Genomic DNA, 114,772 nt, shown 5'->3' on the forward strand with positions numbered 1-114,772 from the left:
CGGCCCCGAACTGCCTCACGCATCCCTGCGTGAGGCTCCTGGCCCAACGTAAAAGCCTCAGCGCTGCGGATAGCCCTTTTGCCGCAGCAGACGCGCCAGCGCCTTTAGCAAATGTGCCCTTTTCAAAAACACGCACAGAAGTTTAAGCAGGCCGGGGCCACTTTTGGGCAGGCAATCCGCAGCGCTGAACGAAGCTAGGAAGCCAGGAGAGCCCGCAGGACGCGGGCGAAAGGCGGAGCCGGAACGGGCGATATTACGGTTTAGTTACCCACACATCGTAAACGCTTTCTGGCATCTGCTTATAGCTGCGGAAACCGTAGCCGTGCACGTAGCTGGCGGTGGCTAACTGATCTTCCGGTTCGTAGAGCGGCACAGCCAGCGCCAGCTGCGGTAGCGCGACCTGCTGCAGTTGGCTGTAGAAATCGCGGCGTTGCTTAAGATCCAGCGTGCTGGCGGCTTTATCCAGCAAGCCATTGATCTTCTCATCGTTGACGCGGCTGTAGTTAATTGCGCCGCCCTGAGCGATCGGACGATAGTGGTTTTCGATATCCACGCCATCGGTTGGCGTGTTGGAGTTGGCGATGGTGCCAAACTTGCCGCTTTTACGCACATCGGCATAAGTACCAGAATCAACGTAGTTCAGCTTGAGATCCACGCCAAGACGCTGACGCGCCTGCGCCTGAATCGCCTGCAGCAGCACATCGCGCTGGTCGCGCACCGTTGCCTGTGCCTGAATCAGCTCAATGCGCAGACGCTGGCCATCTTTGGTGCGGAAGCCTTCGCCATCGCGGGTTTTCCAGCCTGCTTCATCCAGCAGCTTGTTGGCCGCATCCGGATTGTTACCGTATTTGCCCTCAAGCTCTTTGTTGTAAAGCGGATCGATAGGCGAAGTAATGCCCCACGCGCGGGTGCGTTCGCCGCGATACACCGACTTCAGCAGCGGATCGATATCCAGCCCTTGTAGTAATGCCTGACGCACTTTCACATCCTGCGTCGGGCCATATTCCACGTTGAGGAACAGGGAATATGGCGTACCGGTATTCAGCGCATGCTGATAGGTAAAGACGGGATTGTCTTTGAACTCACCGGCATCGTTACCGGAAATGCCTTCAATGGCATCAACCTGACCAGATAGCAGCGCGCCAGTGCGCACCGAAGATTCCGGCAGGAAGCGATAGGTCACGCGATCGAGATACGCTGGTCCCTGATGCTGCGCGGTGGCTGGCGCCCAGTTGTATTTCGGGTTTTTAACATAGGTCACCTGCTGGCCTTTCTCATAGCTTTCGAGAATAAACGGCCCGGTGCCCGCCAGATCTTTGCCGCCCGATTTCAGCTGTGGAGATTTCCAGCTGGCCGGCGCCAGAATCTGCAAGCCCGCAGCGAAGGACAGAAACGGTGAGTAGACCTCTTTCAGGGTGATCACCACCGTGTGATCGTCCGGCGTTTCAATCTTCTCAATATGCGAACCCATCAGGCACAAACTGGTGCCGGCGCAGTATTGCGCGACCTGAGTTTGACGGAAGTTATCTGCCACCGCGTTGGCATCAAACTTCTCGCCGTTAGAGAAGGTGACGTCCTGACGCAGATTAAAGCGGATCACTTTACCATCCTGGCTGGCTTCATAACTCTGCGCCAGCCACGGCACAAAGCTGCCATCCGGGCGGCGCGCCAGCAGTGATTCCCAGAAGTTACGCAGCGTGATTTCCGCTTTGTCCTGACCGTTAAGCTGCGGGTTAAAAGTGGTCGGCTCGGTTTCAACACCGACCGTCAGGCTGCCGCCGCTTACCGGTTGGTCGGCGGCTACCGCGTTAATCGTGCTTCCCAAGAGGCTAAAACCTAATGCCAAAGCTATTGAAGTTAATTTCATAGTGTCCTTGGTAATTGCAGGTAAATATTATGTAAGGCCTTAATCTGGCCTGTATTAATTCCCGCTGAATTATTAAAACCCGGACAAATAAATGTAAAACGACAATAGTGGCAATCGATTTGTTGAATTTGGCAATTCACCAGTCAGCGAAAAAACAGATTATCGTGACAGGCTTGCCGGTAGTGGAGGCACACCCGATAAACCGCGTAATCCGTACTCGACCATGGCCATATAGACCGCAAAATAATCCAGCGCCATGTGCATAAAGGAGAGATGCAAAATGAGCGTATTACTGGTTTTGTTCAGCGTCAGCAACCCGGCTGCTTCAGCGTCCTGCAGGCAGCGTTTGATGTGCGAACGCGAAACCCCACATTTCACTGACGCTTTCAGGTAGTTGTACTCAATAACAGTGGTTTTTTGTTGCAGACTCTCGATGTACAGATCCATCAACAGCATGTGCCCGGCATCCCTGAAAATGAAGGCTTTACTCTCTGGCACCATATCGAACAAGTAAACATGCTTGAGCGTGATTTCAGCGTAATTTTTGAAGTATTCCGCATGAAAGTTTTCCATTTTCAGGCAAGCCGAAACATCGAAATCGTCGTACAACATACCGTAAGGAATCATCATGGTATTAATTAAAGCCCGCGTTTCATCCAGCGCTTTGCGGGTCACCGTGTAGGTTAACTTTCGTTTATCCTGCGCGTCCTTTTTAACTTCCATACGCCCACCTACCCGAATAAAGAGCAGAAAGGAATCAATAGTGTTGTCGCTAATCAGACCGGTTTTTTTACAAAAGTCTTTTACATCACGCAGCGTTGGGTTTGCTGAGGTGAAGGCGTACGCCATGATGGCCGAGCCGATAATAAAGCGATTAGCTTTGAAAATGACTTTAAAATAGAGCGGCTTAGTCAGATACAGTCTGAACAACAGTTTGTAATGCTTCTGCATAACTAATGAGATGTTGTCATTTGACTTAATTTCGGCTGCGCGTTGGTGAATTAATGCTGTGAGTTGCTGTTTGCTTTTCATATTGCTGTGTGGTGTGCCTGGTTATCAATTATAAAATTTTTTTAAAAATCACCCTCATGCTCCTGGATTTATTTAAATCCTGTTGAGAGGCGGTTGATGATGCTTTATGGAGGTATTATTTCTGAGGTTAATATTTTAAGATTAACATGGGTCTTTTTGCCCTTCCGGGCACGATCTTACCATCAATGGACTATTTTATGTAAAGCTTGATTTATTCTGAGCTGACATACCCATTTCTAAGCCTGAAAATTGATCTTTGTTTTTACAATTATTTCATTAAGTTAGGTCGCGATATTTCCTCAAGTATTCCCTTTGTAGCACGGCTTAAAAAAAATTAACCACAAAAATGGACAGTGACTTAACAAAGCCCCTATGAGAACTTTCTTAACGCACGGTTATTCCACTTGGTTAAGTGAGACTGGTTTATAGCCAAGCCGATTCATACAGGGAATATCCGACAGATTTTTGATGGAATTTATAAGGATTTATCATGGACGACTCACCGCATAAGACACTGCGTCACGGCCTTTCAATGGCTATTTTAAGCCATAATACTCTGGTGAAAAAACTCGCTTACCCACTGATTCTAATGGGTTTTATTTCCATGCCAGCGGCATGGGCGAATATGAGTGTCTATCCGATGGAAGTCACCCTAAATAATCAGGGTGCGGCACAGGTGCAGACATTATCGCAAAGCGGTGAAGCGCAGTTTATTCGCGTCAGCATCAAGCGAATTGAGCGCCCTGCAACACCGTTTGAAAAAGAAATATTGGTTGAAGATGCCGTTTCGCCATCGCTTATCGCCACCCCGGATAAATTCGCGCTGGCTTCCGGTTCACAACGCATTATTCGGCTGATTTCATTACAACCGCCAGAAAAAGAGACTGCCTGGCGCGTTTACTTCGAGGCCGTGGCTGCCCCGGATGAATTGAAAGATAAATCGCCGCAGAATAATAACATCAGCAACCAGGTCGGCATCAATTTAGTCTGGGGCGTGCTGGTACATATTCCGCCGCGTAATGCCAGATTATCGCTCACGCAATCAGCATCAGGCGAAGTCAAAAACGCTGGCACGGTTCGCGTAGTGATTCGTGAGGTCGCGGTTTGCTCAAAACAACATAGCAGCAGCTGTCAGTGGAAAAAAGAACACGCCACGGTTTATCCGGATGAGACATTGCGTTTTAAAGCCTGGAGTTCGGCAGAATTAGCCGCTGCTCAGGAAGTCAGAATAAAACATGTTGATCTCAATACGCGGAATATCGCCGAGTACGTTATCGGACACTGATCAACACGTATTAAAGGAATAACAACCTGTTTGTTATAAAGCAGTTCATTACCCATGAGACGGTCATTTACGGCCAGTACAAGGATTTTCACGGAGCTACAAATGCAAAAATTAATCAAACCACTAGTCATCGCTGCTGCGTTAACGGCTGTATTTAATGCACAGGCGGTGCAGAAAGATATTACGGTGAATGCGAATGTTGATTCGACGGTGGATATGACGCAGGCGGACGGAACCGCATTACCCGGCACCATTAATATGCAATATATTCCGGGCCGTGGTTTATCTACCTATTCTCTGGACACCAAAATCTGGTCGAACTCGCAAACTGCCAATATCAACGTTGCGCTGGTGAGTGCCGCTCAGCTTAACAATACCGTTACCGGTACAGCGGTACCTTTGACCGTCACGCTGGGTGCGGATTTAAAACCGATCACCACCACGAACACGGCCCTGACTTACGCCTCGCTGTTCCCGGCGGGCACCGCAAACGGTTCGTCAGTATTGCCACTGAAAATTTCGCAGACCACGCCGGGCGTGCTGGCAACCGGCACCTATTCCGGCGTTGTGAGCCTGTTAATTACGCAGGCCACCACGCAGAGCTAATTTGTCGGCATTGACTGATCAATTATTTCGGGGGGCCGCTCGGCCCCCTTATTATTCTTTTTCAGCAGGATGCTGTAATGAAGGTCAATATTCACGTCGCTTTAATAGCCTCTTTCATTACCCTGATCCCTTCTCTTGCTCCTCGTGCTGCCACGCAGGTTCCGCCTGGTTTTGAATCGCTGGTTACCGGCCAGACGCTGTGGGTCAACCTTTCTGTTTACGGGCAATCGCTTGGCTTGTTTGAAGCTTCTGTTTCGCTGGATAGCGTCAGGTTCTTGAAACCGCATCAGGTCGCACGGGCGGTGATGCAGCATTATCAAAAAGATCCGCAGCAGGAAAAGCGCTTAGACCATCTGATCAGTGAACCTTTGGCACGCAACGGTAATAAGGCATGCAGCAGCAACGGCGGCGCAGCGGGCTGTGACTATCTGGAAACCGATTCCCTCGCGCTGATCTATGACGAAAATAATGCCAAAGTGGCGCTGTTTCTCGGCCCGGAATTTGTGCCGCTTGCGGCTGACAACTCATCGCCCTATTACCAGCAGACCGCCGAAACGGAAGCGGCGTTTATTCATCAGCAGAATATTAACTTCGTCACCAACCGCGATGACCAGACGTTATCGCTGCAGGGGGCGGGCGCGCTAGGATTCACTGAAAATAGCTATGCCGGAATTGACTGGGACTATCTGGCGCAAAAATACCGGCAGCAAAGTCATCAGGAAGTGCGTTTTAACAACGTGTTTCTGCGCCGCGATCTCGGCAAACGCTATTATGTGCAGGCCGGACGCATGGATTCGCGCGATATCTTCAGCAACGCCGGCGGCAACATTACCTTAAGCCAACTGCCGCTCAGCACCATCGAAGGTGCGCGCGTCGGTTCGACGCTCGCCTGGATGAACCGCGCACAGGCGGCGCAAGGCACGCCGGTCACTGTCTTTATTACCCGCCCGTCGCGTATTGATGCTTATCGCGGGCAGCAACTGCTTGGCACCTTTTACCTGAATGCCGGCACGCAGAATCTTGATACCAGCGCCTTTCCCAATGGTAGCTATAGCGTGACGCTACGTATCTATGAAGATAATAAGTTGTCGCGTACCCAACAGGTTCCTTTCAGCCGCACCGGTAATGCCACCAGCCAGAACATTGAATGGTTTGTGCAAGGCGGCTCCATTCCCGATCGCGAGATGCAGGGCAACGGCACTGCATCGCAATCGGGTGCAGATCGCCGTGTGATGCAGGCGGGCATCAAAGTGCCTGTGATGCAAGACGCTGCGCTGACCGGCGGTGTCGCCGTGACCAACCGCAACCGCTTTATCGAAAGCGCACTCGACTGGAGCCACGGATTTGATAATCCGCTGCTCGACGGCATCCTCACCACCCGCTTTAGCTACCTGAAAGGCAGCGAAGGCTCACGCGGCAATGTCCAGCAGGTCGCTTATAACGACGGATTTTCCCTCAGTTTCTACCGCAGCGCCCTGTATGCGCAGGATTGCTACAGCAACAACGGTGGGCAATACGGTTTTAGCGGGTGCTACCAGAGCAGCAGCCTGATGTTCAGCGTGCCGGTAAAAAGCTGGTATCTGAATGCCGGTTATAGCGCCAGCAAGAACGAGGGCCGCAATGTGCTTCCGGTGCAGTGGGATGATAACGGCGTCGTGCCGCAGTGGGCGCGCCGCAACATCTACAGTAAAACGCAGACTACCACCTGGCAGGCTGGCCTGGGGCGCGGCTTTAGCGTCAACGGACTCAATATTAATACCAGCGCCAATCTCTTTACCCGCACCAGCAGCAGCGGAACTCAGCGCGACAACGGTGGCTTCCTCTCCGTCTCACTCTCGCGCGTCAGCACGCCAACCATCGATTCACGTTCGAGCTACAGTTCGCTCGGCATGACCTACCAAACCGATCGCAACAACAAGGATCAGGTTGGCTATAACGTGGCGCAAAACTGGTATTTCGATGCGCAGAATCAGCAGGAGATCGGCGTGAACCTTAACGGTAATCAGGAAAATACTCTGAATGCTTCCGTTTACGGCAAAACTGCGGGCGAATACGGCAGCGGCAGCCTGTCATTCAGCTCTGCGTCGTCCGGTTCATCCGCTCAGCGCTTCAGCAGCAGCGGCAGCTACAACTCCTCATTGGCGGTAGCGCGTTCCGGCCTCTATTGGGGCAAGTGGGGCAACGGCCTGCCCGGGGCGGCGGTGGGCGTACATGTGGCAAGCAGCGATGAAAGCCGCGACACGCGGGTGGATGTCTCCGTTGATGGCGCGGGCAGCGCCAGCCTGCACGGCACCGGCCGCACGTTATTTAGCGTACCGGCTTACACCCAGAGCGCGATCAGCATCAACGATTCCATCGAATCCACCGACGGCATGCGCAGTGAAATCACCCAAGGTGCCGGACGACGCACGCTGTTTATCGCGCCGGGCCGCATGCTGGTGAGCAAAGTGAATATTGTTTCGCGCTACACCTGGCTTGGCAGGCTGATGATCAATCAACAGCGTCCACTGGAAGGTGCCACGCCGCTGAATGTCGCCAGCTGGTCCGGTTTAGGCCAGGGCGGATTCAGCGCCGAGACCGATCACCGCATAAAAAATCTGTACATGGTGCGCGGCATGCAGATGTACCGCTGTGAAATGAAGGTGAAAAGCACCCATGACGTAGTGCGCTATGTCGGCGACAGCGACTGCCAACCCATCGAGCTGGCTTCCGTGCCGCAGGATGTGCAGCAGCGGGCAAAAATGCTGATTGTCACCCGCCAGGCGGATGAGGTTCCGCTGGCACGCACCGCGCCTTCTTCGCCGCAACAACAATAGGGATTTTGGATGAAAAGTAGATTTCTTAGCGCGCTGACGCTGTTGGCCCTCATCGCGGGCATGCAGGTGCAGGCCGCCATGCTCACGCCTTCAGGGCGCAATACCAGCGTTGCCGTAACCTTTGACCGCATGTCAGTACCGGCGCAATTGCCGATCTGGACCAATGAAAATGGCGGTTACGATACCAATGACGCACCAAAATGGGGCCGCAATACGCTGGTTTGCCAGTCGCGCACCAGCAATCAATATGGTGCCTGCCTGACATTACCTGTCTGGCTTGAAGCGTCGCCGTCACCCTACCCCGTTCCACTGTTGTTTACCGAAAGCAGCACCAAACAGACGTTGGTACTGAATGTCTATCTCACCAAAAGACGCTCGCTGAATAATGTGGTGGTGGCGACTAATCTGGTGCCGATGAATGCCTTTGGCGGGGCCGTCACGCCACGTGGCGATGGCACCGATTATTCGGCTTATCTTCCCTCTTCAGAGCTGAGTAAATTCCCATCGGCGGGCACCTGGAGCGCGACGCTGAAAATGTCGCTGATGCAGTGGCCAGTGACGTCCTGCACCGGAAATTCACAAAACGTAAACGTGGGTTGTACCAATGTGACGAAAATGGGTGACTGGATCGCCAACATGACCTTTAAGGTGACAGATTACGGCAACCAGCAGATCTATCTGCCGGAGTTTGGCAATGCAGCCGCCACTGTGGATCTCGGTTTAAAAACCTTCCCCGGAGCGCGCGCCACTACCACCGTCAGCGGCAGCCGTTCGCTGGATATGTGCCTGTACGACGGCAATAATTCTGACAGCAACCGGGTTAGCCTGTTGTTTCAGGACGAAGGTGCAGCCGCGCCCGGCCGGGGAACAGGGTTGTTTTCGCTATATCGCACAGGCGCGGATAAAACTCTGGCGCAAAATCGCCTCGATTATGCGATTGAAGTAATCAACCCGCTGACCAAAGCGCGTCAGGTGGTTGAGAACGGCAGTGAGATTATCTGGAGTGGCACCAACAGAGGTGTGTTGCGACGGGTGGTGTTACCGGGACAGAGCAATTCAGTGCTGTGCGTTCCTGCGCCGATGCAGCTTGTCACACCCGCCTTCACGTTATCGTCAAAAACAGCGGGCCGTTATCAGGGGACGTTGAGAATTATTTATACTCCGACGACGCAATAATGGCGCGGGCGGTGATGTCATAAAAACTGCAATTACCGAGCGCACACACTGTAGCGGCGCAATTTATTGTGCGATAAATCGCGCCGCTACGGAATGTGCAATGATTTGATGCGATTATTATATTATCAGCATTAGGCAATCGATTGGTGGTTTAAAAGTTATTAGTAAAACGCTGGTAGAGGTGCAGGCTGTTTTTCAGATTGAGTTTTTTAACAATTTTATTCTGATGGCTATAAAGCGTTTTTTTATTTATTCCGGTTATTTTCGCCACATCTTCAATCGATTCGTAAGTGAATAAGCATCGCAGAAAGTTAAACTCCTTCCTGGTTAAATGATTATTTAATCCGGGAGCCGTCATTAGCTGGTCGCTTTTGTGCTGGCACAGCATCATTGCCAGCTTAGTACTAATGGCACCGGTTGAAGATTTTTTATCGATAAAACAATCGGCTGCGATGGCATGGCTGCTGTAGTTAATCTTGTTTTTCACTGAATCCGAAAAGAAAATCAGCGTCGCGTTCAAGGTGATTTTCAGTCTGGTCAGATAATCTATCTGAGCCAGCGCCGTGCGGAAGTTTTCTGGCAGATCAAAAATAATGATTGGTGAAAGAGTGGCGGTTTTTTCCCTGTCACGCATCAGCGTCTTCATTTCTCGAAGCGTATTACAGCAAGTGATACTTGAATGTTCCAGCAGCGCAATTAAGCCCTGCTGGTGGTAGCAAGACTGATCCAGATAAATGACATCCATGATTAATTTCCGATAAATATCCCTGATTCTGCGAATACTATCGGCTTCCTGGCGGAAATTAACTGTCCATTTTTGGTGCTAAATGACTCACGCGGTCGACAGGTCGATTTAAAAGTAGGCCGGGCAAGAAGTGTTACCTCTGTGCCCGGTCTGATTTCACACTAAAGCTTAGGCGCGTGCGGCGATGATGCTTTCAGCCACGTTGCGGGGTGCTTCCGCATAGTGCGCAAACTCCATGCTGTAAGTGGCGCGGCCTTGCGACATCGATCGTAGCGTGGTGGCGTAGCCAAACATCTCGGACAGCGGCACTTCGGCGCGAATAATGCGTGCACCAAAGCGTTCATCCATGCCTTGCAGCGTACCGCGCCGCGCCGACAAATCGCCCATCACGCCACCGGCATACTCTTCCGGCGTTTCCACTTCCACCTGCATCAGCGGTTCGAGGATCACCGGATCGGCCAGTTTCGCGGCGGCTTTGAAACCAAAGATCGCCGCCATACGGAATGCCATTTCCGATGAATCGACATCGTGGTACGAACCAAACGTCAGCGTGGCTTTGATGTCCACCACCGGATAACCAGCCAGCACGCCGCTGTTCAGCGCTTCACGAATCCCCTTCTCCACCGAAGGAATGAACTCGCGCGGTACTACGCCGCCTTTGGTGGCGTCTTCAAAGGCAAATCCGGCCCCCGCCTGCTGCGGTTCCAGCGTCAGCACCACATGGCCGTACTGACCTTTACCGCCCGACTGGCGCACAAACTTACCTTCCACTTCACGCACCGTTTTGCGAATGGTTTCGCGATAGGTAAACTGCGGCCGACCGATGTTGGCTTCCACGCCAAACTCGCGCTTCATGCGATCCACGATAATCTCCAGATGCAGCTCGCCCATGCCGGAAATAATCGTCTGGCCCGATTCCTCATCGGTGTGCAGACGGAACGACGGATCTTCGGCCGCCAGCCGCTGCAGCGCCAGGCCCATTTTCTCCTGATCGCTCTTGGTTTTCGGCTCAATCGACAGCGAAATCACCGGATCAGGAAACTCCATGCGCTCAAGTGTGATCACCGCATGGGGATCGCACAGCGTTTCGCCGGTGGTGACCTCTTTCAAACCCACGCAGGCGGCGATATCGCCGGCACGAATCTCTTCGATCTCAATACGGTCATTGGCCTGCATCTGTACGATGCGACCGATACGCTCTTTGCGCCCTTTCACCGCGTTCCACACGCTGTCGCCTTTACGCAGCACGCCGGAATAGACGCGCACGAAAGTCAGCTGACCCACGTAGGGATCGCTCATCAGCTTGAACGCCAGCGCCGAGAACGGCTCGCTGTCATCCGCATGACGTTCATCGTGTTCGCCCTGCTCGTTGACGCCGCTCACCGCCGGTACGTCGAGCGGCGAAGGCATAAGCTCAATCACCGCGTCGAGCATGCGCTGCACGCCTTTGTTTTTGAACGCGCTGCCGCACAGCATCGGCTGGATTTCACCGAGCAAGGTGCGCTGACGCAATCCGGCAACCACCTCCTCTTCACTGAGATCGCCCTGCTCCAGATAACGATCCATCAGTGCTTCGCTGGCTTCTGCCGCCGCTGCCACCATGTTCTCGCGCCACTCAGCAGCGAGTGCCTGCAACTCATCAGGAATCGGCGCATAGCTAAAGCTCATGCCCTGGCTGGCGTCGTCCCAGTAAATAGCGCGCATTTTGTTAAGATCGACCACGCCGCTAAAGTGCTCTTCCGCGCCGATGGGAATGACAATCGGCACCGGATTGGCGTGCAGGCGATCTTTCATCATCTGCACCACGCGGAAGAAGTCCGCGCCCTGACGGTCCATTTTATTGACGAAGGCGATGCGCGGCACATGATATTTGTTGGCCTGGCGCCACACGGTTTCAGACTGCGGCTGCACGCCGCCAACCGCGTCATACACCATCACCGCGCCATCGAGTACGCGCATTGAGCGCTCAACTTCAATGGTGAAATCGACGTGTCCGGGCGTATCGATGATGTTGATACGGTGCGGCGTAAAGCTGCCGTCCATCCCTGGCCAGAAGCAGCTCACCGCCGCCGAGGTAATGGTGATCCCACGCTCCTGCTCCTGCGCCATCCAGTCAGTGGTTGCCGCGCCATCGTGCACTTCACCTAACTTGTGGCTCATTCCGGTGTAAAACAGGATGCGCTCGGTGGTGGTGGTTTTACCGGCATCGATGTGCGCGGAGATGCCGATGTTGCGATAACGTTCGATGGGGAGGGTTCGGGGCATGATGCGTCCTTAGTCATTCGACTCGTTCTGCGGCGCGCACCATTGCCCGCCGCTGCGCAACAGCCTAAACCTATTGTACGAGTAAATACGAACAGTTTGAGCCTTTTTTAAACATCGTTAAAAACTTGCAGGTGATTCAGCATTTACGGGCTGGAAAGCCGTCGCCGGTCACTTTAAGGTAAGACTTTCACTCTCAACGGGAAAATTGACCATGCGTATTCTGGTAGTCGGCGCCGGCGCCACCGGCGGCTATTTTGGTGCGCGTCTGGCGCAAGCAGGACGTGATGTGACTTTTCTGGTGCGCGAGCGCCGTTTTCAACAGTTGCAGCAAACCGGTCTGGTGCTGAAAACCCCCGGCGGCAGCGAAGTGATTCAGCCGCAGCTGGCGCAGGCCGGTTCGCTTGATGGCCATTACGATCTGATTATCTTGACGGTGAAAAGCTTCGCGCTGGATCAGGCGATGAGTGACATCGCGCCCGCCGTCGGTCCGGACACGCTGATCATGCCGATCCTCAACGGCATGCGCCATTTCGATACGCTGCGCGCGCGCTTTGGCGACAAGGTGATTGGCGGTTTGTGCAAAATCAACGCCACGCTGGGAGAAAATGGCGAAGTGATGCAGATGACACCGCTGCATATTCTCTATTACGGCGCGCTGGACGGTCACAACGATGCGCGTTTGCAGCGCGTGGATGAAGCGCTGCGTGCGGCGCAGTTTGATACGGTGTTTGCCGACAACATCATCAGCGAGCTGTGGGAAAAATGGTTGCTGCTCAGCACACTGGGTGCGGTGTGTTGTATCGCGCGTGGCAATACGCAACAGGTGCTGACGTCAAAAGGTGGCGAAGCGCTGCTGCAAGGCGTTTTTGGCGAAGTGTTGGCGGTGCTGAGTGCGGAAGGTTATCAGCAGCGTCCGGCGGTGACGGCGAAGATTTATGAGACGCTGAACAATCCTCAAGCGGCGATGACCTCGTCGATGTACCGCGATTTAACCCAGGGCTTTGAGATTGAGGCCGATCAGGTGATTGGCGATCTGCTGGTGCGCGGCGCACGCAGCGGCGTAGTGACGCCGTTGCTAAACGCGGTGTATGTCAATTTGCAGGTGTATGTGCAGAACCGATAACGTTGGTCGCCATTCATGGCGACCGAAACATCACAACCGTGACTGCACGCCGGGCAACTGCTTCAGGCGTTGCCAACCGGCTTCCACCGCTTCTGGCACCTCGACGTGGCCAAGAAAACCTTTTCCGCGCGGCCCGTAGCCGTTTTCATCGTCGCGCAGGCGCTGGATTTCACCCATCAGCAGCGACAGAAAACGCTCCATCGACCACAATCCTTGCGGCGGCGCGCCGATGATGCGCAGCATGCCCGCGTCCATCATCACCTGCGGCACAAATACCGGCCAGCTGATAAATTCCGGTGCATCCGCACGATCGCGCCATTGATAGCGGAAGGTTTCCCAGGTGCGACGCTGCATCAGCGGATCCTGCACCAGCAGCACGCGCTGCGGCTGCCAGCTGTGCTCATCCAGCAGCGTTTGGCTGAAGGCGGCGTTTTCCCCGCAGTTGCGTGATGCGGTTTCCAGCAGCAGCAAATCGTCCGGCAGCGCGGCAAATACGCGGGCGACATCGCCCAGCAACTCGGCTTCGCTTTTGCCTTTGCTGTCGATTTGGCGATACAGCGGATGTGCGGCAAGCATCTCCACCAGCAGCGAGGTTGAGTGACCGGTGCCGCCGCTGATCAATAACGGCAGCTGATACTTTTTCGCCACGGCAATCACCGCTTCCACGTTCGGCAGGACCGCGTGACCAGCGAGAATGGCTAAATCGATGTCGAGCGTGCCATCTTGTGGCATCTGATCCAGCGCCAGCCAGGCCGCCAGGGTGTTGATATCCTGAATCTGATGGTTATTGAGCTGCATCCGGTTCTCCTCTTTTTACCTTTGGCAGTGTAGCGGCTTAAGTGCGTGTCGGCAGGGAAAAATTTGCTACACTCGCAGCTCAATCTTCAGGAGAGATTCATGACTGCGCGCTCCGTAACCCTCGACGATGTTGCTCATCTGGCTGGGGTTTCTTATCAAACCGTTTCCCGCGTCCTCAACCATTCCGAGCAGGTTTCGCCGCGCACCCGCGCCAAAGTAGAAGCCGCGATGCAGCAGCTCAACTATGTGCCGAATCGCGTGGCGCAGCAGCTGGCGGGCAAAAACACCCGCACGCTGGGTCTCGCCACCAGCGATTTAGCCTTGATGGCGCCCGCGCAGATCGCTTCGGCGATTCAGCAACGGGCGGCGGCGCAGGGTTATCATCTGGTGATCGCCATGGCGAATCCCGATAATGCGCCGCAGGATACAGTGAATGAACTGCTGGCGCAGCGCGTGGATGCGCTACTCATTAACCTGCCGCTCGATGCGGCGCAGGCTGCGCAGATTCAGCAACAGTGCGACAACAAGCCGGTGCTGTTTCTCGATGTGGAGCGCAGTGCTGAAGTGGCGCAATGCCAGTATCAGAGCGAATCCGGTGCGCAGCAGGCGGTTGATCATCTGGTGGCGCTCGGCCATCGCCAGATTGGCGTGTTAAATGGACCGGAAAGTTCTGCCTCGGCGCGCGCGCGTTATGCCGCGTGGCAACAGGCGCTGGCGGCGCACCAGCTCAAGCCATTCTGCGTGCTGAGCGGTGACTGGAGCGCGGCATCGGGTTATCAGGCGCTGCAGGCGCAGTTGCCCAACACTCTGCCGCAAGCGCTGCTGGTGGCTAACGATCAAATGGCGCTCGGCGCGATGCGCGCGCTGCATCAGCACGGCGTGAAGATCCCGGCGGAGATTTCGCTGATTGGCTACGACGATACCGCGGAAAGCGCGTGGTATCAGCCGCCATTAACCACCGTGCGTCAGGATTTGCAGCAGTTGGGCGCGGTAAGCGTTGATCGCTTGCTGGCGCAGCTGGAAGGCGGCGATGTGGCAGAGAAGACGCTGGAAACCGAGTTGGTGTTGCGGGAAACCACGGCGACGCCGCAGCAAGATGAGGTGGATGTGGCGGAGATTGCGCAGCAGTTGCAGGTGTTGGCGCGCAAGTTAAAGCGCACCTCATAAATAGGTTTAGGTGCGCAAATTTGCGCACCTGGTCGTAATTACCCGAGTGCGAGTTTTACGGCGTCTTCTGCGTGGATCAAGGTCGTATCGAACAGCGGCACGCTGGCATCTTCCGCTTTTACCAGTAAGGTGATTTCGGTGCAGCCGAGAATGATCGCTTCTGCGCCCTGCTCCACCAGCTCAGCAATAATCTTGCGGTATTGCGCACGAGATTCATCGCGGATCACGCCAAGACAGAGTTCCTGATAAATGATGTCGTGCACCACTTTACGACCGGCTGCATCGGGAACCAAAACGTCGATCTCCGACTGATTAAGTCGGCCTTTGTAGAATTCCTGTTCCATGGTGAACGCCGTTGCTAGCAAGCCGACTTTTTTTACGCCCGCCTGACGAATGCGTTGTGCGGTGGCATCGGCGATATGCAGCAGCGGAATGCGGACCGCATCAGTGATCTGCTGCGCGACTTTGTGCATGGTATTGGTACAGAGCACAATAAAATCCGCGCCGCCCTTTTCCAGACTGAGCGCCGCTTCTGCCAGGATCTCGCCGGCTTTTTGCCACTCGCCTGCCACCTGTAGCTTTTCGATTTCATGGAAATCGACGCTGTACATCAGGCTGCGCGCGGAGTGCAAACCCCCCAGCTGCTGCTTCACCTGCTCATTGATAATTCGGTAATAGAGCGCGGTGGATTCCCAGCTCATTCCGCCAATCAAACCGATCATTTTCATCTGCTTAACTCCGTTTTAAACATGCTGCTCAGCACTGTAATGGTTTTCCGGCCAGCGCGCTGCAGGAAACAACGATAAGCGAATATTGAACAGGTGGAACATCGGCGCAAACAGCGTGTTCTCCTGCAACGCTGCCGCTTCCAGCCGCAGCAACAACGTATTCAATTCCGCTAACAATTCCGGCTGCGGCGTGGTTTGCAGCGATTTTAACCGACGCTTGAGGAACTGACTCAGCTCATGGAACATCGCCGCGCTTTCGATGTGATGCGCCAGCAGCAGCTCACGATGACGCGTGTAATAGTCGTAGCAGTTTGCGCCCAGCCAGGCTTCGGCAATTAGATTGCCGCCGGAGACCAACTCCGGCACCGGATCAACACGCTTACGCGGCAGAATAATGTTGACCTTATCCAGCGTGCGCGAGACAAACTGCTGACGCGCGGTCAGCGTGACGCTGTTGAGCCGCACCGTGGCGATAAACTGCAGCAGCTCGCGGATACCTTTGCGCACCGCGCGTTTGGCGGTCCACGACGGGCGCTTGTTGCGGATCAGCGCCGTGATCACCACCGCGAAGGTAATGCCCACCAGCGTCGAAAGAATAGCGTTCACTATAAGCTGTAGATCGGGCTTGAAGTTGTGGCTCATGCCAATCAGCCCGGGAATCTGCGTGGCGACAATCAGACCAATCAGGTTGGTTGACGGATTGGCGATAACCAATCCCAGCGCCAGCAAGCCCGGCGCAAGGCAAATCACCAGCGCTTCGAAGGTCACCGCCTGCGGAATCAGCAAGGTGATATACAGCAGGCTGATCACCACAGAGATCAGCACCCCTTTCAGGAACAGTTTCATCGGCGCAATCGGGCTGTCCATGCCGGCAAAGAAGGAACACAGCACCGCCGCCATCATCGGTGCGGTGGCACCATCCACCCAGCCGCTGCCGATCCAAAATAGGCAGGTAACGAAGGTGGCAATAAACGCGGTAAACGATGACAGCAGCAACAAACCCTGATCGACGTGTTTGTGCGCGCGCGCCATTTTTCCGGCTTTAACCGCGGGCGTCCATTCACTGACGCGCTCGCTTACGCTTTGGTAGGCATCAACGATGCGCACAAAATTGAGTAAGCGCTCCAGCAATCCGCTCAGCAAAATGCTCTCTTCGCTGTTGAGCCTGCCCTGTTGCCACGCCCTTTTCAGCTGATCTTGCGCGTGGCTGAGCTGGTCGCGCACCGGCAGCTGATCTTCACCATTTAGCCACAGCAAAAATTGCTGAAACACCTCGGCGATATAGTCGGGAAAACGGATCTGCTGCTGCGCCAGCAAATTGAGGCGCGATTCGATTGCCGTCAGCGTGGGGATGAAATAGGAGAGATGCTGATACTGCACGCTGACTAAGCGCACCAGACGCCGCGCGGCATCGCCTTCATACACGCAGTGCGTGATGAGCGTTTCGACGTTAAGCGGATAGTTGGCCATCTGAATCAGGATATCTTCGCGCTCCACCGACTTCTCAGCCGGCATCGCCGTGACCAGTTCACTGCACAGCTTGCGCGCGTTCTGATACCACAGGTTCACGCTCTGCTCTAACAGATTGCGCATCGAGACCGGCCACAGCAGGCGATGCACCAGGCTGCTGCAGACGATGGCGACGGTGATCTCCTCAACACGCGAGATCACCGTGTAGGTGATGGCCGAGGGCGACACCACATCGGGAAAACCCATGATCGCCGCGCTGTAGCCCGCCAGCATAAACACATAGCTTTTCGGCGTGCGGTCATGCAGCGAAAGATAGAGACAAACCGCCACCCAAAGCGAAATGCACAGGCTGAACAGCAGCGGATCCTGCACCGTGGCGGGGTAGATCAGTAGCGTAAACAAGCCGCCCAGCAGGGTGCCGAAGAAACGGAAAACCGATTTTGATACCGTTGATCCCGAATAGAGCTGCGAGGCAACGTACACTGTAGTCAGTGACCAGGCCGGTTTATCGAGATTGAGTTCCAGAGCAATGTAAAAAGCCAGAAAGGCAGCAAGACAGGTTTTGGCAGAAAACAGCATTGCGCTTCGTGAAAACCACTTCATAGAACGGGTAAAACCTTATGCAGGCAGCGGAATGGCTTATCCTGACAGAAGCATTTGGCAATGGCATTTTGATTTGTTATACAAATTATTACCGTGCTAATTATATGGGCATCTATGGAAATGGCGGACACGTTTGCTGATTACAGTGAATGATCCAGATCACATATATAATAGTTATAAGCGATCGAAATTAGTTATTTATTGGTTATATAAGGGCTTTGCTAAGGTGACAAAAAAACCACGTGAGAATCATCATGAAAGCAAAACTTCCTGTCCTGAGCGCTTTAGCTCTCAGCGTTGGCCTGCTCTCCACGCACGCTTTCGCCGCTAACCCAGAAACCGTCACCATCGGCTATCAAAAAGCCAACATCTTTGCCCTGCTGAAATATCGCGGCACGCTGGATGAAACCTTTAAGAAGGAAGGCATCGCTATCCGCTGGGTGGAGTTCCCGGCGGGCCCGCAGATGCTGGAAGGCTTAAACGTTGGCAGCATTGATTTGGCGGCAACCGGCGATGCGCCGCCTGCCTTCGCCCAGGCAGCGAAAGCCGATTTGATCTATCTTGGGCATTCACCGGCTAACCCAAAAACCGAAGCCATCGTGGTGCCAAAAGATTCTGCCATTAAAAGCGTAGCGGATTTGAAAGGTAAACGTGTCGGTCTGAACAAAGGCTCTGACGTTAACTATCTGCTGGTAAAAGCGCTGGAAGATGCGGGGCTTAACTACAAAGATGTGACGCCGGTGTATCTGCCGCCCGCCGATGCACGCGCGGCTTTCCAGAAAGGCGCGATTGATGCATGGGTGATTTGGGATCCATACCTTGCCGAAGTGGAAGCCAATGCCGGTGCGCGTGAAATCCGCAATGCGGAAGGATTAGTGCCACATTACACCTTCTATCTCGCCAGCCGTCCGTTCGCGGAAGGTCATCCTGATACTGCGAAACAGGTTGTCGATGAGTTGAGCAAACTCAGCGATTGGGCCAACAAGAACCCGGATGATGCGGCAGCGATTCTGTCGAAATCAACCGGCCTGGATAAAGCCATCTGGCAAACCACCATTAAACGTCTGCCTTACGGCGCGTCACGCATGTCGCCGCAGGTGTTTGATGAGCAGCAGGCGTTAGCGGATACCTTTACGCGCGTGGGACTGTTGCCGGTGAAAGTGGATGTGCGCAGCGCGACCTGGTCGCTGGATAAGAAGTAAGTCATTACCAACAACCAGGTCGCCATGAATGGCGACCTTACATGCCCGGTGCGCATTTATGCGCACCGGGTTTTATCAGCCCTCTCCGCTGCCAATCTGCCACACACTGGTGGGTGCGGTGCCATTCACTTTCCAGTCGCCGATATCACGCGCTTTGTACACCACCGGATTATGTGATGACAGGGTTCGCGCGTTGCGCCAGTGACGATCCAGCGCTTTGCTGACGCGCGTATCTGATGCGCCCAGTGCGTTAAACAGCTCGGTGGCGGCGCGTGTCACCAGCTCGCTGGCAATCACCTGCGCCTGCCCCGCTTCAGCTTCGGCCAGCACATTTGCTGCGGCAATTTGCGCTTCATCGTTGCTGACGTGGGCAACATATGCTGATTGCAGTGAATGTGTCGCGCGGAGCACCGTGGCTTCCACCGCAAACGCCAGGCTGGTAATTTCACCGATCACCTGCAGAATCTGCGCATCCTGACGCACAGCGCCGCCGTTGCCGTGGCTGTAAACCCGATTTCGCGCCGCCACCGCCTGCGCACCATCGCGCGCCACCGCACGACCGATTCCCGCCAGCGTGGCCAGCAAGACATGCTGATAGAAAGCGGTTTGATAACGGAAGCGGGTGGCGAAATCGTAGACGTGTTCCTGCTCGACATGGGCGTTAGCGAAACGCGTGGTGCCGCTGCCGGTTAAGCGCTGGCCAAAGCCGTCCCAGTCGTCCTCACGCGTCACCCCGGGTTGGTGAGTGTTCACCAGAGCGATAACGTCGCCCTGATTGTCATTGCGGCGCGCATAGACATCAATCCAGTCGGCGAACAGCGTGCCGGTGCTGTAAAACTTCTCGCCGCTCAGCGTCCAGCCGCTTTCGCCTGGCGTGACGCGCGTGATGACATCGCCGAGTTTTACCGTGCCAATTTCCGTCCAGCCGCTGCCCACCAGCTCGCCATCAATAAAACGGCCAAACCAGCGATCGCGTTCCGCGCTATCCGGCTGATTCAATCGATCTTCGACAAAAGCGAAATGCGCGCGCAGCGCCTGCGGCAGATTCGAGTCGGCCTCTGCCAGCTCGGTTAACAGCTGGAACAGCTGCGGTAGCGATGCGCCCCAACCGCCCTTCTCTTGCGGAATACGCACCGTGCCAAATCCCGCCTCTTTCAGCCAGCTAATCGGTTGATGCGGCAAAGTACGTTCCCGCTCGCGTGCTACCGTTCCTTCAGCGATGCGCGCGAAAATCGGCCGGAAGTGCGCCGCCAGCGCCTCATAATCGGTGCCTGTTGCCAGTAAACTCATGGTGACTCCTGAGGTGAAAGATCGTCGATGTCATGCAGCGTGGGCTCGTGGCGCACCGCCAGCAGGAAGAAGATTGGGATGATCGCTGCCAGCGATACCACCCAAAACATATTGGTGCCGAGCGCGGCCTGCAGAATCGGCAGAATGAACAGCGCTAACGCGCTACCGATGCCGGAAAGTGCGCGGCTAAAGCCCACGCCGGTGGCGCGAATTGAGGTTGGATAGGAAAGCGCTGGATAGACCATCAGCTGCGCGCCCGGCCCGAAGCCTTCGGCAAACAGCCACAAGCCGAGCATCAATACCGCAAAGACGATTCCGGCGATGGCTTGCGGATGACCAATTAACGCCAGCGCGATCAGCGCAAAGAATTGCAGGGCAAAGCCAGCGATGGCGACGTGGCGCGACGGATATTTCCACGCCAGACGCATGCCAAGCAGGCCGCCGGTAAAGGCGAACAGCGCGTTGAGTCCCAGCGATGCCGAGATGGTTTCAAACACGCCCGCGCCGAGGAACTGCGCCAGAATCGACGGCAGGAAGAAGGCAATGGCGGTGTATTCAAACGAGATACAGATGTTCATCACGCCCGCGACGATGGTGCGTTCGCGCCACGGCTTCTCAAACAGCACGCGGAAAATCACTTTAGGGGCCGCAGCAGCCGGTGGCGCTTCGTGTTCCGCTTCGTGCGCGTGAATGCCGTAGGAATCACGCAGAATGCGCACCGCGGATTTCAGATCGCCCTGATTCGCCGCCCACAGTGGCGATTCGTTCATGAATTTGCTGCGCACCGCGATGATTAGCAGCGCCGGCACCGCACCGAACAGCAGCGACGCGCGCCACAGCCAGGCAAGATGCTCTTTCGGCAGCAGGAAGTAGAGCGCGAAGATCAGCAGGAAGCACAGCGTTGAGGCGGCGTACCACATCGGGCACCAGGCTGCGAGTCGGGATGCCTTGTTGCCTTTACCAGCGAATTTGGAGAACTCCGCCAGATATGACATCGCCACCGGCAAATCGATGCCGACGCCCACGCCCATCAGGAAGCGCGCGCCAATCAGCACCCACACGTTCGGCGCTAACCCCGCCGCAATCGCTGAAACCACAAAGAACAGCATGTCGGCCATGAACACCGAATAGCGGCCATATTTATCCGTCAGCCACCCGCCCACCAGATTGCCGACGATGGTACCAACCATAATTGAGGAAGTGACTAAGCCGGTGAGCAGCGGCGAGAGCTGAAACTCGCGCACCACATCATCGATGCCGTACGACAGCGTGGTGAGATCGTAGGCGTCGAGGAACACGCCGCCGAGCGCGAGGAACACAATCATGCGCGCGTAGTTGTCATTTTTGGTGCGAGTGTTTATCAGCCTTGCCACATCACTGACCGAACGTACCGGTTCGGAAACCGGAATGGTGTTTTCTAATGGAAGAGAACTCATAACGCCTCACGTTGTTGTTTTGTAGTGCAGGTGAGATTGTTATAAGCGTTTTGCTGGCTGCGCCAAAACAACAATTCTTGATATAAATTTACATTAAAATCAATTAGATAAATGATTTTTAGCCAACACAAAAACCCGGACACGCCTGACGCGTCCGGGTGTTCAAACAACAACCATTTATTCGGCTGAGACCGGCACCAATACGCCTTTTACCAGCGGATCGTCGGTGGTCTTCAACCACTGCTGGACGCGCGGATCGGAGAAGGCTTTTTTCAGCTTCTCAATGTTTTCCTGGTCCAGATAAGGCGTGCCAATCACCAGCTGTGAGGCGAAAGTGCGCGGCGCAGGCGGGAAGAGAATGCCTTTTTCGCGCGGCACTTTACCGGCATCAAATTGCGAAACGTAACCAATCGCCGCATCCACCGAGTTGAGCGCACGCGGCATGGTCAGCAAATCGAGCTCTTTAAACACGAAACCGTGCGGATTGCCGACAATGTTCTTCAGTTTGGCCGTGCGCGGCTCGACGTTGGGATCGAGCGTGATTAAACCCTGACGCGCCAGCAACCATAATGCCTGGCCCTGATTGGCGCCATCATCCGGCACCACGATGGTCGCGCCCTGCGGCAGATCCGCTACCGATGTGTAGCGATCGGAGTAGATGCCAAACGCCCACTGGAACAGCGGCAGCGTTGAGGTGAGCGCAAAACCGTTGGCATCCACCACTTGCTTTAGCCACCACTGATGCTGATACACGGTGGCGGCATACTGCCCTTCCGCTACCGCGCGGTCGGCTTGCACCGGATCCTGCACCCCAACCGCCTCCAGCTTCAGGCCATAATCGGGCGCGATGTGCTCGCCAACGTATTCAATCAGCTTCTGCTCGCCCGCCATCGCCGGTTCAAAATGCACCTTCAGCGTGGTGCCAAAAACCACCGCCTGCGCCTGTTGGCTGCGCCAGAACCAGCCGCCTGCTGCAAGTAAAACGACCACTATAATCAGTAGCAGCCACGGCCAGCGGCGGGTTTTACGCAGCTCGAAATCTTGTGTTGTCATAACGATGTCCCCTGAGGATGGCGTAATGCGGTGACCAAACGGTCGCCGAGAAATTGAATGGTTTGAATTAAGGCGATCAGCACCACGATTGTGGCGATCATGATGTGATTATCGAAGCGCTGATAACCGTACACCACCGCCAGATAGCCGATACCGCCCGCGCCGATGGTGCCGGCAATTGCGGAGTACTCAATCATTGAGATCAGGTTGAGCGTCACTGCCGCCACAATCGCCGGCAGCGCTTCGCTAAGTTGTGCCGAGCGGATGATCTGCCAGCGCGAACCGCCGCACACCAAGCCCACCGCCGTGACTTCACCGGGCAGCTCACGCAGCGCGTTGTCCACCAAACGGCCAAAGAACGGAATACCCGCGGCGATCATCGGCACAAAGGCGGCAGGAATGCCGATGGTGGTGCCGGTAAGCCAGAAGGTGAACGGAATGATGGCCGCCATCAGCACCAGAAACGGCAGCGAACGGCCCATGTTGACGATCCAGCTCAACACTCTATTAATTCCGCGATGCGGAAACAGACCGCGCACCGAGGTGTTGAACAGCACCACGCCGACGATGCCGCCAAACGTGATCACGAACAGCATCACGATCGCCACCATCAATGCGGTTTCGCCCAGAGCGGGCAACATCAGCGCCGGGATGTCTGGCCATGGCGTATCCTGACTCATCACTGATACGCTCATACCGCCTCCCGCAATGGCAACACGCTGCCCGAAACGCTGGCAACTAAGCCCAGCTGTTCCAGCTGCGACAGTAAACGCGCCAGCGGCACGCGTTCCTGCTGATAGTGAATGCCCACCTTGAGGCGGCCAGCTTGCAGACCATTCACCTGCTCGACGTGCGCGCCGAGCAGATCAATACGCAAACCAAACTGCTGGCTGAGGCGCGAAATCCAGTCGCTGGCGACTGGCACATCGGTGCGATAACTCAGCTGCAACACCAGCTCGGCATCGCCCGCCTGCGCCGCCAGCGGGAACAGGCGCTGCCCCAATAGCGAATCGGGTTGCGCCAGCAGCTCTTTCACCACGCCATACTGCACGATTTGGCCGTCGCGAATTTCCGCTACCGCATCTGCCGCCTGACGCACCGCGTCCATTTCATGGGTGATCAGCACAATCGCCAGCTTGTAGTCATCACGCAGTTTTTTCAGCAGATCGAGCACGGTGACGGTGGCTTCGGGATCGAGCCCTGAAGTGGCTTCATCTGCCAGCAACACCGACGGGCGCAATGCCAGCGCACGCGCGATACCAATACGCTGCCGCTGACCACCAGAAAGCTGGCCCGGATAGGCTTTGGCTTTGTGGCTGAGGCCGACGCTATCGAGCAGTTCGCCCACGCGCGCGGCGATATCGCGATCCACCACGCCAAGATAGTGCAGCGGCAATGCGATATTCTCCCACGCGGTTTTGCGTTGCAGCAGCGCGGAAGACTGGAACACGGTACCAATTGAGCGACGCGCCTGACGCAGCGCTTCGCCATCCAGACGAGAAAGATCGCTGCCGTTAACGCGGATGCTGCCGGCGCTCGGTTGCTCCAGCAGGCTGATACACTTCGCCAGCGTCGATTTACCCGCGCCGCTCGGCCCAACTACCGCGGTGATGTTGGCTTGCGGTACTTGCAGGCTGATGGATTTCAGCACCTCGGTGATGCGGCCGTCGGGCGCGCGATAGTGTTTGCTGAGCTGATCTATTTCGATCATAAGACCTCCTGCGGCGTGGAGGATTTAACGCGATAGCCCGCGCCCGGATGCGGTGCTTGCAGCTGCGGGCCGGCGGCGAATAACTTTTCGCGCAACGTGCCCTGCGCGTACTCTTTTTTATAGACGCCGCGCTTTTGCAGCTCCGGGATCAGCAACTCCACCACATCTTCAAAGGTTTCATGCGTCAGTGCGTAGGCGAAGTTGAAGCCGTCTACGTCGGTCTCTTCAACCCAGCTTTGCAACTCGTCCGCGACGGTTTCCGCGCTGCCGACAATCAGCGGACCAAAACCGCCGATGCCAACCCAATCCGCCAGTGCTTTTACCGTCCACTGACGATCGGGATCAGCGGTGGAGAAAGTTTCGACCGCCGATTGAATGGCATTGGTGTGGATATATTTCAGCACCTGATCCGGCTGATACTGGCCGAAGTCGATACCGGTCCAGCCTGATACCAGCGCCAGCGCGCCTTCGTAGCTGACCCAAGTGGTGTACTCTTTCCATTTCGCCTGCGCCGCCAGATCGGTTTCGCCAACAATCACGGTTTGCAGATTGAAGATTTTGATGCTGTAAGGATCGCGCCCCGCTTCCACCGCGCGGCGGCGAATATCGGCGACGGTTTTCTTCAGCAGCACTTTTGACGGCGCGGCAACAAATACGCATTCGGCATGTTCTGCGGCAAACTGTTTGCCACGACTCGATGCGCCCGCCTGATACAGCACCGGCGTGCGCTGCGGTGACGGTTCGCACAGGTGAATGCCCGGCACGTTGAAGAAGGTGCCCTGATGATTGATGGGATGGATTTTACGCGGGTCGCTGAAGATACGGCGTTCGCGGTCACGCAATACTGCATCCTGCTCCCAGCTGCCTTCCAGCAGCTTGTACACCACTTGCAGATACTCGTCGGCGTAATCGTAGCGGCTATCGTGATCGATCTGGGTTTTGTGCCCAATGTTGCGCGCCCCGCTCTCCAGATACGAGGTGACGATGTTCCAGCCGATGCGGCCTTTGGTCAGGTGATCGAGCGTGGATAAGCGGCGCGCAAACGGATAGGGATGCTCAAACGACAGCGACGCCGTAAGACCAAAGCCGAGGTGTTCGGTCACCAGCGCCATTGGCGTAATCAGCGCTAACGGATCGTTGACCGGCACCTGCGTCGCCTGGCGGATCGCCGCATCGCCGTTGCCGTTGAGTACATCGTAAACGCCGAGCACGTCAGCGATAAACAGGCCGTCAAATTTGCCGCGCTCCAGCAGGCGCGCCAAATCGACCCAATACTCCAGGTCTTTGTATTGCCAGGAACGGTCACGCGGATGTGCCCACAGGCCCGGCGACTGGTGTCCGACACAGTTCATATCAAATGCGTTCAAGCGAATTTCACGTTGCGATGGCATAGCAATCTCCATAGCGAGGCCGTGATCGTGTTACGACCCGGCGTTCGTCAGTTAATTTTTAGGATGTTGAGAGATTAAAGCGCTGAAGGGGGACATCGCTCGGCGGGAGCGATTTGCAGTTCTTGTAAAATATGTTTCGCCACAGCGGCGGCGTGATCGGCAACCTGCGGCAATCCCATCAGTTCACCGAAGCGCGCACGCGCAGCGGGACCGACGACAAACAGTCGTGCGTTGGGCTGGCCGTTAACATTGAGCGTGTGCGATTGGCTATCGACATCAATACCAAAACCGAGCAGGTCAGCGCGGATTAGCCCTTGCTGGCTGAGCGACTGCAGCAGCGGCTGGCTGGCGGTTAAGGCTTCATGGCCGGGACCTGTGGTGACAATCAGGTGATCGAGGCGATGGGTTTCGCTGGCGCCCTCGCGCGTGCGTAGCGTGATTTGCAGTTGGTTGCCGACATCGGAGATGTCGCTAAGGCGCGCGGCCAGAACCTTCAGACTGCCATGCTGGCGACGTGCGCTGATCACCGCTGACACCTGCGGCGCGATGCGATAGCGATGCACATCCCACCACGAGCGCAAATGACGGACAAAGCGTTGCTGCTCGCGCAGGGGCAGCAATTGCCAGATATCCTGGCCTTGCACGCGCACCTGATCGAGCACGCGCTGCCACGGCAAATCCTGTTCCGCGGCACGCGCGACCTCGGCACGGATATGTCGCAGCCACAGACGCGCACTGGACGCTTGCTGCGGGGCTAACATCCATTCGGGCCATTCACCGCTCAGGTTGTCGCGCGAGAGCTGTCCACGGCGTGAGAAGGCGATTAACGGGCCACGATGCTGTCGGGTGCCCAATGAAGCCACCACGTCCGCCATGCTCAGGCCGGTACCGATAATCGCCACCGAGGATTGAGGATCGATGGCGTCTAATACGCCGTGCTGCCACGGATTGGCAATCAGCGCCGGATGCGCCGAGAACGGTTGCAGCGCACGCGGCAACGATGGTGGCGGATGACTGATCGCTAACGCCAGTACATCACCCCGCAACGTTTCGCCGTTGCTGAGCAACAGCTGCTCGCCTTCCCAGGCCACGGCGCTGGCCTGAACATGGCGCAGCGTGACGTGCGGATACGCCTGCGCAGCTTGCGCAAACTGGTCTGCCAGATAGCGACCGAACAGGCTGCGCTGCGGATAAACTGCGCCGTCTTCACAGTGCGCTACTGAGTCCAGTGAACATTCCGGCTGTTGGCGATACCAGCGGTCAAACGCGCCCTGCTCTTCACCGCTTAACTGCATGCGCGAAGCGGGCACGTTGATGCGGTGCGCAGGCTCCTGTGTGGAATAGGCAACGCCGCCACCGAGGTTGGCGCGCGGTTCGACCACTGTAATCAGTAATCTGCTCGATGAGGTTCGTGCGAGATGAATCGCCAGCGCTGTGCCGCTAAAGCCACCGCCAACAATGATTACCCGTGCCATTGCCTTCTCCTGCATTAGCTGGCGCTCGTCTGTTTTGACGGACGCTTATCGCCGCCAATGGTTTCACCAAACGGGCCAGTGTTAATGGTGCGTTCACGCTGCTGCTGCGCATTAGCCAGCGGTAGCAGCGGCAACAGTAATTCGGCCACGCGATGCGCTTCTTCCAGATGCGGATAACCGGACAGAATGAAGTTTGTGACACCCAGCGCCTGATATTCGCGGATACGCTCAGCCACCTGCTCCGGGCTGCCGACCAGCGCAGTGCCCGCGCCACCGCGCACCAGACCCACGCCCGCCCACAGATTTGGCGAGATATAGAGGTTGTCGCGCGAGCCGTTGTGCAACGCGCTCATTCGTGCCTGACCGGCGGAATCCATACGTGCGAAAATTTTCTGCGCCTGCGCGATGGTCTCTTCATCAAGATGACCAATCAACTTATCTGCCGCCGCTTTGGCTTCTTCTTCGGTCTCGCGCACAATCACGTGCAAACGAATGCCGTATTCCAGCTTACGTCCGCGCTGCTCTGCACGTGCGCGCACCACTTCCAGCTTCTCGGCAACCTGCGCTGGTGGCTCGCCCCAGGTGAGATAGGTATCGATCTGTTCCGCTGCAACATCAATCGCCGCCTCCGATGAACCACCAAAATAGAGCGGCGGCCCCTTTTCCTGCACCGGCGGAAACAGCACTTCTGCGCCTTCAACGTGAATGTGTTTGCCTTCGTAATCCACTTTCTCCCCGCGCATCAGGCGGCTGTAGACGTCGAGGAACTCTTTGGTGACTTCATAACGTTCACTGTGGTTGAGGAAAATGCCGTCGCCTTTGTTCTCAATCGGATCGCCGCCAGTTACCACGTTAATCAATAAACGCCCTTCAGATAGACGATCAAGCGTGGTCGCCATGCGGGCTGCCAGCGTTGGCGGCTGCAGGCCAGGACGCACAGCCACTAAATAGCGCAGACGTTTGGTGATCGGCGCTAACGCCGAGGCCACCAGCCAGGAATCTTCACAGCTTTTGCCGGTAGGAATTAATACGCCATAGAAGCCAAGATTGTCGGCGGCGAGCGCCACTTGCTGTAAGTAGGGTAAATCGACCGGGCGTCCGCCTTGCGTGGTGCCAAGATAGCGTCCATCACCGTGCGTCGGTAAAAACCAGAAGACATTAATTTTATCGTTCGCGGAATCGGCCATTATGCTTTTCCTATATAACTTTATTAAAAAATGATCATTTTGAACTGCTTATTTGGTTATATAGCTGTTAGCAGAAAGCGTGCCAGGTTGTTAACTGGCGCGAATCGCCGTATTTCAGGCGGTTAGCCTTGTCGCCGTCAACCAAAACAGTTGCATTTGCAACTCTGGCGCAACAGCTATTGCTGCATATGCAACTGCTTATGCTTTTTATATGGTGTTAATAGTCAGCGTGAGCATTTAGGTTAACGATATGCTCGTTACAGGACTCAATACCATGTTAACCACCTATAACCACACCGACTCACCGCGCTTAGTCGATCCCGCTTCTCTGGCGTTTCAATCGCTGCTGGATAAATTCGCGCCCACGGATGCCACCGTTCTGATTGTCGGCGAAACCGGCACAGGTAAAGAGGTGGTGGCGCGCTATCTGCATCATCACAGCCAACGCCGTCATGGCCCTTTTCTCGCGGTTAACTGCGGTGCTTTGACAGAAAGCCTGGCTGAAGCCGAGTTGTTTGGCCATGAGAAAGGCGCTTTTACCGGTGCGACGCAGTCACATCCCGGCTGGTTTGAATCAGCGCAAGGCGGCACCTTGCTGCTGGATGAGATTGGCGAGCTCAGTCCTTCACTGCAGGTTAAATTGCTGCGTGTGCTGCAGGAGCGTGAGATTACGCGCGTGGGCTCGCGTAAAGCGATCAAAGTGGATGTGCGAGTTATCGCGGCTACGCATGTGGATTTGGCGCAGGCGATTCGTGAACGACGCTTCCGCGAAGATCTGTTCTATCGCCTGAATATTGCGGTGGTGCCATTACCGCCGCTGCGTCAGCGCCGTGAAGACATTCCGCTGCTGGCGCAACACTTCCTCGCCCTCTACGCACGACGTTTAGGGCGCCCGGCACGGCGTCTTTCTCCTGATGCGCTTGAAGCGCTGCGCGAATACAGCTGGCCGGGCAATATCCGTGAACTGGAGAACACGCTGCATAACGCCGTATTGCTAAGCCGTGAAGAGACGCTGACGCCCGCACAGCTGCGACTTGCTGGTTACAGTGAACATGGTTTTAACGAGTCAAACGATTCAACGCTCGACAGTTTTCTTCAGCAGCAGCTAACCAGTCAGCCGCAACAACTGTTTGATCGCGTTATCAGCAGCCTTATTAGCAATGCGCTATCGATGACAGATCACAATCAAACCCAGGCTGCGGCGCTATTAGGTATCAGCCGCCACACATTGCGCACGCATCTGGCGAATCAGGGAATGATTAAAGGACGGCGAAAAGCGCCGGTAACTACGTCGACATCTCATACACACGGGACGCAGGAGCGTGAGCTGCGCATTGGCTACCAGAAGTTTGGCAATCTTGGCGTATTGAAAGCCCGTCAAAGCCTGGAACACTGTTTCGCTCAGCAAGGCATAAGCGTGTTGTGGAGTGAGTTTCCCGCCGGGCCACAGCTGCTGTATGCGCTGCAAAACAACGAAATCGATTTTGGTACCACCGGTGAAGTACCGCCAATCTTCGCTCAGGCGAGTGGCAATGCAGTGACTTATATCGCGTGGGAGCCGCCAGCGCCGAGCAGCGTTGGCATCGTGGTACCGCATGACAGCGATATTCGTACCATCAGCGATCTGCGCGGTAAGCGCATATCGGTTAACAAAGGCTCGAACGTTCACTGGCTACTGCTGCAGCTACTGGAGGAAGCGGGCATTGGTTTGGATGAACTGAAAGTGGTGTATACGCCGCCAAAATATCCGCTGACGGCAAGTGATTATCTTTCGGTTGATGCCTGGATGATGTGGGATCCGTTGCTCAGCGCCGCGGAGAGCAATCCCGAGCTGCGGGTTTTGGTTAATGGTGAAGGGCGCGTACGTAATCATCAGTTCTATCTGGCGCGGCGTGATTACGTTGAACAGCACGATGACATCCTCAGACAGCTGGTGGAGAGTTTGCAACAAACGGGTTTGTTCATCGATAGCCATCGCCATCAAGCATCGATGTTGTTGGCTCAGGAGCTGGGATTGGAAATCGCATCAGTTGAACATGCCTTGACTCGCCGCAGCCACAAAACGCGTGCGATGGCCTTCGAAGTAATCAAAGAGCAGCAGACCATCGCCGATCGCTTTTATGCGTTGGGGCTGATTAATAAACCGGTGCGCGTGCGCGATGCGGTCTGGCAATTTTCATCAGCTTTAACGTTAATTGAGTAAGGTGAGTCTTGAAAGTTATCCACGTTTTCTGTGGATAAATCATTGAATATCATCTGGCTAATCTCGCCTAGGGATTTTTGAGGGTGGCTGAAACTAAAAGTTAATTGGCGATTTCAGCCTGAAATTTTATCAAAAACCCCTTATATTTCATATCAATAGAGATGAAATCGATTAGGCGAGCAGATGAAATTTCACTCGCTGCCTGGACGGCAATTCTGCTGTGGCTGCCTTTTGTTGCTTTCGCACACAGCTGGTTAAATTGGCTGCAGTCAGTTAATCAGTATTGGTGATTTATTAACGGATATCTTTGAGCTGCTGGCTAAAACAGTGGCGATTTCAGGCTGAAATTTCCGCGGCGATAATCTATATTTCATACAGTTAGCGATGAAATTACGCTGGCGAGGCATTGAAAAGGGCATAAAAAAACCGCCCGGAGGCGGCATTTCAATTACTGATTAAGATACTTATTGAGCGTCTCGTTAATCACCTTATCCAGCTCTTCCTGCAACTCTTTTGACTGGCGATTAAACTCGTAGCTGAACATGCGTCCGCGCGTTTTCTTACGCGCAAAGCGGTCTTTATCGGCGAAACTCCATAATGGCGTCGCCACGGTTTTATCTTTTGCCGGTGACTGAATCAGCGTCTGGCTACCGTTACGCACTAAACGCAGAATGCCATTCTTCACTTCGTCTTCGGCCAATCCATCGCGCGCGCATACGGTATCAACATCCATACCGATAGTATCGATCAGGGCATCAACCGTTTGTCCGGTTTCCTGCAGCTTCTCATACGCCTGAAGCAGCGATTTATAGTCAGGATAGGTCAGCTCTGAATGATTCGGGAACAGCGTTACCAGCTCAAGCGGCACGCTTGCCGCTTGCAATGCACGCGTTACCTTGGCCTGCGATAAGCCTTCGCTTTGCGCAATCTCTTTCTGCGACAATCCACTCTCTTTAAGCGATAGCAGACGCATGCCCACTTCACGCAGATTGTGCTCGCGCGCGGTCTGAATATCCTGGGCTAAACGGCGCGCTTCTTCCGCCGAGATAGCCACGTCTGTAACCAACACATCAAGCCCAGTTTTGCAGTGCAGAGCCGCTGCACGACGGCGTGAACCATCGAGAATCTCAATGCGATCGTCACGCTTTACGCCAATCGCCGGGAAAAACTGCTGCAATTTGATGGTGCGAATGATGTCGCGCAGCGATTCTGGCGTCAGGCCAGACTGATCGCGGCCATTGGTTTCCATCTTAACGAAGGTTTTCTCTTCAATTTCCTTCGCCGGGATGTGCTCCAGCGTGAACAGGGCGCGTTTACCCGTCGCCAGAATAAATGTCTGAGAATGGCCATCGGCGCTTTCTTCAGTCTGCAATGGTGTCTGGCTGAAAGTTCGGCCAATAGTGATTCTTTTTGCGCTCATAGTAACCTCAGTTCAGGCGAATGAATTCAATACGGTCAAATACGGCTTTCGCGAAATCTTCCGCCGCTGAACGCGCATTCTTTAAGGCTTCGGTGCTGCCCACGTAGGTTGATGGATTGGCTGAGATAACCGTATCAAACGACTCTCCGCAGCGCTCAAAGCCATCCAGACGCGGCAATGCAGCATCAAGCATATCGCCGCCAAAAATCTCTTTCGCCAGGCTGTGACACAGCTTGTGGTCCGCTTTATTCGACAGTTTAGACATAAAGCCAATGTTGCCCTGCAAACGGCAGGCTGCGCCCGATTCTTCAATGATGCCAATCAACTCCGGCAAACGCGTTAAGTACTTCAGCGTGGAGTGGAAATCCACCTGCGCGGGCGGCACTGGCGTCATCAGCAGGTCTGAAGCAGCAATGGCGTTCTTCAGGAAGGCATCAAGATGCGGGCCGCTGTCGATAAAGATAAAGTCGTAATCTTTCTTCAGCTTGGCCACTACATTGTCATACAGCACCGCGTGGATGTTTTGCTCGGGCAGGTGAGCGGCACACAACTCTTCCCAACGCGAGGCAATGAAGGCGTCATCAATTGACGCCGGCAGCACATCGACGCCCGGAATAATCGAGGAAACGATAAACTCGTTGAGCAACTCTTCGCGGCTGACGTTCTGTAGCATCGCTTGTGCGGCGGTCGCTTCTACTAATCCCACTGAACGTTGATGGTTCAGGAACATGGTGGCGGAAGATTGCGGGTCCAGATCGATGACCAGAATACGCAGATCTTCAAATAGCAGATGCGGATGCGCACGTAATGCGTGTGCCAGCGAAACGGTAGAGACCGTTTTCGAAACGCCGCCTTTGAGGTTGCCAACAAAGATGCTAAAGGCTTCATGGTGGCGATCGCGGTACTTGGGCACACCGCGATGGTGATAGATATCGATGATGTTCTGAATCGACATCGCATACTTGGTTGAGCTGCCCGCTGCACGCTTATCGAACGGATAACCATTTTCTTCCATTTCGTTGACAGCGTAATCCACGCTCGCACGCGTCAATTTGGGCAGTTTGGCTAACGCCGCTTTAGCGTAAACCTGATAGAACGTGTTTTCCCGCAATTCTTCTTTCTGCGCCTGAATCTGTTCAGTCAGGCTCATCAGCATTCTTTCTGAACGTTGTGCGACCTTCAGAACCTGCTTCTCATCGTTAGCCATACTTGCTCCACACATGTAGGATTTATGACTTTATACATAAATCCAGCACATGAGGCAAATATATCTCTTCTGCTCAGGAAGAATAAGTTATGTGAAAAGACCTTGATTAAGAGCGGTTTAACGCAAAGATTCACTGTAATCAGCGTTCGTAATTTAGTCATCCCGGTTTTTTGTTCAATATTGAACCGCTGAAATCTTGTTCAAAGGCCCAAAGATTCACTGTATTCAGTAGCCGGTTTCTACTCTGTATACTTTTAAACAGAGAAAAGAGAAGGGGGCTTGCGACCAAAATTGCTGGAATATTCACTGTAGTTAGTAAGCTGATAAGCGTCGTAGATAAACGTTCACTGCAATCAGTAAAAGGTTCACTGTAATCAGCGAGCGGTGGCTGAAGATTCACTGTAATCAGTAGATGATGCCTGGAAGTAAAAACAGGCGAGAGAGCAACGATAGTGCCATGCTGGTGAGATGTTCACTGTAATCAGCAAACCCTCGCGACGTTTTCACATAACGCCAAACGTTCACTGTAATCAGTAAAAGCCTTGTACTCTTCATCGGCAAAGATTCACTGTAATCAGTAGACGTTGTCGCACTGCGATAAAACGTTCACTGTAATCAGTAAGTCAATTTGGCCAGACCGAGAACATTCACTGTAATCAGTAAAAGTTATGACGCTATACAGAACGTTCACTGTAATCAGTACAGCCCGACAAGCATGATAAGACAAACGTTCACTGTAATCAGTAGAGTGTTATTTGCCGACAAGCTGATATGCCTGGAAGCGCCATATGCGTTACAGCGAAATACCCAGAATGTCGTCAACAACATTCACTGTAATCAGTAAAACACGCTGCTGATTAAAACGCCCAACGTTCACTGTATTCAGTAAAAAACGATGCGCTAAGCGAGTTTGTTTCATGCTGCAAACCTGGCAGGGCAGGGGACGAGTTGGTAACGTTCACTGTAATCAGTGACAGCGTGACATGTTGTTCAAGCGGTATATGAGCGTCAGCACGAACGTCTCACGTTTCAGTTCACTGTAGTGAGAAGGCAAACCAAACGTTCACTGTAATCAGCTTAGTGACCAACCCTGTCACTTTTACTGGCTGTATTCACAGTCAAACTGCTGATTACAGTGAATCAATTTGAAACAGACTTTTTTAATGGTTATAAATCATTAAGTTGCATTTGAACGTTCACTGTATTCAGTATGCAGCCTGTAATTGGCATTCACTGTAATCAGTGAAAGCGAGCGCTCAAACAAACGTTCACTGTGATCAGTAGAGAGGCAGTGAAAAAAGGAAGTTAAGTACTGCGTCACCGCCCTTGTAAGTACTCACTATCCTTGTAAGTAGCTTAGAAAGGCTACAACGCGGTGCAAAACATCGCATAAGACACAATAAAAGCAGAAGGTTTCTGATTACAGTGAACGTTACTGATTACAGTGAATCACGTGAGGACAGCTGATTGCAGTGAATGTTAGCGGATAGAGCATGTGTCACTTTTGCTCAAAAAGTGACACAGCTTAAGGAGAATTACTGATTACAGTAAGCGGGCAACATCATTCTTCGAACTCAATATCTTCCAGCGAATCGATGCTTTCGAGATTGCTGATGCCGTCGAGTTTCGGCGTCCTGCTGTGGATGATGAAGAACACCGAACGGCCACGTTTCACTTCCGAATAGTCGAGATAGCCGATCTCTTTGAGCTGCTCCATCGCACGTCGCACCACGTGATTTTGCGTGGTGGTTTTCGAGCCCAGATTTAAACGCATACGCAAACGCGCCAGAGAGATGGGCGCCGGATTCGTTGGCAAACTTTCGAGATAGGTATACAACGCCTGAGCCGATTCTTTACGTTTTAAACGCGAAATGGCTCGCAGCTGCAGTAACACTTTATGGTCGAAATTATAGAGCTCGAATAACTTTGGATCGGCCTGGATGCGCACCAGATCCTTTTCACGATCGTAATACGCCGATTGCACAAGGTGAGTGTGATAGGCTTTGCCATTCCCTTCAAAGGACAACGTATTGGTCGCAATGCGTCGCAGAGAGGCATCTAAGCGCTTACGTAGCGCAGCCGAAGAGTTTGCCGACGGGATCCCGCACATCTTGACGAAATCGATAAACGGCAGCGTCACGGTGTCGCCCTTAGAAGGATAACGCGAGAAAGACTGAATAATACCGGCCCAGGTTTTGAAATCATTATCCATGTCCAGCCTTGCGCCGGTAATGGTAATTTTTTCATAGCCTTCCGATTTCACTAAAGAAAGGTTCTTCAGCTCTTTCGTTGCATCGGTCGATGCCATCGCGCCTGATTTACCGCGCGCTGTGGACTTCAATGTAGGAACAAACAGACCCAGGCGCATTAAAGCGACCGGTTGTACGGTGTTATTTTTATTGGGGTGGAGTTGAATAACTTCACCGCTGTTTTTTGTCACCGACAGAAAAGGCTCGAGTAACGCCTTGTTTTCACTCTCTTTATCTGCCATAGCCTGAGATCTTCATTCTGTGGATGAAAAGGGTCGTTTTCTGATTACAGTGAACATTAACACTGTTTATAGTGAACATTCTACTCTCTATAGTGAATAAACTACTGACTCCAGTGAACACTTTACTCATTATAGTGAACGCGATCACCTTCTGAGCCCTTGTGGGGTGCGGCCTGCGACGATCGGGGATCTCTTAGGATCTCTTTAAGATCTCTATATGATCTTTCTTTAAGATCTATTCACTGTATAACTTAATAACGCCAGGACTGAAGCGGCTTTAGACAGGCAAAATGTTTAAAACAGCCCCATCGCGATAACATCCTGTTTGATCCCACCAAATCATCAGTTATATGCGATCTGGATCCTTCTATTTCTCCATAAATGAACAACTTCCTCATCATTATTCATTTTTAAGAAACTATATCCCGGCGTAAAGTGAACTTCATCGAACATCACATCACTTATGACGAGGACATCTTTCATGACTGACAACGTTATCTCCCGTAACCCTACTAGCGGCGAAATCCTCGCAACCTATCCGCTGCAGAGCGCAGCCGAGTTGGAAGCCGCATTGCAGCAAAGTGCTGATGCCTATGCAGAATGGCGCTATACCGCGATGCCGCAGCGAGTGAAAGTGCTGCGTCAACTGGCTGAACAGATTCGCCAGCGTCAGGATGAGCTCGCAACCATGGCCACACTGGAAATGGGCAAACCGATCGCTCAGGCACGTGCTGAAGTACTGAAATGCGCCAATCTGTGTGACTGGTATGCAGAGCATGGTCCGGCGATCCTGGCCGACAAACCAACGCTGGTAGAAAACCAGCAAGCGTGGCAGTCATTTCGTCCGCTCGGTGTGATCCTTGCCGTGATGCCATGGAACTTCCCTTATTGGCAAGTTCTGCGCGGCGCAGTCAGCATGTTGCTGGCGGGCAATACCTACGTGCTCAAGCACGCACCGAGCGTAATGGGATCCGCTAACCTCATGAAGTCGCTGTTTGACGCCACCGAACTGCCTAAAGGCGGCTTTACCGTGATCAACGTCGATAACGATGGCGTTTCGGCCGCGATCAAAGATCCACGAATTGCCGCTGTAGCGGTAACCGGCAGCGTGCGTGCAGGCGGTGCAATTGCAGCGCAAGCCGCTGCAGTACTGAAGAAAACTGTACTGGAGCTGGGCGGCGCGGATCCTTTCATCGTGCTGGCGGATGCAGACCTGGATGCTGCAGTGGCCTCAGCGGTTACAGGACGCTATCAGAACACCGGACAGGTCTGTATGGCAGCCAAGCGGTTCATTATTGAAGAAAGTGTCGCAGAAGCGTTTGAGGCGCGTTTTAGCGCAGCGGTGCAGGCATTGAAGATCGGCGATCCTTTGGCAGAAGATACCTACATCGGACCAATGGCGCGTTACGATCTGCGTGACGAGCTGGATAATCAAGTGCAGCAGACCATCAAGGAAGGCGCACGTCTGGTATTAGGCGGCCATAAAATTGACGGCCCAGGCAACTATTACGTCCCGACGATCCTCGCCGATGTCACGCCAGCCATGACAGCTTTCCAGCAGGAAATCTTTGGCCCGGTCGCAGCAATTAGTGTCGCTCGTGATGCACAACATGCCCTTGAGCTGGCTAATGACAGCGAATTTGGGCTGAGTGCAACAGTGTGGAGCGGCAACGAAGCGCTGGCCAACGAACTGGCGGAAAAACTGGAGACCGGCGCGGTATTTATCAATGGCAATGGTGCGTCAGATCCGCGAGTTGCGATTGGAGGCGTGAAGAAGAGCGGCTATGGTCGTGAACTATCGAGCTTTGGCGTCCACGAATTCTGCAATATTCAGACGGTATGGAAAAACCGCCGCTAAGCATCACAGGGCGCGTCAGGCGCGTCCTTATTCCCATCCTCCGCCCCCAGATATCTCGCATCTCATACCGTTGCCCATCATTTAAAATGTTGTGGACCAGTTCAAAAAATCCACCAGTGGTATTACAAAGGTATTATATCCGGTGTTAGATTTGCCTCCACCTACACCGGGGAGTCCTTTTAAATGAAAACAACAATCCCAAAACTGTCGTTCATGATGTTTCTTGAGTGGTTTATCTGGGGCGCATGGTTTGTACCGCTCTGGGCATTTCTCAGCAAAAACGGCTTCTCGCCGGTTGAGATCGCCTGGTGTTACGCCTGTACTTCGATAGCCGCCATCCTGTCGCCGATCCTTGTCGGATCGCTGGCCGATCGCTTCTTCCAGGCGCAGAAAGTGTTGTCGCTGCTAACAATCGTCGGATCGATTCTGATGTTCTTCGCAGCTCAGCAAACGCATTTCGGCGGTTTCTTCCCGTTGCTATTGCTGTATGCGCTCACTTACATGCCCACCATCGCCTTAACCAATAGCATCGCGTTTTCGCACGTCGCGGATGTGGAGCGTGATTACCCGCGCATTCGCGTCATGGGCACACTTGGCTGGATCGCGTCTGGCATCGTTTGTGGTTTCCTGCCGCCGCTGCTGGGCTATGGCGATATCTCAGCCAGCAACGTGCCGTTATTGATCACCGCCGCAAGCTCGCTATTACTGGGCATTTTTGCCCTGACGTTGCCCGCCACCGAGCCGAAAAGCACCGGCAAATTCAGCCTGCGCGTCGCGCTTGGTCTGGATGCGCTGCATCTGCTGAAGGATCGCAGCTTTCTTGTGTTCTTCGTCTGCTCCTTCCTGTTCAGCATGCCGCTGGCGTTTTACTACATCTTTGCCGAAGGCTATCTGACGGAAGTCGGCTTGCCGCACGCCACCGGTTGGATGACGCTCGGCCAGGTTTCGGAAATCTTCTTCCTGCTGGCGCTACCGTTCTTCATCAAACGCTTTGGCATCGGCAAAGTGCTGCTGCTGGGATTAACCACCGCCGCACTGCGCTACGTGTTCTTCGTGTTCGGTGGCGATCAAAACATGCTGACTTACGGCTTGCTGTTCATGGGCATTCTGCTGCACGGCGTCAGCTACGATTTCTACTTCATCACCGCTTACATCTATGTTGATAAGAAAGCGCCAGTGGCGATGCGTAATGCTGCGCAAGGGCTGATCACGCTGGCCTGTCAGGGTATCGGCAGCCTGCTGGGTTACCGCCTTGGCGGCTATCTGATGCAGGAAATGTTCGCCTACGACCAACCCCGCGACGGGCAGACTTTCAACTGGGCAGGCATGTGGATGTTTGGCAGCGTGATGATCGTAATGATCACCATCGCCTTTATCGTCCTGTTCCGCGACGGCAAAAAACGCAGCGATGAACTTACCGCTTTCGAAAATTCAGCAACCGCTGACAGCCATAAATAAGAGATTTCACCATGACGATGACAACGCAAGAAAAACGGATTTTAGGCGCGTTTTACGGCCAGGCGCTGGGCGATGCGATGGGCATGCCATCCGAATTATGGCCGCGCTCACGCGTGAAGCAGCACTTTGGCTGGATCGATCGCTTCCTGCCCGGTCCGGCTGAGAACAACGCCGCCTGCTACTTTGGCCGGGCGGCCTTTACCGATGACACTTCTATGGCGCTGGCGTTGGCTGATGCGATCGTCACTCACGACGGCGAGATCAACGCCCAAACCATTGGTGCGAATATTTTGCAGTGGGCCGAGTCGTTTGATGCCTTCAACAAAAACGTGCTTGGACCGACCTCAAAAATCGCGCTCAACGCCATGAAAGCCGGCACGCCAGTGTCGCAGCTGGAAAATAACGGCACGACTAACGGCGCAGCGATGCGTGTGTCACCGCTCGGCTGTCTGCTGCCAGCACGCGATTTACCGGCTTTTATTGATGCCGTCGCACTGGCGTCGAGCCCTACGCATAAATCGGATGTCGCGATTTCCGGCGCGACGGTGATTGCGTGGGCTGTTTCACGCGCCATTGACGGTGCCAACTGGGCAACGATCCGCGATGAACTGCCCGCGATCGCACGCGCGGCACAGGAAAAGCGTGTCACCACCTTTAGCGCGTCGATGGCGGCACGCATCGAACTGGCGTTAAGCGTGGTCGTGCAGGGCAGGGGCGTGGAATCCACCATGCAGCATATTTACGATCTGGTAGGCACCGGCACCAGCACCATTGAATCGGTACCGGCGGCGATTGCGATGGTGGAATTGGCCGAGACCGATCCTAATCGCTGCGCGATCCTTTGCGCTAACCTCGGCGGCGATACCGATACCATCGGCGCGATGGCGGTGGCCATTTGCGGCGCGCTGCACGGCATCGACAGCATCGACGTTGCCTTGAAAGCCGAGCTGGATGCCGCTAACGCGCTGGATTTCACTCGTTACAGCGCTGCATTCACGCGTTTCCGCCAGCAGCGCGAGGCCGCTTATGTTGACGCCTGATGATCTGCAGAGACTTGAAAGCCGTCTGCCAGTGCTTGTGATTGGTGCGGCGGTAGTGGATGTGATTGCTGATGCTTACTCGTTGCCCCATCGTGGCAGCGATATTGAGCTCCACCAGCAGGGCGTCAACGTGGGCGGCTGTGCGCTGAATGTGGCGATTGCGCTGCACCGGCTTGGCATCCCGTCCATCAATGCGCTGCCGCTCGGCAACGGCACTTGGGCCAGCATTGTGCGGCAGAAGCTGACGGAATATGGCATCCACAGCGTGCTGGAAACGGCGAAAGGCGATAACGGCTGGTGTTTAGCGTTAGTGGAACCTGATGGCGAGCGTACTTTTCTGTCAGTGAGCGGCGTGGAAAATCAGTGGGATGCAGCGCTGCTGAACACGTTGCCGCAGCTGGCCAATCGCTGGATCTACCTTTCCGGCTATCAGCTCACCAGCAAAAGCGGTGATGTGCTGATCGACTGGCTGGAGCAGCAAAGCCAGCCGTATCAGCTGCTGTTGGATTTCGGTCCGCGTCTGGCGGATATCGGTGATGCGCATTTCGAACGCGTTATGGCGTGCCACCCACTGATTACAGTGAACAGACAGGAAGCCGAACTGCTGTGGCATGAACGTTTGAATCAAACAGAACCCATTGATGCGCATCAGTTAATGACGTGCTGGCAGCAGCGATTCGGCGGCGCGATGGTGGTGCGACTTGATAGCGAAGGCGCCGGTTTCGTTAACGCGGAAACACAGGGCTGGATGCCGGCGCTGCCGACAAAAGTGGTCGATACCATAGGTGCAGGCGACAGCCACGCGGGTGGATTACTGGCGGGATTAGCGTCGGGTTGGCCACTGGCAGAAAGCGTTGCGCTCGGCAACGCGGTGGCGTCTTATGTGGTGTCACAACGCGGCGGCGATTGCGCGCCCGATCGCGCCACGTTAACAGCTTACTGGCAACAGCGCCTTACTCCGCAATAAACACATACATATCGCTACGACAGTAGCTAATGCTGTACTCCAGCGGATTGCCCTGCGCATCTAACGCCAGCTGCTTGATCACCAACACAGGTACGTTGTCAGGTAGGGCGATCTGCTGCTGCAGCGCCTCATCAGGCATGCGAGCACTCACTCTGCTTTGCGATTTAACCGGCAGAATTTGTTGCTGGTGGAAATAGTCGTACAGCGAAATGCCAATCTCATCCGCATTAGTGATATAGCGCGCCGGTACCCAGGATTCTTCCACCGACACCGCTTGCTGATCGACATAACGAATGCGTTTCAGCAGATACACTTCGCTGCCTTTGTTCAGCCCCAATTTCTCAGCGATTTCTGCATCGCATTGGATTTTGCTTTTATTAATCCACACGGTATCGGGCTTTTTACCACGCAGCACTGCTTGCTGGGACAAGCCTTTCGGCTCTTTCAGTGAGTACTCGAACTGGGTGCAGATCTGCGTACCGTAGCCTCGAGAGCGCAATACCACGCCCTCTTTTTCCAGCGCATCCATGGCTTTACGCACGGTAATGCGCGAAATGTTCAGCGACTGGCTGAAGTCACGCTCACTCGGCAGGATCTCTTCATGCACTAACACGCCATCACGCACCGCATCTTTAATTGCAGTGGCAAAGCGTTTGTACAGCGGCGTGCGGCTGTTATCAGCAAGGGTAAAAGTCAGCCGCGAAAATAGTGCTGTATGGTCGGTCATAGCGGGCGGGTTCACTTATCCTGGTAAGCGGCAGAACGTCTATGATACTGACTTTCAGGCGATTGGGATACGCCAGTAAGCGCATGAAAATTGATCTTACCCGTAAGCACGACTATAGTAATGCTTACGGATGAAAGAGTGGCAAGGAAGCGACCATGGGAATTTTTCTCACGCCAGAATTTCAGGAAGAACGTTTAAAAGCACGCATCAACGACAAAATTTTGTGTAAGGCAGCGATGTCCATTTTTGCCGGGCTTCACGGCGATTGCCTGGGTCGATTTACTTATAAGAAGCGAGTCGGTTTACCTGGCATCGGTGCTTCTGATGGGGCGCGCTGCATAGTATTTTTCAATGATGGGAAGAATCTTTACTTTTTTGATATGTATTTAAAAAGCCAGCTTTCGAAGAAGAAAGGCAAAGAGTTAGAAGACGATGAAATTGATGCCTATTGCAGCATCGCGCGAGATTTCATTGCTATGCCCGACGAGCTAATCGAGGCGTTAGTTAAAGCTAAAGAGTTGATTGAGGTAAACTGTAATGACTGATCGTTTAAAAAAAATCCAGAGCATGGCGCAACGTTATAATCAGCTTGGCGCAGTGAAAGATGAAACAGTTGCCGAAATTAACGCTGCTATAGAAGCGCGTAACATTCCTCCAGTACGTACGATGAGTGGTATAGAAATTAAAGCAGTGCGACTGCGCTGGAATATGTCGCAAGCAGCGCTGGCGTTAACCACCGGAATGTCTGTGGAAAGCGTATCCAAGTGGGAGCGCAACGAAAGCAAGCCAAACAAAGCGGCATTACGCATTCTCAACACGATTGAAGATAAAGGGCCAGCCGTCTTTATCCTCTGAATAATAAAAGCCCCATTGGGGCTTTTAGGCATACACCCGACTCAACGCTCATCAAACGGCACGCCGCCTTTCGACTTATGATGTTTTGGCGTTTCGATGATGGAAACCGTTACTGAATTAGCATCGATCTCAAACGAATCAGCCACCGCCGCGGTGACGGCTTTTAACAACTTCTTTTTCTGCTCAATCGTGCGACCTTCTGCCGCATACACAACGATTTCTGGCATCTCTGCTGCTCCATAAAGTAAACGTTCGTTTTCAGCATAGCGCAGCAAAAGCACTGCGCGCAGCGTCAATTACCCGTCTTTGCCAGCAATCTGTGTTGAAATGTGTATTGTTATGTTATAACGTAATTAACTCACCTAATTTGTAGCGGCTTCAGTCGGAAATCTTAATGAAATCAATGAAAAATTTGCTTATCGCTTCGGCGTTAGGCCTGGCTTCTTACGCCTCAATGGCGGCTGAACATCAGGATAAAACGGTGCGCATTGCGGCACCGTTTGAAATCAAAGGCGCCGATCCCGCACTCTCCGGCGACATTTTGTTGCGAATGGATGTGGTGGAAACGCTGGTGGAAGTGAACGAACGCGCCGAGCCCATTCCGGCGCTGGCGCAAAGCTGGCAGGTGTCGGCAGATGGTTTGCAATGGCAATTGAATTTGCGTCCCAACGTGCGCTTCCATGATGGATCGCCATTGGATGCGGCCGCGGTGGTGAAATCACTCAACACCGCGCGCAGCAAGGCGGGGCTGCTGGATAAAACGCCGATCACCGCTATCAGCGGGGAAGGGCAACGCGTCACCATCACCTTGAGCGAACCATTTACGCCGCTGCTTTCGGTTTTAGCAGAGAGCCGTTCCCAGATTCTGGCGTTGGCTAGCTGGGATGTGCAGGGCAACATCACCCGCATCATCGGCAGCGGCCCGTTTATGCTGACGTCATTCCAGCCACCGCAATCGCTGGCAGTAAAACGTTTTGACGATTACTGGGGCAAAAAGCCAGCGATTGCGGCCGCCAGCTATCTCTCTTCCGGGCGCGCCGAAACACGCGCCTTGCTGGCGGAAAGCGGCGACGCGGATTACGTATTCAACCTGGATGCTGCCAGCCGTCAGCGTTTAGCGCGCAAGCCAGCGCTACAACTGCCGGCCATTCCGGTGCCGCGCACGCTGATGCTGAAACTCAATGCGGGCGATCCGCTGTTAGCCGAACAGCCGGTGCGTGCAGCGATCAGCATGGCGATTGACCGTAACGCGCTGGCGATGGCGGTATTGCGTTATCCGGGCGCGGCCACTCAGTTATTCCCGCCGAATATGGGTGAATGGCACAACAACGCACTGCAACCGTTGCAATTCAATCCGCAGCAGGCGGCACAGCAACTGCAGGCGGCGGGTTGGAAAATGGGTGCAGATGGCGTGTTAGCACGTAACGGCCAGCGCTTTAGTGTGACGCTGCTGACCTTCCCCGATCGTCCCGAACTGCCGCTGATGGCGATGGTTATCCAGCAGCAGCTGCGCAAAGTCGGCATTGAAGTGAAGATCAACTCCACCAACGCCAGCGAAATTCCGGCGCAGCATCACAGCAATCGTCTACAACTGGCGCTGTTTTCCCGCAACTTTGCACTCACGCCTGATCCCACCGGCACGTTACTGCAGGATTATGCGGAAAAGGGCGGCGACTGGGGCGCGATGAACTGGCATCCGGCCGGTTTTAGCGCGGCGTTGCACACCTTAACGCAATCCACTGACACGGCAGAACGTGCGCAGGCGCGTAACCTGATCACTGCCTCGTTACAGCAGGATCTGCCAGTGATTCCGATTGCCTGGTATCAGCAATCGGCCGCGATTAACAGCAAGCTGAAAAACGTCACGCTCGATCCGTTTGAACGCCACTTTGGTCTGCGTCAGATGGAGTGGGAGCAATGATGTTCAAACTACTTGGCTGGCGCGTAGCGCAGGCAGCTTTTGTGGTGTTGGCGGTGGGATTACTCACCTGGTTTTTGGTGCAGTCCTTGCCCGGCGATATGGCATGGCGTATTGCCAGCGGTCGTTATGGCTACGATCGTGTGGATGCCAGCGCGGTGGCGCGGGTGCAGCAGGAGCTAAGTGACTCGCTGCAGCAGGGCAGCGCGTTGCTGCACTGGCTATTCGATCTGCTGCAGTTCAACTTTGGTCGTTCGCTGGTCTCCGGCGAACCGGTGATGGATGAACTGCGCTGGCAGCTGAGTCAAACGCTGGCGCTGGCAGGTTCATCGCTTTTCCTGACGATACTGTTCACCTTGCCGCTGGGCATTTGGGCGGGATGTCACGCCAATGGCAAGCTCGACCGCGCGTTATTCTGGCTGAGCGCACTGCTGAAATCGGTGCCGCATTTTGCGCTGGGCATGCTGCTGATTGTCCTGCTGGCGCTGCAGCTCGATTGGCTGCCCAGCGCCGGGCACGGCGAGCTGCGTCATTTTCTGTTGCCATCGTTGACGCTGGCATTGTCGTTAACCGCGGTGGGCGTGCGCGTGGTGCGTGAAGCCACGTATCAGGTTGTCAACTCGGGCTATTACCGCTGGGGCGCGCAGAAAGGATTAGCGCCCGCAACGTTATTGCGTCGTCATGGATTGCGCAACCTCGCATCGCCGGTATTGACCTGGTTCGGCATGCAGTTTGTCTGGCTGGTGGAAGGCGTGGTGGTGGTAGAAACGCTGTTTGCCTGGCCTGGCATTGGTCACGCGCTGGTGCATGCCATCTTCGCCCGCGATGTGCCGGTGATTCAGGCCAGCGCCATGACGCTCGGACTGCTGTTCGTGCTGCTGAATATGCTGGTGGATGCGGGTTGTCATCTGCTTGATCCCAGAGGAGCGCGCGCATGACAATTTCATTTTCGCGTCTTATCGGCCTGCTGCTGTTGTGCTTGCTGCTTGGTTTCGCCTTCCTGCTGCCCCTGATTCATCATGGCGACCCGCTGGAACAGGATCTGCTGCAAATGCTGCACGCGCCGAGCGGCGCCAATCTTCTCGGGTTTGATCATCTTGGTCGCGACATGCTGCCGCGCCTCAGTGCCGCGTTGCGCCTTTCGCTGGGTCTCGCGGCGCTCTGTGTGATGAGCGCGCTGCTGGCGGGCGTGCTGGCTGGCGTATTCAGCGCACTGTATGGTGGCTGGCTGGATCGTCTGCTCAGCATGCTCGGCGATATGTGTCTGGCGCTGCCGGGATTGCTGCTGGTGCTGCTGTTAGCGGCGATTGCGCCGGATTCTCCCGGCATGTTGTGGCTGGGGATTTCGCTGGTGCTGTGGGTGGAGTTCTTCCGCGTCACGCGCGCAACCCTGCGCCCGATTGTGCAGGCACCCGGCATGCAGGCCTCAAAGTTGCTCGGTTTTTCGGCGTTCTACCGTTTCCGCCGACACCTGTGGCCAGCGTTAGCGCCGGTATTAACCACGTTGACTCTGTTCTCGTTCAGCAGCGCCATCATGGCGGTCTCTGCGCTTGGTTTTATCAGCGTCGGCGTACGTCCGCCGACGCCAGAACTGGGATTGATGATGACCGAACTGCTGCCGTTTGCCTGGGAAGCACCGTGGCTGCTAATGCAGCCGGTAATCGCGCTGTTTCTGCTGTTGATCAGCCTGAATCTGTTAATGAAAGAGGAGCGTAAATGAAAGGATTACAGGTTATCGGCATCAGCGTCACAACCGCCAGTGCCACGCTGGTGGAGCCGGTTGATTTAACCCTGCAGCCCGGACAACCGCTGACCTTGCTGGGTGAAACCGGTTCAGGTAAAAGCCTGCTGGCACAAGCGGTCATGGGCATTTTGCCTGACGATTTACAGTCCAGCGGTACGCTAATCATCAACGAACAGCGTTTTACCCTGCCGCAGGATGCCGGATTGTTGCGTGAATTATGGGGCCGCACATTAGCGTCGCTGCCGCAGGAGCCGTGGCTGTCGCTGGATCCCACCATGTCAGTGCTGCAGCAGGTTGCGGAAGGCTATCGTTATGTACGCGGAAACGCGAAATCCACCAGCGCACTGTCGGCCCAGCGCGATTTACAGCAGCTTGGTTTACAGGACGCGGCGCCGCGTTTTCCGTGGCAACTCTCCGGCGGGATGGCGCAGCGCGCCGCCTTTGCCGCCGCACGGGCAGGTGGCGCGGAGATACTGATTGCCGATGAACCAACCAAAGGGCTGGATGTGGCGCGTCGTGATGAAGTAGCCGCTTTGCTGCGCCGGGAAGTGGCCGACGGCGGCACACTGCTCACCATCACCCACGACATCGCGCTGGCGCGCCAGTTGGGCGGTGAGGTGATCATGATGCATAAAGGCAAGGTGATTGAGCAGGGCAGGGCGGAACAGGTGTTACATGAACCGCAGCAGCGCTATACGCGTGAATTACTCGCCGCCGATCCCACCGCCTGGCCTGCACGGCAACAAACCGTTATGGGCAGTAAACCGGTGGTGAGCGCTGAGGGCATCCGCTTGCAGCGCGGCGGTAAATCGCTCGGCGTGCCGCAAGACTTCAGGCTGCACGCCGGGGAAATCGTTGGATTACACGGTGCCAGCGGCAGCGGTAAAAGTAGCTTTGGCGATGTGCTGCTCGGCCTGCTAACCCCGCAGCAAGGCAAGGTGACGCGGCATGCGGCGGTCGATGGGCTGAAATACCAGAAGATTTATCAGGATCCGTCTGCGCTGTTCCCACCGACCCGCACGCTGGCGCAAAGCCTGGACGATGTGTTGCGCCGTCATCGCATCGCCTCCACGCGGCGGGATGCGCTGATGGAGCAATTGGCGCTGACGCCGGAACTGCTGACGCGTCGTCCCGATTCACTGTCGGGCGGCGAGCTGCAGCGCTTCTCGCTGTTACGCGTGATGCTGCTGGATCCGGTATTTCTGTTTGCCGATGAACCTACATCGCGTCTGGATCCGCTGGTGCAGCAGCAAACCATCCAGCTCATCACCTCGCTGGCGCGCGAGCAGCAGTGCGCGGTGTTACTGGTGAGCCACGATCGCGATCTGCTGGAAAAGGGCACGCATCGTATGATCGCGATGGAGGCAGTCGCTTAACGTTCTGGCGGCTGGCTGTCGCCGTGACCGAGTGAACGCTGCATCACTACGGTATCCAGCCAGCGGCCATGTTTGAATCCCACTGATTTCATTACACCGGTGTGCTCAAAACCGAGCGCCCGGTGTAATCCCAGCGATCCGGCATTCGCGCTATCGCCAACAATCGCGATAATCTGGCGAAATCCCGCCGCTTCTGCCAGCGCAATGGCTTTTTGCAACAGTGCGCGACCAATGCCTCTGCCGGTTTGCTGCTGATCGAGGTAAATCGAATCCTCCAGCGTAAAGCGATAGGCATAGCGCGGGCGATAAGGCGCCAGATAGCAGTAACCCAGCACCTGCTCATCCTCCTGCGCCACCAGCCAAAAACCGCCGCGCTGCTGCACATCCTGCACGCGATTCTGCATTTCGCTCGCCGAAGGCGGTTCAGTTTCAAAGGTCGCCGTGCCGTGCAGCACATGCCAGGCGTAGATTTTCTGAATGGCAGCGGCGTGATGAGGTCGGGCGGGAATAATGTCCATATGTTCCTGATTCTTAGCGGCGAAAACTACAGCATGCCACCGCGCCGCACGTGAATCATCGGGTTTAACAATAGGAAATTCTGATGGTCACTCTGCAATTCCGTAGTGGCGCCATTTATGGCGACCTGATCAACCTTCGCTCAATTCTGCTCCGACAGCTGCACCGCCATGGTATCCGCCTCTAAGGCTTCGAAAACATGCGGTTCGTCTGCGGGATAGCAAATGTAGTCACCGGGATGCAGTTCGACCGGCGCATCGCGCGGCCCAACCAGCGCCCGGCCACGCGCGATAATCACATGCTCCACCGAGCCCGGCGGATGCGGTTTTGAATCGCGCGGCGCGCCCGGTTGGCTAGTAACCAGATAAAGATCGCGGCGTCCGCCGGGCGGGCAGCTTGCCAGCAATGCCGCCTGATAATCCGCCATCTCCGCTGAGACGATCATGCCTTCGCCACGGCGAATCACCTGCAATCGCTTCACTTCCGGCTCCATCAAACGCGCGAAAGGAATGTTTAGCGCCACACACAGCGCCCATAACGTTTCAAGGCTGGGATTGCCATTGCCCGCTTCGAGCTGCGACAGCGTAGATTTGGCGATACCGGCGCGACGCGCCACCTCTGTCAGTGAAAGCCCTGCGCGCTGACGTTCGCGCAGTAATCCGACAGCAATAATATCAATTGGCGTGGTCAAACCCTCTCCTGTTCTTTATATCGAACGATTTGTTCGTCTTGTAAAACGATTCTGGCGCGTTCATTATAACGGCTTTCCTGTTCGATATGAGATCAAATTGTGATGCGTCTGGGTGCAGTACCGCGTGATCGCGGAGTAATAAAAGCCATTTTCCTGGTTTGTCTTGCCGACGGCATTGTCGGGCTCTCTTACGGTTCGCTGGCGGCAGCGGAAGGGTTTCCGCTGTGGGTGCCGATTGCACTATCAACGCTGGTGCTGGCGGGCGCGTCGGAATTCCTGTTTATCGGCATCGTGGCTGGCGGCGGCAGTCCGTTAACGGCGGCGGCGGCGGGTTTGCTGGTCAACGCGCGTCATCTGCCGTTTGGCATTGCGGTGAAAGATCTGGTTGGTAAAGGCAGCCGCAGTTTGTTGGGATGCCACATCATGAATGATGAAAGCGTGGTGTTTGGTATTTCCCAGCCAAAACTGGCGCAACGTCGTGCCGCGTACTGGATTTGCGGATTAGGTATTTTCACCATCTGGCCGCTGTCGGTAATTGGCGGTGCGGTGATCGGGCGCTTCATTCCCGACGTATCGGCCATTGGTCTGGATGCGGTGTTCCCAGCGATCCTGATTGCCCTGATATTCCCGGCGCTGCGTCAGCGTCGTACGCTGATCCCCGCTACGCTCGGCACCACGCTGTCTGTGCTGGCGACACCGTTTGTGCCAGCGGGCATGCCGGTGCTGTTTTCACTGCTGGGATTACTGAGCTGGCGGGAGCGTAAAAATGCAAAATAATCTGATCATTGGCGGCATCGCGCTGCTGGCGGTAGGCACTTATGCGATTCGTTTCGCCGGTTATCGCCTGGGCAGCCGCATGCAGATGTCGGATCGCGCACGCAATATGCTATCCGATGCTGCCACCGTTTTGCTGCTGGCGGTGGCCGTTACCACCGCGCTGTTTGAAGGCACGCATTTTGCCGGCGTGGCGCGCATCGCCGGCGTGCTGTTTGCGGTGTTTTTGGCCTGGCGGCGCACACCGCTAATCCTGGTGATTATCGGTGCCGCACTAATGACCGCCTTGCTACGTTACTTCGGCGTGCCCTGATCGCGCCAGGTTTGCGCGCGTAATTCATATACCAAACTGGCGGGCGCGCCCGGAACATCGTGAACCTGGCCGTAACAGCGTAGTCCCGCCTTTTCCAGTACCTGCTGTGATGCAATATGATCCTGACGCACCGCCGCATCAATAATCGGAAGCTGGCATTCATCGAAGCCATAAGCGATAACCCTTCGTGCAAACTCGGTGGCGAAACCTTTTCCCCACGCCTCTTTCGCCAGACGATAGCCAAGATTATTTACCGGCTTGCCAGCAAACTCGCGCACCGATAAACCACCAAATCCGATAACCTCATCCGGCTGTTCCCGCAGGCAAATTGCCCAGTTACCAAAGGGAAAGGATTGCCAGTGCGCCAGCCAGCGATTTAACACCTCCTCTGCAAAGGCTAAATCGGGAAACGGACCCGCCGGATTGAACATATTGGTAGCGGGATCGCCATAGATGGCAAACAGGCGCTGAACATCGGTGGGTTCAACCGGACGAAGAAACAAACGTGATGAAGTGAGTTGCATTATCGTAACCTTTTGTAGCCGGAACCGGCGTTATCTTCCTGATGAGTTTTGTTACTGTGATACTCCACGGGTTACTAGCATAGAGGAAAACGTATGAAACCGCGTTTAGCCCGCTGTGATGAAACGGCCACGTTGTGGCGCATCCGCAACCTTGCCATTCGCCACGGTTGCCGGGGCGTTTATCCCGCTGATGTTATCAGTGCATGGACACCCGATGCGTTACCGTCCGGCTATTTCGAGGCGGTCAGAAGCCATCCGTTTTATGTGGTTGAGGATGCTGAATATGGCGTGGCCGCGACTGGATTTCTTGACTTGCACAACAGCAGCGTTGAAGCGATCTTCACGCTGCCCGTCTGCAACGGCAAAGGTTATGCCAGCGCCATCATGCAGGCAATCATCGATGAAGCGCATCAGCGGGGTTTTGATAAACTGACGCTCGCCGCCACGCCCAACGCGAGCGGCTTTTATCTGCGTCACGGTTTTCGTATGGTGCGTGAGACGCTTTATCCCTCAGCGCTGGCGCAAGCCGATCTTCCCTGCTTCGAAATGGTACGCGAGCTTTAAGGCTAAAATGAAAAAAAGTGAAAACAACAAGGACGGCGCGAATATGGTCATTAACTGCGTGGCGTATCGCCACGGTAAGCGTGAAGAGCATGTCGACATCGCTGATATTAGTGAAGTATTAAAAGAAGAGAAATCCTTTGTCTGGATGGGTTTGTACCAACCCGAACCGGCCTTTATGCAGACGCTGCAGCAGGAGTTCAGCCTGCACGAACTGGCAATTGAAGATGCGCTGGTAGCGCATCAGCGACCTAAGATTGAGCAGTACGGTGATTCGGTATTTATTGTGGTAAAAACCGCGCACATGGACGATTTGCAGCGCATCACCTTCGGCGAAACCCACTTCTTTCTTGGCAAAAACTTCCTGATCACCGTGCGTCACGGATCATCGGAAGGTTATGCCGACATCCGCACCAAAGCCGAAAAGAACCACGCATTACTGTGTGAAGGTCCGGGTTATGCGCTCTATTGCATCCTCGATTTCATCGTCGATAACTACAGCAAAATCACCGAATCACTTAACGATCGCATTGGCGGGCTGGAACAGGGCATGTTCACCACGCGTTTTGACAGCGACGCGCTGCAAAACGTTTATCATCTGCGCCGTGAACTGCTGGCGCTACGCAATGCGGCGCTGCCGGTGACGGAAATCTGCCAGCAGCTGGTGCGCTTCCACGAAGATATCATCCCGAAAAATCTGCGCGCCTATCTGCGTGACGTACAGGACCACGCGCATCACGTGATGATTGATGCGGAAGACATGCGCGAAATGCTCACCAGCGCGATGCAGGTGAATCTGGCGCTGGTGTCGGTGCAGCAAAGCGAAGTAAACAAAAAGCTCGCCGGTTGGGGGGCGATCCTGATTGTGCCCACCATCATTTTCAGTATGTACGGCATGAACTTCCCCGATATGCCGGAGTTGCACACGCACTTTGGCTATCCCGCCGTGGTGGGCATTACTGTTGTTATCTGCTGCGTGATGTGGTGGCGGCTGAAAAAGGCCGGTTGGCTTTAACCGCTGAATGCCTGCATTTTTTACCACTTCCTGCGATCTGGAGCGAAAGATGTCCTTTAATATTGGTCTGTTGCTGTTCCCCAACCTCACGCAGCTCGATCTCACCGGTCCGTGGGAAGTGTTTGCCCGCATGCCCAACGTTAACAATTATCTGATTTGGAAAGATCGTCAGCCGGTGATGTCGGATCGCGGGCTAGCGATCGTACCCACCGTAACTTTTACCGATTGCCCGCAACTCGACTTGATCTGCATTCCTGGCGGTCCCGGACAAATTGCGCTGATGGACGATGACGAAACGCTGGATTTTGTCCGTCGTATGGCGGAGAACGCCAAGTGGATAACTTCGGTGTGTACCGGTTCGCTGGTGTTAGGTGCTGCGGGATTGTTGCAGGGATATCGCGCGACGTCGCATTGGGGTTCGCTTGATCAGCTGAGCTTGCTCGGTGCCATGCCAGTAGCCGAACGCGTGGTGCGCGATCGCAACCGCATCACTGGCGCGGGCGTCACCTCGGGCATTGATTTTGCGTTAACCGTAGCGGAAGAGCTGCTTGGACGTGAAATCGCAGAAAATATCCAGCTGCAGATGGAGTACGATCCGGCGCCGCCATTCCATTCAGGTTCACCGCGCAGCGCCTCGCCGCAACGTTTGGCCGAGGCAAAAAGCCAGATGCAGGATTTTATTGCTCGCCGACGTGCGGCGACAGAAAGTGCCGCTGCACGGCTCAAGCGCGAGGAGTGAAAGCTGGCGATTTCAGCCTGAAATCGCCACGGTTGTTACTGCTTAATGTGCGCTGGCAGTAGGGCGCACGGTGATTTCACTGGTATCCACTTCGCCAGGTTGATCGATGGCCCAACTCACCGCGTTGGCAATCGCTGCTGGCTGGAGCGCGATCTGGCGATAGCTTTTCATCGCTTCACGCGCGGTGCTATCGGTGATGCTATCCGCCAGTTCAGATTCGACTACGCCGGGATTGATCACCGTAACCCGCAGATGTTGCGACTCCTGACGCAGGCCATCGGAAATCGCGCGTACGGCGAATTTAGTGGCGCAGTAAACGGCGGCGGTCGGCGAAACGGTTAGCGCGCCAACCGAGGCGATATTAATAATGTGACCAAACTGCTGCGCCTGCATGGTCGGCAGCACCGCCGCAATGCCATACAGCACGCCGCGAACATTGACGTCGAGCATCAAGTCCCATTCATCGACTTTCATTGAACTCATGGGTGACAGCGGCATGACGCCGGCATTGTTGATCATCACATCAATACGGCCATATTTTTCCAGTGCAATATCGGCCAGCTGCTGGATATCAGCGCGTTGGGTGACGTCGGTGGCGAGATAATCCACGTTCGCGCCGCCAAAACGCAGCGCTTCACTTAACGCTTGTAGACGATCGGTGCGGCGCGCGCCAAGCACCAATTGATGGCCTTGCTGCGCCAGATGACGTGCAATGCCTTCGCCTATGCCGCTGCTGGCACCTGTCAAAATAATCACTTTCTTCGCTGTGTTCATGATGCATTCCTCGTTGAATTGACGAGGCTATTGTTGATAAATCACGCAATGCGCAACAGACCGGATTGTGGCGCATCTTTGCCTGATCCTCTCGCGTGCGTTGTGCAAACAGCAGCTTGATGGCTATGCTTTGCCTGAATATCTCAGTGGAAATTATTTATGTCGCAATCCGTGCAACAGCGCACCTGCGCTTTACTCAGCCAGCTGGCGCGTCAGGAAGGCTATACCGAATCACTGCTTGATAGCGTGCGCTTTATGCGGGCCGATCGGCAGTGGGCGCGCACGCCGGTACTGTATGAGCCGAGCATCATTATTATTTGCCAGGGATCAAAACGAGCTTTCCTCGCCGACAAGATGTATCGCTATGATGCGCAGCACTATCTGGTGTTGTCAGTGCCGCTGCCGTTTTCTGCCGAGACGGAAGCCACATCAGAAGAGCCGCTGCTGGGCATCGCGATTCGTCTGGATGTTGCCATGGTAGCGAGGTTGGTGGCGCAGCTGGCCAGCAGTGAATCGGCGGTAACCGCTGCGCCGGCGGGCATCATCTCCACACCAATCAATGAAATCCTGGCGCAGAGCACACTGCGTTTACTGGAAGCGTTGAGCGATCCGCTTGAAGCCAAAGTGTTGGGACCCGCGCGGGTCGAAGAGATCTGTTTTCGCGTATTAATGGGCGAGCAGGGTGGCGCGGTGCGTGCAGCGTTAACTTATCAAGGCCATTTTGGTCGTATCGCGCGGGCTTTGCAGCGTATACATGCCGACTGGCGTCAGCCGCTGGATGTACCGCATCTGGCGAATGAAGCCGGGATGAGCGTGCCGCGCTTCCATCTGCATTTCAAAACGGTGACGCAAACCTCGCCGATTCAATATCTAAAATCGCTGCGATTGCATCAGGCGCGTCTGATGATGATCCGCGACAATCTTACCGCCGCAGGTGCCGCAGCGCGCGTCGGCTATGAAAGTGATTCGCAGTTTAATCGTGAGTTCAAAAGGCTGTTTGGTCGCAGTCCGGCAGAAGAGGCGCGGGAGATGAAGCGGGCGTTTGAGTTGTTACCGCCGGAGCAGCTGTCCGGCCGATTACAGGCGCATTAGCTTAGCGAATGCTCATGATGGCGACGACCATCAAAATCCAGAATACCGCGCAGCCGGTAAACATCATTTGCCAAACTACACGGCGTTCGACTGTCAGAAAAGAAGAGAAACGTGAACGTAAAATCGATTGCATAGCGACCTCAAATCAGAATTTAAGAAGAAAGTTTGTTGGCTGAAGTAAGAAATCCCTGTCAGCGAATCAGACTATTCTGTCTTTTATCTGGTAATGAAATCGACGAGACCAGTCTTGTTTTTGGTCTGGAATGTAAACCATAAATAAAAGAAAAGCCGCACAGGGCGCTGATCCCTGAGCGGCTGAACACTACGCATTGACTCGCTAAACGTTGCGCGTCACGCCACCATCAACACGAATATTCTGAGCGGTAATATAGGCTGCGCCAGGCGAAGCCAGGAAGGCGATGGTCGCCGCCACTTCTTCAGACGTGCCGTAACGCTGTAATGGCACGCTATCCTGACGTTCACCGGTTTTCGGCAAGCTGTCGATCCAGCCAGGCAGCACATTGTTGATGCGGATGTTATCGGCCGCGTAGGCATCAGCAAAGATTTTGGTGAAGGATGCCAGGCCGGCGCGGAACACCGCTGAGGTCGGGAACATATCGGTTGGCTCAAACGTCCACGCGGAGGAGATGTTGATAATGCTGCCGCCGCCTTGTTTCTGCATAATTGGCGTGACCAGACGCGTGGCGCGTACCACATTTAAAAAATAGGTTTCCATGCCAAGCTGCCACTGCTCATCGGTTAACGCCAAAATCGGCGCGCGCGGACCATGACCGGCGCTGTTCACCAGCACATCTATTCGGCCCCAGCGCGCCAGCGTTTGATCCACCAGCTTCTGCAGATCCGCTACCGACTGATTAGAACCGGTCACGCCCAAACCGCCCAGACGCTCCGCCAGCGCTTCACCTTTGCCGGAGGAGGAGAGGATTGCCACTTTATAGCCATCGCTTGCCAGTTTCTCGGCTGCTGCTGCACCCATGCCGCTGCCACCGGCGACGATTATTGCAACTTTTTCTGCTGTCATCATTAATCTTCCTGTTAATTAAAAATCGATTAAACCCAGTATAAAAGGTAATTTTGGTAGCAGAGAGTCAGTCTGTTTGCCAATTGACGATAGGAAAACTACAGGATGAGTCAGGGATTCAGCGAACTACCGCCGCTCAACGGGTTGAAAGTGTTTGAAGCGGTGACGCGCCATCTTAACTTTCGCCTGGCGGCGGAAGAGTTAGGCGTCACACAGGGCGCGGTGGCGCAGCAAATTCGTGCTCTGGAAGCCAACCTTGGACTGAAATTGTTTGATCGATTGCCGCGCACGCTGGCGCTGACCGGCGCGGGTGCGGGCTATGCGGTCAGCATTCGTCAGGCATTTGAATTGATCGATGAAGCCACGCGCACGCTGCGGCCAGAACCGAATCGCTTAACGCTGAGCGTTACACCTACCTTTGCCAGCCGCTGGATGCTGCCGCGTTTACCGGGCTTTACCACCGCATGGCCGGATATCGATCTGCGCGTGATGGCTTCTGAGCGGCTGGTGCAGTTTCATCATGAAGGCGTCGATTTAGCGGTGCGTTATGGCAGGCCACCGTTTGGCGCAGGTCTTGATGCCACTTTGCTGTTTAGCCAAACGGTATTAGCGGTGGTGAGTCCTATGCTGTTAGCTGAGCTTGGCGATCCGGCAGCAAGCGACAACTTTCAGCGCTACGCCTTGTTGCACGATGGTCACCATCTGTGGCCTGCATTTCTCGCGTTTACCTTCCCGAATTTATCGCTGCATCATCAGCATCACCTGCGTTTCAATCAAACCGCGCTGGCGCTGGAAGCGGCGATCAGCGGGCAGGGCATTGCGCTCACCAGCCCGCATTTCGTGCAGAACGATCTCGCCAGCGGACGGTTGGTGCCCGCGTTTACGCAGCAAATGACCCTGGATGCCGGTTGGTATCTGGTGTGGCCGCGCCGTCCGCGCCAGCAGGCGCCGGTGATGGCGGTGCGCGATTGGCTTTTAGCGCAGGTTAGCGGCTGATATTTGTTCAATAACGAAATCAGTAAAACTGATGATCCACGCAGGATCATGAATGTTATAACTGCTTAATGATGCAGACATGGGGTTTTATCCTGTCAAGGCAGTGAATTAGCAAAATATTGCGAAAATTCAGCAAGTAAAGCAACGGATTGCGCGTTGCATTCTGCCGGGGGGTGTGAATAAATACGGAGTCAATTTTAATAAAAATGCCATAAAGGCCAGGTTTACGCCTGAAAAAGATCTTTGCATATGACCGATTATAAAGATGTTTTAGCCAGGGACATCAGCGCCAAAAGTGAAAGCATGCAGGCGCATCTCATCGCCATCCGCCGTGATATACACGCGCATCCGGAGCTGGGTTTCGACACCGTCCGCACCGCCCACATCGTTGAGCAGGAACTGCTGCGCCTGGATCTGACGCCGCAAACCGGCGTTGGCAGAAGTGGCGTGATGGTTGATATTGTCGGCGCGCATCCCGGTAAAACCGTGCTGTTACGCGCGGATATGGATGCGTTGCCAATCCACGAACAAACCGGCTTACCTTTCAGCAGCCAATATCCCGGCAAAATGCACGCCTGCGGCCACGATATTCACACCGCGACGATGCTCGGCGTGGCGGCGATAGTGCCGCACTATCGCGCGCAGCTGCATGGCACGTTACGTTTGATTTTCCAGCCAGCAGAAGAGACGCCCGATAGCGGGGCCGAAGCGATGATCGCTGATGGCGCGGCAGATGGCGTCGATCTGGCCATCACGCTGCACAACAAACCGGAACTGGCCGCCGGTGAAATCGGCTTAACGCGCGGCGCCAGCACCGCTTCCAGCGATGAGTTTGATGTGGTAGTGCACGGTAAATCAACGCACGCGGCCCGTCCGCACATGGGAACCGATCCGATCATTGCTGCAGTCAATCTGGTGAGCCAGCTGCAAACCATTATTTCGCGCGAACTCGATCCCGCCAATTCAGCGGTGCTGACCATCGGCCATATTCATGGCGGCACCACTCACAATATTATTTCCGATAGCTGCCTGATTCAGGGCACAGTGCGCGCCAAATCACCGGCGGCGCGTGCGCACATTGAAGAGGCGTTCAAACGTATCTGCGCGGGCGTCGCGCTGTCGCTGAATGTGCGCGTTGAGGTCAATTATCAGCGCGGTGTACCGCCGTTGATGAACGACGATGCGCTGATTGATGCGCTGGAACCGATTTTGTCGCATCAGTTTGGTAAAGCAATTATCGCCAAACCGAGCGCCAGCTTTGGTGCCGAAGATTTCTCGCTGTTTACCGAGCGCGCGCCAGGTTGCCAAATCCACATTGGATCCGGTGCACCGGGACGCGACGACCATCTGCATAATTCGGATTACCAACCCGACGAGCGCAGTATCCATGCCGGCACGCAGGCATTAGCCCGTTTAGCCATTGATTTACTCTCAAAATAACGAACTTCGAGGTTTTATGATGACGCGTAAAGGACTGTTTACCGCTTCCGTGGGCATGCTGCTGCTTGCCTCTTCCGCTCTGGTGCAGGCAAAAGATTTTGGCACGCTGAAATTCGCCACCGAAGCCGCTTATCCGCCATTTAACCAATCTACGCCGAACGGCAAAATCGTCGGTTATGAGCCGGACATGGTGGCTGAAATCGCTAAACGAGCCGGTTTCAAATACGAAATCGTGGCACAGAAATGGTCCGGTATGATTCCGGGTTTAGTCGACGGCAAATATGACGCGGTAATCGATGCCGTGACCGTCACGCCGAAGCGTGAAGAAGTGGTAGATTTCTCCCGCCAGTACACCGTCAGTGTTTCAGGTTTCGTCACCCTGAAGGGCAGCGCGGTTGATACCTTGCCAGGCAATGGCGAAGTGGTGCTGGCGGATGACGAAGCCGCGATGACCAAATCTATCGATGCGCTGAAAGCCAAATTCAAAGGCAAAACCATTGCGGTGCAGGTTGCTACCATTCAAGCGGACTTCCTCAACAAATATCTGGCGGATGTGGCGACGATTCGCACGTATCAGGCCGGCCCGGAAACCTTCGCCGATCTGCTGAATGGCCGCGTTGATGCGGTAATGGCATCACGCACTAACCTGAATGCCTATGTGAAAAAGCATGCGGATACGGTGAACAGCACTGGTTACGGTTTCTCGGGCGGCGTGTTGGGCCAGGGTTCCGCTATCGCGATTCAGAAAAACAATCCGGAGCTGAAAGCGGCGCTGGATTCGGCGTTAAATTCCATGATCAAAGATGGCACGCTGAAGCAGCTGTCTGAAAAATGGTTCGGCGAAAACGTCGCACCTAAAGAGTAATTCCAGGCGCTTATGGCTATTGATTGGCAAATCTTAAGTTTCGGTGACGAAGGTTGGGGCGGCGTGTTGCTTAACGCCGCCACGGTAACCGTCACCGTTTCATTGTGTGCATGGCTGCTGGGCGCAATCCTTGGCAGCCTGCTGTGCTGGATGCAGATTGGTGGCGGCCGCTGGCAGCAGCGGCTCGCCAACGGCTACATCACGCTGTTTCGTGGTGTGCCGGAGCTGCTGGTGATCTACCTGTTCTATTTTGGTGGACGTCAGGTGGTGTCGTTTGTCGGGGAAAGTCTCGGCTTGCAAGGTCCGTTCGACGTGAACGGCTTTGTCGCCGGCGCGATTGCCATCGGCCTGATCTCCGGCGCATATCAAAGTAGTGTGTTTCGCGGTGCGTTCTACGCAATCCCGAAAGGGACGCTGGAAGCCGCAACGGTTACGGGCATGGGCCGATTGATGCTGTTCCGCCGCATGATCGTGCCGCAGGCGCTGAAAACCGCGCTGCCGGGCATGGGCAATCAGTGGCAATCGGTGATCAAGGAGTCGGCGCTGGTTTCGGTCACTGGTTTGGTGGAAACCATGAACCAGATCTCCACCGCCTCCAACTCGACGCAAATGCCGTTCTTCTTCTACAGCGTTGGTGCGGTGATCTACCTGATCATCACCACCTGTTCCGATTTTGTTTTCCGCTATGTGGAAAAAGTGGCCATGCGCGGGCAACAACGCGCGCGGTTGTAAGGAGCCACGATGGATGTCACTTTCCTGCAGCACACCTTAGCTGCACTGCTGCGCGGCCTGCCGCTGACGCTGAATCTGGCGCTGCTGTCACTGTTGGGCGGCGGCGTATTGGCGCTGCTGCTCAATCTGCTGCGGCAGAATCGCTTCGGAAGCTACGTTACGCGCTTTTATGTCTGGGTGTTTCGCGGCACGCCGCTGCTGATTCAGATCTTCATGATCTATTACGGCCTCGGCAGCTTGCCAGCGGTGCGCGAAAGCGTGCTGTGGCCGCTGTTGCGCGATCCTTACTGGTGCGGTTTGATTGCATTAATCCTTAACGATGCGGCTTACACCTCGGAGATTCTGCGCGGCGGGTTAAACGCAGTGAGCGTGCAGTCGCTGGAAGCTGCCAAAGTGAGCGGTATGTCGCGCTTCACCACGCTGCGCCGCATTACGCTGCCGCTGGCGGTACGTCAGGCATTACCGGCTTACAGCAATGAAATTATCTCGATGATCAAATCGACCTCGCTGGTCAGCACCATCAGTTTGATGGAGATGACCGGCATCGCTGATTCAATCGTCTCTGAGACCTTCCGCGCGCTGGAGGTGTTTATTAGCGCGGCGATTATCTATCTGCTACTGACCGTGCTGGTGAGTAAAGCGGTGGCGCTGCTGGAGCGCCGTTTGTCCCCTTATCACGTTGGAGCACGTCCATGAGTAAACCCACTATCGCCCTGAGTCATCTCAGAAAAAGTTATAGCGGGCACGAAGTGCTGCACGATATTAGCCTGACGGCCCAGGATGGCGACGTGATTTCGCTGATTGGTGCCAGCGGCTCTGGCAAGAGTACCTTATTGCGCTGCATTCCATTTTTAGAAGTGCCGCAGGGCGGGGAAATCGCGGTGGGTGACGAAGTGGTCACTATCGATAATCCCGATGAGAAGTTGAGCCGCGAGCAGCAGCGCCGTATCAAGCTGATGCGTATGCAGCTCGGTTTTGTCTTCCAGGGTTTCAACCTATGGCCGCACAAAACCGTGCTGCAGAACATCATCGAAGCGCCAATTCATGTGCAGAAGCGCAGCAGTAAAGAGGCGATTGAAGAGGCCGAAGCGCTGCTGCAAAAAGTGGGATTGTACGAGAAGCGTAACGCGTGGCCATCGCAGCTCTCGGGTGGTCAGCAACAGCGCGTGGCGATTGCCCGTGCGCTGGCGCAGCAGCCGAAAGCCATTCTGTTTGATGAGCCAACCTCCGCGCTTGATCCTGAGCTGGTAGGCGAAGTGTTGCGCGTGATTCGTAGCCTGGCGGAAGAGGGGCGCACCATGATCATCGTCACACACGAAATGGGCTTTGCACGCGATGTCTCGAACAAAGCGGTGTTCCTGCATCAGGGCAAGATTGAGGAAGCCGGTTCGCCGCAGCAGGTGTTCAGCGATCCCCTTTCCGCGCGCTGTCGCGCATTTGTGAGTAGTCACTTACAGCGCAATAGTTAACAACAGTTTCATTTCCCTTCGCACCAGCAACGAGAGTGAGCTGGTGCATTTCTTCTGCGTCTCATGTTTTACCTAAATTTCTTCCCAATTGCAGCCATTGCTCTAGCAACGGGTGGTCCGGATAGCAGCAACCACGCGCCAGGCACACTTCTGAAAACACGCGACGACCGGGAAAAGTCGTTGAATCCCTCTACGGCGCGGGTTAAAACGTTTGACTTTAGTCAGGCCTCCTTTTCTGGAGTACTTCTTTACTGCATAACCACGGAACTCTATGCCGCACACTTACCGACCATGGATGAAAAGGTATTGGCTGGTCTGGCTGCTGTTAACGCTGATTACCTTGATAGCGTTATTTACCGATCAAATTTTGCAGCAGCAGCGTGTCGGCGAGGCGCAATTTAATCAGCAGTTTAATCGTCTCGCCGCCTATCAAACGCAGAATGAAACGCTGTTGCCGCTGCTGAATGGCGATGAGGAACTCGCCTCTTTGCAGAGCAAATTCCCCCAGCTTGTCCTGTTGGAACACACCGTAAATCGTCCGTTAACCGCGCCGCGTTTTGAAGAAGTGAGCGGTGGTCGCTATTGGCTCTACAATCCTTACCGCCAGATTCGCATGCTGATCGATTTGCATTTTGCCCTGCAAACCTCGGATGTGGCGCTGGCGCTGGCTTTTCATATCCACGCACCGCCCGCCATGCAAACGGTGAACTATTCGGACACCGCGCGCTGGCAATGGCAGCGGCCGTTCATCAATCACTATCAGCCATTCTTGCTGAAAGGCAGCGCGAATCCCGACTGGCGTGCGCTGCATGCGTTGCCATTTATGCTGGCGCTGCTGGCATGGCTGGTAATTGGCGGTTTAGGCTGGTGGCTGCTGCGTCACTGGCGTCAGCACGTGGAGATGCGCCTGCGCGCGGACTATTTCCAGCGGACGCGACGTGAAGCATTGGGCGAGTTTACCGCTGGCATCATTCATGAAATTAATCAGCCGCTGACAGCCATCAACACCTGGCTGCACAGCAGTGAGCTGCTGCTGAAACAGGGCAAGTACGAGAATCTGCCGCAGGCGCTCAACGCGATGAACCTGCAAACCGAGCGCCTCGCGGCGTTGCTGCAACGCTTTCGCGACATCGTGAGCGAACGTCCGGTGGCGATGACCGCCGTGAATCCGGAAGCCATCTGGCGGCGCGTGACGGTGCTGCTGCAACAGGAACTGGATGACGGCGATGTCACGCTGCGTCAGCAGTGGCAGCACGGTCAGGCAAAAGTATTGAGCGATCCCCAATGGCTGGAACAGGTGTTCCATAACCTGTTGCAGAACGCCATTCACATGCAGCAAGGACGTCCCGATGCATGGGTGAACATGGCATCTGAACCTATTCCTCACGGCATCAAAATCATCATTAGCGATAATGGTCCCGGCTTCTCGGCGGAAGGATTAGCGCAGGCTTGCATGCCGTTTTACAGCTCGCGCGCTAACAGCATGGGATTAGGCATGACGCTGGTCGAGAGTTTGATGTTACGCATGAACGGCCAGCTGCGGCTGGCAAATCGCGCTGCAGGCGGCGCGGAGATTACCTTAATTTTCCAACTGGCGGAGTAACGGAATGGTCGCAAAGGTTTGGTTAGTGGATGATGATTTATCCGTGCGAGAATCGCTCGGTTTTCTGCTTAAGACGCTGGATTACGACGTGGCCGATTTTGCCGATTTGGCCACATTTGAAGCGGCTACGCAGGCGCAACAACCGCTGCGCGGCTGTTTGCTGTTGGATGTGCGCATGCCGGGCATTAGCGGTCTGAGTTGGCTGGCGGAGCAGGGCGATCGCCATCCGCTGCTTCCGGTGATCATCATGACCGGTCACGGCACCATTGATGCCTGTCGCCGCGCATTTCGTCAGGGCGCTTTTGAGTTTTACACCAAGCCGCTGGAGATAGAACCGCTATTGGAGACCATTCATTTGGCATTCAGCGAAAGTGAGCAGCGTGCCGATCGCTGGCAGTCGCAGCAGGGTTTGCAGGCGCGGTTTGCGCTGTTATCGGCGCGTGAAAGTGAAGTGATGCAGTTGATGATTGCCGGGCAAACCAGCAAAGCGATCGCGCGTGATTTATCGCTTTCGCCGCGCACCGTGGAAGCGCATCGCGCGGCGGTGTTTGCCAAGCTGGAACTCAATAATCTTGCACAGTTGATTCACGCCTGGCAGCAGTTGAACCAGGTATAACTACCTGGCCGAACGGGTAATCGCCCGAATATTTCTTTTGCCCGCCGCGCTTTACAGTGTCACTCACTATTAAACAGGAGTGACACATGAACATCCGCCTTTCTCTGATTGCCGCTGCGGCGGCCCTGGTATCCTTCGGCAGCCACGCTGCATTAACCGAATCCAACCTGTCCCTTGCTGACGCACAGAAGCTGGCGAGCGCCGCGATTCAATCGTGTGCGGCGAAAAACTACAACGTCACGGTGACCGTGGTGGATCGTGCTGGTTTGGTGAAAGCGGTGCAGCGCATGGATAACGCCGGTCCACACACCGTTAAAGCCAGCCAGATGAAAGCCTATACCGCGCTGAGCACCAAAAACCCAAGCGGTAAAGTGATGGAAGCCGCACAGAATAATGCTGGTGCGCAGAACATGCGTGATATTCCAGGCTTCCTGCTGCTGGCGGGCGGTGTGCCGGTGAAAAGCGGCGACCAGGTGATTGGCGCAATCGGCATCGGCGGCGCACCGGGCGGCCATTTGGATGAAGCCTGCGCGGTGGATGCGTTGAAAGTCATTAAGTAATACGCACCAGGTCGTCATTGATGGCGACCTGGTTAGTTACGGCGCGACAGTGCAAAACAGACTAGCGGCATCGGCGAGGTAAACAGCAGCAGTTCGACAAGCAACCGTGCCCGACCGCGTGCCTGTGACAGCATAATTAGACAGATAGCGATTGTCGGCGTTGAGGCAAGCAGTGCTAGCGAAAATCTATTGCGAAATCATACTAAAGGCCCGCCGCAACGGGCCAAAGGCGTTAAGCGAGGATGCGTTCAGCCCAGGATTCAATCTCGTCGCCGCTGCCGATATCCAGCTGCACCAAACCGTTGGTGATGAAGGTTGGTGAAACGTGGATACCGTTTTGCCGCGAGTATTTGCTGTGCCATTTGATCTCATTCTGCAGCTCGGCACGCAGAAAAGGTTCGCGCGCGTTAACGCCGCTGTATTGCTCCAGACGATCGAGAATCTGATTCGGCGTGGCATCCATATTCGGGCCGTGGCTATGATCGGTAAACTCGAACTCTTCACGATGATCCGCCACCGCCTGCAGCACCTTTTTGGCGGCTGCTTTGCCCTCCGGCAAGGTTGAGGCGGCAAGGATGTAGCGCACAATCACGCCGGAATACATATGCCACGGCTGTGATTGCAAACGAATTTTTAATGTCATCTTCTCTTCGCCTACCCGTTGCAGCAACGCGTCCAGCTTGTTGAATGCGCGCACGGAAAACGGGCAGGTGGGTTCCAGAAATACTTCGAACACTTTCGGGCCGTGGCCCCAAACCAGCGGATCGGCGTGTAATGCGATGGATTGGCTCATGGTCATTCCCTGTTGCAGCGATAAAAGTTGTCTTACTTTGGCAAAGCGCGGCGCGGACAGCCAGCGTGGGCTTGTGCTTTTTTGTTACAAAGCCATTCGATTGCTGCAAATGTGGCGCAAGAAAAATCGTTTTATAGATCCGCGAGCTACAAGAAACTCAGCCTGCAACCGCCTTGCACAGAAAATAAGCGGCTATAGTTAATCCTGTTTCAATCTTCTTACTTGTAGCATTTTTGATTCATTTGCCTGGAGCCAAACGTTAAGAGCATCGAGGTTCAATGTGTTTGCCAATCTCTCCTGGAAAATCATTCATCAGGTTCTTAATGAAACCATTGCCGAGTTAATGGATGAACACCAAACGCTGGACGTTCCCACTTTGCGCGAGCGGCTGCTAGAGATGGCGGAAAGCGAATCCGATGAACTTATGGTGTTGTGTTACTGGCAAGCGAGCAAAGTGCTGACGCGCTTGCCGCCCACGGTGACCGCCAGCCAACTGATTGAAGAGGCGCGCCTCGCGTACCGCACGCCGCTTAATCACGATCCGCTTTAACCCTTGATGCTTTTCGGCGGTTTAATCGCGTTAAAGCGGCTAAGTGACGGATTAATGGTCAAGAGCGGGAAACACGCTCTGCTAGACTTGCCCTGTCAAAAACGTGGATACAGAGGACAGTAATGAAAATCAAAAGTTATGCCGCCTTGAACGCGGGTGAAGCGCTGGTGCCTCATGAGTATGAAGCCGGTGAACTGGCTGCTGAAGAGGTGCAGGTTGAGGTCGATTACTGCGGTGTTTGTCACTCAGATTTGTCGATGATTGATAACGAGTGGGGCATCTCCTCGTTCCCGGTGATTGCCGGCCACGAAGTGATTGGTCGCATCAGCGCGTTAGGCGATGCGGCGCAGAATAAAGGCTTGAAAGTGGGCCAGCGCGTGGGCATCGGCTGGACGGCGAAAAGCTGCCAGCACTGTAATGCCTGTATCAATGGCGAGCACGTTAACTGTGAGAACGGTTCGGTGCCAACCATCATGAACAAAGGCGGTTTTGCCAGCCATCTGCGCGCCGACTGGCAATGGGTGATCCCGCTGCCAGAAGCGATGGATTACACCTCGGCGGGTCCGCTGCTGTGTGGCGGCATCACCGTGTTCAAACCGCTGTTGATGCATCATGTCACCGCCACCAGCCGCGTCGGCGTGATCGGCATCGGCGGCCTGGGCCACATGGCGATTAAATTGCTGCGTGCAATGGGTGCGGAAGTGACGGCATTCAGCTCCAACGCCAGCAAAACCGAATCAATCAAAGCGATGGGTGCGGACCGCGTGGTAAATAGCCGCGACCCGCAGGCGCTGAATGCGCTGGCCGGTCAGTTTGATTTGATCATCAGCACGGTGGCGGTGGATCTTGACTGGGCACCGTACTTCCAGGCGCTGGCTCCGCACGGTAAATTCCACACCGTCGGCGCAGTGATGAAGCCTTTTGAAGTGCCGGCGTTCAGCCTGATTATGGGCGATCGCGCGGTGACCGGTTCCTCTACCGGTTCGCCAGGCCAGCTACGTTCACTGATGAAACTGGCGTCGCGTGCGGATATCGCACCGCAGGTGGAAGAGTTCCCGATGTCTAAAATCAATGAAGCGCTGGATCACGTACGCGCGGGTAAAGCCAATTACCGCGTAGTGTTGAAAGCCGATTTTTAAATCTCAATGACCAGATCGCCATAAATGGCGATCTCAGGCCGTACGGTGCGCATTCCTGCGCACCGTTAAACTCCACGCACTTATCCCCGATCATCCTTTTCGCCGAGGAAGAAATACCACAGCGGAATCGACGTCAGCGCGGTAAATACCGTGGTGTACAACGCAATCATAAAGCCCTGCGTGATGTACATGGTCAGCGACCAATGGCTGAACGGAATGCCATATTGATCGATAACGCCACCGATAATCGCATTGCTCATTACCGTGCCGACAATCAGCGCCAGGATAAACAAACCGCGCAGGAAGTAGCGCATCTCTTTACGCTTCACGGCATATCGCGCGCGAATAATGCCCAGCGGAGATTGCTGTGAAGCCAACAGCGCGGCTTCATCGAGCGGTGCGCGTTGCTGTTTGCGCCAGCGCAGAATGTCCAGCAGCAGGAACGCCAGCAAACTCGCGCCCATCACCGGCAGCGCATAACCCAGCGCCAGCGCCACCATTAACCAAGCGACTTTGGCGTAATGCGGTAACGCCATCCAGGTTTCGGTTAGGGTCTGTGCCGGATTCGCTTCGACATCTTTTGGCCGACGAATCCACCACATGCGATAACCGAACACGATCATGCTGCATAAACCCAGGCCAAAGAACGCCAGCAGCAGCTGATTGGGTAAACCAAACAGCACGCCCATATGCGCATCAACGCCCCAGCGCGTCAGCTTCGCCACCAGCGGGAAACGGGCAAAGTAGACGTGATCTACCACGCTGAAATCCTGCGGATTCACCGACACCGCATCGACTCGCGTTGGCCAGCTGCGATCGATCTCCGTCACCGCCCACGCTTTATCTGCGCTTTTTGGCTGACGCAGTTCGAGCTTTGCCGCGCTCAGTCCATCCTGACGCGCCGCATTCAGCACGCGATCCCAGTCGGCATCAGCGGCGTTATTGCGCGCCGGTTTGGCGGGCGCTGCCGTTGGTTTGGTCATCGACGACATCGGCATACTCATGCCCGGCATATCCCTATCCGGCATGTGATCGGCGTGCGGATTGGCCGGTGCAGCAGGCGCATCGCTGTTGAGCGAAGTATTCACCTGTGGCGTCAGCCAGTTCAGTTCGGTACGCATGCGATCGATATTGCCGCCCGCCCACTGCGACCACGTCAGGCCGGTCACCGAGAAGAACACCAAACCGATCGCCAGCGTCAGACCGAGCGTAATGTGCCAGTGGCGGCTGAAGGCGAAACCGCTGCGCGGTTGCTTCAGCTTACGTTTCGGACGCGTTCCCAGCCACAGCACCACGCCGCCGAGAGCGGCCACCCACAGCCAGGACGCCGCCAGTTCGCTGTAGTTACGACCGAAATCGCCTAGCAGCAGGCTGCTGTGCAGTAAGTCGATGGTGGTGCGCAGCGGCAACACACCGCTGGTGCCGTAAACCGGCATATCGCCTTTCACTTTCAGGCTGTAGGGATCGATAAACACCGCGCGCGTCAGTGATGCACCGAGCGTGGCGTCGCTGAACTGCACGCGCGTGGTATCCGTTGCACCCGGCGCAGGACGCACCGCGTAGATGTGCTGGTTTCCGCCCGCATAGGCACGGGCCGCGCTGATTTGTGCCGACAACGGCTGCGCGTTGCCTTGAGGTTCAGCGGTTAGCGCATCGGCATAAATCAGGTTTTCCAGCTGGGGCGTCAACACATAAAGCGTGCCGCTGAGCGCCGCAATAAAGATGAACGGGGCGACAAACAGACCAATATAAAAATGTAAGCGACGTAGCAAATTAAGCACCGCGCCGCGCGGTGCTGCAGAGTGAGCAGCAGACAAAGCCGTCTTCCTTCCAAAAAGAAATTGTCTTAGCACATCGCTCAGGCTGAGCGTGCGCTGCAATAAATGAGGTCAGCAGGAAAGCGGTGCAGGCGGGGCGCGCGGACGATGAATGCTGCTAACGCGACGCACAATCGGCGCAACCACGTGGGGCAGCGGCGGGGCGCGCGAGATCACCATAATCAGCCAGATAAACGGAATAAACACCCACATCAGGAGCGGGACATGCACCAGCAGATCACAATAGCCGCAGGCAAACTCGCCGTCGTCCATCATGTGATGGCTCATGCCGGGCATCGGCATATCCGCCATCATCATTTCATGATGGCTCATTGAGCTATTCATCATGCTGTGCTGCGGCATCGCCAGCAGCTGGCTTTGACGCTCCATCAACGTTTTCGACACAATCGGCGCGACGAACAGCAGCAGCACCGCCACAATGGCGACGCAGGCAGTCAAACGCTGGCGGAAGTGATGTGTAAACGTCATGGTTGCTAGTGGATGATTCCGTAAATGAGGCGGAAGTGTAACGCGATTGACGTTGATGGGTTAAAAAAATAGAGGCTATTTAAGAAAAAATTCGCACCTTTTGAAAATAGTCACTTAAAGAGATGCGGCTGTTAACGTTAATGCAACCTGATAAAAACAGAGCGGAAACATAACATCGCGTCAGGAAATACCATTGATGACAAAGGTCAAGAGATGTACCATTCACCTGTACATGTTGGAGGTTTTATGAACAAGTTTACTTATACCAGCGCCAGAGAGAATTTATCTCAGGTTTTGGACCAGGCGATTGCAGGCGAGGCCGTTGAAATTACTCGACGCAGCGGTGACTCAGCGGTTGTCATCAGCAAAGCCAGTTTCGAGGCGTATCGAAAAGCCGTACTGGATGCTGAATTCGCAGAGTTAATGGGTGAGTTTGATGCATCTAATAAAGCGTTAACAGATAGATGATTCACGTTTCTGCCGAGGAGGTTATCGCACTTCACGATTACCTTTTAAAGCGTTATGCCGGTGTTGCAGGAATGTCCGATCCCGGAAGAGCAGAAGCTATTGTTGCCCGCGTTATTAATCGTGAATATTACGAAGGGATTCAGGATATTTTTGAGCTTGCAGCAACCTATTGGGTGGCAATCTCACGCGGGCATATTTTTGCCGATGCGAATAAGAGAACCTCGCTTAACGTAACCATGTTGTTTTTAAAGCGTAATGGAATACGCGTACATGACCGGCCTGAATTAGTCGAATTGACGGTCATGGCAGCAACTGGCGAAGCCGGAGTGCCTTATCTGGCAAACCAATTGCGTGCATTCTTCGGATCACACTAACCACATTGTCTAAAAAATCGATCTTCCCAATCGCTCGGTAAGTTTCTCCAGCAGCGCGGTGCCCGCTAAAGAGTTGCCCGAATGATCCAGCGCCGGCGACCAGACGGCGATACTCATGTCACCGGGGATCACCGCAACAATGCCGCCGCCGACGCCCGACTTCGCCGGCATGCCCACGCGCCAGGCGAATTCCCCGGCACCATCGTACATGCCGCTGGTCATCATCAGCGCGTTCACCTGACGTGCCTGGCGCGGTGAGATCACCGCCGATTCATCATCCTGCGTGCGGCCATGATTGGCGAGATAGAGAAAGGTGCGCGCCAGTTCTTCGCAACTCATCGCCAGCGAGCAGTAGTGAAAATAGGTTTCCATCACTTTGCTGACATCGTTATGGAAGTTGCCGAAGGATTTCATCAGCCAGGCGATGGCAGCGTTGCGTGCCGAATGTTCGTATTCGGAGCGCGCAACGACGCGGTCGTAATGGATGTCATTTTGCTGCGCCAGACGGCGCACAATTTCCAGCATGCGCTGGCGTGGTGCTGTCAGGCGGCTTTCCAGCAGATCGCACATCACCAGCGCACCGGCATTGATAAACGGATTACGCGGTTTGCCCTGTTCCAGCTCCAGCTGCACCAGCGAGTTAAATGCCTGTCCCGACGGCTCTTTGCCGACGCGTTGCCAGATTTCACCCTCTTCATACAAGGTAAGCGCCACGCTGAGCGACAGCACTTTGGAGATCGACTGAATGGAGAAGCGCGTCGCGGCATCGCCCGCCTGAAAACAGCGTCCGTCGGGCGTGCAAATGGCGATGCCGAGCTGATCGGCATCCACGTCGGCCAGCGCCGGAATGTAATCCGCCACCTTTCCCTGCTGGGTGAGCGGACGAACTTCGCTGACAATCTCTTCTAGCAATTCATTACTGAGTTCCGACACCTTCACACTCCGTGTAACCAATATTGGCCAGGATGATGGTGATTTGCGCGCAGCGCGTCAATCGGCGGCGCAAAATTCTGTGAGCCTTCTGGGTGAAGCCTGCGTTACAGTGCGGGCTGATTTCATTAAATGTCGAGCCCGCGCGATGATAACTAACCTGTTTCGCGATTTCCCCGCCGCCGCACAGAACGGCAACGCAGAGACGTTTGAAGCGCTGCTGACGCAGCCCAATCTGCATATTGAACGCATCGTTTCTACCGGACAAGCCAGTCCGCCCGATTTCTGGTACTGCCAGACGCAAGGGGAATGGGTGCTGGTGTTACAAGGATCGGCAGGATTGCAGCTGGAAGGGGAAACGCAGGAGCGTCACTTGCAGGTCGGTGATTTTGTCGAGATCCCAGCTGGCTGCCGCCATCGCGTCAACTGGACCGACAGCAAGGGCCCAACGGTGTGGCTCGCGGTGCATTACGGTGCGATTCCGGTTAGCACAATCTGAAGTGAGAACCTCATCACATGCGAAAAATTCATTCCATGATATAAAATATGGAAAATTTATTTCAAATTGAGAGGATTCTATCATGTCATCGCTGCCGTCCTTAGAAACCTTGCAGCAGCAGGAAGCCGAGCATCGTTTACCGCAGTTTGATTTCGATTTAGCGTGGCAAATCGGCCAAAGCATCCAGCAGCGCGCGCGTGAAGACAATGCGCCTGTGGCTATCGAAGTCTATGCGTTTGGTCAGGTGGTGTTTCTGGCGGCGTTGCCAGGATCCGCCCCAGAAAATCTGGAATGGATGCGTCGTAAGCGTAATACTGTGCTGTTGACCGGCCACTCTTCGATGTATGTGGGGCTTATGAATGAACAGAAGGGCGAGCGTATGGCGCAGCAGCGCAATATCCGCCAGGAAGATTACACCGATCACGGTGGTTCTTTCCCGCTGCTCACTGCTCAGGGCGCGATCATTGGTGCAGTCACCATCAGCGGTTTACCGTCTGCAGACGATCATGCGTTAGCGCTATGGGGGATGACTCAGCTGCTGCGCTGATGCATCGATAAAAGGTCGCCATGAATGGCAACCCTTGTATCCTGAAAGTGTTGCTGGTTAGCGACCAGCAACGACGCTGAACGGTAACCAGAAGCTCGGTGGAGAAACGCTATTTCATCACCGGGACTTTCAGCTTAGCGCCTGCGCCGGTGGCTTTGCGCAGATCGGCGACCTGGCTGGCTTTCACCTCGGCAGCCTGATTACCCCACGAATTCCTCACGTAGTTCAGCACATCGGCCATCTCCTGATCGTTAAGCTTCCAGGAAAATGCCGGCATGCCTGCGGACGTTGGGTGGCCTGCGGTGTGCGGCGCGCGGGCACCGTCCAGCAGTGCGTGAATCATGTTGGTGGGATCGTTCTGCATCGCGCCATTGCCCGCAAAGGCGGGCACCATGCCGGTGATACCTTCACCCGACAACCCGTGACACGCTGAGCAATCCACTTCATAGCGCAGTGCGGCCCGATCGTGACGCGTTTTATCCATCACGAATCCGGCGGCTTGCGGCGTGGAAGAAGCCGGTAAGCTGCGCAGATAAGTGGCGATAGCGTGCAAATCACGATCGTTAAAATACTGCGTCGAGTGCTCGACCGCTTCGGCCATTGGACCCGCCGCCACGCTTGCACCGTTCGAACCGGTTTTCAGGTAGTCAGCGATCTGCGCGTCGCTCCATTTGCCAATGCCAGCTTGAGGATTCGGCGTGATATCCGGCGCGTACCAGCTTCCCAGATTGCCACCTTGCAGATAGTGGCTACTGATTTCGCCGCCCAGTGCATTGCGCGCGGTGTGACAGACGCTGCAGTGCGCTGGACCATCAACAATATACTTGCCGCGATTCCACTCATCATTCTGCGCGGTTTGCGGCTTGAACGCGCTGTTATCGAAGAACAATAGGTTCCAGCCAGCCATTGCCAGGCGAATGTTGTAGGGGAAATTCATGCCCGCATTTTCATCGATGGCGTTGTGCACCGGTTTTTGTGCCGAAAAGTAGGCCCAAAGATCGTGCATATCATCATCGCTCATCTGTGTATAAGCGGTGTACGGCATCGCCGGATAGAGGAAGCCGTGTTCGCCGCGTCCCTGACGCACCGCGTTAAAGAAATCGCGCTCGGTCATGTTGCCGATGCCGGTTTCACGGTCTGGTGAAATGTTCGAGGTCTGTAGCGCGCCAAAAGGCGTATCGATTGTGTAGCCGCCGGAGAAGTCCGCATTGTGACAGGCGGCGCAGTCGGCGAGGCGCATCACGTACTCACCGCGTTTAATAGCGGCATCGTCATTGCTGTGGAAATCGGCCAACTGCACGTTGTCGTCGGCAACGTTTGAGCGCGCGCTGTCTAACACCACCCACAAACGGCCCGACGCCGCGATGCCCGCAATCACCGCCAGTGCGGCGAGCGTGTAGGTAATTTTCTTTGCTTTCGCCATGATTACGCCCCCACCAGCGGTGCCGGATTATGGATGTACTTCTGGTGGATCGCCTGCGCAGCACGCACCGCCAGCGCACCAATGGTGATGGTCGGGTTATAACCGCCGTTGTTCGGGAAGGCGGATGCGCCGACCACAAACAGGTTGTGCGCATCCCAGCTTTGCAGATAGGGATTGAGTGCGGAGGTGCTGGGATCGCTGCCCATCACCGCGCCACCAATGGTGTGCGAGCTGTGCTGCTGGTACGGATTCCAGCTCTTCTCCGCCTGGTTATCCACCACGATATGCTGGCCGCCGGTCTCTTTCATGATGTCGATGGCGCGATCGGTAACGAATTTCGCCATGCGCACATCGTTCTGGTTCCAGTCGAACGTGGTGCGGATCAGCGGCTGGCCGTGACGATCTTTGTAGTTGGGATCGAGATCGAGATAGGCTTCGCGCATCGGCATCGAGGTGCCCTGACAGAAGATGGTACCGGCGGTTTGGTAATCGCGCTTGTAGCCCGCTTTCCACTCGCTGCCCCAGCGTTTGGTGCCGGGACGCAGGCCGTTCATGTTCTGAATTGGACGACCGTTGGTGGAGAAGCCCATGATGCCCGCGCCGCCGATGAAATCGAGATCGCTGTGGTCGAAGTTATCGCCGTTGAAGTCATCAATCTGCACCGCCAATGCGCCGCCGCCGATGAACGGGTTCATAAATTCGTTATCGAAGAAGCCGGTGACGCTGGAGCAGGTTTGATAGTTGTAGTTACGGCCAATGGTGCCGCGACCGGTCAGCGGATCGTATTGTTCACCCACGCCGGAGAGCAGCATCAGACGCACGTTATCCATCTGATAAGCGGTGATGCAGACGATATCAGCCGGCTGGAAGCCCTCCACACCATCTTGGGTGATAAATTTCACACCTTTCACCGTTTTACCGTCGTCATGCTTTACGGCGTGCAACACTTCCGTTTCGGTCAGCAGCGTGAAATTTGGACGTCGCATCAGCACCGGCAGAATGCACGCTTGCGGCGATGACTTGGAGAAGTTGCCGCAGCCGTGGAAGTCGCAGAAGCCGCAATAGGTGCACGGACCCATGCTGACGCCGAGCGGATTGACATAAGCTTGCGACAGATTACCGGCCGGCACCGTGAACGGGTGATACCCCATGCTTTCGGTGGTTTTGCGATACTTGCTCATCCAGTGCGTATCTTTCAGCGGCGGGGTTGGATAGTCGCGTGAACGCGGGCCTTCGAAGATATTGCCGCCTTTTTGTGGCTGGCCGTTGAGATTGCCCGCGATACCGGAAGTGCCCGCAATACGCTCGAAGCGATCGTAGAACGGCGCCATTTCGTCGTAGGTCACGCCCCAATCCTGCAGCTGCAAACCCTGCATCTTTTTCGCGCCGTAACGTTCGCGGGTTTGCTTCGCCACTTCAAAATCCCACGGCGTAAAGCGCCATGACATGCCGGCCCAGTGCGTGCCTGCACCGCCAACGTTCCAGCCAAACTGAAACGCTGACCAGTTACGTACCGGCGCTGCCAGCTGATCGCTGCGGTTGCGGAAGGTGGTGGTTTCCACGCTCATCGGCTGCAGGATTTTGCGGCGCGTGTGGAAACGCAGTTCATCGGCATCAATGGCGACCGGGAAATCGGTCGAGGTATCGCGCCAGGCACCGCGTTCAATGGCGACCACGTTAAGTCCCGCGCGGGTTAGCTCTTCCGCCATCACCGAACCGGCCCAACCTAAGCCGACGATGACCACGTCAGCTTTATTTCTTACTAATGACATTGACTAAGCTCCGGCTATTTAATCGTTAGGAATGAGGCTGACGGGAATAAGCGCCAGATTTTCGTTGCGGCGTTCGATATAAGGGCGATAGTCATAGCGTGCGCCGGGAAAACCGATCATCTTCCAACCCACCATATTTTTATTTCCGCCATAAATCGGATCCGCTAAATAGCTTTCACGCGCGTTTTGCAGCATTAATTCAAACAGCGCCTGGCTATTCACGTCTTTTCCTAAATCGATCTTGCCGTCTTCCATTGCTGTCAGGAATGTATCGATCTGTTCAGCTGATAAGGTATGTAATGAAGCCTGATGCTGTTGCTGCGCCCACTTTTCCAGCGCGGCTAAACCGGTTAAGTAGCGCGCTTTTGGCGGGGTAAGAAATTGCGGGCTGCCCATCAATGCCGCTTCATTTTCCGGATGCAGCGGCGCCTGCAAATAGAGCGCCGCGCCAGAGCCATAATCACCGGCTAACTGGTTATCGAGGAACTCAATCGCGCCCGCTTCACTGGCGGACGGGCCAAGGTCATCGGCGGGGATTAGGCGGTCAAAGATGGCTGCCAGATTCTGGCGATCCAGCGGATTGGTGAGCACCTGATAACCATCTTGCCATGCCGGTTGCGGCAGGTGATCGGTGCTGAGTTGGGTTTCCAGCGGGACATTGTGCAGCTCTTTCGCCCGTAGCTGCGGCGCGACAGCGAGGGATGCCACAATTCCACTGAGCGAAAAGAGCGCTTCTCTTCGGTTCATACTTTTTATCCCTTAAACTTCAATAGATGAATATTGACAGAGCACGACGTTCAGATATTTCAGACGCAATGACCGTGCGAAAATAGCGCGCAGGCGCTAGCGACGAATCTGCGTTCGTTATTGTTTTTTTCAGAGGTAGGGTAAATATACGGTCGCCATTTATGGTGACCGTATTTACGGGAAACCCGTTTATCGGGCTCCCTTTATGTTAATAAATATATTTATTCATATCTTCATAGCAGTGACGGGAAATATCCCATAAATCGTCTTCCCAGTTTTGCGGGCTTAATAATTCCGGTGACCAAACGCCGTCGTAGCCGGTAGCTTTTACCGCCGCCACCCAGGCGGCAATATCCACATCGCCCTGGCCTGGTGCGTAGTCGCGCTGTACCCACTCATCCCAGGCTTCACCCGGCTTGGCCGCGCGGCCATCGCAGAAATGCACGCCGTAAATCAGATCTTTATCCATGCGCGCCACTTCGTCAGGCGTGGTGCCGCCGCCGGCATGCAGGTGCCAGAAATCCACCACCACGCCAAGATTGTCTTTGCCGCTCTGTTTAATCAGATCCAGTGCGTGTTGCAGCGAATTGAACGCGGTGAAGGCGACGACTTCAATCTGGAATTTGATGCCGTGCGGTGCGCCGATATCGGCGATGGCGGAGATATTCTCCAGCAGGATGGCATCACGCTCGGCGGCGGAAAGATGATCGAGTTCGGTCAGCGCCATGATTTGCACCACCGGACAACGCAGTTCCACCGCGGCCTGGCAGATTTTTTCCGCTTCGCGCAGCAGCTCAGCTCGCGCTTCCGGCTCATGGCGGCCAATGCGTTTCAGCGCATTGATACAGGTAATATCGACGCTGTATTTCGCCATCAGATCGCGGTAGGCAGCATAGCTGCCACCGTTATCCAGATAGCGATACAGATGTTCTGGCAGGATCTCCAGCCCGCTAAAGCCAGTCTCATGGGCGATGCGTAACTGAGTGACGGCATTGCTGTACCAAACAGACACGCCATGCAACGACAACTTCATCTCTCCTCCTTGTTACCTCACGGCTTCAGGTGAGAGCGTCGAATACGCAATTCTCCCTGAGACCAAACGCCACCCGGAGTGGCACGTTCATCAATCAGCCGGTTCAGGGCTTCAGTGATGATCAAATCAATACGCTGGCTGAAGGTGGTGAGCTGCCAGCTGGGCAAGCTGGCTTCATCGATGTCATCAAAACCCACCACCGCCATGAATTTGTTGCCTGCACCTTCGCGCAAGGCCGCCAGCGCGCCGAGCGCCAGCACATCGTTTTCGCAAAACAGCGCTTCAACCCGCTGATCGGGCGCGTGCGCGTTGAGATATTCAGTCAACGCTGCGTAGCTGCGTTCGCGGGCGTATTCACCGGCGGTGAGCAGCACTTCCAGCGCCAGGCCAGCTTGGTTCAGCGCAAGTTGCAGACCTTCCAAACGCAGCGTGTGATGGCTGCTGGTGGCCGGGCCCATCATGTACCCGATGCGCGTATAACCTTGCGCCAGCAGCAGTTCGCCCAGCTGTTTGCCCGCCTGCAAGCCGTCGATATTGACCACTTCAATATCCGGCTCGTCATTGTTACGGCACACCTGCACCAGCGGAATGTGGTGCATTTCACGCGCCACGGCGACCAGCTCATCACTCAGCACCGTGCCGAGAAACAGCATGCCATCGACCTGCAGCTGATCGGCCAGCGACAGCACCGCGCGGTAGTTTTCACCGCTACCAATATTCAGCAGCAGCGCCATGTAGCCGCGCTGCTGTAGCTGGCGGGTGACGGTGTCGAGCATCAGCATCGAGTGCGGATTTTTCAGCTCGTCGATCACTACGCCAATAATCTGTGTCTTCTTCTGCGACAGGCTGCGGGCCAGCAGGTTAGGGCGATAACCCAGCTCGGTGGCAATCGCGATTACGCGTTCGCGCGCTTTCTCGGAAATTGACGCGCCGGGCGTAAAGGCACGCGATACCGTCCATTTCGAGACGCCAGCCAGTCTTGCCACATCGCTGGCAGTGGCTTTGTGGGATTTTGTGGTTGGTTTACTCATAGCACCTGCATAGGGGAAAAAGCGGAGACCCCCAGCATTGAACGTGAAACCCAACGGAAAATAAACACCTAAGCGCACGCAATTGGCGTAAAGCGCGACAAATAACCCTATTTTTAGGATGTTGCAATTATGTTTGATCTTTGCACCCGATTGCAACGTTTTTTGCAATCGGGTGCATTTCATTAACTTTTTGTGATCGATTTCGCTGATTTGCACTTTGCCAGATTGACTAAAAAGTCGTCTTAGCTGACATTTTGCTCACCACTACAAAGCAAATCTCATTTTTATCTAACGTGTGTCGCTTAATTTGCACCCGGTAGCAAATAGTAAAACAGCTAAAATTTAATCTCTGACCTCTTACCTCAAACCATTTTGCACCCGAGTGCAAAATAAACAGGAGTTGTTATGCTCATCGGTGAAAAGAGTATTCCACGCCCACTGCGCTGGGCCATGATCGGTGGCGGCCGTCTCAGCCAGGTGGGTTATAAACACCGTTGCGGTGCGCTGCGTGATAACACGGCATATCAGATGGTGGCCAGCGCCTTTGATATCGATGCCGAGCGTGGTCGCGATTTCGGTGTCAACTTAGGGCTCGATGCGGATCGCTGCTACGCCACTTATCAGCAGCTGCTGACCGAAGAGGCGAAGCGTGAAGATGGCGTTGAAGTGGTGTCCATCGCCACGCCAAACGGCACCCATTTTGAGATCACCAAAGCGGCATTGAATGCCGGTATTCACGTCATTTGTGAAAAGCCGCTGTTCTTCACTACCGCCGAAGCGCTGGAAATTAAAGCATTAGCGGCGGAAAAAGGGCTGATCGTTGGCGTGACCTACGGTTTCTCCGGCCATCCGCTGCTGATGCAGATGCGGGCGATGATCGCCAACGGCGAAATTGGTGATGTGCGCATGGTGGAGTTGCAATACACCCACGGCTTCAGCGCCAATGACAGCGCCGATAAATTTAGCGAAGCGCAAAAATGGCGCGTCGATCCTAAGATTGCCGGTCCGTCTTTTGTGCTCGGCGATATCTCCACGCACACTTTCTACATCTCCCAGCTGGTGTTGCCAGAACTGAAAGTGAAATCGCTGCTGTGCGATCGCCAAAGCTTCATTCCCTCGCGCGCGCCGTTGGAAGATAACGCCATGGTGCTGATGCATTACGACAACGGCGCGGTAGGGCGCATGTGGGCCTCATCGATTAATGCCGGTTCGATGGACAGCCAAAGTATTCGCGTGATTGGTTCGCGCGCCAGCCTGGAGTGGAGCGACTACAACCCAGGCGAGCTGAAATATGAAGTGCAGGGCCAGCCGAATCAGATTATGCATCACGGCATGCCGTACCTGCATGAAAGCGCCCTGGCCGATGAACGTCTGGGCGCGCTGCACACTGAAGGCCTGGCGGAATCCTGGGCCAATATCTATCTGAAATTTGCTATCGCCATCCACGCCACCCAACAGGGCGACCAAACCACGCTTGATAACCTGATCTATCCCGATATTAACGCCGGAATTGAAGGTGTGCGCTGGATCGAAAACTGCGTGCGTTCTGCGGACAACGGCGCGAGCTGGGTTAACTACGAATAAGGATTGCCATGAAACTTTCGTTTTGTACCGATAGCCTGGGTCATCTGCCGTTTGAACAGATGCTGGATAAGTTGCTGGAGCTGGGTGTTTACGGCGTTGAGATGACGACCGGCGGCTGGTCACCAGCGCCGCATCTGCGTACCGAAGCGTTGCTCGGCAGCGCCACGCAGCGTCAACAGTTGTTGCAGGCGCTGGAGAGCCGCGGCATGTCGATTGCGGCGCTAAATGTGTCGGGTAATCCGCTCGATCCAGGCGAATTAGGCAACAAACATAAGCGCGATACGGAAAACGCGCTGGCGCTGTCCGGAGAACTGGGGGTGAAGAAAATCGTCATGATGAGCGGCTTGCCGCCCGCCAGCCCGCACGACACCATTCCAAACTGGATCACTTATACCGTAAGCTGGCCGCCGACGCTGAAAAACTGCCTCGATTATCAATGGAATGAAGTGGCGATCCCTTACTGGCAAGGGCTGGTACAGCGCGCTAAAGAGAGCGGCGTGGAGAAATTCGCGCTGGAGAATTTCAGTTCGATGCTGGTGTGGAATCCGGAAACCTTGTTCCGCCTGCGCGACGCGGTCGGCGATATGGTGGGCCTCAACCTCGATCCCAGCCATCTGCTGTGGATGGGCGCGGACCCGATTGCGGCAGCGCGCGCACTCGGTCCGGCAATTCATCACTGTCACGGCAAAGATGTGCGTCTGGAGCGCGGGCTGGTGGATATCAACGGTCTGTTGGAAACCAAACCGGTGGAAGATGTCGCCAATCGCGCCTGGAACTATGTTGCCGTTGGTTGCGGCCAGGATCTGCAGTGGTGGAAAGAGTTCTTCTCGGTGGTACGCATGATGGGCTACAACGACTGGGTATCGCTGGAAATGGAAGATCTCACCATGTCGGTGGAAGCGGGCGTAACCTCCTCGATTGCGGCACTTAAGCAAACCCTTAGCCAGTAATGTCAAATTCACGGCGGGCAACCGCTCGCCGTGTTCTGTACATCGAGTCTTGCCTGCCTGATAATTCGTGGTTCACCCACTATTAAGAGGCACGCCATGCTGGAAAACCATCCACAGCGCGACGAAATCAGGCTGGAGAATGTGCTGGCGGCGTTGGGCAATCCGATGCGCATGACGGTAATCAGCATTCTGGCGGACGGCGGCGAACATACTTGCGGATCGCTGCTGAAAGGCGTCTCCAAATCCACGTTGACCCATCACTGGCGCGTGCTGCGCGAGGGCGGCATTATCTGGCAGAAACCCTCTGGACGTGAAAACCTGCTGTCATTGCGACGCGACGATCTCGATGCCCGTTTCCCGGGTCTGCTTGATTCACTGCTAAGCGCCACCCAGCAAGATCCCCTGACCCGCACCACGCTGGATGATTTCCAGGTTAAATAACCCGGGCACGCCCAGCCAGCGTAGCCACAATCATCTGCAACCCCGCAATCACCAACAGCAGCATCAGCGGCCACTGCCAGTTGCCGCTGACATCATGCAGCAGGCCAAAACAGAGCGGGCCCAGCGCCGCTAATCCGTAACCGACGCACTGTGCCATGCCCGACAATTTCGACGCCTGCAAATGATCATGGGTGCGCAGATTAAACAGCGACAGGCAAATCACCATTGATGCACCGGCGCCCAGTCCCGCCAGAATCAGCCACAGCAGCGCGTATTGCGGTGCCATTAACAGTCCCGCGACGGCGATAAAAATCGATAGCGATGCGAGAAAACCAATCGTCCGCTGATCGTGCATTTTTTTCAGTGCGCTGATGCAGGCCAGGTTCGAAACGATGGCCACAATCTGATAGACAAACAGCATGCCACCCGCTTCTAGCTGGCTAATGCCGCTGTCTTGCGCAAAAGGCGTAAACCAGCCGATCAAGGTGTAGAACACCAGCGACTGGCAGGCCATAAACAGCGAAACCTGCCAGCCTAAGGCCGCGCGCCACGGTGAGCGCGTTGATGTGCCGTTGGCGCTGTTTTTTGTCTGAGACGCTGGTTTTTTCAGGTACGGCAGCCAGGCTAACAGCGCGATAATCGCCGGCATCAGCCACACCGCTAATGAGAGTCGCCAACCCGCGCGACTCAGCTCTGCCAGCGGCACCACCACGCCCGATGCAATGCTGGCGGTGATCGCCATGGTCATCGCGTACAAGCCAACATATCGCGCGGTGTGTTCAGTGAAATCACGCTTAATCAGCGGCGGCAGCAGCACGTTGGCCGCCGCAATCCCCGAGCTAAGGATGATCGTTCCGACCCACAACGCATTTTCACTGCCGCTGATACGCAGAATCGATCCCAGCGTGATGAGCAGCAATGCGCCCCATAAACTGCGCTCAAGACCAAAACGGTTGCCGAACCATGCTGCGGGTGGCGCTAAGGTAGCGAACATCAATAGCGGCAAGAAGTTGATCACGCCCGCCGCACTGGCGCTCAAGCCAAACGTCAGACGGATGTTTTCCAGCACCGGGCCAACCGCGGTAATAGGCGTGCGCAAGTTGGCCGCTGTCAGCAGCAGTAAGAACAGGAAAAAACCAGAACGACGCAGAGCAGGATTCGCAGATAAAACGGTATGGGTCATATTTTCGCACCATAGCAATGAGGCAGAGCGAGTCTGCTTATGGTGCGTTGGTTGACGTTAACGCTTACGCAGCGGCGATTAACTGCTGAAAGGAGGGCAATACTAACGAGGGGCTTTTAGGATGTAAAGTATCAAAACCCATCAAAGACAAAATCAACCGAGTCTTTAATCCGCTGGCGATACACACGTGCATCCATCACCTGATCGCCTAGAAGCGACACGCGCACACTGGCCATTTCGTGAGTCATGACCAGAAATTCCTCGCCTTCAACCTTGATTACCGGATTAAGTCGTTCAACTTGCTTTTTTTTAAACTGGTTTAGAGGGTAGAGCGGGATAACGATTCGTGACGCCAGTTCGCCGATAATCTCACTTTGAACGTCTACCAGATAAGGGTACTCGCTGTTCCTATTGGTATTGCGATAAATAAAATATTGCATGTCTAAAACGTCCTGTATTCATCCGACAATAAACCGTGTTCTTCGGTTATGCGATTGAGTTCCTGCAAACCTTCACTGTTTTCACGCTTCCATCTTTCCGCTTCGGTTGTGCGAATTTCATAATGTAAAGCTTTAGATAGGATGGCGGATAAATTGAGCCCTGCTTCTCTAGCCTGCTCGAGTAATGCAGGTTCAAGTGTCACGCTGACAGTTTTTTTTTGTCTTACGGCTGTAGAAGGCATAAATCCCCCGTGTAGTTAACACGTGTATAAATCAGTGTGGTGAGTATGGGTGAAATCTGCGCTTTCTGCAATGCAGCTTTCTAACGTGTTGTGGACTTTTAAAATTTCTAAACATGGTAAACCTTGCGCCATCGCTCATCCGCGTCCACCTTTAGTATTTCCCTTTTCCACAAATGGACGAACAATGATCTGGTTATGGAACGTGCTTATCTTGCTGGCAACCGTGGTGGTGATGGAAATCGCCGCGGCGCTGTCGCATAAATACATCATGCACGGTTGGGGTTGGGGCTGGCATTTGTCGCACCACGAACCGCACAGCGGCAAGTTTGAACTTAACGATCTGTATGCGGTGGTGTTTGCGGTGCTGGCGATCGTGCTGATCTATGTCGGCGTGCAAGGCATGTGGCCGCTGCAGTGGATTGGTGCCGGGATGACGACCTACGGCGCGCTTTACTTCATGGTGCACGATGGCCTGGTGCATCAACGCTGGCCGTTTCGCTATATCCCGCGCAAAGGCTATCTCAAGCGCTTATACATGGCGCACCGCATGCATCATGCAGTGCGCGGGCGTGAAGGCTGCGTGTCGTTTGGTTTCCTCTACGCGCCACCGCTCAATAAGCTGCAAGCCACGCTGCGTCAGCGCCACGGGAGAAAAATCAACGAGGACGCTGCCACAGACCAGCCGGACGTGGCGCCGGACGAGCCACACGCGAAGTGATCGCCAGGCCGGCCCCTTTCACCAGCAGCGCCAGTTTTTCGCTGCGGCTGGTGCGCTGTCGTGAATCCCAGGCGTGAACACCGGCGTGCTGAACTTTCACCCCGATTTCGCGATAAACACCGCGTGCCGTCGCGATGGCCCACGCCGAGCGCAGCGGCAAACCCGGCAAGCCGAACCGCGCCGAGTGATAATAGGGTTCCGCTTCCGACACTAAACGCGCAGCCAGCGTGGCCAGCGCCGCACGATGTTGCGGTGCTGTCAGCGTATCGGCGCGTAATCCCGCCTGATCGAGCCAGGCTTGCGGCAGATAGCAGCGACCATTTTCGGCATCTTCGACGATATCGCGCGCAATGTTAGTAAGCTGGAACGCCAGCCCTAAATCGCAGGCGTGATCGAGCACCGCTTCGTCGCGCACGCCCATTACGCGCGCCATCATCAAACCGACTACGCCCGCGACGTGATAGCAGTAACGCAGCGTGTCGTCGAAACTCGTATAGTGTTCGTCGCGCGCATCCATGGCGAAGCCTTCCAGATGATCAAACGCCAGCTGTTGCGGCAGTTGATGAATAAGCGCCACTTCCTGAAACGCCCTAAACGCCGGTTCATCCATGTGCGCGCCGCTGTAGGCGCGGCGGGTTTCAATCTGCAGATGCTCCATGCGTGCCTGTGCATCTTCGACCGCATGCTGCGTGCCGCCTTCGCCCAGCGTTTGCCCATCAATCACATCGTCACAATGACGACACCATGCATACAGCATCAGCGTGCTGCGGCGTGTCGGTGCATCAAACAGCCTGGCGGCGGTGGCGAAACTCTTCGAGCCCACCGCCATGGTTTGTGTCACTTGCTCGAGTAAAGGCTGTCGATTCATTCAGCGCGATCCTCCAGCATCAGCTGAGCGGTGGCCTTGGCGGAACCAATTACGCCGGGCACGCCCGCGCCCGGATGCGTACCCGCACCCACCAGATAGAGATTGCTGATATCGGCATCGCGGTTATGCGGTCGGAACCAGGCGCTTTGCGTCAAAATTGGCTCCAGCGAAAATGCCGAGCCGTGATGAGCATGCAGCGTGTCGCGAAAATCAAACGGCGTAAACATTCTGTGTGTCACTAATTGCTGACGTAATCCCGGCATGTAGTGCTGCTCCAGATAAGCAAAAATTCGATCGCGCAAGCGCGGTCCTTCCTGTTGCCAGTCGATGTCAGCGGTGCCGAGATGCGGCACCGGCGCTAACACATAAAAGCTGCCGCAGCCGGGTGGTGCCAGTGACGGATCGCTGCTGCAGGGCGCGTGCAGGTAGAGTGAAAAATCCTCTGCCAGTTGGCTGCTATTAAAAATCTCATCAATCAATTCGCGATAGCGCGGACCAAAACAGACGGTGTGATGCGCGAGCTGTTCATGCGGCTGATTGAGGCCAAAATAGAGCACAAACAGCGAGTTGCTCATGCGCTTACGCTTGAGCGATGTCGCACGTTTCATTGCTAGCGGATGATGGCGTAGCAGCTTGTCGTAGGTATGCACCACGTCGGCATTGGAGGCTACGGCTGCGGCATCGAAGCGTCGTCCATCCTTTAACTGGACGCCGCTAATACGATTTTCATTGGTTTCCAGCTGGCTCACTTCGGCATTCAGTAACAGCTCGCCACCCAGATCCTCAAACAGTCGCGCCATGCCCTTCACCAGCGCGCCGGTGCCACCGCGCGGAAACCACACGCCCCATTCACGTTCCAGTGCATGAATTAAGGTATAGATTGATGACGTTGCAAAAGGATTACCGCCCACCAGCAATGAGTGGAATGAAAACGCCTGCCGCAGGTGATCGTCCTGAATAAATTTCGCCACCATGCTGTAGACGCTGCGCCACGCCTGCAAACGTCCCAGCTGCGGTGCAACACGCAGCATGTCACGCACCTGCAGAAACGGCACCGTGCCGAGTTTCAGATAACCCTCTTTGAATACTTCGCGCGAATAGGCGAGGAACTGACGATAACCCGCGACGTCCTGTGGATTGAAGGTAGCGATCTGCTGCTCCAGCAGCGGCTGATTGTTGTCGTAGTCGAGCTGTTTGCCATCTTCCCAACACAGGCGATAGAAGGGCGTGACCGGCATCAGCTCGACGTAATCGCTTAGCGATTTTCCCGCCAGCGTGAACAACTCTTCGATAGCGCTGGGATCGGTGATCACCGTGGGCCCGGCATCAAAGGTAAAACCGCTATCTTCAAACACATAGGCGCGTCCGCCTGGTTTATCGCGCTGCTCGAGTAAGGTGGTTGGTATGCCCGCCGCTTGAAGGCGAATCGCCAGCGCCAGGCCGCCAAAGCCTGCGCCAATCACATAAGTGCGTTTCATTTTTTCTTCCCTGGTTCGACAGAATTCAACAGCGCGTGCAGCGCTTCACCGATGGGCACCGGAGGCTTGCCGCACAGAATCCGCGCTTTATCATGCAGACGAAGTTGTCCGGCGTAAAAGCGGCTAATTAACCCGGCATTGAGCCGGTAAAAACGTTGCATTACACGCCAGCGCTGCTGCGGCTTACCGGCCAAAAACAGCATGCGGTTCAGCAGGCGGAAAAATCGCTGCTCGCGCCACTGCTGACGGGCAAAGCGTTCGATATGTTGACTGAGCGTGCTGGCATCGGTGGGCAACAGCGTGGCTACCAACTCCGCCAGCGCCACGGCGGACGGCAAAGCATAACCGGTTGTCGCGTGAAACAGTCCGGCGCGCAGGCCGCTGCATGGCTGGCCGCGCTGCTGTTGCCAGAATCGATCAATATTGCCGCTCAGGGTAATCGGCAATATGCCATGCTCTTCACGCAGCAGCGTGCCAGGCCGCCAACCTTGCTGTTTGGCATAGTCAGCGATGTGCTGACGAGCGGAGTTCTCCGCCAGCGTAGGTTGATTAACGTAATGCGTATCTTCAATCAGTAACCGATCGGCGCTGAGCGGCAGCGTGTAAACAAAACGATAGCCCGCTTGTTGATCGACGGTGGCATCCATCAGGATCGGCTGCTGCAGGCCGTGCGGCTGCGCCAGCTGCCACTCTTGTCCAAGAAACACCTGATAACCCAGCTGCAGATGCGGCGTTGGCTGCAGGCCGCGGCCATCAATCACCACCTGCGCATCAAGTTCACGGCCATCCGCCAGCGTCACCTGTGTGGATTTTACCTGTTTAACGGCAGCATTTGTCCACAGATCGTCACCCATCGCCGCGAGTAGATGCCGGGCAAAATCGCCTGACGCGATGGAACAATAATCCCCGTCCAGGTTGCGGCGCAACGCGGGAAAACGCACCTGATAGCCAGGCCAACGCGCCGTGATCAGCGGCTGCAGCCAGCGCAGCTGATCGGCGCTAAGATCGCTCTGATGAAATGACCAGGTATGATTGCCTGCCGGATGTGCGTCGCTCTCCAGCAACAGGCATTTGAGCTGCGGCTGCAGTTGGCGCAGACGCAGCGCAATCAAACCGTTTGCCAGTCCGGCACCGACCAGAATCACATCGTAGTGCGCACGCATCAGGTGGCCTCCGCCAGCACAACTTGCTGCTGGCACAGCGCTTGTTCGACGATGTCGGCCGCACGCTGGCAACCGCCTGCGCGCTGCAACTGTGCCTGTATCGCTGACATCCGTAACGCGTAGCGATTGTCGGTAAGTAATTGTTGCAGATGCTGCTCCAGTTGATGAACGCGGTTAAAGCGCGATGCGCGCCGTCCAACGCCATGCCACTCAATGCGCGCTGCCACGCCGGGTTGATCAAAGGCAATTGGCAGCGCCAGCATTGGCGTACCGCATTCCAGTGCTTCCAGCGCGCTGTTTAATCCGGCATGAGTAATAAAAAGCTGCGCGTGTTGCAGGGCGGCACGTTGATCGACAAAATCCGTCACCCACGCTGCACCAGCCAGTTGCAACTTGTGCACCTGATCGGCGTTCAATCCCCCACAATGAGCGATCACCAGCGAAAGTTGCTGGCGGCGGCACGCCTGTGCCAGATGCAAAAACAGGCGGAAGCGATGGCCTTGCAGCGTACCCAGCGAGGCGTAAACCACCGGCTGGCGCAGCGCCGGCCAGGGCGCATTGAGCGGCGCTGCCGCAAGCGGCGCGCGCAGTTGTCCGACGGCGTGATAGCAGGCCGGCAGTTGCTGACGCGGAAAATCAAAGGCGGGCACCATCTGGCTGATTTGTGCCAGCGGCGAAAGGCACTGATGCAATCCGCGCCGCTCCGTCAAATTGAACGCCCGCGCGTGTTTGAGGATGACGTCGCCGTGACGACGCATGATGCGATCATAGATATCGCTGCTGGCCTGAAAACGTTTCAGCGCTTTTTCATCCTGAGCATAACGGAAGGGCATCACCGCCAGCGGAATGCCGGCTTCACGGTTGACCGGCAGGGCGCAGGCCACCGAAACAAACGGCAGATGCAGCGCTTCAGCGACCAATCCGCCTGCTGCTTCCATTTCATCAGCGATCACACCATCAATGTTCAACGATTTCAGTACCGCTGGCAGTTCGCGGCACAGCATATCGGTGCAGGAGGCGAGATCGTTGATTACGCGGAACAGCGACAGGCCGCCCGGCGAAGCCAGCCGATGCAGCACGGGCGCCAGCGAACCGGCCGGATGCGTTTGCTGGCCTACTGCAACGAAATTAATGCGTTCGTCGCTGAGCAAAGTGCGGGCGTCGGCTTGCTGGATGAAGGTGATGCGATGGCCACGCGCCAGCAGCGTTTGTGCTAACGCCTGCAACGCGTGAAAGTGGCTGTAAAGCGGCGGCGCGATCACCGCAAAGTGGCCCAACGGCTTAGCCGCGCTCAGTTGAACATCGCTAGCTGTTGATTAAACAGCGCGTGCATGTATTGGCGAGTGGCGATGCCGCGATGGCAGGCGCAGGCAAGGTGTGCATCGGCACTGCGCAGATGATCGCGCAGACGACGTTCTGCGCCGTCAGCCCCGAGCATCTGTACCAGCGTGGATTTACCCTGATCCTGATGCACATCTTTGCCGGTGTGTTTGCAGCCGTCGGCGAGGTCGTCGAGTAGCTGAAACGCTTGGCCCAGATCCTGAGCAAAGAAGCTAAGACGTTGCCGCACCTGCGGTGAAGCGTCAGCGGCAATCGCCGCCATTTGCAGCGTGGCGCGAAACAGCACGCTGGTTTTCAGTTCATTGGTCAAGGCGATCGCTTCCGGACTGCGGCTCTGCGTGCCGTCGTGCAGATCCTGAAACTGCCCTTGCACTAATCCCTGCAGGCCCACGGCGGCGGAGAGTTCGGCAATCGCTTCAGATTTATGCATGGCAGGCAAACCGGGTGCGATGGCAATCACTTCAAATGCGCGGCTCAGCAGCGCGACGGCGGCGAGAATCGCCACGTTTTCACCAAACTCACGATGCACGGTAGGGCGACCACGGCGCATCTGCGCATTATCCATTGATGGGATGTCATCCAGAATCAGCGATGCCGCGTGCACCATTTCCACGGCACAGGCGAGATCGAGAATGCCATTTTGCGTCAGCTCGCAACCCATATCGCGCGCTGCCAGCATCAGTAATAAAGGACGGATGCGCTTGCCCTGCGCCAGCGTACCGGCACGCATCGCGGCACGCACGCGATCGCTTTGCTGTCCTGCAGGCAGTAAATGTTCGAGATGCGCCTGTAAAATTTGCTGCAGCTGAAGCAGTTCGCTTGTCTGATGCGCTGTGCTATCGACATGGGTGGTCATAATGGCTATCCATGGTTGATGAAATTATTATGCTTTTTGATTAACCGTAGACTGCGTAAGGTAAGTTTGCCAGCGAGGGCCTTGACTTTGTAGCGTGCGCCTTCATACGCACCAGGTAAACATCGTAATAATATTATGCGTGATCTTATCAGCGAAAAAAGTAACAGCAACGCCGTAACATAAATAACTCCGTTAGGCTGGTGGTCAATAAATACCGCTAATGGAACATAAAATGACGAATACCAAACCTGCCGTGCTGATTATTCAGCCGCTAATGCCGCAGTTAGATGAAAAGCTCACGCAACATTTCCATTGCCATCGTTTATATGAGCAGCATGACGCAATGCTATTTATCCAGCAGCATGGCAAAGCGATCAATGCCATCGTTACGCGCGGCGATGTCGGGGTGGAAACGGCACTGCTGGAGCAACTGCCGGAGTGTAAAGTCATTGCTGTATTCGGTGTCGGCACCGATCGTATTGACCTGAAATACACTGCCGAAAACGATATTCAGGTCAGCATCACCCGCGACATTTTGACTGACGATGTTGCCGATTTGGCAATGATAATGACGCTGGCGTTCTCGCGTAATTTGGTCGCTTACCATCAGTTTGCGAAATCCGGGGCATGGGAAAATAACGGCGTCGAACTCTCCAGCCGCGCCAGCGGAAAAAGAATTGGCATCGCCGGGTTGGGCGCGATTGGCTTAGCCATCGCGCGCCGTGCCGAAGCCTTTGGTATGGAAGTGGCATATACCGCGCGTTCGGCGAAAGACGTCAGCTATAAGCGCTGCGATACGATCGAACAACTCGCCACCTTTAGCGATTTTCTGGTGCTGGCACTGCCGGGCAGCAAAGAGAATGTGCAACTGGTCAACGCGAAGGTGCTGGCGGCGCTCGGCCAAGAGGGCGTAGTGATCAATATTGCGCGTGGCACAGTAATCAATGAACCCGACTTGATCGCTGCACTGCAGCAGGGAATCATTAAAGGGGCTGCGCTGGATGTGTATCCGGATGAGCCAAAAATTAATCCCGCGCTGCGTGAACTAAATAATGTGCTGTTAACGCCGCATATTGCCAGCGCAACTCACGAAACGCGTGCGCAAATGACCAATAATGTGCTGGAGAATTTACGGGCCTATTTTGCCGATGGGAAGATTCTGACATCGGTATAATTTAAGCATCCGCATTAAGACGAAATTCTTATATCCTGCGTAATAATCCCTATTTAGCGATAGCAATTTTCGTTCAGCCAGGCTGTTATGATATCGGCACTTAATTCAGGAGCCCATTATGACAGCACAGAAAATTGCAATTATTGGCGGCGGCGTTATCGGATTGGCGGTGGCGCGCGCCTTAGCGTTGCAGGGCGTTGAAGTCACCGTTTTCGAACAACAGCACATTGGCGCGGGCACCAGCAGCACGACGTTTGCCTGGGTAAACTCCAATGGCAAACAGCCGCGCAGTTATCACCTGCTTAATGCGCTCTCGATGGAAGAGCACCTCAAACTGCAGCAAGCGCAGCCGAACGGATTGCGCTGGCTGGAAACTGGCGGTACATGGGAGTGGGCCGCCGTGGGCGATGCGCAGCAACGTTTGCTGCAGCGTGCCACGTCGCTGCAATCAGCAGGTTATGCGGCGCGTGAAGTGTCGCCAGCAGATGTGCTGCGCGATATTCCGGAGCTGCGGGCGCAGGCCATCAGCGGCAGCGTGTGGCATTTCCCGACAGAATCGGTGCTGCATCCGGCGCTCTATCTGGCGCGCTTATGGTCAGAAGCCAAAGCGCGCGGTGCGGTGCTGTACCAGCATCAGCGCATCAATAGCATCAGTGAAAGTGCCGATCGGGTTACGCTGCAGCTGGAAAATGGCGAGCAGTGGCAGGGCGATCGTATTGTGTTAGCCACCGGACGCTGGGCCAATCAGCTGCTAAATTCACTGGGACTCAATCTGGCGTTGCTGGATACCAGCAAACCGAACGCGGTGGCTTGTAGTTTCCTGGTGCGCACCGCGCCGCAGCCGTTATCGCTCAATGCTAATCTCATCTCTCCGCAACTTAACGTACGCCCGGACGGCGGCGGACGTTTGCTGCTGCAAGCCTTAGAGTTGGATCACCTGGCCGATTCTGCTGCGCCACCCTCAATCACCAGCGATATCGCCGCGCAGTTCCGCGAGCGTTATCACGCGCTGTTTGCGGATGCGGGCGAGTTGCAGATTGAACAGATTGTGGTGGGGCAACGCGCACGACCTGCCGATGGTTTACCGGCGCTGGGCTATGTCACCGCGCATCAGCGCGTGTATGTGGCGGTGACACACAGCGGTATCACGCTTTCGCCATTGATTGGCAAGCTGGTGGCTGAAGAACTGATCGGCGATGCGGCAAGTGAGCTGCTGAGCGATTTCCGTCCGCAGCGTCTGCTGGGGAAAAGCGTGGAAGCGTTTGCGCCCATCAAGCGTAATTTCCCTGCGGCGCAATAGCGGGATAATTGCCGCCCGCAGGCGGCATCATCCCTTTTGTATCAATAACGCAGTCGGCCACTGAAACCATTCGAAATTACCGCCCCCGATTTCAGGGTTAAATCGCATTCCTGTTCTCGCGGCTGTAGCGCGTTAATGTAGCTATCGGCCCATTTGTGGCAATCATGCAGATGCAGGTTTTTTAGCAGGCTGGCGTGACGTTCGCGACGCACCGAAAGCGGCATGATAAGCGCGGTATGAATGGCATCGGCGATGGCATCGGGATCGTAGGGATTGACCAACAGCGCGCCCTGCATCTGTTCGGCGGCGCCGGCAAACTGCGACAGAATCAGCACGCCGGGATTAGCATGATCCTGCACCGCCACATAGGTTTTCGCCATCAAACTCATCCCGGCTATCAGCGGTGTGACCAGCGCCACGCGCGCCGCACGGTAAAATCCGCACAGTTCTTCATGCGAATAATGGTTACTCAAATAACTCACTGGATACCAGTTCAGCTCGCCATGCACGCCGTTCATCTCGCCGCAGCGGGTTTCTAAATCGCGCGACAATTCTTTGATGCGATGGCTGTAACCTGACGCCGCAGAAGCCAGCTGCACCATGGAAAATTTGTGGTGATACTCCTCGTGTTGACGCAGTAAAACTTCAATCGCGCTGATGCGGTAGGGCGTGCCGGTGCTGTCGTCAAAATGGCCGCCGCTGAGGATCAGATTCTCCGGTAAGGTTTCGCGACATTGCTGCTCCATATACTGGCAGCTGTTGCTTTCGGCAAGCGCGCTGGTTTCCGCAGTATCAATCCCTACCGGGAATACGCCTACGCGAATCTGGCGACCATGAATACGCAGCGTGTAAGGCGTTTGACGTTCGCAACGGAAGCGGGATTCAACCCAGGCGGTGAAATTGTTCATGTCGTGGGTGGTCTGGAATCCAATCAAATCGGCGCACAGTAATGAATCGGCCAGATAGCGCCAGTTCGGCACCGATTCAAAGGATTGTCCCGCCGGGAAAGGCTGATGGAAAAAGAAGCCGATACGATTTATCAGGCCGGCATCGCGCAGCATTTTAATGCTGGGAATCAGGTGATAATCCTGCAGCCAAATATCATCATCAGGCATGGCATATTCACTGATGGCACGCGTATAGATTTCATTCAGTTTCATATAACTGATTTGGCTGCTGGTGGAAAAACGCGCCATGTCCGGGCGCTGATGAAATACCGGCCACAATCCCTGATGAATATATTGATGATAACCTTCTTCATATTCTGTTTTGGTTAAGCGAAATGTCAGCGTGTCGAATGCTTTGCCGCTAGTAAAATTCAGCTCACGATGAGGTTCAGTGGTAAAAGATTCAAACTCGCCACTCCATTTCACCCACATGCCACCGCGACGCGTCAATATGCTTTCATAAATGTTAGAAAGCGTTGAGTGATTATTTTGATTGTGTGATACCAAAATCAAGCCTGACATAGTTTTGACCCGTTGCTTAATCTGCCCATGAATTGTTGGCAGAGAATTTAAAAAAGGTTGGCGCAGTAAAAATTACAGCATGCCGCTCATGATTTACGCTCACAGGCATTAATGGACCGGTGCGTGTTGACCGCTGACATTATGCGGATGAACCGCTATTAGTGAGTTCGATACTTTTCATCTCGCGCTACCTCTCCGAATCCTTCAGGGCTGTCGATGAAACTAATCTAGCCGACCAACCCGTAAAAATGTCGTAAAAAAGACGCTGAGATTTATAAAAATTTAATAGATTTTATTTAGAACCAGGATAAATGTTGGCGTTAATTTTTTTGATCACTTTAGATGGCGAATTTAATGGTTTGAGGGGGGTACTTATGCGCAAAGACACATTCGGCCTGTTAGAATGACCGCCGTTCATAGAGGAATCTAAGAGGTTTAATCGTGTCAACGTTAGTATTTAGAGAAGCCAGGCTGGCAGATGTGGATCGCTGTTACGCGATTGAAATTGAGGCTTACGAAGGTGATGAAGCCGCCACGCGTGAAAAAATTGCTACCCGCATTGCGCAGTATCCACAGGGATTTTTATGTCTGGAAACCAACGACAAGGTGATTGGTTTTATCAACGCCGGTTGTGCGTGGGAGGTGGTGATGTCGGATGAAGCGTTCAAAGAATTAATCGGCCACGATCCGGCAGCACCCAACGCCGTGATTATGTCGGTGGTGCTTGATCCCGCTTATCAGGGCAAAGGTTATGCGTCGCTGCTGATGCGCCAGTTTATCGAGCTGATGAAGAAAATGGACAAGCGAACCATTCATCTGATGTGCAAAACCCAGCACGTTGAGCTGTATAAAAAATGGGGCTATCAGTACATCAAACCGTCTGAGTCAGACCACGGTGGCATGGCGTGGCATGAGATGCTGATGAAACTGTAATTCAACAGGTAAATATAACGCTAAGCATTCAATGATCGCACATTCCCTGGCGGCGCGATTTATCGCGCAATAAATTACGCCGCTAGGACACCTGCGCACACTTTATGCAGCCACACCTTTCGGCTGAGCCGACAGATGTCCCGCCCATAAACTGGCCACCCATTTCACGCCTTTGGCGGTGAAACGCGCTTGGGAGAAAGCATGCTGATTCTCGCCACGTCCGGAGCGCAGGGTGAAATATCCCGCCTGTATATGGTGCTGCTGCGGTGCCAGCGTGCCTTTTTCGCGATACATGATGTTGCGTTCTAACAAAAACTCACGAAACTCAGTTTCCTTTACCTTCAACATCTTGCACAGCTGACGAAAGCCGAGCGAATCTTCGATCTCGACAAAGCGATCAAAAAATTCAGCCTTAGGGGCCGACAACGCAAGTTGCTGCTCAGCCGCACGGCGCTGCTCAAATTGCTCCGCCCAGGCGCGGGCCGCTTCCGCCGGATTGGTGAAATCAGGCAGATGAGTAAACTGTTCACGCTGCTGCCAGAGATCGAGTAATTCCGCAGTGAAGCCAGGCGAAAGCCGGGCAACGGCAAGTAGTGAATCGCGCTTGTTAAGATGAAACTCCTGACGCACTTCACCCTGATGCTCATAGAGATTCACCGTCAAAGGCTGGGAAAGACGCTGTGCGGTTTCCAGGCTTTTCACCAGGCGCTTCACTTCGCCGTGCGTAATGCCCGTGACATGGGCAATTTCGCGGCTGCTCATCATCATTGATGCATTCAAAGCAGACAGACTTTCCGTTGAGATCATCATCATTATCACCTCTTGCAGACTTACTCAGCCTCGTGGCTGTTGAATAAGTATACGCAACACTGTTTATATATCCAGTATTATTTTTAACCGTTCACCTAAGATGTTCGGCTTTGCGTAACGTTTCACAAAGCCAGATTCCGCAAACCCTGCGCTCTACGTATTCTCTTAAAGTGAGGTTTTAGCGGTTTATTAAATTGTCGCGCTGAATGCTGTTTGATAATTTTGAGCCAATTTTCCGGGCTTTTGTCGGCTTTCTGCAGCATTAGGTGCAGGGCTGATGTGTGCCTTTTTTAACAGCAATAAGTAGTTAACTGGCGGCTGTGCTGCTGGAGAAACGATGAAAAAGAATAAATTTAAAACCCATTTGGTTTCATTAGGTTTACTGGCGGAAAAAAAGCTGACCAAACGCAGAACGCTGCCCGATTACAATCCTGCCGCAGAGCAGGATATCAATTTAGTTGCACGCCAGACCGCGCCTGCTGCCATTCCGCGTCAGATTTGGATGTACTGGGAAAGTGAAACGCTACCGGAAGAGGTGCAGATTTTTGTCGATAAAATCGTGCGCGAAAACCCCGGCTATCAGGTAACCGTCATCAATAACCTGAATATTCAGCACTATCTGCCCGATCTGCACTTCATGCATCAGGATATGCGCCCTTCACATAAAAGTGACGTAATCCGGCTGGAACTGCTGCATCGCTATGGCGGAATCTGGATGGATGCCACCATCATTCTCAACCGCACGATGGACGAATTGTTGGCGGTGAATGTTGACGATGGTTATGACTTGATCGCCTTTTATCGCGACAGTTCGACGCTGGATAAAGCCTATCCGGTGATTGAATCCTGGTTCCTGGCCGCGCCGAAAAATAATGCCTTTATTGCGCGCTGGCTGCACTTTTTCCGCCCGATTGTTGAAGTGGGCGCCGACGAGTTTTTCCGTCGTTTGCTCGCGCTGCCCAATTACGAAACTATTGTGCAGGGCATCACGCCACCGGATTATTTGGTGGTGTATATCGCGCAGCAGCAGGCGCTGCGTGAGAACAATCTGTACAACTTCTATCTGCGTAAATGCGAAGCCAGCGCGTTGCTGTATCAAAGCCTGGTGGAGTGGCGTCCGGTGAAGCTGAGCCGCATGCTGATGGTCGATCGTCTGCCGGCCGTCTTGCCGCCGCTGACCAAACTGACGGGATTTGATCGTAAATATCTCGACACCAACCTGAAATATGGCGTGGTGAATAAAGACAGCTTATTGGGTCAGATTCTGTTAAACAGCCAGAAGGGCGCCCGCCCGCAAACACCGATTCCGGCACTGACGAGCAAGGCATAACGCATCACGGATTGATCAACTGCTGGAGTGCCGCGGCGCTGATTTCATCGTCCGGCACATACACCAGCAGGCGATCGCCGTTGCGTGACGCCGACCACCAGTTATTTTGCCGCAGCGTCATTTCACCCACTTCGTCGCGGTAAAAACGTTTTACGCGATTCTCCACCTGGCCCAATTCATAGCGCTGCCAGGTGTGAGCAAACTCATCTGAACTGTTCAGCAAGCGAGCAAGAAAGCTTTCCCAGTGCGGATCGCCAAGGTGCTCGCCCATCTGCCCGCGAAACATCGCCACCATCTGCGGCATCACTTCATCCCAGTCATTCAGCGCTTTGCGCCAGGTTGGGTGATTGAAGGCCAGCCAGATGCAGTTGCGATCTTCTGGCGCGATTTCGGCTAAATCCACGCCCATCAAGGCACACCACGCGGCGTTGTAACCGATAATATCAAAGCGCGGCGTCTCAATAATCGCCGGTAACTGGATCGCATCGAGCATCTGCTGATTGTGCGCGGCAATTTTGCAGCAGGCGGCCACCACGCGCACCGAGGGCAATGCGTGCCCGGCGAGCGAAAACAGGTGCTGCGTTTCCACATCGTTGCACTGCAACGCGCTAGCGATCGCCGTCAGGGTTTTCGGCGAGGCTTTGATATCGCGTCCCTGTTCCAGCCACGTATACCAGGTCACGCCAACATCCGCTAACTGCGCGACTTCTTCACGGCGTAAACCCGGCGTGCGGCGATGGCGCATGCGAGGTAAACCGAGTCGATTAGGATCGAGGTTTTCCCGGCGCGTGCGCAGAAAGGTGCCGAGTAATTTGCGGTTGTTTTGTTCGGTGGTAACAGGCGCGGATGTCAGGCTCATAAGCAGATCCTTCGACAAGACGGGTAGTATTTATACCATGATAATCAAGAACTGGTACCCGTTTAATGGTTAGGTGATGCTATGCCGTACTGACAGCAAAAACAAGGTAAAACCGATGCAGACATCGCAACTTCAACGCACAGGATTGATGGTCCTGCTTGCCGGGCAGCTGCTGCCCATGATTGATTTTTCTATCGTTAACGTAGCGTTAGACGCGATGGCCCACACGCTGCAGGCCACGGCGATTGAGCTGGCGCTGATCGTCGCGGTCTACGGCATTGCCTTTGCCATCTGCCTGGCGATGGGCGGTCGCCTCGGCGATAACTACGGTCGCCGTCGCGTGTTCATTGCCGGAGTAGGGATCTTCGGAATTGCATCTTTATTATGCGGCATCGCCAATAGCGTTGGCCTGTTGATGTTTGCCCGCGCGCTTCAAGGCGTGGGCGCGGCCTTTATCGTGCCGCAAATCCTCGCCACGCTGCACATCACCCTGAAGGGCAGAGCGCATGCGCGCGCCATCGGTTTGTACGGCGGCATTGGCGGGCTGGCCTTTATCATCGGTCAGGTGTTGGGCGGATTTCTCATCAAAGCGGATATCGGCGGCTACGGCTGGCGCAGCGTTTTCCTGATTAACCTGCCAATTTGCCTGTTTGTGCTGATCACCGCGCGCCGCTTTGTGCCGGAGACGCAGAACACACAGCGCGTACCGGTGGATGTTAGCGGGACCTTGCTGCTGGCGGGCGCGATTGGTTGCCTGATGCTGGCACTGGCGCTTGGTCCGCTGCTGCATTGGTCGTGGCCGTGCATCTTGCTGCTGGTGCTGTTCCCGCTGTTTCTGCATCGTCTGCGCCAGAGTTCGCTGCGTTTGGAAGCGGCCAACGGCGCGCCGCTGTTGCCGCCTTCACTACTGCGTCTGCCGAGCGTGCGTTTTGGCCTGACGCTGGCGGTGCTGTTCTTCTCCTGCTGGAGCGGCTTTATGTTCTCTGTGGCACTGACGCTGCAGACCGGTTTAGGGCTGACGGCGTTTCAATCCGGGAATGCGTTTATCGCGCTTGGCGTGGCCTATTTTATCGGGGCGATGCAATCCACGCGCATCGTCGAGCGTTTAGGTAAGCGCGGCGCCTTATTGATGGGCTGCTGTATTCAGATGGTTGGATTGGTGGCCCTGATCGCCACGCTGCAACTCGCCTGGCCGCAGGTCGGTATTTTCACCCTGATTCCCGCAACGGTGCTGATTGGCTTTGGTCAGTCGTTTATCGTCAGCACCTTCTACCGCATTGGCATGAGCGGCGTGCCGCATCATCAGGCGGGCGCGGGCAGCGCGGTGCTGTCGACGGTGCAGCAATCGGCGTTAGGTCTAGGCCCGATGCTGCTGGGCGGTGTATTCACGCAGATCTATACGCACGGCAATCATCTGGCGGCGATCACCGGAACGCTCGGCGTTGAGCTGGTGATGATGGCATTGCTGGTGATCTTCACCAGCCTCAATCGCCGTACGTTTCAGCCGGTAACGGCAGAAGGGTAATTCTTATGCGGAGATTTTGGCAGGAGCGATGCAGCTTATTGTAAAACAACCGAAAATCCGCGAGTCGCGCTGAATTTACCTTTGGCTCAGCGGTCTTTTTTCCGGAACATATCGCCGCAGTTAACGGGCTGAACCGCGTGTTCAGCCCGTTTTTATGTGGTGCGGAAGCAAGGCGCTTGAATCATGCACAGAAAAAACGGCAGGCTCACAACAGATGAAGAAGATGTTAACCGGGTTACTTTTAATGGTAACCACCACTGCCTTTGGTGCAGATGATTTCACCCTAAAGGATATTCACTTTGCTGGGCTTCAGCGCGTCGCACCCGGCGCGGCGTTGCTGCATATGCCGCTGCGTGTTGGCGATCGCGTCAATGATGATGATATTCGCAACAGCATCCGCGCGCTGTTCGCCACCGGCAATTTTGACGATGTGCAGGTGCTGCGTGACGGGGATGCGCTGCTTGTCAAAGTCAAAGAGCGCCCGGCGATTGCCAGCATCTCATTCTCTGGTAACAAAGCGATTAAAGAGGATCAGCTCAAGCAAAACCTTGATGCCTCGGGCGTGCGCGTGGGTGAAGCGCTGGACCGCACCACGCTATCGGATATGGAAAAAGGGCTGGAAGATTTCTATTACAGCGCCGGGAAATATACTGCCAGCGTCAAAGCGGTCGTCACGCCGTTGCCGCGCAACCGTGTCGATCTGAAGTTCATTTTCACCGAAGGCGTGTCGGCGAAAATTCAGCAGATCAACATTGTCGGCAACCACGCTTTTTCCGCTGATGAACTGATCTCGCATTTCCAATTGCGCGACGATGTGCCGTGGTGGAATTTGATCGCCGATCAGAAATACCAGAAACAGAAACTCTCGGGCGATTTAGAGACGCTGCGCAGTTATTATCTCGATCGCGGTTACGCACGCTTTAACCTCGATTCCACACAAGTCAGTTTAACGCCGGATAAAAAGCATATTTACGTCACGATAAATATTCATGAAGGCGATGTTTATCATGTTAGCGGCGTAACGCTGAGCGGAAATATGGCCGGCTATTCCGCCGAAATTGAAAAACTGGCGCACATGCCGGCGGGCAGCTTATACAGCGGGGCAAAAATCAGCCAAAACGAAGAGGCGATTAAAAGCCTGCTCGGTCGTTACGGCTATGCGTTCCCGCAGGTGAATACGCAATCGGAAATAGACGACAGCGCTAAGACCGTGCAGCTACACGTGAATGTCGATGCCGGGCGGCGCTTCTCAGTGCGACAGGTGCGTTTCTCGGGCAATGACACCTCGAAAGATGCGGTGCTGCGTCGTGAAATGCGCCAGATGGAAGGCGCATGGCTGGCGAGCAATCAGGTGGAGCAGGGCAAGGCGCGCCTTAATCGCACCGGTTATTTCGAAAGCGTAGATGTTGATACGCAGCGCGTGCCGGGTAGCCCGGATCAGGTGGACGTGGTGTACAAAGTGAAGGAGCGCAATACCGGCACCTTCAACGTTGGGCTGGGTTACGGCACCGACAGCGGCATCAGTTATCAGCTTGGCGTCAGCCAGGATAACTGGATGGGCACCGGTAATACCGTGAGTTTCAGCGGCACGAAAAATAGCTATCAAACCTATGTCGAAATCGCCGCTACCGATCCCTATTTCACCGTGGATGGCGTGAGTCTTGGCGGCAAACTGTTCTACAACGATTACAGCGCGGAAGATAACGATCTTTCCGAATACACACTGAAGAGCTTCGGCGCGAGTAGCACGTTAAGCTTCCCAATCGGCGAAAACAGCAGCGTGAACAGCGGGCTGGATTACGTCTATAACCGCGTCAGCAATATGGCACCGCAGGTAGCAATGTGGCGCTATCTGGGTTCGCAGGGCATTCATCCAAAAGTCATCACCAGCGATGACGACGATGACGACGCCACCGTGGCGGACAAATTTACCGCCAACGATTTCTTCTGGAACATAGGCTGGAGCTACAACTCGCTGGATCGCGGCTTCTTCCCTACCTCGGGCGTGAGCGCCGGTTTCAACACCAAAGTGACCATTCCAGGTTCCACCAACAGTTATTACAAAAGCACGTTGACCGCAAACGGCTACGTGCCGCTGAGCAGCGACCATCGCTGGGTGCTAATGGGCCGCAGTAAAGCCGGTTACGCCGACGGCTTAGGCGGCAAAGAAGTGCCGTTCTACGACAACTTCTATGCTGGCGGCTCCAGTTCGGTACGCGGATTCTCTTCCAACACCATCGGACCAAAAGCCGCCTATTACCGCTGCAGCGGCAGCGAAAGCAGTTACGGTGCTTGCCCGGTGGAGAAATCGGATGATGCGGTGGGCGGTAATGCGATGGCGGTGGTGAGCGCGGAGCTGATTGTCCCTACGCCGTTTATCAGCGAGCGCTATGCCGATGCGCTGCGCACTTCATTGTTTGTTGATGCCGGCACCGTGTGGGATACCGGCTGGCAGAATACCGCAGCCACCAAAGCGGCGGGAATTCCTGATTACGGCGATCCCAGCCAGATTCGCGTGTCGAGCGGCGTGGCCTTGCAATGGCAGTCGCCGCTGGGTCCGCTGGTGTTTTCGTATGCATTGCCGATTAAAAAATATGAGGGCGATAAGTCGGAGCAGTTCCAGTTTAATATCGGAAAAACCTGGTAGATGTATTTAATCCGTTAAAGGTTGAGAGGAGTTTTACATTATCTTTAAACGGTGAAGACAGAATAAAATAGCCAGTAGGGTAAAATAGTAGTCGTGAAATGCTTAAGGAATGAGTGTTCGCCAATATCGTTGTTATGCATGTGATTAACTATATTTCGCCACCCAATGTTGGGTGGCTTTTTTTCATTAGAGATGATGAAAGTGTTTACGGGAGCTTAAGCATACTTGCTGCCCGGATTGCAGTCTCAACTGCCGGAAAAATTGTGTTGATTGAACAATGACTAATGTAATCATTTTCAACCACTATCTGATTACCCTGAGGATAATTTGGTGCCCAGGTTTTATAGCCGATCAAGCCGGTATCCTTGAGCTTCCTCTTATTATAAAGTGCCACTAGTGGACGATTTAGCGCGTTAGCAATGTGGACGATGGAAGTATCCGTACTCACTACCGCGTCAGAGATGCGGACAATTTCAACTGCGGTATTTATGGTACTTTCTGACATAATTAAAGCACCATGCGCACTGAATGAACGTACTTTGTTGCTCTGCCCGATTACCACAACTTTTATCTCCGGATTAATCGAGTGAATAAAGTAGATGAGAGAGATGACCTGTTCTTCGGAGAAATCTTTATCCGTGGCGCCAGAGAAAGGATTCACAGAAACGACAATATCGCTATCTGTAATTCGAAGGGCATTCTTGACTCTGTTTTGTTCTTTAACACAGCGCCCGAGTTGATAATGAAATGAGGTTTCGTGGATATCGAACAGTGCCAGCACCCGCTTATGGCGTTCAGTGATATGCTTCTCGGCATCAAGATAAGGGATCGATGCATTATAAATACCCGGAAGATTTTTATTAAAGCCAACATGGTGGCTACGTCTCATCAGCCATGCCAGCTTCAGACGTTCATAATCCTGAACATCGTCAAAATCGATGACAACATCAAATTTCTGAGCGTGTAACAGGTCAAGTGACATCCGATTTTTATATTGAATAATCTGATCAAAATAGTCGCAGTTATGGAGCAGTTGCCCGCATACCGGACCAGTGAGCACTGAGACTCTGTAACCTTTTTCTGCGAGTTTAAATGCAGTCCCAGTCGTCACGACCATGTCACCAATTTTGTCGTCGAGACGAAGAATCAATATATTACGCGCTTTAACAGGTTCAAAAGCATCTCGGGTGCGTATAGTTCGGATAAGGCACAATAACACTGTTTTTTTTATTTTTCTAAGCAGGTTGTTTTTATTTCTATTAATCGTTTTCAGGAACCGCATAACAATACCCGCACATATGAAAAGGCCACATTGAAAAATTTAAAAGATGAAACGATGCGGCAAGGATGATCATTGGATGCCTATGTTACCGTTTTCAGTGATTAAAAAAAATCTTTCTGACAGCTCACGAGAACATCCTATTCAGCGCAATGTACGCACTCCAATACGGAAACTAACGATTGGGCGAATAGGATGCTCATGCGCCCCCTAAACAGCAATGACAATCTTAAGGGCCTTTTCTGGCCTGATCACCCACTTAAAGCGACTCAACCAACCTTAATCCCGTCTCCGCATCAAACAGATGAATCTTCTCGGCGTTGAAGCCGAGCCTAATGCTCTCGCCGCTCACCGCCGTGTGGCGACCGGCAATCTGCATATGCAACGGCTGACCGTGCCATTCGAGATGCAACAATGTGGATTCGCCGGTGATCTCCACCACTTTCACCAACGCTGCGGCGTTGCTGCTGGCTTCAAGCAGATCGTGCGGGCGCACGCCTAGCGTCACGGCTGCGCCAGCACGTTCGCGCGCCGCCGCTTGCCAACGCGCGGGCAACGGCTGCCACAGATCCTGGCACTGCACGCCGGGCACGCCATCGCGGGCGATCAGCTGTGCCGGTAACAGGTTCATCGGCGGTGAGCCGATAAAGCGTGCGACAAAGGTATCCGCCGGACGGTCGTAAATCGCCAGCGGCGCGCCTTGCTGCACGATGCGGCCATCCTTCATCACCACAATTTGATCGGCCAGCGTCATCGCCTCAACCTGATCGTGCGTCACATAAACCATGGTGGTTTTGAAACGCTGATGCAGCGATTTGATCTCGGCGCGTAGCTCCATACGCAGCTGCGCATCGAGGTTCGACAGCGGCTCATCGAACAGGAACACCTTGGGATTTCGCACCATCGCGCGGCCCATCGCCACGCGTTGACGCTGTCCGCCTGACAGTGCACGCGGATAGCGTTGCAGCAGCTTATCGATGCCAAGAATTCCGGCGATGCGCGCAATTTTAGTGTGCTGCTCCTCGCGCTTCACCCTCTTCACCTGCATGTGGAACGCCAGATTCTCCGCCACGGTTAAGTGCGGATAGAGCGCATAGCTCTGAAAGACCATGGCGATATCGCGATCGGCTGGATCGCGGTCGTTGATTTGCACTTTATCCATCAGGATCGCGCCATCCGACAAGCTCTCCAACCCGGCCAGCAAGCGCAACAGCGTCGATTTTCCGCAGCCGGATGGGCCAACCAGCACGGTAAAACTGCCGTCAGGAATGGTGAGATCGAGCGGGTGCAGCACCGACTGTTTTGCGTAGCGTTTGGCCACTTTTACGAGTTCAACACTGGCCATAATTTAAAACTCCTGGGAAAGTTGCAGTTGATGCCAGTCGGGGTAACGACGCGGCAAGGTGCTGATAGCCAGTGACGCCACCGAAATCCCCCATTGCAAAGCCGTGGTGAGATCTTGCTGATGCAGCAGGGCGGTGAGAAATCCGGCGTTGAAACTGTCGCCCGCGCCGATGGTATCCACCACCGTGACCGGACGTGCAGGCTGACTTACTGAGTTATCTGCCTGCCAGCAGCGCGCGCCCTGCGGGCCGCATTTCACCACGCAGCCGCCGCGTCCGCTTAGCTGTTGCGCCAGCATTTGCGCGCTGGCGGGCAAGTCGTCTGACGCCGCCAATCCCAGCGTTTCCACTTCATTGAGCAACAGCCAGTCGCACAGCGGCAGCCAATGCGTGACCTGCTGACGCACTTCGTTTGTCCAGCCCTGCGGCGGCCAGCCGGTATCGACGGCGGTGACAAAGCCGCGCTGCTGTAACTCGGCGAGCAGCGCCGGATAATCGTCATACAGATGCAGACACAAAAAGGTGCCGCACAGCAGCACGATATCGCCGTCAGACGCGGTAGCCGGCAGTTGATCCAGCACATCCTGCGCGGTGAGTTGCACGATATGGCCGAGATTACTCAGGAAAGAGCGTTCGTGATCCGAATGCGTCACGCCAACGGTAAGCGAGGTTTCGCAGCTGTAGCGCGTCCAGTGCGCAGCGCTGTGCGGAAAATGACTCGCCAGCCAGGCGCTCAGGCCATCATTGCCCTGATTGGCGACCGCGCGATGGCGCACCTGCATCGCTTCTAGCGCCAGCGCGCAGTTGCCCGCCGAGCCGCCAGGACGCAGTTCGCTGTGATTCAGCATCACTTCAGTACCGCGCTGCGGCCAGTTATCCAGCGTGCCCATGATCAAATCGACATTAATGTTGCCCACCACATACAGCGTGGCGGTGAGTTTCTGCTCCATCATCCTTTACTCCCGCCACTGGCAAGGCCGCTAACCAGCGTCTTCTGCAGCCAGATGGCAATAAACAGCGGTGGCACCGAAGCCAGAATGCCGACGGCAGCGATCAAGCCATCATCGGTGGCGCGTCCGGCGGTAAATCCGGCAATGGTGACCGGTAAGGTTTGTGCGGCGATATTGCTGGTAAACAGCAGCGCATAGAAAAATTCGTCCCACGCCAGCAGCCAGCCAAACAGCGCGGCGGCCCCCAACACCGGCTTCGCCAGCGGCAGCGTAATGCGTAACAGCACTTGCCAGACGCGCAGGCCGTCGAGCCGCGCCGCCTGTTCAATATCCTGCGGCAGCGTATCGAACTGGTTTTTCAGCATCCAGGTGAGGAACGGCAGAATCAGCGAGCAGTAAACGATGATCAATCCGGGCCGCGTGTTGAGCAGATCGAACTGCTGCAACAGGAAGTAGAGCGGCAACACGAATGCCACCGGCGGCACCATATAGATGGCAAGTGAGGCGAATAGCCAGCCGTCGCGCCCGCGATAGCGCGAGAAGCTGAACGCCGCCGGAATCGCCAGCAGTAAGCAGATGATTGTCGCGCCGGTGGCGACTAAAAGGCTGTTGCCGAGTGCATGCAGAAACAGCACGCCCGGCTGGCCCGGCTCCAGCGACAGCAGCTTGCCGTAGCGGGTGAAATCCCACTGGCGCGGCAGCCACTCCAGCGGTACGCGGGTGAGATCGCTGGCGGCGCTGACGCTCATCAAAAACAGCCAGCCCATCGGCGCTAACACTGAGAACGCCACCAGCAGCGCGGCGGCGTATTTACCGACATGGCGCAATTTAACCTTCATGAGCGCTTCCTTTGCGGCGCTGGCGCCACAGTAACAACATGTAAAGCGTGATCAGCACCGCGCACAGCAAGGTCATCAACATCGCGTAGGCCGCGCCGCTGCCGGCACGCAGGTAGCTAAACGACTCCTGATACACGTAAAAACTCAGGGTTTTGGTGCTATCGACCGGACCGCCGCGCGTCATTACGTAGATGATGTCGAAAATTTTGAAGGCGTCGATGGTGCGCAGCACCAGCGCCACGCTGAGCGGGCCAACAATCGCCGGGAAGGTGATGGCACGAAAACGCCGCCACGCTGATGCGCCATCCAGCCGTGCGGCTTCGAACAGATCGTCGGGGATCGATTGCAACGCCGCCAGCACCAGTAAGGTCACCAGCGGATAGTTTTTCCAGATATCGGCGAACATCACCGCGTTGAGCGCCGAATCCGGCGAACCCAGCCAGCTGCGATAGCCATCAATGATCCCTAACTGCGTCAGCAGGGCGTTGATGCTGCCGTAATCCGGGTTGAAATTCAGACGCCACATCATGGCGTTAACGATGGTCGGCAGCGCCCACGGCAAAATCACCAGCACGCGCAGCACGTTGCGACCGGCGAATTTCTGGTTCAGCAACAGCGCTACCAGCACGCCGATCACGCCTTCAATTGCCACCGACACCACGGTGAAATAGAGCGTGCGCCATAGCGAACTGCGGAAATCCGCATCGGTGATGGCGAACAGATAATTTTCAAAGCCAATCCAGCCCGGCGCTTCACCGCTGCCGATCAGGGCGGCATCGGTGAAACTCAGCCAGATGGTGCGTAACAGCGGCCATGCGGTGAGCAACAGCATCACCAACAACATGGGTGCCAGCAGCACCCATGCCTGCCGTTGTTCGCGTTGACGCAAACTCAGCATTGTTGCCCCTTAGCGCAGACGCGCCGCACTCTTATCTACCGCTTGCAGCGCGGCATCTGGCGTTGCACTGCCCACCAGCACCTGCTGCAACTGCTGCAACTGCTGCTGCAGCGTGTTGGAGAGACGCGAATAGTCAGCCGTTTCCGGACGCGACAGCATCACGTTAAGCGACTTATCCGCCGCCGCGATGAGGCTTTCCTGGTTTTTCAGCACCGCCGGATCCTGATACGAGCTTTTCCAGATCGGCAGACTCAGCGTGGCGTATTGGTTCTGTACCGGCTGTGAAGTCATGTAGCGGATGTATTGCCATGCCTGATCCGCATGCGTGCTGCCTTTAGTGATGCCAAGGCCCATCGAACCATTAACGGCACCGAATTTGCCCGGCGCATCGCCTGGCGCGGGAACGATGCCCACCTGGCCGGCGACCTTACTTTGTTTAGGATCGTTGGCCATGTTGTACATGTAGGTCCAGTTGAGCGCGAAAGCCGCATCGCCATTGGAGAAGGCTTTACGCACATCCTCTTCCAGATATTCGCGTGAAGCCGGATTGCTCAAGCCTTCATCCAGCGAGCTTTTCATCAGCTTCACCGCTTGCAACGAGGCCGGGGAGGAGAAATCGAGTTTGTCGTTGTTATAGAACTTGCCGCCGAAACCCGACACCAGCGTGGTGTAATCGCACACCAGCGCTTCCGCCTGCGACCAGCTCCACACCAGCGGATATTTCACGATGTTTTTCTGCTTGATGATGCGCGCGTCATCCATCACCTGCTGCCAGGTTTGCGGCGGCGTGGTGATACCGGCTTTTTCCAGCATCGCTTTGTTGTAATAGAGATATTTGGTATCGAGGATCCACGGCATGCCGAGGGTTTTGCCTTTGAACTCAACGGTGTTCATTGCGCCGGGGAAAATCTGCCCTTTTTCATCAGCGCTGATGCGGCTGCTGACGTCCTGCAACAGATCGAACTTAGTGAATTCTGCCGGCCAGATGGCATCGAACAGCACCACATCGTAGCCGTTACCGCCCGCGCCACGCGCCGCAACAATTTTGTCATGCAGCGCTTCATACGGCACAAACTCAAGATTAACCTGCACCTCTGGGTGCGTTTTCTGAAACGCCTGCGTCATGGCGCGGATATCATTTTCGCTATACGCCGCCTGCGTCATAAACAATGCATTCAACGTGGTTGCCGCTGCCGCGCTGCCTACGCTGGCTAACAGCACCGCTGCAAAACATCCTTTTATGACTGGGTTGAATCGGATTTTCATGGTGTTTTCCGCCTTGATGCAAAAAGAGGGTGTTTTATTAAATCAATTTGATGGATTTAATAACGCGCACAGGTTGTCAGGTTGCTGCGGCTGACATCGGTTAGCTAAAGCAATTGACGTGCCAGGGCATAAATCTCGTTTGCCGCTGGACACTACTTTGCACAGATTTTCGCCGCTGTCAGGTAAACAGATTGTAAAATGTGTGGCCGATCATAGATATTCATGTGGTTTTAAAAAGGAGGACAGTTGTGAAAAGTGCCGATCAGCTTTTTGCCGAATGCATTGTTTAGGTGCAGTTGCGTTGGGGCTTGCTGCATGAAAGCGCATCTCTTAACGGCGAAATGCCGTTATCAGTAGCTGGTTAGGATGAGATTTTCGGCTGATAATACAGCCAAAAGCGGACGTCAAAATGATGACGGCTTAGGTAGTTCTGTCACATCAAACATAACACCGCATCTTGAACCTAAGCACCATCTGCTGCTGGCGTTCCCTGGTGAAAAACCAGAATTCACTGTCCTTCCTCCGAACTTAAAGCAACCTGAGCTTTTCCAGAAGCATTCTGCTTATCCTCAAGTGATCCTACCGTATGCTCTCTTCTAACATAATAGTGCTTCACTGAATTGCCGCAGCCCTTCTTTGCGATTGGAAATTAGAGACAGCTTCGAGCGAAAAGAGGATATTCGCAATTTATCGATAAAAGATGCAGGCTTGTAAAACGTTCGCGCATTTATGGTGTAGAAATAAAGCAGGCTTTTTATATAGTTGGCTGATGAACTTTCAAAAATCAGTAGGTAATCACATGATCTTAAGTGTCAATCACGTTGGTTTTTTCAGTTAAAAATATTGAAGACTCATTATTATTCTGGACTCAGATTCTTGGCGGTAAATTATTACGTGAAGGAAAAATGTCTGGGCCTATAATCGATGAGGTTACAGGTGCAAGGGGAGCTGATGTACGGATGGCTTTGCTTGAACTGGCTGATATCCGAATTGAATTACTCCAATACAATAACATTGAGCAGCCAGAAGAACCTTCAGCGCCCTATATCCCAGGCTACGCTCACCTTGCTTTTATGGTTGAGGATCTTGATACGCTCTTAGGCAAAGTATCGGACTACGGTTGGAAGACGCCGGGTAAACCTCAAACAGTGTCGTCAGGACCCATGCAGGGTACCAGAGTAATATATTTACAAAGTCCTGATGGTCAGACGCTTGAATTGATGGAACGCAGCCAATGAGACCCACATATTATTAGCTGTTATCCTTTAATTAAAACCGTGATGTTTGCAAAGCCCGCTTAGTGAAAAGAGTGGACGACGCCAAGCCCAATGTCCTCTTTGAGCGAGCAGCGGATGTTACTTCAGGTTTAGGGCAGGGCTAGGGGGTTAAGATCTGATTGTTCACTTTGCAATGTTGATAAAAAGTTCTTTACTTTTGTGAATAAGTTTCCGCACATATTGATGTGCAGAACTCCTGTCTGTGCTATCGATTCAGCCTCGCAACTAAAGTGAACAAATCAGCAATTCTGGTAAACCTCGACTAACCGTTAATGGATGTGACTTTAGCCTGACGGCAGGATCACAGCTGTCTGGTTAGATGGATTTAGATGATTAATTGATTTGGTTCTATTTTATCCAGATGGTCTGTACAGACTTAAATTCAATCCATCATAAGTATTTTGATGGTGGTTAAAAAAATAAAGATAAACATTGTTAATAATTCTATTCTTTTCATAACTAACTCTTCTTTAATACTGATTGGTTTCACTGCATTTCTATTTTCGTATTAATAATGACATAGTGGAATATTGTCGTAAATTAGTCACAGAGCTATGTTCGGAAAAAGATATATATATTTTATGATTGGATTTGATTTAGATTGATTTATGATCAATTTGGTTAATTTAACTGAATTGATTGCCTCAGGTAGAGATTTATATGTTAGCGGAATTCAAAAGCCCCGAAAACAGTGTGTTTTTTAAGCGTTGTAAGTCAAATTCGATGTTATTTATATAAATAACATATATTTATAAGTTTAGTGACATGTAAATTCAATGCAGTTAAAGTAAATGCAATGTAAATATCTGGTTGCAAATTGAGCATTTGTGGAATGAATCTACGACAAAAATGGATATCAATTATCTCTTTCTTGGCACTAAACCCTTCACTTTTATTACATGTTTGTGAGGGTGGGGCTAGATCCAAATCCACCTCTGGTGAAAGCTGGTTAAAATTAAAGCGCATTAAGAATGTGAATGGCGATAATAATTTAAATAACTTCCCTCATACTCTTATTAGCTTATGCCTAAGGCATAAAGCCTCTAATCATATGTTGTTTTTGAAAGTCAAAAAATCCATAAATCTACAGATTTTTGATAGACTACTTGAAGCATCGATTTGTATTGATGAATTCAATTTACATTCTGGATTGCACATATATGGAAATCATGAAAAATACTACGCGTTGAAAAAACTCTGGCTCAATTCTGGAGAGATGTACCACAACGCATTAATTACCTTGCTAGAAATGCGAGATGTTAAATCCTACCTAAACAGCAGTGACGATATTGGCATTGGTTGTGATTGTCCTCAAGACGTGCTTTTCATTGAGGCCGATTATGAAGAGTATTTTTATCAATTAGTCGGCATCATCGCTGCGCAAAAATTAACAATGCCGCTTTTGATTGAAAAGGTAATGCAAGGAGCGCTACGGCTTGGAATAAAAAATAAAAAAATTCTGATGATTTATGAAAAAATAAAAAATAATATTGATTATTCAGATGGGTGGATTCAAGAAGAACTCATTCCATTATTAGGTAACAAAATAAAAAATAAGAAAGCTGTTATGCTCGGAGCTTCAATTTATTTAGATGCGCGAGCTGATTATTATGATGCGCTGCTGAATATTACAAATTAATCATCAAAGGGAAAAGTTTTATCTCAACCTAATGGTTGTTCTTGCCCTAATGGGCTTTAAAAATGGAGTAGTGAAGTGATTAATAAAAAGTTCAGCTTAACGAAAGATCAAATTTCTGATTTTCAAGAGAAAGGTTTCCTTTTGTTAAAAGGTTTTTATTCTCCAGAGTTTGTTAGTTATATCAAGTCAACTATTGGTCAGTACATTGATAAACCTACTGATAAGTATCAGACCGGGTTCAGTCGATTAGCTTTTGACATGTACGATGGCGATGAGGTAGTGATTGGTCTGTTGAAAGATCCAGCATTTAAGAAGGCAATGAAAGACCTGACTGGAAGGAATATGTTTTATGCACAAGCATTATCTTTTGAGCTTGAAAAGCTCAAAAATAAAGGCTTTCCATGGCATATCGGTACACAGAGTTTTGGCTACCATCATGCTGAAGATTTTGGATGCACGATCTGGGCTCCTTTAGTTAATATTAATCCAAAAGGGCAACGTGGGGGTATGGCTTACGTACCAAAAAATCGCGTAAACGGTGACTATCTTTACAGTCATATAGATCCCTCCGTGTTCAGTATGCTGCAGCAAAAAATTGACGCGAATGAGAATCCTACTACAGACGATTTCGTTCAGTGGCGTGATGGTCCTCTTAACGATAACGCACAGATGGCTATTCTTAATCACTTTGGAGTAGAGGATGAATTTGAAGTAGGAGATGCGCTTATTTTTGACAAATACGTTATCCATCGAAGCATAATGCTTGGCGAAGGAGAGGTAGATATCCGTGCAGCGTTTGTTATGCGTTTCTTCTGCTCTGAAAGCACATATGATGCCAAACGAGCCAGCGATTTGGAAATCCCAAGAAATTACTTTAAGTATGCAGGTCCAACAAAATTCCACTTGGAAGTAGCTAAGAATGAGGGCGATCGCCTTGTTGACAGCGCTCTATTTGCCGGGCAGGAATACAGAGATCTTTCAATCTAATCGATTAACCGCGGGGGGGGGGATGCCCCCCATTTATGCAGGGCAAGTTTATGTCTCAGATTTACCTTTACATCTTAATTGCCAGCTTAACCATAGCGAGCCCGGGACCGGGTGTATTGCTCACGTTAACGAATACACTTAATTACAGTTTACGTAGTGCCTTAGCTGGAATTATTGGTGTGGCAGCAGGTATGGGTGTGATTTCTATTATTGCAGCTAGCAGCTTGGGAATAATTATAACAACTTCTCAGTTTGCGTTGATTGTGGTCAAAATTGTAGGTGCTGCTTATCTTGCCTATCTGGGCGTTAAGCTGTTTCGTTCTACTCCAAAAAAAATGAGTGAATCTGGAAGTGAGAGTATTTTAATTCTTCCATCAAAATCATCAAGGTTTCGTCAGGGTTTTTTTGTTTCTTTGCTTAATCCAAAACCCATCGTGTTTTTCATGGCGCTATTCCCTCAGTTTATAAACGCTGAAAAGCCTTTTATCAGCCAGTTCTGTATTCTTTCTATGATTTTTTGTGTGTTGGTGGTTATTATCCACTTCATATATGGTGCTTCGGCTAGTTCAGTGAAGAAAAAACTGGCCACTGGTAAAGCCTTTTCATATCTAAATAAGACTGGTGGTAGTGTGTTTATGGTTTTTGCTATTGGCCTAATAGTCTCTGTTATTACACCATATTTTCATTGAGTGCTGGTGTTGAATAAAGGTGGCCAAAGTTGTTGTGGCCGCCTTTACTTTCTGAAGACGTATGTTCTTAAGCAGAGAAGGTGACATTTTTATCCTGGCACGAGAAAACATTATCAAAATACACGTTTGTACAGTGGGTAGGGTTCACCGATGCTCAAGACGAAGCAGCGCTCCAGAATATTTACGTTTTAGGCGTTACTGTTAGCGCGGCATAATTATTTTCATAGTCAATGTGTAAGTATCCTGCATGATTTAGGCATTCAATATCAAATACTCATTAGTGCTTTAACTTCCGCTTTTGGCACAGAAGTGCCTTTGGCGAATATATGTCCACTGTGGGCGAAACCCGATATATGCGGGCAACAGTGCATAATTAATAGCTTACCCACACGGCAGTATGGGTAAGCACGATCCGCGAATCAGTTGAATACCATTCCGCCGTCGATAAGTAGTGATTGGCCGGTCATGTAGTCGGAATCCGGTCCCGCCAGAAATGCGACGCATGCGGCCACATCTTCCGGTTCAGACAGCCGGCCCAAAGTAATACGTTTTGCAAATTCCTGCGTCCCAAAGCCAGCCGGTTTACCCGCCGCTTGTGAAATTTGCCTGTCGATCGATTCCCACATGGGGGTTTTGACAATACCCGGACAGAAGGCATTGACCGTAATGCCTTTCGACGCAAGATCTTTAGCCGCTGTCTGCGTCAGCCCGCGAACGGCAAATTTGCTGGAGCTATAAACTGCCAGCTCCGGATTGCCAACATGTCCTGCCTGAGAGCAGGCATTAATGATTTTGCCACCGTGATTTTCCGCGGAAAAAGCGCTAATCGCCGCCTGCATTCCCCAAATCACACCCTTAACGTTGACGTTATAAACCTTATCAACAATCTCCTCGGTGATATCGGTAATCGGTGTTGATGGCGCAATACCGGCGTTGTTCACAATGACGTTGAAATCACCCAGCGCATGGCGCGCTTCTTCAACGGCGTGAAAAACGTTATCGCGTTGGGTGACATCAACCTGCAGCGCGATAGCCTTTCCTCCTGATGTGACAATCTCATCAGCGACATGCTGCGCCGTTTCAAGATTGAAATCTGCGATGGCTACGGAAAAGCCGTCTTTTGCCAGGCGTAAGGCAATGGCTGCGCCAATGCCCTGTCCGGCGCCGGTTACAAACGCAACTCTGTTTTTCATAATCATATCCTTTCAATTAGAGAATTTGACTCAGGTGTAACTGACTCATCAGTAGCGGGTTATCGCTGTAGTCGACCGGAATTGCGACCACAGCGGGGCCGCTGACATCCATTGCTTTGCGCAATGTTGGCTCAAGTTCTGCCGCACTGTTAACGGAGAAGCCGGCTGCGCCAAAGGCTTCGGCATAGGCTTTAAAATCCACCGGACCGAAACTGACGCCTGAAATTCGCTGATACTTTTTCTCTTCCTGCATGGCGACCATGTTGTAGGCGTTATCAACCCAAATGATGTGCAGGATATTGGCCTTCAGCCTGACGGCAGTTTCCAGTTCCATGCTTGATTGCAAAAATCCGCCGTCCCCGGACACCGATACCACCTTGCGTGAAGGATCAACCAGCCAGGCACCAATAGCCCAGGGTAGGGCGACACCCATGGTCTGTTGACCATTAGAGATCATGATTTGGCGCGCACGGAAGCTATACAGATAGCGCGCTATCCAGATATGAAAGCTTCCCATATCAACGGTAAGGCTGATGTCAGAGTTAATGATGTCTTGCATCGCATGGACGATGCGCAGAGGATGCAGCGCAAATTGATTTAAGCTGGCACCTTGCATCGCCAGTAATTGCCGTTGCTGCTGGCGGTCTTCCAGTACAGTGGCCGCAGCGTGACTTAGCGTTAATGGTGAGAGGATACGGGCGGCAATCTTGCATACGGTCTGCGCAATGTCGCCTACCAGTTCAGCGTCGGGCTGGTAGCGGTTATCCGTATCAGCCGGTAGCACATCAATATGTACCAGGATGGCTTTGCCGCTGTTCCACATTGCCGGCTCATACTCAACCGGGCTATAACCGATAGTGATGATCAGGTCCGCCTGCTGTAATAACCGGTCTCCTGCCTGGTTGTTAAATAATCCAACCCGTCCGGCAAACCTTGAGAAGTGCTCCTGTCTGACTGCGCCTGCAGCCTGGTAAGTACTGGTCACGGGGATCTGGCTTTTTGACAGCAGTTCATGGATTGCGGCGCTATTTTCTGGTTGGCTGGCCATTAGGCCCAGCAGGATGACCGGATTTTTTGCCCGGCTGATTTCCTGGCTGACAGCCTCAATTAGGGCATCGGGGGCCGCGCCCAACTTAACGTGTCCACTATTTTGCAAAGGGCTGCCGGAAACCGGCTGATCAACAATATCCTGCGGCAGGCTGATAAAGGCACCTCCACCGCGTCCGTTTTCTGCATAACGAAATGCGTTAGAGACACATTCGGTCAGCGCGGAGGGGGCGGTGACCTCAACAGCATATTTCGTTACCGGACGAAACATCGACACGGTATCCAGGCTCTGGTGAACCTGTTTGGCGCTATCCGATCGTTTCACCGCTCCGCCAATAGCCACCACCGGATCGCCTTCGCTGGTGGCGGTTGCCATGCCGGTAACCAGATTCGAGCAGCCTGGTCCGGAGGTCACAAGTGCAACACCGGC

The 114,772-nt window shown here is 54.2% G+C and carries 107 protein-coding genes and 1 pseudogene (1 of these 108 cut by a window edge); 53 read left to right on the forward strand and 55 right to left on the reverse strand.

Translation table 11 applies throughout. The features are described from left to right. Positions 1–253 precede the first annotated feature (253 nt). Together ACVLVH_RS00005 and ACVLVH_RS00010 are read right to left on the reverse strand one after the other, a co-directional pair. On the reverse strand, positions 254–1,867 hold the full coding sequence (locus ACVLVH_RS00005; protein WP_498948266.1) for an ABC transporter substrate-binding protein: 1,614 nt from the start codon (positions 1,865–1,867) through the stop codon (positions 254–256). Positions 1,868–2,026: 159 nt separating this feature from the next. After that, a complete protein-coding gene (locus tag ACVLVH_RS00010; protein WP_192414654.1) occupies positions 2,027–2,899 on the reverse strand; it encodes a hypothetical protein in 873 nt (290 codons plus the stop codon). Positions 2,900–3,389: 490 nt separating this feature from the next. Between ACVLVH_RS00010 and ACVLVH_RS00015 the strand changes: the two genes are divergently transcribed. From ACVLVH_RS00015 to ACVLVH_RS00030, 4 genes are all read left to right on the forward strand, one after another. Further along, entirely contained in the window at positions 3,390–4,184 is a 795-nt protein-coding gene (locus ACVLVH_RS00015; protein ID WP_498948268.1) for a fimbrial protein, read from the forward strand. A gap of 102 nt (positions 4,185–4,286) precedes the next feature. Next, the gene (locus tag ACVLVH_RS00020) at positions 4,287–4,790 is read left to right on the forward strand and encodes a CS1 type fimbrial major subunit (protein ID WP_101761189.1); all 504 of its coding nucleotides are present in this window, start codon (positions 4,287–4,289) and stop codon (positions 4,788–4,790) included. A 77-nt stretch (positions 4,791–4,867) separates the two neighbouring features. After that, the gene (locus ACVLVH_RS00025; protein ID WP_192414659.1) at positions 4,868–7,606 is read left to right on the forward strand and encodes a TcfC E-set like domain-containing protein; all 2,739 of its coding nucleotides are present in this window, start codon (positions 4,868–4,870) and stop codon (positions 7,604–7,606) included. Between the two features lie 9 nt (positions 7,607–7,615). Beyond that, positions 7,616–8,782 carry a CblD like pilus biogenesis initiator family protein gene (locus ACVLVH_RS00030; protein WP_192414661.1) on the forward strand — a complete coding sequence of 389 codons (1,167 nt, stop codon included), beginning with the start codon at positions 7,616–7,618 and terminating at the stop codon, positions 8,780–8,782. Between the two features lie 151 nt (positions 8,783–8,933). Here the strand turns inward: ACVLVH_RS00030 and ACVLVH_RS00035 are convergent, their stop codons facing one another. Together ACVLVH_RS00035 and fusA are read right to left on the reverse strand one after the other, a co-directional pair. Beyond that, complete coding sequence (locus tag ACVLVH_RS00035; RefSeq protein ID WP_192414663.1) at positions 8,934–9,527, reverse strand: LuxR C-terminal-related transcriptional regulator; 594 nt, start codon at positions 9,525–9,527, stop codon at positions 8,934–8,936. 168 nt (positions 9,528–9,695) lie between these two features. Then, a complete protein-coding gene (gene fusA, locus ACVLVH_RS00040) occupies positions 9,696–11,792 on the reverse strand; it encodes an elongation factor G (protein ID WP_498948271.1) in 2,097 nt (698 codons plus the stop codon). 211 nt (positions 11,793–12,003) lie between these two features. Here fusA and ACVLVH_RS00045 point away from each other — a divergent pair, with 211 nt between their 5' ends. Further along, positions 12,004–12,915, forward strand: a complete 912-nt coding sequence (locus ACVLVH_RS00045; RefSeq protein WP_192414667.1) for a ketopantoate reductase family protein — start codon at positions 12,004–12,006, stop codon at positions 12,913–12,915. 30 nt (positions 12,916–12,945) lie between these two features. Here the strand turns inward: ACVLVH_RS00045 and ACVLVH_RS00050 are convergent, their stop codons facing one another. Continuing rightward, the gene (locus ACVLVH_RS00050) at positions 12,946–13,713 is read right to left on the reverse strand and encodes an ElyC/SanA/YdcF family protein (RefSeq protein ID WP_498948273.1); all 768 of its coding nucleotides are present in this window, start codon (positions 13,711–13,713) and stop codon (positions 12,946–12,948) included. Positions 13,714–13,812: 99 nt separating this feature from the next. Between ACVLVH_RS00050 and ACVLVH_RS00055 the strand changes: the two genes are divergently transcribed. After that, complete coding sequence (locus ACVLVH_RS00055; RefSeq protein ID WP_277975164.1) at positions 13,813–14,880, forward strand: LacI family DNA-binding transcriptional regulator; 1,068 nt, start codon at positions 13,813–13,815, stop codon at positions 14,878–14,880. A 38-nt stretch (positions 14,881–14,918) separates the two neighbouring features. On the opposite strand, the gene ACVLVH_RS00060 is transcribed toward ACVLVH_RS00055, so the two are convergent. Both ACVLVH_RS00060 and ACVLVH_RS00065 read right to left on the reverse strand, forming a co-directional pair. Continuing rightward, positions 14,919–15,608, reverse strand: coding sequence for an aspartate/glutamate racemase family protein (locus tag ACVLVH_RS00060; RefSeq protein ID WP_192414671.1), 690 nt, complete (start codon positions 15,606–15,608; stop codon positions 14,919–14,921). Positions 15,609–15,623: 15 nt separating this feature from the next. Beyond that, a complete protein-coding gene (locus tag ACVLVH_RS00065) occupies positions 15,624–17,681 on the reverse strand; it encodes an FUSC family protein (protein WP_192414673.1) in 2,058 nt (685 codons plus the stop codon). Positions 17,682–17,935: 254 nt separating this feature from the next. Here ACVLVH_RS00065 and ACVLVH_RS00070 point away from each other — a divergent pair, with 254 nt between their 5' ends. After that, positions 17,936–18,883 (forward strand): sulfonate ABC transporter substrate-binding protein, encoded by a 948-nt coding sequence (locus ACVLVH_RS00070; protein ID WP_192414676.1) that lies wholly within the window; start codon positions 17,936–17,938, stop codon positions 18,881–18,883. Positions 18,884–18,958: 75 nt separating this feature from the next. Here the strand turns inward: ACVLVH_RS00070 and ACVLVH_RS00075 are convergent, their stop codons facing one another. From ACVLVH_RS00075 to ssuD, 8 genes are all read right to left on the reverse strand, one after another. Beyond that, the gene (locus ACVLVH_RS00075) at positions 18,959–20,173 is read right to left on the reverse strand and encodes an acyl-CoA dehydrogenase family protein (RefSeq protein WP_192414678.1); all 1,215 of its coding nucleotides are present in this window, start codon (positions 20,171–20,173) and stop codon (positions 18,959–18,961) included. Then, positions 20,170–21,609: an MFS transporter gene (locus tag ACVLVH_RS00080; RefSeq protein WP_498948276.1), complete on the reverse strand. Its 1,440-nt coding sequence runs from the start codon at positions 21,607–21,609 to the stop codon at positions 20,170–20,172. The genes ACVLVH_RS00075 and ACVLVH_RS00080 overlap by 4 nt, the downstream gene beginning before the upstream one ends. 177 nt (positions 21,610–21,786) lie before the next feature. Beyond that, positions 21,787–22,662, reverse strand: coding sequence for a MetQ/NlpA family ABC transporter substrate-binding protein (locus ACVLVH_RS00085; protein ID WP_192414680.1), 876 nt, complete (start codon positions 22,660–22,662; stop codon positions 21,787–21,789). Continuing rightward, the gene (locus ACVLVH_RS00090; RefSeq protein ID WP_192414682.1) at positions 22,659–23,357 is read right to left on the reverse strand and encodes a methionine ABC transporter permease; all 699 of its coding nucleotides are present in this window, start codon (positions 23,355–23,357) and stop codon (positions 22,659–22,661) included. Before ACVLVH_RS00090 ends, ACVLVH_RS00085 begins: the two co-directional genes overlap by 4 nt. After that, entirely contained in the window at positions 23,354–24,373 is a 1,020-nt protein-coding gene (locus tag ACVLVH_RS00095; RefSeq protein ID WP_192414684.1) for a methionine ABC transporter ATP-binding protein, read from the reverse strand. The genes ACVLVH_RS00090 and ACVLVH_RS00095 overlap by 4 nt, the downstream gene beginning before the upstream one ends. Beyond that, positions 24,370–25,764, reverse strand: coding sequence for an LLM class flavin-dependent oxidoreductase (locus tag ACVLVH_RS00100; RefSeq protein WP_192414686.1), 1,395 nt, complete (start codon positions 25,762–25,764; stop codon positions 24,370–24,372). Before ACVLVH_RS00100 ends, ACVLVH_RS00095 begins: the two co-directional genes overlap by 4 nt. Before the next feature lie 74 nt (positions 25,765–25,838). Beyond that, positions 25,839–27,239, reverse strand: a complete 1,401-nt coding sequence (locus ACVLVH_RS00105; protein ID WP_370581466.1) for an FAD/NAD(P)-binding protein — start codon at positions 27,237–27,239, stop codon at positions 25,839–25,841. 14 nt (positions 27,240–27,253) lie between these two features. Then, on the reverse strand, positions 27,254–28,426 hold the full coding sequence (gene ssuD / locus ACVLVH_RS00110) for an FMNH2-dependent alkanesulfonate monooxygenase (RefSeq protein WP_101761167.1): 1,173 nt from the start codon (positions 28,424–28,426) through the stop codon (positions 27,254–27,256). Positions 28,427–28,700: 274 nt separating this feature from the next. Between ssuD and ACVLVH_RS00115 the strand changes: the two genes are divergently transcribed. Continuing rightward, positions 28,701–30,629, forward strand: a complete 1,929-nt coding sequence (locus ACVLVH_RS00115) for a sigma-54-dependent Fis family transcriptional regulator (protein ID WP_192414692.1) — start codon at positions 28,701–28,703, stop codon at positions 30,627–30,629. A 448-nt stretch (positions 30,630–31,077) separates the two neighbouring features. Here the strand turns inward: ACVLVH_RS00115 and ACVLVH_RS00120 are convergent, their stop codons facing one another. The 4 genes from ACVLVH_RS00120 to ACVLVH_RS00135 all read right to left on the reverse strand — a co-directional run bounded on the left by ACVLVH_RS00120 (position 31,078) and on the right by ACVLVH_RS00135 (position 35,747). Next, positions 31,078–32,049 carry a ParB family protein gene (locus tag ACVLVH_RS00120; RefSeq protein ID WP_110867047.1) on the reverse strand — a complete coding sequence of 324 codons (972 nt, stop codon included), beginning with the start codon at positions 32,047–32,049 and terminating at the stop codon, positions 31,078–31,080. A gap of 7 nt (positions 32,050–32,056) precedes the next feature. Continuing rightward, positions 32,057–33,256 (reverse strand): AAA family ATPase, encoded by a 1,200-nt coding sequence (locus ACVLVH_RS00125; RefSeq protein ID WP_101761164.1) that lies wholly within the window; start codon positions 33,254–33,256, stop codon positions 32,057–32,059. A gap of 793 nt (positions 33,257–34,049) precedes the next feature. After that, positions 34,050–34,175, reverse strand: a complete 126-nt coding sequence (locus tag ACVLVH_RS00130) for a hypothetical protein (RefSeq protein ID WP_255527839.1) — start codon at positions 34,173–34,175, stop codon at positions 34,050–34,052. A 642-nt stretch (positions 34,176–34,817) separates the two neighbouring features. Next, the gene (locus tag ACVLVH_RS00135) at positions 34,818–35,747 is read right to left on the reverse strand and encodes a RepB family plasmid replication initiator protein (protein ID WP_007886110.1); all 930 of its coding nucleotides are present in this window, start codon (positions 35,745–35,747) and stop codon (positions 34,818–34,820) included. 481 nt (positions 35,748–36,228) lie between these two features. Here ACVLVH_RS00135 and ACVLVH_RS00140 point away from each other — a divergent pair, with 481 nt between their 5' ends. The 4 genes from ACVLVH_RS00140 (at position 36,229) to ACVLVH_RS00155 (ending at position 41,070) form a co-directional block, all read left to right on the forward strand. Next, positions 36,229–37,605, forward strand: coding sequence for an aldehyde dehydrogenase family protein (locus tag ACVLVH_RS00140; protein WP_498948282.1), 1,377 nt, complete (start codon positions 36,229–36,231; stop codon positions 37,603–37,605). 183 nt (positions 37,606–37,788) lie between these two features. Further along, positions 37,789–39,063, forward strand: coding sequence for a nucleoside permease (locus ACVLVH_RS00145; protein ID WP_271460611.1), 1,275 nt, complete (start codon positions 37,789–37,791; stop codon positions 39,061–39,063). Between the two features lie 11 nt (positions 39,064–39,074). Beyond that, a complete protein-coding gene (locus tag ACVLVH_RS00150; protein WP_462063228.1) occupies positions 39,075–40,103 on the forward strand; it encodes an ADP-ribosylglycohydrolase family protein in 1,029 nt (342 codons plus the stop codon). After that, positions 40,090–41,070 carry a PfkB family carbohydrate kinase gene (locus tag ACVLVH_RS00155; protein WP_462063230.1) on the forward strand — a complete coding sequence of 327 codons (981 nt, stop codon included), beginning with the start codon at positions 40,090–40,092 and terminating at the stop codon, positions 41,068–41,070. The genes ACVLVH_RS00150 and ACVLVH_RS00155 overlap by 14 nt, the downstream gene beginning before the upstream one ends. On the opposite strand, the gene ACVLVH_RS00160 is transcribed toward ACVLVH_RS00155, so the two are convergent. Then, entirely contained in the window at positions 41,057–41,797 is a 741-nt protein-coding gene (locus ACVLVH_RS00160) for a GntR family transcriptional regulator (RefSeq protein ID WP_462063232.1), read from the reverse strand. The two genes, ACVLVH_RS00155 and ACVLVH_RS00160, sit on opposite strands and share 14 nt — an antisense overlap. A gap of 155 nt (positions 41,798–41,952) precedes the next feature. Between ACVLVH_RS00160 and ACVLVH_RS00165 the strand changes: the two genes are divergently transcribed. Continuing rightward, positions 41,953–42,342, forward strand: a complete 390-nt coding sequence (locus ACVLVH_RS00165; protein WP_498948286.1) for a type II toxin-antitoxin system RelE/ParE family toxin — start codon at positions 41,953–41,955, stop codon at positions 42,340–42,342. Further along, positions 42,335–42,652, forward strand: a complete 318-nt coding sequence (locus tag ACVLVH_RS00170; protein WP_277975150.1) for a helix-turn-helix domain-containing protein — start codon at positions 42,335–42,337, stop codon at positions 42,650–42,652. Before ACVLVH_RS00165 ends, ACVLVH_RS00170 begins: the two co-directional genes overlap by 8 nt. Before the next feature lie 41 nt (positions 42,653–42,693). On the opposite strand, the gene ACVLVH_RS00175 is transcribed toward ACVLVH_RS00170, so the two are convergent. After that, positions 42,694–42,948: a tautomerase family protein gene (locus ACVLVH_RS00175; protein ID WP_225614572.1), complete on the reverse strand. Its 255-nt coding sequence runs from the start codon at positions 42,946–42,948 to the stop codon at positions 42,694–42,696. Between the two features lie 98 nt (positions 42,949–43,046). Between ACVLVH_RS00175 and ACVLVH_RS00180 the strand changes: the two genes are divergently transcribed. From ACVLVH_RS00180 to ACVLVH_RS00195, 4 genes are read left to right on the forward strand one after another with little or no spacing between them, the layout of a single operon-like run. Next, positions 43,047–44,573, forward strand: a complete 1,527-nt coding sequence (locus ACVLVH_RS00180) for an ABC transporter substrate-binding protein (protein WP_498948289.1) — start codon at positions 43,047–43,049, stop codon at positions 44,571–44,573. After that, positions 44,573–45,508 (forward strand): ABC transporter permease, encoded by a 936-nt coding sequence (locus ACVLVH_RS00185; RefSeq protein ID WP_462063422.1) that lies wholly within the window; start codon positions 44,573–44,575, stop codon positions 45,506–45,508. The genes ACVLVH_RS00180 and ACVLVH_RS00185 overlap by 1 nt, the downstream gene beginning before the upstream one ends. Continuing rightward, positions 45,505–46,290 carry an ABC transporter permease gene (locus ACVLVH_RS00190; protein ID WP_101761154.1) on the forward strand — a complete coding sequence of 262 codons (786 nt, stop codon included), beginning with the start codon at positions 45,505–45,507 and terminating at the stop codon, positions 46,288–46,290. Before ACVLVH_RS00185 ends, ACVLVH_RS00190 begins: the two co-directional genes overlap by 4 nt. Further along, on the forward strand, positions 46,287–47,690 hold the full coding sequence (locus tag ACVLVH_RS00195; RefSeq protein ID WP_462063238.1) for an ABC transporter ATP-binding protein: 1,404 nt from the start codon (positions 46,287–46,289) through the stop codon (positions 47,688–47,690). The genes ACVLVH_RS00190 and ACVLVH_RS00195 overlap by 4 nt, the downstream gene beginning before the upstream one ends. On the opposite strand, the gene ACVLVH_RS00200 is transcribed toward ACVLVH_RS00195, so the two are convergent. Then, positions 47,687–48,208 (reverse strand): GNAT family N-acetyltransferase, encoded by a 522-nt coding sequence (locus ACVLVH_RS00200; protein WP_498948291.1) that lies wholly within the window; start codon positions 48,206–48,208, stop codon positions 47,687–47,689. The two genes, ACVLVH_RS00195 and ACVLVH_RS00200, sit on opposite strands and share 4 nt — an antisense overlap. Before the next feature lie 140 nt (positions 48,209–48,348). Then, positions 48,349–48,897 carry a helix-turn-helix domain-containing protein gene (locus ACVLVH_RS00205; protein WP_061719009.1) on the reverse strand — a complete coding sequence of 183 codons (549 nt, stop codon included), beginning with the start codon at positions 48,895–48,897 and terminating at the stop codon, positions 48,349–48,351. A 102-nt stretch (positions 48,898–48,999) separates the two neighbouring features. Between ACVLVH_RS00205 and ACVLVH_RS00210 the strand changes: the two genes are divergently transcribed. Together ACVLVH_RS00210 and ACVLVH_RS00215 are read left to right on the forward strand one after the other, a co-directional pair. Further along, complete coding sequence (locus tag ACVLVH_RS00210; protein ID WP_498948743.1) at positions 49,000–49,674, forward strand: AzlC family ABC transporter permease; 675 nt, start codon at positions 49,000–49,002, stop codon at positions 49,672–49,674. Further along, a complete protein-coding gene (locus ACVLVH_RS00215) occupies positions 49,664–49,984 on the forward strand; it encodes an AzlD domain-containing protein (RefSeq protein WP_008109204.1) in 321 nt (106 codons plus the stop codon). The genes ACVLVH_RS00210 and ACVLVH_RS00215 overlap by 11 nt, the downstream gene beginning before the upstream one ends. On the opposite strand, the gene ACVLVH_RS00220 is transcribed toward ACVLVH_RS00215, so the two are convergent. Then, positions 49,966–50,508, reverse strand: a complete 543-nt coding sequence (locus tag ACVLVH_RS00220; protein ID WP_137387166.1) for a GNAT family N-acetyltransferase — start codon at positions 50,506–50,508, stop codon at positions 49,966–49,968. The genes ACVLVH_RS00215 and ACVLVH_RS00220 overlap by 19 nt on opposite strands. A 93-nt stretch (positions 50,509–50,601) precedes the next feature. Between ACVLVH_RS00220 and ACVLVH_RS00225 the strand changes: the two genes are divergently transcribed. Genes ACVLVH_RS00225 through ACVLVH_RS00235 form a run of 3 tightly spaced genes read left to right on the forward strand, consistent with a single transcriptional unit; the run spans position 50,602 to position 52,823 of the window. Beyond that, positions 50,602–51,072, forward strand: a complete 471-nt coding sequence (locus tag ACVLVH_RS00225; protein WP_498948293.1) for a GNAT family N-acetyltransferase — start codon at positions 50,602–50,604, stop codon at positions 51,070–51,072. Positions 51,073–51,115: 43 nt separating this feature from the next. Beyond that, positions 51,116–52,084, forward strand: coding sequence for a magnesium/cobalt transporter CorA (gene corA, locus ACVLVH_RS00230; RefSeq protein ID WP_101761767.1), 969 nt, complete (start codon positions 51,116–51,118; stop codon positions 52,082–52,084). A 49-nt stretch (positions 52,085–52,133) separates the two neighbouring features. Continuing rightward, entirely contained in the window at positions 52,134–52,823 is a 690-nt protein-coding gene (locus ACVLVH_RS00235; protein ID WP_498948295.1) for a DJ-1/PfpI family protein, read from the forward strand. A 42-nt stretch (positions 52,824–52,865) separates the two neighbouring features. Here ACVLVH_RS00235 and ACVLVH_RS00240 read toward each other — a convergent pair whose 3' ends face one another. Then, positions 52,866–53,597 (reverse strand): SDR family oxidoreductase, encoded by a 732-nt coding sequence (locus tag ACVLVH_RS00240; RefSeq protein ID WP_192414716.1) that lies wholly within the window; start codon positions 53,595–53,597, stop codon positions 52,866–52,868. Positions 53,598–53,756: 159 nt separating this feature from the next. On the opposite strand from ACVLVH_RS00240, the gene ACVLVH_RS00245 reads away from it, so the two are divergent. Then, positions 53,757–54,689, forward strand: coding sequence for an AraC family transcriptional regulator (locus tag ACVLVH_RS00245; protein ID WP_336767964.1), 933 nt, complete (start codon positions 53,757–53,759; stop codon positions 54,687–54,689). Between the two features lies 1 nt (position 54,690). Here ACVLVH_RS00245 and ACVLVH_RS00250 read toward each other — a convergent pair whose 3' ends face one another. Further along, entirely contained in the window at positions 54,691–54,822 is a 132-nt protein-coding gene (locus ACVLVH_RS00250; RefSeq protein ID WP_255421535.1) for a hypothetical protein, read from the reverse strand. A gap of 204 nt (positions 54,823–55,026) precedes the next feature. Then, positions 55,027–55,731 carry an SDR family oxidoreductase gene (locus tag ACVLVH_RS00255; RefSeq protein WP_498948745.1) on the reverse strand — a complete coding sequence of 235 codons (705 nt, stop codon included), beginning with the start codon at positions 55,729–55,731 and terminating at the stop codon, positions 55,027–55,029. Positions 55,732–55,836: 105 nt separating this feature from the next. Here ACVLVH_RS00255 and ACVLVH_RS00260 point away from each other — a divergent pair, with 105 nt between their 5' ends. From ACVLVH_RS00260 to ACVLVH_RS00300, 9 genes are all read left to right on the forward strand, one after another. Next, entirely contained in the window at positions 55,837–56,727 is an 891-nt protein-coding gene (locus tag ACVLVH_RS00260) for a LysR substrate-binding domain-containing protein (RefSeq protein WP_498948297.1), read from the forward strand. 249 nt (positions 56,728–56,976) lie between these two features. After that, positions 56,977–58,167 (forward strand): M20 metallopeptidase family protein, encoded by a 1,191-nt coding sequence (locus tag ACVLVH_RS00265; RefSeq protein WP_498948299.1) that lies wholly within the window; start codon positions 56,977–56,979, stop codon positions 58,165–58,167. A gap of 16 nt (positions 58,168–58,183) precedes the next feature. Next, complete coding sequence (locus ACVLVH_RS00270; RefSeq protein WP_498948301.1) at positions 58,184–59,032, forward strand: transporter substrate-binding domain-containing protein; 849 nt, start codon at positions 58,184–58,186, stop codon at positions 59,030–59,032. A gap of 12 nt (positions 59,033–59,044) precedes the next feature. Continuing rightward, positions 59,045–59,764 carry an ABC transporter permease gene (locus ACVLVH_RS00275; RefSeq protein WP_309837215.1) on the forward strand — a complete coding sequence of 240 codons (720 nt, stop codon included), beginning with the start codon at positions 59,045–59,047 and terminating at the stop codon, positions 59,762–59,764. Between the two features lie 9 nt (positions 59,765–59,773). Further along, positions 59,774–60,460, forward strand: a complete 687-nt coding sequence (locus tag ACVLVH_RS00280) for an ABC transporter permease (protein ID WP_061719022.1) — start codon at positions 59,774–59,776, stop codon at positions 60,458–60,460. Beyond that, positions 60,457–61,233, forward strand: a complete 777-nt coding sequence (locus tag ACVLVH_RS00285) for an ABC transporter ATP-binding protein (protein ID WP_064741357.1) — start codon at positions 60,457–60,459, stop codon at positions 61,231–61,233. Before ACVLVH_RS00280 ends, ACVLVH_RS00285 begins: the two co-directional genes overlap by 4 nt. 295 nt (positions 61,234–61,528) lie before the next feature. Further along, the gene (locus tag ACVLVH_RS00290; RefSeq protein ID WP_245250641.1) at positions 61,529–62,836 is read left to right on the forward strand and encodes a sensor histidine kinase; all 1,308 of its coding nucleotides are present in this window, start codon (positions 61,529–61,531) and stop codon (positions 62,834–62,836) included. Positions 62,837–62,840: 4 nt separating this feature from the next. Then, positions 62,841–63,452 carry a response regulator transcription factor gene (locus ACVLVH_RS00295; RefSeq protein ID WP_350262235.1) on the forward strand — a complete coding sequence of 204 codons (612 nt, stop codon included), beginning with the start codon at positions 62,841–62,843 and terminating at the stop codon, positions 63,450–63,452. 86 nt (positions 63,453–63,538) lie between these two features. After that, on the forward strand, positions 63,539–64,012 hold the full coding sequence (locus ACVLVH_RS00300; RefSeq protein WP_462063254.1) for a GlcG/HbpS family heme-binding protein: 474 nt from the start codon (positions 63,539–63,541) through the stop codon (positions 64,010–64,012). Positions 64,013–64,244: 232 nt separating this feature from the next. Here ACVLVH_RS00300 and ACVLVH_RS00305 read toward each other — a convergent pair whose 3' ends face one another. Then, entirely contained in the window at positions 64,245–64,805 is a 561-nt protein-coding gene (locus ACVLVH_RS00305; protein ID WP_192414726.1) for a thioredoxin, read from the reverse strand. A gap of 280 nt (positions 64,806–65,085) precedes the next feature. Between ACVLVH_RS00305 and ACVLVH_RS00310 the strand changes: the two genes are divergently transcribed. Together ACVLVH_RS00310 and ahr are read left to right on the forward strand one after the other, a co-directional pair. Continuing rightward, complete coding sequence (locus ACVLVH_RS00310; protein WP_192414728.1) at positions 65,086–65,355, forward strand: hypothetical protein; 270 nt, start codon at positions 65,086–65,088, stop codon at positions 65,353–65,355. Positions 65,356–65,477: 122 nt separating this feature from the next. After that, positions 65,478–66,494, forward strand: coding sequence for an NADPH-dependent aldehyde reductase Ahr (gene ahr / locus ACVLVH_RS00315; RefSeq protein WP_008108001.1), 1,017 nt, complete (start codon positions 65,478–65,480; stop codon positions 66,492–66,494). An 80-nt stretch (positions 66,495–66,574) separates the two neighbouring features. On the opposite strand, the gene ACVLVH_RS00320 is transcribed toward ahr, so the two are convergent. Then, positions 66,575–68,311 (reverse strand): DUF2534 family protein, encoded by a 1,737-nt coding sequence (locus tag ACVLVH_RS00320; RefSeq protein ID WP_498948306.1) that lies wholly within the window; start codon positions 68,309–68,311, stop codon positions 66,575–66,577. Positions 68,312–68,383: 72 nt separating this feature from the next. Further along, positions 68,384–68,800, reverse strand: a complete 417-nt coding sequence (locus ACVLVH_RS00325) for a DUF2946 domain-containing protein (protein WP_336767956.1) — start codon at positions 68,798–68,800, stop codon at positions 68,384–68,386. A 246-nt stretch (positions 68,801–69,046) separates the two neighbouring features. On the opposite strand from ACVLVH_RS00325, the gene ACVLVH_RS00330 reads away from it, so the two are divergent. Together ACVLVH_RS00330 and ACVLVH_RS00335 are read left to right on the forward strand one after the other, a co-directional pair. Further along, positions 69,047–69,268, forward strand: coding sequence for a type II toxin-antitoxin system Phd/YefM family antitoxin (locus ACVLVH_RS00330; protein ID WP_110867236.1), 222 nt, complete (start codon positions 69,047–69,049; stop codon positions 69,266–69,268). Then, a complete protein-coding gene (locus ACVLVH_RS00335) occupies positions 69,265–69,642 on the forward strand; it encodes a type II toxin-antitoxin system death-on-curing family toxin (RefSeq protein ID WP_271460590.1) in 378 nt (125 codons plus the stop codon). Before ACVLVH_RS00330 ends, ACVLVH_RS00335 begins: the two co-directional genes overlap by 4 nt. A 9-nt stretch (positions 69,643–69,651) precedes the next feature. On the opposite strand, the gene glsB is transcribed toward ACVLVH_RS00335, so the two are convergent. Next, complete coding sequence (glsB, locus tag ACVLVH_RS00340) at positions 69,652–70,575, reverse strand: glutaminase B (RefSeq protein ID WP_498948309.1); 924 nt, start codon at positions 70,573–70,575, stop codon at positions 69,652–69,654. Between the two features lie 145 nt (positions 70,576–70,720). Between glsB and ACVLVH_RS00345 the strand changes: the two genes are divergently transcribed. Next, on the forward strand, positions 70,721–71,071 hold the full coding sequence (locus tag ACVLVH_RS00345; protein ID WP_192414734.1) for a cupin domain-containing protein: 351 nt from the start codon (positions 70,721–70,723) through the stop codon (positions 71,069–71,071). A gap of 82 nt (positions 71,072–71,153) precedes the next feature. Then, entirely contained in the window at positions 71,154–71,618 is a 465-nt protein-coding gene (locus ACVLVH_RS00350; protein WP_498948310.1) for a heme-degrading domain-containing protein, read from the forward strand. 109 nt (positions 71,619–71,727) lie between these two features. Here the strand turns inward: ACVLVH_RS00350 and ACVLVH_RS00355 are convergent, their stop codons facing one another. The 5 genes from ACVLVH_RS00355 to ACVLVH_RS00375 form a co-directional block, all read right to left on the reverse strand. Further along, on the reverse strand, positions 71,728–73,041 hold the full coding sequence (locus ACVLVH_RS00355) for a cytochrome c (protein WP_498948311.1): 1,314 nt from the start codon (positions 73,039–73,041) through the stop codon (positions 71,728–71,730). A gap of 2 nt (positions 73,042–73,043) precedes the next feature. Then, on the reverse strand, positions 73,044–74,813 hold the full coding sequence (locus tag ACVLVH_RS00360; RefSeq protein WP_101761127.1) for a GMC family oxidoreductase: 1,770 nt from the start codon (positions 74,811–74,813) through the stop codon (positions 73,044–73,046). Between the two features lie 18 nt (positions 74,814–74,831). Further along, positions 74,832–75,560, reverse strand: coding sequence for a gluconate 2-dehydrogenase subunit 3 family protein (locus ACVLVH_RS00365; protein ID WP_137387185.1), 729 nt, complete (start codon positions 75,558–75,560; stop codon positions 74,832–74,834). 208 nt (positions 75,561–75,768) lie between these two features. After that, positions 75,769–76,593, reverse strand: a complete 825-nt coding sequence (locus tag ACVLVH_RS00370) for a sugar phosphate isomerase/epimerase family protein (protein ID WP_192413449.1) — start codon at positions 76,591–76,593, stop codon at positions 75,769–75,771. A 17-nt stretch (positions 76,594–76,610) separates the two neighbouring features. Then, positions 76,611–77,624, reverse strand: a complete 1,014-nt coding sequence (locus tag ACVLVH_RS00375; RefSeq protein ID WP_498948314.1) for a LacI family DNA-binding transcriptional regulator — start codon at positions 77,622–77,624, stop codon at positions 76,611–76,613. A 405-nt stretch (positions 77,625–78,029) separates the two neighbouring features. Here ACVLVH_RS00375 and ACVLVH_RS00380 point away from each other — a divergent pair, with 405 nt between their 5' ends. From ACVLVH_RS00380 to ACVLVH_RS00390, 3 genes are all read left to right on the forward strand, one after another. Next, the gene (locus tag ACVLVH_RS00380; protein WP_498948316.1) at positions 78,030–79,208 is read left to right on the forward strand and encodes a Gfo/Idh/MocA family protein; all 1,179 of its coding nucleotides are present in this window, start codon (positions 78,030–78,032) and stop codon (positions 79,206–79,208) included. Between the two features lie 8 nt (positions 79,209–79,216). Next, positions 79,217–80,158, forward strand: coding sequence for a sugar phosphate isomerase/epimerase family protein (locus ACVLVH_RS00385; RefSeq protein WP_498948318.1), 942 nt, complete (start codon positions 79,217–79,219; stop codon positions 80,156–80,158). A 96-nt stretch (positions 80,159–80,254) separates the two neighbouring features. Continuing rightward, positions 80,255–80,599 (forward strand): ArsR/SmtB family transcription factor, encoded by a 345-nt coding sequence (locus ACVLVH_RS00390; RefSeq protein WP_110867017.1) that lies wholly within the window; start codon positions 80,255–80,257, stop codon positions 80,597–80,599. Here the strand turns inward: ACVLVH_RS00390 and ACVLVH_RS00395 are convergent. The 3 genes from ACVLVH_RS00395 to ACVLVH_RS00405 all read right to left on the reverse strand — a co-directional run bounded on the left by ACVLVH_RS00395 (position 80,592) and on the right by ACVLVH_RS00405 (position 82,464). After that, on the reverse strand, positions 80,592–81,782 hold the full coding sequence (locus tag ACVLVH_RS00395) for an MFS transporter (RefSeq protein WP_498948320.1): 1,191 nt from the start codon (positions 81,780–81,782) through the stop codon (positions 80,592–80,594). The two genes, ACVLVH_RS00390 and ACVLVH_RS00395, sit on opposite strands and share 8 nt — an antisense overlap. Before the next feature lie 131 nt (positions 81,783–81,913). Continuing rightward, entirely contained in the window at positions 81,914–82,222 is a 309-nt protein-coding gene (locus tag ACVLVH_RS00400; protein ID WP_137387189.1) for a CcdB family protein, read from the reverse strand. 2 nt (positions 82,223–82,224) lie between these two features. Then, entirely contained in the window at positions 82,225–82,464 is a 240-nt protein-coding gene (locus ACVLVH_RS00405; protein WP_137387190.1) for a type II toxin-antitoxin system CcdA family antitoxin, read from the reverse strand. Between the two features lie 184 nt (positions 82,465–82,648). Here ACVLVH_RS00405 and ACVLVH_RS00410 point away from each other — a divergent pair, with 184 nt between their 5' ends. Continuing rightward, positions 82,649–83,182 (forward strand): sterol desaturase family protein, encoded by a 534-nt coding sequence (locus tag ACVLVH_RS00410; RefSeq protein WP_498948321.1) that lies wholly within the window; start codon positions 82,649–82,651, stop codon positions 83,180–83,182. Here ACVLVH_RS00410 and crtB read toward each other — a convergent pair. Genes crtB through ACVLVH_RS00435 form a run of 5 tightly spaced genes read right to left on the reverse strand, consistent with a single transcriptional unit; the run spans position 83,121 to position 88,888 of the window. Next, the gene (crtB, locus tag ACVLVH_RS00415; RefSeq protein WP_498948323.1) at positions 83,121–84,050 is read right to left on the reverse strand and encodes a 15-cis-phytoene synthase CrtB; all 930 of its coding nucleotides are present in this window, start codon (positions 84,048–84,050) and stop codon (positions 83,121–83,123) included. The genes ACVLVH_RS00410 and crtB overlap by 62 nt on opposite strands. Then, positions 84,047–85,528 (reverse strand): phytoene desaturase, encoded by a 1,482-nt coding sequence (locus ACVLVH_RS00420; protein WP_192413424.1) that lies wholly within the window; start codon positions 85,526–85,528, stop codon positions 84,047–84,049. The genes crtB and ACVLVH_RS00420 overlap by 4 nt, the downstream gene beginning before the upstream one ends. Continuing rightward, on the reverse strand, positions 85,525–86,691 hold the full coding sequence (crtY, locus tag ACVLVH_RS00425; protein ID WP_498948325.1) for a lycopene beta-cyclase CrtY: 1,167 nt from the start codon (positions 86,689–86,691) through the stop codon (positions 85,525–85,527). Before crtY ends, ACVLVH_RS00420 begins: the two co-directional genes overlap by 4 nt. After that, a complete protein-coding gene (locus ACVLVH_RS00430) occupies positions 86,691–87,968 on the reverse strand; it encodes a glycosyltransferase (RefSeq protein WP_462063273.1) in 1,278 nt (425 codons plus the stop codon). The genes crtY and ACVLVH_RS00430 overlap by 1 nt, the downstream gene beginning before the upstream one ends. A gap of 14 nt (positions 87,969–87,982) precedes the next feature. Beyond that, positions 87,983–88,888 carry a polyprenyl synthetase family protein gene (locus ACVLVH_RS00435; protein ID WP_222212210.1) on the reverse strand — a complete coding sequence of 302 codons (906 nt, stop codon included), beginning with the start codon at positions 88,886–88,888 and terminating at the stop codon, positions 87,983–87,985. A 232-nt stretch (positions 88,889–89,120) separates the two neighbouring features. On the opposite strand from ACVLVH_RS00435, the gene ACVLVH_RS00440 reads away from it, so the two are divergent. Together ACVLVH_RS00440 and ACVLVH_RS00445 are read left to right on the forward strand one after the other, a co-directional pair. Continuing rightward, complete coding sequence (locus tag ACVLVH_RS00440) at positions 89,121–90,062, forward strand: 2-hydroxyacid dehydrogenase (RefSeq protein ID WP_498948328.1); 942 nt, start codon at positions 89,121–89,123, stop codon at positions 90,060–90,062. A gap of 118 nt (positions 90,063–90,180) precedes the next feature. Continuing rightward, on the forward strand, positions 90,181–91,362 hold the full coding sequence (locus ACVLVH_RS00445; protein ID WP_277975128.1) for an NAD(P)/FAD-dependent oxidoreductase: 1,182 nt from the start codon (positions 90,181–90,183) through the stop codon (positions 91,360–91,362). A gap of 41 nt (positions 91,363–91,403) precedes the next feature. Here ACVLVH_RS00445 and ACVLVH_RS00450 read toward each other — a convergent pair whose 3' ends face one another. Beyond that, complete coding sequence (locus ACVLVH_RS00450; protein WP_498948331.1) at positions 91,404–92,831, reverse strand: alpha,alpha-trehalose-phosphate synthase (UDP-forming); 1,428 nt, start codon at positions 92,829–92,831, stop codon at positions 91,404–91,406. A 441-nt stretch (positions 92,832–93,272) separates the two neighbouring features. Between ACVLVH_RS00450 and ACVLVH_RS00455 the strand changes: the two genes are divergently transcribed. After that, positions 93,273–93,764, forward strand: coding sequence for a GNAT family N-acetyltransferase (locus ACVLVH_RS00455; protein WP_498948333.1), 492 nt, complete (start codon positions 93,273–93,275; stop codon positions 93,762–93,764). Between the two features lie 102 nt (positions 93,765–93,866). Here ACVLVH_RS00455 and ACVLVH_RS00460 read toward each other — a convergent pair whose 3' ends face one another. Then, complete coding sequence (locus ACVLVH_RS00460; RefSeq protein WP_192235489.1) at positions 93,867–94,574, reverse strand: phage antirepressor KilAC domain-containing protein; 708 nt, start codon at positions 94,572–94,574, stop codon at positions 93,867–93,869. A gap of 337 nt (positions 94,575–94,911) precedes the next feature. On the opposite strand from ACVLVH_RS00460, the gene ACVLVH_RS00465 reads away from it, so the two are divergent. Further along, complete coding sequence (locus tag ACVLVH_RS00465) at positions 94,912–95,904, forward strand: glycosyltransferase family 32 protein (RefSeq protein WP_280173271.1); 993 nt, start codon at positions 94,912–94,914, stop codon at positions 95,902–95,904. A 4-nt stretch (positions 95,905–95,908) separates the two neighbouring features. Here ACVLVH_RS00465 and ACVLVH_RS00470 read toward each other — a convergent pair whose 3' ends face one another. Beyond that, on the reverse strand, positions 95,909–96,763 hold the full coding sequence (locus ACVLVH_RS00470; protein ID WP_498948335.1) for a helix-turn-helix transcriptional regulator: 855 nt from the start codon (positions 96,761–96,763) through the stop codon (positions 95,909–95,911). Positions 96,764–96,878: 115 nt separating this feature from the next. Here ACVLVH_RS00470 and ACVLVH_RS00475 point away from each other — a divergent pair, with 115 nt between their 5' ends. After that, entirely contained in the window at positions 96,879–98,288 is a 1,410-nt protein-coding gene (locus ACVLVH_RS00475) for an MFS transporter (protein ID WP_280173269.1), read from the forward strand. Positions 98,289–98,502: 214 nt separating this feature from the next. Continuing rightward, positions 98,503–100,935 carry an outer membrane protein assembly factor BamA gene (gene bamA / locus ACVLVH_RS00480; RefSeq protein WP_498948337.1) on the forward strand — a complete coding sequence of 811 codons (2,433 nt, stop codon included), beginning with the start codon at positions 98,503–98,505 and terminating at the stop codon, positions 100,933–100,935. A gap of 205 nt (positions 100,936–101,140) precedes the next feature. On the opposite strand, the gene ACVLVH_RS00485 is transcribed toward bamA, so the two are convergent. The 6 genes from ACVLVH_RS00485 to ACVLVH_RS00510 form a co-directional block, all read right to left on the reverse strand. After that, positions 101,141–102,217: a glycosyltransferase family 9 protein gene (locus ACVLVH_RS00485; protein WP_277975123.1), complete on the reverse strand. Its 1,077-nt coding sequence runs from the start codon at positions 102,215–102,217 to the stop codon at positions 101,141–101,143. A 256-nt stretch (positions 102,218–102,473) separates the two neighbouring features. Next, entirely contained in the window at positions 102,474–103,559 is a 1,086-nt protein-coding gene (locus ACVLVH_RS00490; protein ID WP_277975122.1) for an ABC transporter ATP-binding protein, read from the reverse strand. 3 nt (positions 103,560–103,562) lie between these two features. Further along, positions 103,563–104,507 carry a carbohydrate kinase family protein gene (locus ACVLVH_RS00495; RefSeq protein ID WP_210080442.1) on the reverse strand — a complete coding sequence of 315 codons (945 nt, stop codon included), beginning with the start codon at positions 104,505–104,507 and terminating at the stop codon, positions 103,563–103,565. Continuing rightward, positions 104,507–105,346, reverse strand: coding sequence for a carbohydrate ABC transporter permease (locus ACVLVH_RS00500; protein ID WP_064739810.1), 840 nt, complete (start codon positions 105,344–105,346; stop codon positions 104,507–104,509). Before ACVLVH_RS00500 ends, ACVLVH_RS00495 begins: the two co-directional genes overlap by 1 nt. Next, entirely contained in the window at positions 105,336–106,244 is a 909-nt protein-coding gene (locus ACVLVH_RS00505; RefSeq protein WP_064739811.1) for a carbohydrate ABC transporter permease, read from the reverse strand. Before ACVLVH_RS00505 ends, ACVLVH_RS00500 begins: the two co-directional genes overlap by 11 nt. Positions 106,245–106,253: 9 nt before the next feature. Next, positions 106,254–107,510 (reverse strand): extracellular solute-binding protein, encoded by a 1,257-nt coding sequence (locus ACVLVH_RS00510; RefSeq protein WP_498948339.1) that lies wholly within the window; start codon positions 107,508–107,510, stop codon positions 106,254–106,256. 799 nt (positions 107,511–108,309) lie between these two features. Between ACVLVH_RS00510 and ACVLVH_RS00515 the strand changes: the two are divergent. The 4 genes and pseudogenes from ACVLVH_RS00515 to ACVLVH_RS00530 all read left to right on the forward strand — a co-directional run bounded on the left by ACVLVH_RS00515 (position 108,310) and on the right by ACVLVH_RS00530 (position 112,102). Next, a pseudogene (locus tag ACVLVH_RS00515) lies at positions 108,310–108,748 on the forward strand (VOC family protein). 871 nt (positions 108,749–109,619) lie between these two features. Beyond that, positions 109,620–110,426, forward strand: a complete 807-nt coding sequence (locus ACVLVH_RS00520) for a hypothetical protein (RefSeq protein WP_280173263.1) — start codon at positions 109,620–109,622, stop codon at positions 110,424–110,426. A 75-nt stretch (positions 110,427–110,501) separates the two neighbouring features. Next, a complete protein-coding gene (locus ACVLVH_RS00525) occupies positions 110,502–111,413 on the forward strand; it encodes a phytanoyl-CoA dioxygenase family protein (protein WP_137387209.1) in 912 nt (303 codons plus the stop codon). 50 nt (positions 111,414–111,463) lie between these two features. Then, positions 111,464–112,102 carry a LysE family translocator gene (locus ACVLVH_RS00530; RefSeq protein WP_210080058.1) on the forward strand — a complete coding sequence of 213 codons (639 nt, stop codon included), beginning with the start codon at positions 111,464–111,466 and terminating at the stop codon, positions 112,100–112,102. A 419-nt stretch (positions 112,103–112,521) separates the two neighbouring features. Here the strand turns inward: ACVLVH_RS00530 and ACVLVH_RS00535 are convergent, their stop codons facing one another. Both ACVLVH_RS00535 and alsS read right to left on the reverse strand, forming a co-directional pair. Next, a complete protein-coding gene (locus tag ACVLVH_RS00535) occupies positions 112,522–113,295 on the reverse strand; it encodes a (S)-acetoin forming diacetyl reductase (RefSeq protein WP_280173261.1) in 774 nt (257 codons plus the stop codon). A 16-nt stretch (positions 113,296–113,311) separates the two neighbouring features. Further along, positions 113,312–114,772, reverse strand: partial view of an acetolactate synthase AlsS gene (alsS, locus tag ACVLVH_RS00540; RefSeq protein WP_222234215.1) — the 3' portion only. It continues 219 nt past the right edge of the window; only the last 1,461 of its 1,680 coding nucleotides appear in the window; the start codon falls outside the window, past its right edge — the gene reads right to left on this strand; it ends in the stop codon at positions 113,312–113,314.

Source organism: Kluyvera sp. 1366, assembly GCF_054823405.1.

Coding starts and splice junctions, on each gene's coding strand:
- ACVLVH_RS00005 (WP_498948266.1), bottom strand. CDS start 1,867: ATGAAATTAACTTCAATAGCTTTGGCATTAGGTTTTAGCCTCTTGGGA.
- ACVLVH_RS00010 (WP_192414654.1), bottom strand. CDS start 2,899: ATGAAAAGCAAACAGCAACTCACAGCATTAATTCACCAACGCGCAGCC.
- ACVLVH_RS00015 (WP_498948268.1), top strand. CDS start 3,390: ATGGACGACTCACCGCATAAGACACTGCGTCACGGCCTTTCAATGGCT.
- ACVLVH_RS00020 (WP_101761189.1), top strand. CDS start 4,287: ATGCAAAAATTAATCAAACCACTAGTCATCGCTGCTGCGTTAACGGCT.
- ACVLVH_RS00025 (WP_192414659.1), top strand. CDS start 4,868: ATGAAGGTCAATATTCACGTCGCTTTAATAGCCTCTTTCATTACCCTG.
- ACVLVH_RS00030 (WP_192414661.1), top strand. CDS start 7,616: ATGAAAAGTAGATTTCTTAGCGCGCTGACGCTGTTGGCCCTCATCGCG.
- ACVLVH_RS00035 (WP_192414663.1), bottom strand. CDS start 9,527: ATGGATGTCATTTATCTGGATCAGTCTTGCTACCACCAGCAGGGCTTA.
- fusA (WP_498948271.1), bottom strand. CDS start 11,792: ATGCCCCGAACCCTCCCCATCGAACGTTATCGCAACATCGGCATCTCC.
- ACVLVH_RS00045 (WP_192414667.1), top strand. CDS start 12,004: ATGCGTATTCTGGTAGTCGGCGCCGGCGCCACCGGCGGCTATTTTGGT.
- ACVLVH_RS00050 (WP_498948273.1), bottom strand. CDS start 13,713: ATGCAGCTCAATAACCATCAGATTCAGGATATCAACACCCTGGCGGCC.
- ACVLVH_RS00055 (WP_277975164.1), top strand. CDS start 13,813: ATGACTGCGCGCTCCGTAACCCTCGACGATGTTGCTCATCTGGCTGGG.
- ACVLVH_RS00060 (WP_192414671.1), bottom strand. CDS start 15,608: ATGAAAATGATCGGTTTGATTGGCGGAATGAGCTGGGAATCCACCGCG.
- ACVLVH_RS00065 (WP_192414673.1), bottom strand. CDS start 17,681: ATGAAGTGGTTTTCACGAAGCGCAATGCTGTTTTCTGCCAAAACCTGT.
- ACVLVH_RS00070 (WP_192414676.1), top strand. CDS start 17,936: ATGAAAGCAAAACTTCCTGTCCTGAGCGCTTTAGCTCTCAGCGTTGGC.
- ACVLVH_RS00075 (WP_192414678.1), bottom strand. CDS start 20,173: ATGAGTTTACTGGCAACAGGCACCGATTATGAGGCGCTGGCGGCGCAC.
- ACVLVH_RS00080 (WP_498948276.1), bottom strand. CDS start 21,609: ATGAGTTCTCTTCCATTAGAAAACACCATTCCGGTTTCCGAACCGGTA.
- ACVLVH_RS00085 (WP_192414680.1), bottom strand. CDS start 22,662: ATGACAACACAAGATTTCGAGCTGCGTAAAACCCGCCGCTGGCCGTGG.
- ACVLVH_RS00090 (WP_192414682.1), bottom strand. CDS start 23,357: ATGAGCGTATCAGTGATGAGTCAGGATACGCCATGGCCAGACATCCCG.
- ACVLVH_RS00095 (WP_192414684.1), bottom strand. CDS start 24,373: ATGATCGAAATAGATCAGCTCAGCAAACACTATCGCGCGCCCGACGGC.
- ACVLVH_RS00100 (WP_192414686.1), bottom strand. CDS start 25,764: ATGCCATCGCAACGTGAAATTCGCTTGAACGCATTTGATATGAACTGT.
- ACVLVH_RS00105 (WP_370581466.1), bottom strand. CDS start 27,239: ATGGCACGGGTAATCATTGTTGGCGGTGGCTTTAGCGGCACAGCGCTG.
- ssuD (WP_101761167.1), bottom strand. CDS start 28,426: ATGGCCGATTCCGCGAACGATAAAATTAATGTCTTCTGGTTTTTACCG.
- ACVLVH_RS00115 (WP_192414692.1), top strand. CDS start 28,701: ATGTTAACCACCTATAACCACACCGACTCACCGCGCTTAGTCGATCCC.
- ACVLVH_RS00120 (WP_110867047.1), bottom strand. CDS start 32,049: ATGAGCGCAAAAAGAATCACTATTGGCCGAACTTTCAGCCAGACACCA.
- ACVLVH_RS00125 (WP_101761164.1), bottom strand. CDS start 33,256: ATGGCTAACGATGAGAAGCAGGTTCTGAAGGTCGCACAACGTTCAGAA.
- ACVLVH_RS00130 (WP_255527839.1), bottom strand. CDS start 34,175: ATGAAACAAACTCGCTTAGCGCATCGTTTTTTACTGAATACAGTGAAC.
- ACVLVH_RS00135 (WP_007886110.1), bottom strand. CDS start 35,747: ATGGCAGATAAAGAGAGTGAAAACAAGGCGTTACTCGAGCCTTTTCTG.
- ACVLVH_RS00140 (WP_498948282.1), top strand. CDS start 36,229: ATGACTGACAACGTTATCTCCCGTAACCCTACTAGCGGCGAAATCCTC.
- ACVLVH_RS00145 (WP_271460611.1), top strand. CDS start 37,789: ATGAAAACAACAATCCCAAAACTGTCGTTCATGATGTTTCTTGAGTGG.
- ACVLVH_RS00150 (WP_462063228.1), top strand. CDS start 39,075: ATGACGATGACAACGCAAGAAAAACGGATTTTAGGCGCGTTTTACGGC.
- ACVLVH_RS00155 (WP_462063230.1), top strand. CDS start 40,090: ATGTTGACGCCTGATGATCTGCAGAGACTTGAAAGCCGTCTGCCAGTG.
- ACVLVH_RS00160 (WP_462063232.1), bottom strand. CDS start 41,797: ATGACCGACCATACAGCACTATTTTCGCGGCTGACTTTTACCCTTGCT.
- ACVLVH_RS00165 (WP_498948286.1), top strand. CDS start 41,953: ATGGGAATTTTTCTCACGCCAGAATTTCAGGAAGAACGTTTAAAAGCA.
- ACVLVH_RS00170 (WP_277975150.1), top strand. CDS start 42,335: ATGACTGATCGTTTAAAAAAAATCCAGAGCATGGCGCAACGTTATAAT.
- ACVLVH_RS00180 (WP_498948289.1), top strand. CDS start 43,047: ATGAAATCAATGAAAAATTTGCTTATCGCTTCGGCGTTAGGCCTGGCT.
- ACVLVH_RS00185 (WP_462063422.1), top strand. CDS start 44,573: ATGTTCAAACTACTTGGCTGGCGCGTAGCGCAGGCAGCTTTTGTGGTG.
- ACVLVH_RS00190 (WP_101761154.1), top strand. CDS start 45,505: ATGACAATTTCATTTTCGCGTCTTATCGGCCTGCTGCTGTTGTGCTTG.
- ACVLVH_RS00195 (WP_462063238.1), top strand. CDS start 46,287: ATGAAAGGATTACAGGTTATCGGCATCAGCGTCACAACCGCCAGTGCC.
- ACVLVH_RS00200 (WP_498948291.1), bottom strand. CDS start 48,208: ATGGACATTATTCCCGCCCGACCTCATCACGCCGCTGCCATTCAGAAA.
- ACVLVH_RS00210 (WP_498948743.1), top strand. CDS start 49,000: ATGCGTCTGGGTGCAGTACCGCGTGATCGCGGAGTAATAAAAGCCATT.
- ACVLVH_RS00215 (WP_008109204.1), top strand. CDS start 49,664: ATGCAAAATAATCTGATCATTGGCGGCATCGCGCTGCTGGCGGTAGGC.
- ACVLVH_RS00220 (WP_137387166.1), bottom strand. CDS start 50,508: ATGCAACTCACTTCATCACGTTTGTTTCTTCGTCCGGTTGAACCCACC.
- ACVLVH_RS00225 (WP_498948293.1), top strand. CDS start 50,602: ATGAAACCGCGTTTAGCCCGCTGTGATGAAACGGCCACGTTGTGGCGC.
- corA (WP_101761767.1), top strand. CDS start 51,116: ATGGTCATTAACTGCGTGGCGTATCGCCACGGTAAGCGTGAAGAGCAT.
- ACVLVH_RS00235 (WP_498948295.1), top strand. CDS start 52,134: ATGTCCTTTAATATTGGTCTGTTGCTGTTCCCCAACCTCACGCAGCTC.
- ACVLVH_RS00240 (WP_192414716.1), bottom strand. CDS start 53,597: ATGAACACAGCGAAGAAAGTGATTATTTTGACAGGTGCCAGCAGCGGC.
- ACVLVH_RS00245 (WP_336767964.1), top strand. CDS start 53,757: ATGTCGCAATCCGTGCAACAGCGCACCTGCGCTTTACTCAGCCAGCTG.
- ACVLVH_RS00250 (WP_255421535.1), bottom strand. CDS start 54,822: ATGCAATCGATTTTACGTTCACGTTTCTCTTCTTTTCTGACAGTCGAA.
- ACVLVH_RS00255 (WP_498948745.1), bottom strand. CDS start 55,731: ATGACAGCAGAAAAAGTTGCAATAATCGTCGCCGGTGGCAGCGGCATG.
- ACVLVH_RS00260 (WP_498948297.1), top strand. CDS start 55,837: ATGAGTCAGGGATTCAGCGAACTACCGCCGCTCAACGGGTTGAAAGTG.
- ACVLVH_RS00265 (WP_498948299.1), top strand. CDS start 56,977: ATGACCGATTATAAAGATGTTTTAGCCAGGGACATCAGCGCCAAAAGT.
- ACVLVH_RS00270 (WP_498948301.1), top strand. CDS start 58,184: ATGATGACGCGTAAAGGACTGTTTACCGCTTCCGTGGGCATGCTGCTG.
- ACVLVH_RS00275 (WP_309837215.1), top strand. CDS start 59,045: ATGGCTATTGATTGGCAAATCTTAAGTTTCGGTGACGAAGGTTGGGGC.
- ACVLVH_RS00280 (WP_061719022.1), top strand. CDS start 59,774: ATGGATGTCACTTTCCTGCAGCACACCTTAGCTGCACTGCTGCGCGGC.
- ACVLVH_RS00285 (WP_064741357.1), top strand. CDS start 60,457: ATGAGTAAACCCACTATCGCCCTGAGTCATCTCAGAAAAAGTTATAGC.
- ACVLVH_RS00290 (WP_245250641.1), top strand. CDS start 61,529: ATGAAAAGGTATTGGCTGGTCTGGCTGCTGTTAACGCTGATTACCTTG.
- ACVLVH_RS00295 (WP_350262235.1), top strand. CDS start 62,841: ATGGTCGCAAAGGTTTGGTTAGTGGATGATGATTTATCCGTGCGAGAA.
- ACVLVH_RS00300 (WP_462063254.1), top strand. CDS start 63,539: ATGAACATCCGCCTTTCTCTGATTGCCGCTGCGGCGGCCCTGGTATCC.
- ACVLVH_RS00305 (WP_192414726.1), bottom strand. CDS start 64,805: ATGAGCCAATCCATCGCATTACACGCCGATCCGCTGGTTTGGGGCCAC.
- ahr (WP_008108001.1), top strand. CDS start 65,478: ATGAAAATCAAAAGTTATGCCGCCTTGAACGCGGGTGAAGCGCTGGTG.
- ACVLVH_RS00325 (WP_336767956.1), bottom strand. CDS start 68,800: ATGACGTTTACACATCACTTCCGCCAGCGTTTGACTGCCTGCGTCGCC.
- ACVLVH_RS00330 (WP_110867236.1), top strand. CDS start 69,047: ATGAACAAGTTTACTTATACCAGCGCCAGAGAGAATTTATCTCAGGTT.
- ACVLVH_RS00335 (WP_271460590.1), top strand. CDS start 69,265: ATGATTCACGTTTCTGCCGAGGAGGTTATCGCACTTCACGATTACCTT.
- ACVLVH_RS00345 (WP_192414734.1), top strand. CDS start 70,721: ATGATAACTAACCTGTTTCGCGATTTCCCCGCCGCCGCACAGAACGGC.
- ACVLVH_RS00350 (WP_498948310.1), top strand. CDS start 71,154: ATGTCATCGCTGCCGTCCTTAGAAACCTTGCAGCAGCAGGAAGCCGAG.
- ACVLVH_RS00355 (WP_498948311.1), bottom strand. CDS start 73,041: ATGGCGAAAGCAAAGAAAATTACCTACACGCTCGCCGCACTGGCGGTG.
- ACVLVH_RS00360 (WP_101761127.1), bottom strand. CDS start 74,813: ATGTCATTAGTAAGAAATAAAGCTGACGTGGTCATCGTCGGCTTAGGT.
- ACVLVH_RS00365 (WP_137387185.1), bottom strand. CDS start 75,560: ATGAACCGAAGAGAAGCGCTCTTTTCGCTCAGTGGAATTGTGGCATCC.
- ACVLVH_RS00370 (WP_192413449.1), bottom strand. CDS start 76,593: ATGAAGTTGTCGTTGCATGGCGTGTCTGTTTGGTACAGCAATGCCGTC.
- ACVLVH_RS00375 (WP_498948314.1), bottom strand. CDS start 77,624: ATGAGTAAACCAACCACAAAATCCCACAAAGCCACTGCCAGCGATGTG.
- ACVLVH_RS00380 (WP_498948316.1), top strand. CDS start 78,030: ATGCTCATCGGTGAAAAGAGTATTCCACGCCCACTGCGCTGGGCCATG.
- ACVLVH_RS00385 (WP_498948318.1), top strand. CDS start 79,217: ATGAAACTTTCGTTTTGTACCGATAGCCTGGGTCATCTGCCGTTTGAA.
- ACVLVH_RS00390 (WP_110867017.1), top strand. CDS start 80,255: ATGCTGGAAAACCATCCACAGCGCGACGAAATCAGGCTGGAGAATGTG.
- ACVLVH_RS00395 (WP_498948320.1), bottom strand. CDS start 81,782: ATGACCCATACCGTTTTATCTGCGAATCCTGCTCTGCGTCGTTCTGGT.
- ACVLVH_RS00400 (WP_137387189.1), bottom strand. CDS start 82,222: ATGCAATATTTTATTTATCGCAATACCAATAGGAACAGCGAGTACCCT.
- ACVLVH_RS00405 (WP_137387190.1), bottom strand. CDS start 82,464: ATGCCTTCTACAGCCGTAAGACAAAAAAAAACTGTCAGCGTGACACTT.
- ACVLVH_RS00410 (WP_498948321.1), top strand. CDS start 82,649: ATGATCTGGTTATGGAACGTGCTTATCTTGCTGGCAACCGTGGTGGTG.
- crtB (WP_498948323.1), bottom strand. CDS start 84,050: ATGAATCGACAGCCTTTACTCGAGCAAGTGACACAAACCATGGCGGTG.
- ACVLVH_RS00420 (WP_192413424.1), bottom strand. CDS start 85,528: ATGAAACGCACTTATGTGATTGGCGCAGGCTTTGGCGGCCTGGCGCTG.
- crtY (WP_498948325.1), bottom strand. CDS start 86,691: ATGCGTGCGCACTACGATGTGATTCTGGTCGGTGCCGGACTGGCAAAC.
- ACVLVH_RS00435 (WP_222212210.1), bottom strand. CDS start 88,888: ATGACCACCCATGTCGATAGCACAGCGCATCAGACAAGCGAACTGCTT.
- ACVLVH_RS00440 (WP_498948328.1), top strand. CDS start 89,121: ATGACGAATACCAAACCTGCCGTGCTGATTATTCAGCCGCTAATGCCG.
- ACVLVH_RS00445 (WP_277975128.1), top strand. CDS start 90,181: ATGACAGCACAGAAAATTGCAATTATTGGCGGCGGCGTTATCGGATTG.
- ACVLVH_RS00450 (WP_498948331.1), bottom strand. CDS start 92,831: ATGTCAGGCTTGATTTTGGTATCACACAATCAAAATAATCACTCAACG.
- ACVLVH_RS00460 (WP_192235489.1), bottom strand. CDS start 94,574: ATGATGATCTCAACGGAAAGTCTGTCTGCTTTGAATGCATCAATGATG.
- ACVLVH_RS00465 (WP_280173271.1), top strand. CDS start 94,912: ATGAAAAAGAATAAATTTAAAACCCATTTGGTTTCATTAGGTTTACTG.
- ACVLVH_RS00470 (WP_498948335.1), bottom strand. CDS start 96,763: ATGAGCCTGACATCCGCGCCTGTTACCACCGAACAAAACAACCGCAAA.
- ACVLVH_RS00475 (WP_280173269.1), top strand. CDS start 96,879: ATGCAGACATCGCAACTTCAACGCACAGGATTGATGGTCCTGCTTGCC.
- bamA (WP_498948337.1), top strand. CDS start 98,503: ATGAAGAAGATGTTAACCGGGTTACTTTTAATGGTAACCACCACTGCC.
- ACVLVH_RS00485 (WP_277975123.1), bottom strand. CDS start 102,217: ATGCGGTTCCTGAAAACGATTAATAGAAATAAAAACAACCTGCTTAGA.
- ACVLVH_RS00490 (WP_277975122.1), bottom strand. CDS start 103,559: ATGGCCAGTGTTGAACTCGTAAAAGTGGCCAAACGCTACGCAAAACAG.
- ACVLVH_RS00495 (WP_210080442.1), bottom strand. CDS start 104,507: ATGGAGCAGAAACTCACCGCCACGCTGTATGTGGTGGGCAACATTAAT.
- ACVLVH_RS00500 (WP_064739810.1), bottom strand. CDS start 105,346: ATGAAGGTTAAATTGCGCCATGTCGGTAAATACGCCGCCGCGCTGCTG.
- ACVLVH_RS00505 (WP_064739811.1), bottom strand. CDS start 106,244: ATGCTGAGTTTGCGTCAACGCGAACAACGGCAGGCATGGGTGCTGCTG.
- ACVLVH_RS00510 (WP_498948339.1), bottom strand. CDS start 107,510: ATGAAAATCCGATTCAACCCAGTCATAAAAGGATGTTTTGCAGCGGTG.
- ACVLVH_RS00520 (WP_280173263.1), top strand. CDS start 109,620: ATGAATCTACGACAAAAATGGATATCAATTATCTCTTTCTTGGCACTA.
- ACVLVH_RS00530 (WP_210080058.1), top strand. CDS start 111,464: ATGTCTCAGATTTACCTTTACATCTTAATTGCCAGCTTAACCATAGCG.
- ACVLVH_RS00535 (WP_280173261.1), bottom strand. CDS start 113,295: ATGAAAAACAGAGTTGCGTTTGTAACCGGCGCCGGACAGGGCATTGGC.